This is a genomic window from Pseudomonas sp. QTF5, from assembly GCF_000512695.2.
Lineage (GTDB): Bacteria > Pseudomonadota > Gammaproteobacteria > Pseudomonadales > Pseudomonadaceae > Aquipseudomonas.
Window position 1 is genome coordinate 173,015 of record NZ_AZRW02000003.1, and the last position, 83,652, is coordinate 256,666.

78 protein-coding genes and 6 pseudogenes (1 of these 84 running past the window's edge) are annotated in these 83,652 nt (G+C 58.7%); 37 read left to right on the forward strand and 47 right to left on the reverse strand.

The window, feature by feature from the left end; translation table 11 throughout:
- From bcsQ to IC37_RS03785, 11 genes are all read left to right on the forward strand, one after another.
- Positions 1-299, forward strand: partial view of a cellulose biosynthesis protein BcsQ gene (gene bcsQ, locus IC37_RS03735; RefSeq protein WP_030128900.1) — the final stretch only. Its footprint begins 871 nt before the window's first position; only the last 299 of its 1,170 coding nucleotides appear in the window; the start codon falls outside the window, past its left edge; its stop codon occupies positions 297-299.
- Positions 296-2,527 (forward strand): UDP-forming cellulose synthase catalytic subunit, encoded by a 2,232-nt coding sequence (gene bcsA, locus IC37_RS03740; protein ID WP_030128901.1) that lies wholly within the window; start codon positions 296-298, stop codon positions 2,525-2,527. Before bcsQ ends, bcsA begins: the two co-directional genes overlap by 4 nt.
- Positions 2,528-2,568: 41 nt before the next feature.
- Positions 2,569-4,818: a cellulose biosynthesis cyclic di-GMP-binding regulatory protein BcsB gene (gene bcsB, locus IC37_RS03745; RefSeq protein WP_030128902.1), complete on the forward strand. Its 2,250-nt coding sequence runs from the start codon at positions 2,569-2,571 to the stop codon at positions 4,816-4,818.
- Between the two features lie 7 nt (positions 4,819-4,825).
- Complete coding sequence (bcsZ, locus tag IC37_RS03750) at positions 4,826-6,055, forward strand: cellulose synthase complex periplasmic endoglucanase BcsZ (protein ID WP_081729285.1); 1,230 nt, start codon at positions 4,826-4,828, stop codon at positions 6,053-6,055.
- Positions 6,031-9,894 (forward strand): cellulose biosynthesis protein BcsC, encoded by a 3,864-nt coding sequence (locus IC37_RS03755; protein WP_030128904.1) that lies wholly within the window; start codon positions 6,031-6,033, stop codon positions 9,892-9,894. The genes bcsZ and IC37_RS03755 overlap by 25 nt, the downstream gene beginning before the upstream one ends.
- A gap of 17 nt (positions 9,895-9,911) precedes the next feature.
- The gene (locus IC37_RS03760) at positions 9,912-10,580 is read left to right on the forward strand and encodes an SGNH/GDSL hydrolase family protein (protein WP_030128905.1); all 669 of its coding nucleotides are present in this window, start codon (positions 9,912-9,914) and stop codon (positions 10,578-10,580) included.
- On the forward strand, positions 10,577-11,245 hold the full coding sequence (locus IC37_RS03765; protein ID WP_030128906.1) for an alginate O-acetyltransferase AlgF: 669 nt from the start codon (positions 10,577-10,579) through the stop codon (positions 11,243-11,245). Before IC37_RS03760 ends, IC37_RS03765 begins: the two co-directional genes overlap by 4 nt.
- A 17-nt stretch (positions 11,246-11,262) precedes the next feature.
- On the forward strand, positions 11,263-12,672 hold the full coding sequence (locus IC37_RS03770) for an MBOAT family protein (RefSeq protein WP_030128907.1): 1,410 nt from the start codon (positions 11,263-11,265) through the stop codon (positions 12,670-12,672).
- Positions 12,672-13,844 carry a cell division protein FtsQ gene (locus IC37_RS03775; RefSeq protein ID WP_051414804.1) on the forward strand — a complete coding sequence of 391 codons (1,173 nt, stop codon included), beginning with the start codon at positions 12,672-12,674 and terminating at the stop codon, positions 13,842-13,844. The genes IC37_RS03770 and IC37_RS03775 overlap by 1 nt, the downstream gene beginning before the upstream one ends.
- Positions 13,845-14,124: 280 nt before the next feature.
- Entirely contained in the window at positions 14,125-14,679 is a 555-nt protein-coding gene (locus IC37_RS03780) for a YSC84-related protein (protein WP_030128909.1), read from the forward strand.
- Positions 14,680-14,912: 233 nt separating this feature from the next.
- Complete coding sequence (locus IC37_RS03785; protein WP_030128910.1) at positions 14,913-15,431, forward strand: isochorismatase family protein; 519 nt, start codon at positions 14,913-14,915, stop codon at positions 15,429-15,431.
- Positions 15,432-15,586: 155 nt separating this feature from the next.
- On the opposite strand, the gene IC37_RS30335 is transcribed toward IC37_RS03785, so the two are convergent.
- Positions 15,587-15,886, reverse strand: coding sequence for a hypothetical protein (locus tag IC37_RS30335; RefSeq protein WP_081729286.1), 300 nt, complete (start codon positions 15,884-15,886; stop codon positions 15,587-15,589).
- A 276-nt stretch (positions 15,887-16,162) separates the two neighbouring features.
- On the opposite strand from IC37_RS30335, the gene IC37_RS03795 reads away from it, so the two are divergent.
- Positions 16,163-16,642, forward strand: a complete 480-nt coding sequence (locus IC37_RS03795; protein ID WP_030128911.1) for a VOC family protein — start codon at positions 16,163-16,165, stop codon at positions 16,640-16,642.
- A 145-nt stretch (positions 16,643-16,787) separates the two neighbouring features.
- Here the strand turns inward: IC37_RS03795 and IC37_RS03800 are convergent, their stop codons facing one another.
- The gene (locus IC37_RS03800; protein ID WP_030128912.1) at positions 16,788-17,246 is read right to left on the reverse strand and encodes a helix-turn-helix domain-containing protein; all 459 of its coding nucleotides are present in this window, start codon (positions 17,244-17,246) and stop codon (positions 16,788-16,790) included.
- A 135-nt stretch (positions 17,247-17,381) separates the two neighbouring features.
- Between IC37_RS03800 and IC37_RS03805 the strand changes: the two genes are divergently transcribed.
- On the forward strand, positions 17,382-18,665 hold the full coding sequence (locus IC37_RS03805; protein WP_030128913.1) for an MFS transporter: 1,284 nt from the start codon (positions 17,382-17,384) through the stop codon (positions 18,663-18,665).
- A 92-nt stretch (positions 18,666-18,757) separates the two neighbouring features.
- On the opposite strand, the gene IC37_RS03810 is transcribed toward IC37_RS03805, so the two are convergent.
- From IC37_RS03810 to IC37_RS03820, 3 genes are all read right to left on the reverse strand, one after another.
- The gene (locus IC37_RS03810; protein WP_030128914.1) at positions 18,758-19,453 is read right to left on the reverse strand and encodes a tRNA (adenine(22)-N(1))-methyltransferase TrmK; all 696 of its coding nucleotides are present in this window, start codon (positions 19,451-19,453) and stop codon (positions 18,758-18,760) included.
- 79 nt (positions 19,454-19,532) lie between these two features.
- On the reverse strand, positions 19,533-21,248 hold the full coding sequence (locus IC37_RS03815) for an amidase (RefSeq protein WP_030128915.1): 1,716 nt from the start codon (positions 21,246-21,248) through the stop codon (positions 19,533-19,535).
- 97 nt (positions 21,249-21,345) lie between these two features.
- Positions 21,346-21,657 (reverse strand): barstar family protein, encoded by a 312-nt coding sequence (locus IC37_RS03820; RefSeq protein WP_030128916.1) that lies wholly within the window; start codon positions 21,655-21,657, stop codon positions 21,346-21,348.
- A gap of 143 nt (positions 21,658-21,800) precedes the next feature.
- Here IC37_RS03820 and IC37_RS03825 point away from each other — a divergent pair, with 143 nt between their 5' ends.
- Positions 21,801-22,832 (forward strand): NAD-dependent epimerase/dehydratase family protein, encoded by a 1,032-nt coding sequence (locus IC37_RS03825; protein WP_030128917.1) that lies wholly within the window; start codon positions 21,801-21,803, stop codon positions 22,830-22,832.
- Here IC37_RS03825 and IC37_RS03830 read toward each other — a convergent pair.
- Both IC37_RS03830 and IC37_RS03835 read right to left on the reverse strand, forming a co-directional pair.
- Entirely contained in the window at positions 22,759-23,166 is a 408-nt protein-coding gene (locus IC37_RS03830) for a MerR family transcriptional regulator (protein ID WP_081729288.1), read from the reverse strand. The two genes, IC37_RS03825 and IC37_RS03830, sit on opposite strands and share 74 nt — an antisense overlap.
- A 60-nt stretch (positions 23,167-23,226) precedes the next feature.
- Positions 23,227-24,114, reverse strand: coding sequence for a LysR family transcriptional regulator (locus IC37_RS03835; RefSeq protein ID WP_030128919.1), 888 nt, complete (start codon positions 24,112-24,114; stop codon positions 23,227-23,229).
- 102 nt (positions 24,115-24,216) lie between these two features.
- Between IC37_RS03835 and IC37_RS03840 the strand changes: the two are divergent.
- Both IC37_RS03840 and IC37_RS03845 read left to right on the forward strand, forming a co-directional pair.
- Positions 24,217-25,286, forward strand: a pseudogene (locus tag IC37_RS03840) (alkene reductase).
- Between the two features lie 122 nt (positions 25,287-25,408).
- Positions 25,409-25,525, forward strand: a pseudogene (locus tag IC37_RS03845) (isochorismatase); the annotation flags it as partial.
- Positions 25,526-25,662: 137 nt separating this feature from the next.
- On the opposite strand, the gene IC37_RS03850 reads toward IC37_RS03845, so the two are convergent.
- A complete protein-coding gene (locus IC37_RS03850) occupies positions 25,663-27,564 on the reverse strand; it encodes a potassium transporter Kup (protein ID WP_030128920.1) in 1,902 nt (633 codons plus the stop codon).
- 308 nt (positions 27,565-27,872) lie between these two features.
- Complete coding sequence (locus IC37_RS03855; protein WP_030128921.1) at positions 27,873-28,493, reverse strand: cell wall hydrolase; 621 nt, start codon at positions 28,491-28,493, stop codon at positions 27,873-27,875.
- Positions 28,494-28,683: 190 nt separating this feature from the next.
- Between IC37_RS03855 and IC37_RS03860 the strand changes: the two genes are divergently transcribed.
- Together IC37_RS03860 and chrA are read left to right on the forward strand one after the other, a co-directional pair.
- The gene (locus IC37_RS03860) at positions 28,684-29,535 is read left to right on the forward strand and encodes a CAP domain-containing protein (RefSeq protein ID WP_030128922.1); all 852 of its coding nucleotides are present in this window, start codon (positions 28,684-28,686) and stop codon (positions 29,533-29,535) included.
- A 35-nt stretch (positions 29,536-29,570) separates the two neighbouring features.
- On the forward strand, positions 29,571-30,929 hold the full coding sequence (gene chrA / locus IC37_RS03865) for a chromate efflux transporter (protein ID WP_030128923.1): 1,359 nt from the start codon (positions 29,571-29,573) through the stop codon (positions 30,927-30,929).
- Between the two features lies 1 nt (position 30,930).
- Here the strand turns inward: chrA and IC37_RS03870 are convergent, their stop codons facing one another.
- The 5 genes from IC37_RS03870 to IC37_RS03890 form a co-directional block, all read right to left on the reverse strand.
- Positions 30,931-31,329, reverse strand: coding sequence for a DUF5329 domain-containing protein (locus IC37_RS03870; RefSeq protein WP_030128924.1), 399 nt, complete (start codon positions 31,327-31,329; stop codon positions 30,931-30,933).
- Between the two features lie 72 nt (positions 31,330-31,401).
- Entirely contained in the window at positions 31,402-31,638 is a 237-nt protein-coding gene (locus IC37_RS03875; RefSeq protein ID WP_081729289.1) for a hypothetical protein, read from the reverse strand.
- Positions 31,639-31,762: 124 nt separating this feature from the next.
- A complete protein-coding gene (locus IC37_RS03880; RefSeq protein WP_030128926.1) occupies positions 31,763-31,999 on the reverse strand; it encodes a hypothetical protein in 237 nt (78 codons plus the stop codon).
- A gap of 61 nt (positions 32,000-32,060) precedes the next feature.
- Positions 32,061-32,849: a DeoR/GlpR family DNA-binding transcription regulator gene (locus IC37_RS03885; protein ID WP_030128927.1), complete on the reverse strand. Its 789-nt coding sequence runs from the start codon at positions 32,847-32,849 to the stop codon at positions 32,061-32,063.
- 213 nt (positions 32,850-33,062) lie between these two features.
- Complete coding sequence (locus IC37_RS03890) at positions 33,063-33,956, reverse strand: LysR family transcriptional regulator (RefSeq protein WP_030128928.1); 894 nt, start codon at positions 33,954-33,956, stop codon at positions 33,063-33,065.
- An 85-nt stretch (positions 33,957-34,041) separates the two neighbouring features.
- Here IC37_RS03890 and IC37_RS03895 point away from each other — a divergent pair, with 85 nt between their 5' ends.
- Positions 34,042-34,875, forward strand: a complete 834-nt coding sequence (locus tag IC37_RS03895; protein ID WP_033864846.1) for an NAD(P)H-dependent oxidoreductase — start codon at positions 34,042-34,044, stop codon at positions 34,873-34,875.
- Between the two features lie 391 nt (positions 34,876-35,266).
- On the opposite strand, the gene IC37_RS03900 is transcribed toward IC37_RS03895, so the two are convergent.
- Positions 35,267-36,595: an alkaline phosphatase D family protein gene (locus IC37_RS03900; protein ID WP_030128930.1), complete on the reverse strand. Its 1,329-nt coding sequence runs from the start codon at positions 36,593-36,595 to the stop codon at positions 35,267-35,269.
- A gap of 242 nt (positions 36,596-36,837) precedes the next feature.
- On the opposite strand from IC37_RS03900, the gene IC37_RS03905 reads away from it, so the two are divergent.
- Complete coding sequence (locus tag IC37_RS03905) at positions 36,838-37,230, forward strand: VOC family protein (RefSeq protein ID WP_030128931.1); 393 nt, start codon at positions 36,838-36,840, stop codon at positions 37,228-37,230.
- A gap of 336 nt (positions 37,231-37,566) precedes the next feature.
- On the opposite strand, the gene IC37_RS03910 is transcribed toward IC37_RS03905, so the two are convergent.
- A complete protein-coding gene (locus IC37_RS03910) occupies positions 37,567-38,259 on the reverse strand; it encodes a formyl transferase (RefSeq protein WP_256580642.1) in 693 nt (230 codons plus the stop codon).
- Positions 38,260-38,396: 137 nt separating this feature from the next.
- Positions 38,397-38,540, reverse strand: a complete 144-nt coding sequence (locus IC37_RS30050; RefSeq protein WP_177409371.1) for a hypothetical protein — start codon at positions 38,538-38,540, stop codon at positions 38,397-38,399.
- 242 nt (positions 38,541-38,782) lie between these two features.
- On the opposite strand from IC37_RS30050, the gene IC37_RS03915 reads away from it, so the two are divergent.
- A complete protein-coding gene (locus IC37_RS03915; protein ID WP_030128933.1) occupies positions 38,783-39,001 on the forward strand; it encodes a PLD nuclease N-terminal domain-containing protein in 219 nt (72 codons plus the stop codon).
- 133 nt (positions 39,002-39,134) lie between these two features.
- On the opposite strand, the gene IC37_RS03920 is transcribed toward IC37_RS03915, so the two are convergent.
- The gene (locus IC37_RS03920) at positions 39,135-39,557 is read right to left on the reverse strand and encodes an HD domain-containing protein (RefSeq protein WP_007895876.1); all 423 of its coding nucleotides are present in this window, start codon (positions 39,555-39,557) and stop codon (positions 39,135-39,137) included.
- Between the two features lie 519 nt (positions 39,558-40,076).
- Between IC37_RS03920 and IC37_RS03930 the strand changes: the two genes are divergently transcribed.
- The gene (locus IC37_RS03930; RefSeq protein ID WP_030128934.1) at positions 40,077-40,367 is read left to right on the forward strand and encodes a hypothetical protein; all 291 of its coding nucleotides are present in this window, start codon (positions 40,077-40,079) and stop codon (positions 40,365-40,367) included.
- A 75-nt stretch (positions 40,368-40,442) separates the two neighbouring features.
- Here IC37_RS03930 and IC37_RS03935 read toward each other — a convergent pair whose 3' ends face one another.
- The 10 genes and pseudogenes from IC37_RS03935 to IC37_RS03990 form a co-directional block, all read right to left on the reverse strand.
- On the reverse strand, positions 40,443-42,203 hold the full coding sequence (locus IC37_RS03935; RefSeq protein WP_030128935.1) for an L-tyrosine/L-tryptophan isonitrile synthase family protein: 1,761 nt from the start codon (positions 42,201-42,203) through the stop codon (positions 40,443-40,445).
- A gap of 27 nt (positions 42,204-42,230) precedes the next feature.
- Positions 42,231-42,947, reverse strand: coding sequence for an HAD-IA family hydrolase (locus IC37_RS03940; protein ID WP_030128936.1), 717 nt, complete (start codon positions 42,945-42,947; stop codon positions 42,231-42,233).
- On the reverse strand, positions 42,947-43,942 hold the full coding sequence (locus IC37_RS03945; protein ID WP_030128937.1) for an isocyanide synthase family protein: 996 nt from the start codon (positions 43,940-43,942) through the stop codon (positions 42,947-42,949). Before IC37_RS03945 ends, IC37_RS03940 begins: the two co-directional genes overlap by 1 nt.
- A gap of 460 nt (positions 43,943-44,402) precedes the next feature.
- A pseudogene (locus tag IC37_RS03955) lies at positions 44,403-44,495 on the reverse strand (cupin domain-containing protein); the annotation flags it as partial.
- 69 nt (positions 44,496-44,564) lie between these two features.
- Complete coding sequence (locus IC37_RS03960; RefSeq protein ID WP_256580646.1) at positions 44,565-45,224, reverse strand: hypothetical protein; 660 nt, start codon at positions 45,222-45,224, stop codon at positions 44,565-44,567.
- A 77-nt stretch (positions 45,225-45,301) separates the two neighbouring features.
- Positions 45,302-45,586, reverse strand: a complete 285-nt coding sequence (locus tag IC37_RS03965) for a hypothetical protein (RefSeq protein ID WP_030128939.1) — start codon at positions 45,584-45,586, stop codon at positions 45,302-45,304.
- Between the two features lie 166 nt (positions 45,587-45,752).
- A complete protein-coding gene (locus IC37_RS03970) occupies positions 45,753-46,301 on the reverse strand; it encodes a cupin domain-containing protein (RefSeq protein WP_008068184.1) in 549 nt (182 codons plus the stop codon).
- A gap of 436 nt (positions 46,302-46,737) precedes the next feature.
- On the reverse strand, positions 46,738-48,021 hold the full coding sequence (locus IC37_RS03980; RefSeq protein ID WP_030128940.1) for an FAD-binding oxidoreductase: 1,284 nt from the start codon (positions 48,019-48,021) through the stop codon (positions 46,738-46,740).
- Positions 48,022-48,073: 52 nt separating this feature from the next.
- On the reverse strand, positions 48,074-49,564 hold the full coding sequence (locus IC37_RS03985) for an aldehyde dehydrogenase (RefSeq protein ID WP_030128941.1): 1,491 nt from the start codon (positions 49,562-49,564) through the stop codon (positions 48,074-48,076).
- Positions 49,565-49,799: 235 nt separating this feature from the next.
- The gene (locus tag IC37_RS03990; RefSeq protein WP_050681361.1) at positions 49,800-51,176 is read right to left on the reverse strand and encodes a glutamine synthetase family protein; all 1,377 of its coding nucleotides are present in this window, start codon (positions 51,174-51,176) and stop codon (positions 49,800-49,802) included.
- A gap of 280 nt (positions 51,177-51,456) precedes the next feature.
- Here IC37_RS03990 and IC37_RS03995 point away from each other — a divergent pair, with 280 nt between their 5' ends.
- The 5 genes from IC37_RS03995 to IC37_RS04020 all read left to right on the forward strand — a co-directional run bounded on the left by IC37_RS03995 (position 51,457) and on the right by IC37_RS04020 (position 56,784).
- Positions 51,457-52,218: a gamma-glutamyl-gamma-aminobutyrate hydrolase family protein gene (locus IC37_RS03995; protein WP_030128943.1), complete on the forward strand. Its 762-nt coding sequence runs from the start codon at positions 51,457-51,459 to the stop codon at positions 52,216-52,218.
- 375 nt (positions 52,219-52,593) lie between these two features.
- A complete protein-coding gene (gene potA / locus IC37_RS04005; protein ID WP_030128944.1) occupies positions 52,594-53,736 on the forward strand; it encodes a polyamine ABC transporter ATP-binding protein in 1,143 nt (380 codons plus the stop codon).
- 29 nt (positions 53,737-53,765) lie between these two features.
- Entirely contained in the window at positions 53,766-54,647 is an 882-nt protein-coding gene (locus IC37_RS04010) for an ABC transporter permease subunit (protein WP_177409374.1), read from the forward strand.
- Entirely contained in the window at positions 54,644-55,528 is an 885-nt protein-coding gene (locus IC37_RS04015) for an ABC transporter permease subunit (protein ID WP_030128946.1), read from the forward strand. The genes IC37_RS04010 and IC37_RS04015 overlap by 4 nt, the downstream gene beginning before the upstream one ends.
- 158 nt (positions 55,529-55,686) lie before the next feature.
- Positions 55,687-56,784, forward strand: coding sequence for a polyamine ABC transporter substrate-binding protein (locus tag IC37_RS04020; RefSeq protein WP_030128947.1), 1,098 nt, complete (start codon positions 55,687-55,689; stop codon positions 56,782-56,784).
- A gap of 210 nt (positions 56,785-56,994) precedes the next feature.
- Here the strand turns inward: IC37_RS04020 and thpR are convergent, their stop codons facing one another.
- On the reverse strand, positions 56,995-57,534 hold the full coding sequence (gene thpR / locus IC37_RS04025; protein ID WP_030128948.1) for an RNA 2',3'-cyclic phosphodiesterase: 540 nt from the start codon (positions 57,532-57,534) through the stop codon (positions 56,995-56,997).
- A gap of 126 nt (positions 57,535-57,660) precedes the next feature.
- Here thpR and IC37_RS04030 point away from each other — a divergent pair, with 126 nt between their 5' ends.
- Complete coding sequence (locus IC37_RS04030; RefSeq protein WP_030128949.1) at positions 57,661-57,855, forward strand: hypothetical protein; 195 nt, start codon at positions 57,661-57,663, stop codon at positions 57,853-57,855.
- Between the two features lie 14 nt (positions 57,856-57,869).
- Here the strand turns inward: IC37_RS04030 and IC37_RS04035 are convergent, their stop codons facing one another.
- Together IC37_RS04035 and IC37_RS04040 are read right to left on the reverse strand one after the other, a co-directional pair.
- Positions 57,870-58,223, reverse strand: coding sequence for a DUF1428 domain-containing protein (locus IC37_RS04035; protein WP_030128950.1), 354 nt, complete (start codon positions 58,221-58,223; stop codon positions 57,870-57,872).
- Between the two features lie 16 nt (positions 58,224-58,239).
- Positions 58,240-59,301: a hypothetical protein gene (locus tag IC37_RS04040; RefSeq protein WP_030128951.1), complete on the reverse strand. Its 1,062-nt coding sequence runs from the start codon at positions 59,299-59,301 to the stop codon at positions 58,240-58,242.
- Between the two features lie 458 nt (positions 59,302-59,759).
- On the opposite strand from IC37_RS04040, the gene IC37_RS04045 reads away from it, so the two are divergent.
- Positions 59,760-60,023 (forward strand): hypothetical protein, encoded by a 264-nt coding sequence (locus IC37_RS04045; RefSeq protein WP_030128952.1) that lies wholly within the window; start codon positions 59,760-59,762, stop codon positions 60,021-60,023.
- Positions 60,024-60,042: 19 nt separating this feature from the next.
- Here IC37_RS04045 and IC37_RS04050 read toward each other — a convergent pair whose 3' ends face one another.
- The 10 genes and pseudogenes from IC37_RS04050 to IC37_RS04095 form a co-directional block, all read right to left on the reverse strand.
- Positions 60,043-63,243, reverse strand: a complete 3,201-nt coding sequence (locus IC37_RS04050) for a glycogen debranching N-terminal domain-containing protein (protein ID WP_158225649.1) — start codon at positions 63,241-63,243, stop codon at positions 60,043-60,045.
- Positions 63,244-63,539: 296 nt separating this feature from the next.
- Positions 63,540-64,487, reverse strand: a complete 948-nt coding sequence (locus tag IC37_RS04055; RefSeq protein WP_030128954.1) for an NAD-dependent epimerase/dehydratase family protein — start codon at positions 64,485-64,487, stop codon at positions 63,540-63,542.
- 7 nt (positions 64,488-64,494) lie between these two features.
- The gene (locus IC37_RS04060) at positions 64,495-65,610 is read right to left on the reverse strand and encodes an HlyD family secretion protein (RefSeq protein WP_030128955.1); all 1,116 of its coding nucleotides are present in this window, start codon (positions 65,608-65,610) and stop codon (positions 64,495-64,497) included.
- 6 nt (positions 65,611-65,616) lie between these two features.
- Positions 65,617-66,579: a hypothetical protein gene (locus IC37_RS04065; protein ID WP_030128956.1), complete on the reverse strand. Its 963-nt coding sequence runs from the start codon at positions 66,577-66,579 to the stop codon at positions 65,617-65,619.
- Position 66,580: 1 nt separating this feature from the next.
- Complete coding sequence (locus IC37_RS04070; RefSeq protein ID WP_030128957.1) at positions 66,581-67,912, reverse strand: glycosyltransferase; 1,332 nt, start codon at positions 67,910-67,912, stop codon at positions 66,581-66,583.
- A 3-nt stretch (positions 67,913-67,915) separates the two neighbouring features.
- Entirely contained in the window at positions 67,916-69,022 is a 1,107-nt protein-coding gene (locus tag IC37_RS04075) for a diguanylate cyclase domain-containing protein (protein WP_371916305.1), read from the reverse strand.
- Positions 69,023-69,754: 732 nt separating this feature from the next.
- Positions 69,755-70,048, reverse strand: a complete 294-nt coding sequence (locus tag IC37_RS04080; RefSeq protein WP_256580651.1) for a DUF2238 domain-containing protein — start codon at positions 70,046-70,048, stop codon at positions 69,755-69,757.
- Positions 70,045-70,677, reverse strand: coding sequence for a PQQ-binding-like beta-propeller repeat protein (locus IC37_RS04085; RefSeq protein WP_030128959.1), 633 nt, complete (start codon positions 70,675-70,677; stop codon positions 70,045-70,047). The genes IC37_RS04080 and IC37_RS04085 overlap by 4 nt, the downstream gene beginning before the upstream one ends.
- A gap of 37 nt (positions 70,678-70,714) precedes the next feature.
- Positions 70,715-71,935, reverse strand: coding sequence for a hypothetical protein (locus IC37_RS04090; protein WP_030128960.1), 1,221 nt, complete (start codon positions 71,933-71,935; stop codon positions 70,715-70,717).
- Between the two features lie 194 nt (positions 71,936-72,129).
- Positions 72,130-72,372, reverse strand: a pseudogene (locus IC37_RS04095) (LysR family transcriptional regulator); the annotation flags it as partial.
- Between the two features lie 95 nt (positions 72,373-72,467).
- Here IC37_RS04095 and IC37_RS04100 point away from each other — a divergent pair.
- Entirely contained in the window at positions 72,468-72,848 is a 381-nt protein-coding gene (locus IC37_RS04100; RefSeq protein ID WP_030128962.1) for a RidA family protein, read from the forward strand.
- Between the two features lie 97 nt (positions 72,849-72,945).
- Here IC37_RS04100 and IC37_RS04105 read toward each other — a convergent pair whose 3' ends face one another.
- Both IC37_RS04105 and IC37_RS04110 read right to left on the reverse strand, forming a co-directional pair.
- Positions 72,946-73,959, reverse strand: a complete 1,014-nt coding sequence (locus IC37_RS04105) for a GlxA family transcriptional regulator (protein ID WP_177409372.1) — start codon at positions 73,957-73,959, stop codon at positions 72,946-72,948.
- Positions 73,960-74,065: 106 nt separating this feature from the next.
- Positions 74,066-74,155, reverse strand: a pseudogene (locus IC37_RS04110) (proline racemase family protein); the annotation flags it as partial.
- A 62-nt stretch (positions 74,156-74,217) separates the two neighbouring features.
- On the opposite strand from IC37_RS04110, the gene IC37_RS04115 reads away from it, so the two are divergent.
- From IC37_RS04115 to phnE (IC37_RS04135), 5 genes are all read left to right on the forward strand, one after another.
- Positions 74,218-74,436 (forward strand): hypothetical protein, encoded by a 219-nt coding sequence (locus IC37_RS04115; RefSeq protein WP_030128964.1) that lies wholly within the window; start codon positions 74,218-74,220, stop codon positions 74,434-74,436.
- A gap of 245 nt (positions 74,437-74,681) precedes the next feature.
- Positions 74,682-75,533, forward strand: a complete 852-nt coding sequence (locus IC37_RS04120) for a putative selenate ABC transporter substrate-binding protein (protein WP_030128965.1) — start codon at positions 74,682-74,684, stop codon at positions 75,531-75,533.
- Positions 75,530-76,327 carry a phosphonate ABC transporter ATP-binding protein gene (locus tag IC37_RS04125; RefSeq protein ID WP_030128966.1) on the forward strand — a complete coding sequence of 266 codons (798 nt, stop codon included), beginning with the start codon at positions 75,530-75,532 and terminating at the stop codon, positions 76,325-76,327. Before IC37_RS04120 ends, IC37_RS04125 begins: the two co-directional genes overlap by 4 nt.
- Complete coding sequence (gene phnE / locus IC37_RS04130; protein WP_030128967.1) at positions 76,321-77,148, forward strand: phosphonate ABC transporter, permease protein PhnE; 828 nt, start codon at positions 76,321-76,323, stop codon at positions 77,146-77,148. Before IC37_RS04125 ends, phnE (IC37_RS04130) begins: the two co-directional genes overlap by 7 nt.
- Complete coding sequence (phnE, locus tag IC37_RS04135; RefSeq protein ID WP_030128968.1) at positions 77,145-77,912, forward strand: phosphonate ABC transporter, permease protein PhnE; 768 nt, start codon at positions 77,145-77,147, stop codon at positions 77,910-77,912. Before phnE (IC37_RS04130) ends, phnE (IC37_RS04135) begins: the two co-directional genes overlap by 4 nt.
- Before the next feature lie 282 nt (positions 77,913-78,194).
- On the opposite strand, the gene arsN2 is transcribed toward phnE (IC37_RS04135), so the two are convergent.
- The 3 genes and pseudogenes from arsN2 to IC37_RS04155 form a co-directional block, all read right to left on the reverse strand.
- On the reverse strand, positions 78,195-78,644 hold the full coding sequence (gene arsN2 / locus IC37_RS04140; protein ID WP_030128969.1) for an arsenic resistance N-acetyltransferase ArsN2: 450 nt from the start codon (positions 78,642-78,644) through the stop codon (positions 78,195-78,197).
- A gap of 575 nt (positions 78,645-79,219) precedes the next feature.
- Complete coding sequence (locus IC37_RS04150) at positions 79,220-79,381, reverse strand: DUF2986 domain-containing protein (RefSeq protein WP_081729292.1); 162 nt, start codon at positions 79,379-79,381, stop codon at positions 79,220-79,222.
- Positions 79,382-79,492: 111 nt separating this feature from the next.
- A pseudogene (locus IC37_RS04155) lies at positions 79,493-80,366 on the reverse strand (DNA/RNA non-specific endonuclease).
- Between the two features lie 393 nt (positions 80,367-80,759).
- On the opposite strand from IC37_RS04155, the gene IC37_RS04160 reads away from it, so the two are divergent.
- Entirely contained in the window at positions 80,760-81,161 is a 402-nt protein-coding gene (locus tag IC37_RS04160) for a hypothetical protein (RefSeq protein WP_008073195.1), read from the forward strand.
- Positions 81,162-81,373: 212 nt separating this feature from the next.
- Positions 81,374-81,655, forward strand: coding sequence for a DUF3303 domain-containing protein (locus IC37_RS04165; protein WP_030128970.1), 282 nt, complete (start codon positions 81,374-81,376; stop codon positions 81,653-81,655).
- Positions 81,656-81,698: 43 nt separating this feature from the next.
- Here IC37_RS04165 and ligD read toward each other — a convergent pair.
- Positions 81,699-83,652 (reverse strand): DNA ligase D (gene ligD / locus IC37_RS04170; protein WP_095920340.1); only part of this gene is annotated, 1,954 nt, incomplete at its 5' end.

Sequence of the window (83,652 nt, forward strand, 5' to 3'; positions counted from 1 at the left end):
TGGCGCAGTGGCTGGAAACCACTCGAAGACGTGCACAACGTCACAGGTATGTGCTTAACCAACAGGATGGTTCGCGTTCGTTCAGCCGGGACATGAGTCTGCTGTTCCAGCGCCGGCTCGGCAGTGATCTGATCAGGACGATACGACTCGATCACCAACTCAACGAATCGCTGGCCTACAGCCGGGATCCTCTGCAGCACGCACCGGATTCCATTGGCTGTCAGGACATCCGTTCGCTCGCGTGCGCGGTTCGCGCCTTGCTTCTCCCGGACGCTACCGACGAGCACCTCGCGCCATGACCGCCCAGCTCAATGCCCCCTCCCCACAGACCTGGCGGTTGCAAGGGCTACTGGATACGTTCCAGGCTCGCTTCAACCGATGGCCCGAGCGCTGTCGCCAAGCCCTGAAAATCACCGCCGGGCTGATTGCGGCATTGTTGGCGCTGGGCATCCTTACCGCACCGCTTGATCTGTATTCCCAGGCAGCGTTTGCCGCCGCGTGTTTCACCGTGAGCCTGATCGTCCGCAAACAAGCCGGGCGACTGGCGATCCTGACCCTGATCACCCTCTCGTTGATCGCATCGTTACGTTATATGTACTGGCGCCTGTCCGACACGCTGGATTTCGACAGGTGGCAGGATGCCGTATTTGGCTACGGGTTGGTCCTGGCCGAGCTGTATGCCTTGCTCGTCCTGGTATTCGGCTATGTCCAGACGGCCTGGCCGCTGCACCGCAAGCCACAGATTTTGCAGCAGGCGCCCGATCAATGGCCAACGGTCGACATCTTTATACCCACTTACAACGAATCATTGAGCATCGTGAAACTGGTGGTGCTCGCCTCCCAAGCCATCGACTGGCCCGAAGCCAAGTTGCGTGTGCATGTACTCGATGACGGACGTCGGGAAGAGTTCCGGATTTTCTGCGAACAGATTGGTGTCAACTACATCACCCGCGACAACAATCAGCATGCCAAGGCCGGCAACCTCAATGAGGCGCTGAAAGTGACCGATGGCGAGTTCATTGCCGTATTTGACGCAGACCACGTCCCCACCCGCTCCTTTTTGCAAGTCACCATGGGCTGGTTTTTCAAGGATCCAAACCTGGCGTTGCTGCAAACCCCGCATTTTTTCTACTCACCTGACCCATTCGAAAAAAACCTCGATACGTTTCGCTCGGTCCCCAACGAAGGTGAGTTGTTCTACGGCCTGGTGCAGGACGGCAACGACCTTTGGAACGCAACATTCTTCTGCGGCTCCTGCGCCGTCATGCGGCGCACTCATCTGCTGGAAGTCGGCGGCATCGCCACCGAAACCGTGACAGAGGATGCGCACACCGCGCTCAAGCTCAATCGCCGGGGCTTCAATACGGCCTACCTTGCCATTCCACAAGCAGCCGGCCTCGCCACGGAAAACCTTTCTCGCCACATCCGTCAGCGCGTACGTTGGGCGCGGGGCATGGCGCAGATTTTTCGCACCGACAACCCGCTGCTTGGCAAAGGCCTGAATCTGGGCCAGCGCATCTGTTACCTCAACGCCATGATGCATTTTTTCTACAGCCTGCCTCGCCTGGTGTTCTTGACCGCGCCCTTGGCCTACCTGATTTTCGACGCGCAGATATTCCACGCTTCGGCGTTGATGGTGATGGTCTATGTCCTGCCCCATATTTTCCATTCCAGCCTGACCAACTCCAGCATCCAGGGGCGATTTCGTCATTCGTTCTGGAACGAAGTCTATGAGTCGGTTTTGGCCTGGTACATCATGCGGCCCGTGCTGCTCGCCCTGATCAAACCGTCACTGGGCACGTTCAACGTGACCGATAAGGGCGGCACCATCAAAAACGATTATTTCGACTGGAAGCTCGCGCGCCCCTACATCGTGTTGCTGACGTTGAACATGCTCGGCCTGGTGATCGGCTCGGTGAAACTGATCGGGAGTGATTCGGCCGAGGTCGCTACCTTATTGATCAACCTGGCCTGGACCCTCTACAACATCATCATCGTCAGCACCGCGGTCGCGGTTGCCACTGAGTCCTCCCAGGTACGCGTCGAACCCAGGGTCCCCGCCGATCTGCCCGTGCGCGCCTACCGTCAAGATGGCACGTGGTTCGATTGCACCACCCAGAATTTCTCGCAGAACGGTGTAGGTCTCAACCTGCCAGGCGATATTCAACTCTGCCCCCAGGAGACGCTGCAACTCAGCATTCTGCGCACGCCGCCCTCCAGCCTCTTTCCTGCAACGGCGATATTCAGCCACGGCAATGTGGCCGGCGTGCAATTCGATGCCATGCCCCTGCGTCTGCAGAGTGAACTGGTGCGACTCACGTTTTCACGCGCCGATACCTGGGCCAGCACGTGGGGTAACGGTCGCCCCGACGCCCCTATGTCGGCTCTGAGGGACGTCAGCCACATCGGCCTGCGCGCCATTCTCCGCTTGTTCATGGCCACCCTTAAAGAGGGTCAGGCGCTGCTGCGCAAACGTTCGAACACGCCATCATCTATCGACCCTATCGCGGAAATACACCGATCTTGAACTGCTCCTCTCGCCAGACCTCTACGCCTCGCCGCTCACTCCTGTTTATCGCCTGCACACTATTGGGCGGGAGTGCTGTGGCCTTGAGTGTTGCCGCCCAACCCAGTGCCACAACGGCGACGATCGCACCGCCGCCGCTGACCGATGCGCCGACCAACAGCTACACGCGCACGCTCAAGGAACTGGGAAAGAACTATTCGATGAGCCTCAAAGGTGTGGAGGCAACGGACAGTGTGAACTTCGATGTGCGTGCCGATGAAGTCGTGACGGCAGCGCAGGTCACGCTTCAGTACAGCTACTCACCGGCACTGCTGGCCGACCTTTCGCAAATCAACGTATTGATTAACGATCAAGTGGCCGCCAGCCTGCCCCTGCCCAAGGAAGACGCCGGCGGGTTGCAGACCCGGACCGTGCAGATCCCGCCGCAGATGATTACCGAGTTCAACCGGCTCAGCCTGCAGTTCATCGGTCACTACACGATGCAATGCGAAGACCCGTTGCACTCCAGTCTGTGGGCCAGGATCGATAACGCCAGCCAGTTGAGCCTCCAGGTGTCCTCGGTGCCACAGCCCAACGATCTTTCCGCGTTGCCGCTGCCCTTGTTCGATCCACGAGACGCCTTGCCCTTGAAGCTGCCCTTCGTGTTCATCTCACGCCCTGACACCTCCGAGCTGGAGGCCGCCGGTATTCTGTCTTCCTGGTTCGGCGCCCTGGCCAGCTACCGTGGCGCGACTTTTCCGGTCAATCTCACCCACCTGCCGACCACCGGCAACGCCGTGGTGTTTGTCAGCAACAGCGAAGCAGCGACGTTGAGTGGTCTCAAGATCAAAGAGGTCACCGGCCCGCGATTGACGATGGTGAGTAACCCGACTGACCCTCAAGGCAAGCTGCTGATCGTTTCCGGGCGTGATGGCGCCGATCTGAAAATCGCCGCCACTGCGCTGGCACTCGGCGGCTCGGCCTTTTCGGGGCAAAGTGTGGCGATTGATCGCATCGACGCGATCAAGCCACGCCAACCCTATGATGCGCCCAACTGGTTGCCCTCTGATCGCCCGGTACGCCTGGGTGAACTGGCCAAAGCTGCCGAGCTCAACGTGTCGGGTTACAACCCTGGGCAAATGACGGTGGCCCTGCGTTTGCCACCGGACCTGTTCAACTGGCGTGAGCCCGGCGCGCAACTGGATTTGAAGTACCGCTATACGCCCCAACCGGTTGCTACCAACTCCTCGTTGCTGGTCAGCTTCAACGACACGTTCATCAAGTCGATCGAGTTGCCTTCCATCGAGAAGCTCGGCAACAGCGACAGCCTGCTGGCGATGCTCAAAACCGACGACAGCCTGGCCCGCACATCGCGCATGCTGTTGCCGCTCAACTCGGTAGCCCTGCAATCGCGGCTGCAATTTCGTTTTATGTATGACTACATCAAGCAAGGCGACTGCCGCGACATCATCATCGACAACATGCGCGGTGCGATTGACCCGGACTCAACGCTGGATGTCAGCCATTACGACCACTTTATGGCCATGCCCAATCTCGGTGTGTTCAAGGACAGTGGTTTTCCGTTCACGCGCATGGCCGATCTTTCTGAAACATCAGTGATCCTGCCCAATGACCCGGGCCCGGCCGACCTCAGCGCCTACCTGGCCCTGCTCGGTCGCTTTGGCGATTCCACCGGCTACCCGGCCACCGGCCTGAGAGTGGTCCATGCCGACCAGTTGGCCGAGCAACGTGACCGGGATTTGCTGGTTCTCGCCTCAGGCAATAACCAACCGCTGCTCAAGCAATGGCAGAGCCTGCTGCCGGCCAGGACTGAAGGCGATGAGCAATACGTCGAGCTGTCGGACCTGCCCTTGCGCGTACGCAACTGGGTCAGCCCGGATACGCAAAGCAATCTGCGCAAGGCGCGTAACAGCCTCAGGTTCTCCGCTGAGGACGGCAGTTCTTATCTGACCGGATTCGAATCACCGCTCAAGAGCGGACGCAGCGTGGTGTTCATCGCCAGCGCGCGGCCCAGTGGTCTCGCCGAGGTGACTGATGCCTTGCTTAGCAGCGACGCAAACGCCCACACACTGCAAGGCAGTCTGGTGGCGATCAAGGGCAAGCACGTTGAGTCGCTGGTCGCCGAACAGGATTACTACGTCGGACGTTTAGGTCCGTGGCGCTTTGTACAGTGGTACCTCTCGCAACACGGATTGGCACTCGCACTGGTCACGCTGATCGGGGTCCTGTTGCTGACCTCGTTGGCCTACCTGTCCCTGCGCATGCGGGCCAAACGTCGTCTTGGGCAGTAAGCCGCGCATGCCGCCGTCGGCCATGGACTGTCGGGACAGGTCACTTCGTCAGTGCCTGCGCGGGTTGAGCGTTTTGCTGGCACTGGCGCTGGTGACGCCCGCGATGGCGGCCCGCCAACCTTGCGGGGAGCCGGCATGGCCGCTGTGGCACGCCTATGCATCGCGCTTCGTCCAGCCCGATGGCCGAGTGCTGGAGTCCAGCCTGGAGAACAACCACAGTACGTCGGAAGGTCAGTCCTACGGCATGCTCTTCGCCCTTATCGGCAATGACCCGCAACGCTTCGACAAAGTGTGGCGCTGGACCGCCGCAAACCTCGCCGGATCCGCCATTGGCACACGCTTGCCGGGCTGGTTATGGGGGCAAGGCGAGGATGGTCAATGGCGCTTGCAAGACAGCCACTCCGCCTCCGACGCCGACCTGTGGTTCGCCTACGCCCTGCTCGAAGCCGCACGCCTGTGGCATCGGCCGGACTATCGCCAGGACGCTCTGCGGCTCATGGCAACCATCGAAGCGCAGCTGGTCGTTGATCTGCCCGGGCTGGGCCCCATGCTACTGCCCGGGCCTGAGGGTTTCATCCAGCCCGGTCCTCTCTGGCGGCTGAACCCCAGTTACCTGCCACTTCCCGTGTTGCGGCGGTTGGCCAAGGAGGCACCTTCCGGCCCCTGGCCAGCCATTGCCCATAACACTGCGACGATGATCAGCCAATCAAGCCCCCACGGCTTCGTGGCTGACTGGGTCGGTTATCAGGGCACTTCAACCCGATCCGGGGGCTTCGTCATGGACCCGATCAAGGGTGAGACGGGGAGTTACGACGCCGTTCGCGTCTACCTCTGGCTGGGCATGAGCGACGTCAGGGAACCGCTGGCGGCGCCCCTGTTGAAACAGCTCGATGGCATGGCCCGCCTCACTGCCGCGACCGGTCGGCCGCCGGAAACCGTTCAGGTTCTGCAAGGCAGTGTTCAGGGTCAGAGCCCTTTCGGATTCAGCGCGGCACTGATTCCTTACTTTCATGCCAAGGGCCAATCCGACGTCGCCCTCGTACTGCGCCAGCGCGCCGAACAAGACTTGCGCGAGGCCCTGGCCAGACCCGATGCCAGTGCAGGCCCGCCTCGCTACTACAACTTCATGCTCAGCCTGTTCGCGTTCGGCTGGGCAGATAAACATTATCGATTCCGGGAAGACGGAACACTGAAACTCTCCTGGGAGACCGCATGCACGCGCATCACCGCACGCTAACCATCGCCGTGATGAGCGCGTTGACAGCCACGGCTGTCCACGCGCAAAGCCCGACGCCTCAGACATTACTCATCGGGCAGGGACAGTACTGGCAGTCGCACAAAAACCCTCAACGCGCGACGGAAGTCTGGCTCAAAGTCCTGCAGCTGGACCCCACGCAGATCGATGCGCTGTATGGCCTGGGCCTGATCGGTGTGCAGCAGGGCAAGCCACAACAGGCGCAGCAATACCTCGCCCGCCTGCAGGCGCTCCAGCCAGTGCCCCGCCAGGCACTGCAATTGGCGCAGGACATCAGCGTGGCCCAATCGCAGAACCAGCAGCGTCTGGAAGAGGCTCGGCGCCTCGTCGATGCCGGTGAGCGTGACAAGGCGACTGCAGTGTTTCGCTCGCTGTTCGATGGCCGTCCACCTCAAGGTACGATCGGCCGCGAGTATTACAACAACCTTGCCTTCAATCAGGCTGACTGGGCTGAAGCACGCAGCGGATTTCAGCGCCTGCAACGTGAGATGCCCAACGACTCGATCGTCGCGCTGTTTTACGCCAAGCATCTGGTCCGCCGTGAAGACAGCCGTGCCGAGGGCATCCGCGCCCTGGCCGCGCTGACCCAGCGTACCGACATTGCCGGTGATGCCGACGAAAGCTGGCGCCTGGCGCTGACCTGGATCGGTCCACCCAATCCGGCACAAGTGCCGTTGTTCGAGGCGTACCTCAAGACGCATCCGGATGACGCGGAAATCCGGGCGCAGATGAACAAGGGCAAGCAACAGGTGGCAACAACGGCCAGCAACGAATGGCAACCGCCTGCCGAAGTCGCGCGCGGCCTGAAGGCGCTCAAAGAAGGCGATCAGGCCACCGCCGAACAGGCTTTTCAAGCTCGCTTGAAAACCCGGCCCGATGATGCTGACGCGCTGGGAGGCCTTGGGGTTGTTCGCCAGCAGCAACACCGACTGGCCGAAGCGGAAAAGCTTCTGGGTCAGGCCACGCGGCAACGCGACGGCAGCCACTGGGAAGTTGCGCTGAACGAAGTGCGCTACTGGTCTGCGTTACAGCAGGCCCGCGACGCCCAGGCCAAAGGCCAGACAGCCCAGGCACAGGTCTTGGTCAACCAGGCGCTGCGGCTCAATCCAAACGGGGTCGACGCTCGCCTCGCCCTGGCGGATATTCAGGCCAGCGCGGGCCAGTTCGATGATGCTCAGCGCAACTATCGGCAGATTTTGAATCAGCGCCGCGACGACCCTCAAGCACAGGAAGGGCTGGTCAATGTGCTGCTCAAGAGCGGCAAGAACGATGAAGCCCTGCAACTGATCAACAGCCTGCCCGCCAGCGGACAGGCAAAGATCGGCCAGTCCGCACGCCTGCAAGCCTTGCGCGCGACGCAACTGGCCGCCCTCGCCGAACAACGCAACGACCTGCCCGCTGCACGCAACGCCTTGCAAGACGCGCTGCGCTACGAACCGGACAACGTCTGGACACGTTTCGCCCTGGCCCGCCTGAACCTGGCGATGGGCGAACCGCAAAAGGCTCGGGACCTGATCAACGCCATGCTCCAGGCCCACCCCGACAATGCCGAGGCGCTTTACGTCAGCGCCTTGCTGTCGGTTCAGATGGGTGACTGGAAAGCCGCCCAGACAACGTTGGGACGCTTGCGCCCCGACCAACGCACCCCGGACATGGACGCGCTGGCCGCTGATGTCAGCCTCAACCTGCAACTCAGCCAGGCGATCGACTTGGGCAAGCGCGGACAGCGCCAGGAAGCCCTGACCTTGCTCGACCGTATTCAGCCGATGACCAACAACAGTCCGGACCGCACGGCGAGCCTGGCCTCAGCCTATGTCGACATCGGCGAGCCGACCCGTGCACTGACCCTCATGCGCGGCCAGTTGCAAAACACCACGGCGCCCTCGGCGGACTTCATCCTGCAATACGCCGCTGTCCTGCTTAAAACCGGAGAAGACGCACAGGTCAACGAGATTCTGCGCGACCTTCAGAACAGGCCCTTGAACGCGCCGGCCCGCAAGCGTTTCGACGACCTGCTCTATCTCTATCGCATCCGCCAGGCTGACCAGCTGCGTGAACGAGGCAATCTGGCCAGCGCTTATGACACGCTGGCACCCGCACTGGCGCAACGTCCCGGTGACAGCGCTGCCGTCGCGGCGCTGGCGCGGATGTACTCGGCCAACGGCGACACGGCAAAAGCCCTCGAACTCTACAAACCGCTGTTACAACGTCAGCCAAACGATCCGCAACTGCTGTTGGGTGCCGCCGACGCGGCGGTGTTGGCACATGACACTGCCTTTGCCGAACAGGCACTGCAACAGCTGCTCAAGACTGAATCCGGCAACCCTCAAACGCTGACAGAGGCCGCCCGCCTCTATCAGAATATGGGCAAGACCGGCACGGCGACCGATCTGCTGCGCAAAGCGGTGGCCATTGAACAGAGCGAGAAACGCAGAAGCCAGGGCGACCAACTGGCCGGTTCGACGATGGCACCCAACCCTTTTGCCGGGGTGTCGGGTCCACGTAGCGAGGTCAGTCGCGACACCTTGCTGGCAGCGATCCCGCCACCGGTTCAGGAGATGCCGGGCAGCGTGAGGTCTCAGACCCCGTTTGGCATCGACGCCCCGCCAAGGCCGCAGCAGGCGAGCAATGCATTCGAGGCGCAGCTGCCGCGCGCAGCACTGGTGAGCGAGGACATCAGCCCCGCGCAACTGGCGCTGAATAAAATCCTTCAGGAGCGCAGTGCCTACGTCACCCAGGGCGTGAGCATTCGCAGCAACGACAGTGAGTCGGGGTTGAGCAAACTGACCGATATTGAAACACCGCTGGAAATCAATATCCCGCTAGATGAAAGCCGCGTCGCCCTGCGCGTGACGCCGGTCTCGTTGAACGCCGGCAGTGCCAGCGGCGAGGCACTTCAGCGTTTCGGTAGCGGTGCGCGGAGCGACGGCGTCGGATCGCAAAAAGCCGAGGGTGTCGGCCTTTCCGTCGCCATTCAACGGCCCGCGGATGGGCTCAAAGCCGATCTCGGCACCACCCCGCTCGGCTTCAAATACACCACCGCCACTGGCGGCATCAGCATTGATCGCCCGGTAAGCGACACCTCTAATGTCCGTTACGGCGTGAGCATTTCCCGGCGCCCGGTGACTGACAGCGTCACCTCGTTTGCCGGCACCACCGACAAACGCAGCGGGCAGTCCTGGGGCGGCGTGAGCGCCAACGGCGGGCGTGCTCAGTTGAGCTATGACGACAACGAAGTCGGCGCCTATGGCTACGCCTCCTGGCACCAACTGCTGGGCAACCATGTCCAGTCCAACAACCGCAGTGAACTGGGCAGCGGCGTCTACTGGTACCTGCAAAATGAAACGGATAGCAAATTGACCGTCGGCCTGAGCATGACCGGCATGAGCTACGCCAACAATCAGGACTTTTTCACCTACGGCCATGGCGGCTATTTCAGCCCGCAGACGTTCTTCGCCCTGGGCATTCCGGTGACCTGGGCACAACGCACCGGGCGCTTGACGTATCAAGTCAAGGGCTCGGTCGGCGTGCAGCATTTCGAGCAGGACAGCGCCGACTATTTCCCCAACGACAAAGCCATGCAAGCGGCCTCGGGCCTGCGCTACGAAGGGCAAAACAAAACCGGGATCGGCTACAGCGTTGCCGCGGCGGCTGAATACAGGTTGGGTTCGAACATCCTGCTGGGCGCCAACCTGGGCCTGGACAACGCCCGCGACTACCAGCAACTCAGCGGCGCCTTGTCGTTGCGCTACCTTTTCGAGGACATCAGCGGCCCCATGAACCTGCCGGTCAGCCCCTACACCTCACCTTATTCCAACTGATCATTCTGGAGCTTTCGATGCCCACTTCTGCCCTTGCCGGCCTCACCCTGCTTGTTCTTGGCGAAAGCCATATGAGCCTTGCGGACCATTTGCTGGAGCCACTGCACGACAACCTGACTCGTCAAGGCGCGCTCGTTCACTCCATTGGCGCCTGTGGTGCCAGCGCGTCCGACTGGCTGATCAGCAAGAAGGTCGACTGCGGTGCCGAGCGCAAAGGCAACGACAAAATAGTGATCAAGGGCCGCGAGGCGAGTACCACACCGATCCAGGACCTGATCGCGGCCGACAAACCTGACCTCGTGGTATTGGTCATCGGTGACACCATGGCGTCCTATGACAAACCGGTGTTTCCAAAAGCCTGGGCCTGGCAAAGCGTCACCGGCCTGGCCAAGGCTATCGCTGCCACCGGCACGCGTTGTGCCTGGGTAGGTCCAGCCTGGGGCAAAGCGGGTGGCATGTACCAGAAAAATGACGCCCGCACCCAATTGATGTCCCAGTTTCTGGCCGCCAACGTTGCGCCTTGCACCTACATCGATTCGCTGGCGTTCTCCAAACCCGGGCAATGGATGACCACCGATGGGCAGCACTTCACCGTTGCCGGCTATCAATCCTGGGGCACCGCAATCGGCACTGCATTGGCCAAACTACCCGCCGCCAGCCTCGCCAGCCAAGGAGCCGGAAAATGACTCGAACAAAGCTGGCCGCTGCCCTGTCCTTGTTGTTGAGCCTGCAGGCCCAGGGCGCTGACATTGCTCTGTACCCGACGGGGCCGGACCAGGACTCGGCGTTCCTGCGCTTCATCAATGCCGCCGACCAACCGTTGCAAATACTGGCCGAGAATTCTCGGGCAAATCTGCGGCTCGAAGGCCGCAATGCTGTGTCCGACTATCTATCGGTACCTGCCAGCAAGCCGATCAGGGGCTCCCTGGAACGCGGCGGCAAAAGCCAGCCGCTGGACATCCAGGTTCTGGCCGGGGAATTCGCGACCGTGATTGCATTGCCGGACAGCGCTGAGGGCATGCGCCCTGTCGTCATCCGCGAGCAGCCTGAGGATTTCAATAGCTTGAGAGCCTCATTGGCGTTTATCAACGCCGATGCCGCTTGCCCCCGGGCCGGGTTGCGCGCTGCGCGGGTGAATGCTGAATTGTTCAAGGATGTGGCCAGCGCCAGTGTGCAACGCCGCGCGATTAACCCGGTCAGCCTTTCGGTTCAGTTGGTCTGCGCTCAAACCGATGTAGGTGCACCGCTTGATCTCGGTCAACTCAAGGCCGGCGAGCGCTACAGCGTCGTGCTGTTGCCTGGCGCAAATGGCCCGTACCTGTTGCTCGCGACTGACGTCCTGGCCCATTAATCGGATGGCGTCACCCCATGGTTTTTGCCTCTCTCGAATTTCTGACGTTGTTCCTGCCGCTGTTCCTGTTCGCCTATGCCTTGTCCCCGGCCGCCTGGCGTAATGTCACGCTGCTGATCGGCAGTTGGCTGTTTTATGGCTGGTTGAGCCCACGATTCCTCGCTGTGCATGTGATGCTGACGATCACGGCATGGGTGGGTGGCTTATTGATTGATGCCTGGCGACAGGAGAGCAAGGGCCGTGTGCGAATACTTGTGGCCCTGATCGTGCTCAACACAGCAATGCTCTGCTGGTACAAGTACGCCAACAATGTCGTCGGCACATTGAGCGAAGTGATGGTCTGGTCCGGAGCCGCGCCCCTGTCCTGGCAGCGGGTCATCATGCCGGCCGGATTGTCGTTTGTCGTGCTGCAGGCGATTTCCTACCTGGTGGATGTGCATCGTCGCACCGTGCCAGTCGAGCGCAGCTTCGTCCATTACGCGACCTATATTTCGATGTTCGGCCATTCGGTCGCCGGCCCTATCATTCGCTATGACTGGGTCCGGCGCGAGTTGCATCGGCGTTCCTTCAACCTGCAAAATTTTTCGCTGGGTGCACGCCGGTTCATGCTCGGGATGTGTATGAAGGTCCTGGTGGCCGACACCCTGTCGCCCGTGGTCGACGTGGCGTTCAGTGTGCAGAACCCCAGTTTTTCTGACGCCTGGCTGGGCTGCCTGGCCTACTCCCTGCAACTGTTCTTTGACTTCGCCGGCTACAGCTCCATGGCCATTGGTCTGGGACTGATGCTGGGCTTCCACTTTCCGGAGAACTTCAACCACCCTTATCTGGCCAACAGCATCCAGGATTTCTGGCGCCGCTGGCACATGTCATTGTCCAGTTGGTTGCGTGACTATCTGTATATCCCACTGGGTGGCAATCGCAATGGCCCCTGGAAAACCTATCGCAACCTGTTCCTGATCATGGCCATCGCCGGCCTCTGGCACGGTGGCGACAATTGGAATTATCTACTGTGGGGCTGCGCCCATGGCATTGCGTTGTGTGTTGATCGTGCCTGGAACCGCTCCTCCCTGCCCCCTGTACCGCCCGTGCTTTCCCATGGGCTGACACTGCTGTTTGTCTGCCTGGCATGGACACTGTTCCGCGCCCCCGACTTTCACAGTGCACTGAGCCTGTATGCCGGACAGTTCGGGCTGCAGGGCATCGCCCTCAGTGAAGAACTGTCCGCGACCTTGCGCCCGGTACATGGCCTCGCGGGCTTGTTGGGTGTGCTAGGTATCGTCGCACCGCTGCTACGCCCTTACGCTGAAAAACACCGGATCGGCATAGCGCTCTACCCCGCCGCCCTTTGGCCCATTGTCGGTTTCATGCTGTCGTTCGCGCTGACCGCCAGTCGCGAAACCGTACCCTTTCTGTACTTTCAATTCTGATGAAGACGCCAGAGCACACCATTACGCTTGCTCAACCTGTCGATCCGGTCGCACGCACCAGTCCATTGGCAGGCGCATCGCTGCTGATATTCCTGTTCGCCGGGCTGCTGTCCTCTGGCTGGCTGATCGGGTCAGGGCAACTAGAGCCGCTGCCACCGAAATTATCGGCGACGCAGATTCTTGACGGAGCTATCACCCATAAAATCGCCAAGGAGCTGTCGAAAGCCGCCTTCCCCACCATGTTCGCCAAACTGGAACGCGGTGCGAGTTGGCTTCTGCTCAACGACACGGGGCCCAGGGTTCGTTCAGGATGCACTGACTGGTTGTTTCTGGCCGATGAGCTAAAGGTCAACCATCAAGCGCAACGTAATGCCGATGCCAAGCTCCAGGCCGTGATCGATCTGAAAGAACGGCTCTCTCAACGACACATCAGCTTGCTGGTGGTCATCGTTCCAGACAAGAGCCGCATCGCTTCTGCACAACGTTGCTCACTGCATCGCCCGGCGTCTTTCGAAGGACGCATCCAGTCCTGGACGGCGAAGCTGAATGTGGCCAGGCTGGCGAATCTGGACCTGACCGGTGCACTGGCGCCACTAGGTCCCCAAGCCTATTTGCGTACCGATACGCACTGGAGTGAATCCGGCGCCAAGGCTGCGGCCGAAGCTATCGCGCAGCACCTGAAAACCCTGGGCATCACCGCAACACCACGCCGATCGTTCAACGAAAGTCACGCCCCGCTCGCAATACGGCCCGGCGATCTGGTGCACCTGGCGGGCATCGACTGGCTGCCGCTTGAATGGCAACCCACACCCGAATGGATCGCCCAGACCAGCATCCACGAAATTCCCGACATGTCGGCCGACAGCCCTGACAATGACGGAGACCTCTTTGGCGTTACCGACTTACCCAACACCGCTCTGATCGGAACCTCATTTTCGCGCAACTCGAACTTCGCAGGGTTCCTGCAACAGGCGCTGGGGGCTCCGGTGGGTAATTTCGCAAAAGATGGGGGCGCTTTCTCCGGCGCCGCAAACAGCTACATCAACAACCCGGCCTTCAAGGAAACACCGCCAACATTGATCATCTGGGAAATCCCGGAACGAGACCTGGAGTCGGCATACGCCGACCCCATTCAGGTAGAACCATCGCCCTTGGCGTTGGGATCAGGTTGAAAAACCAGCGCCCCCAAGCTCGCTCTCTTCCGGAAACGGACTAACAGTATCTGCTCTCGGCCATCGCAGTCTCTGACGACGAACCTGGCCCTTACACAGCGGTCAAAGCAAGTGATGACATCGCCAATGATCAAAGGCCTCTGGCCTGTTTCATTCAATGGCGAAGCCAGTAGTTCACACACTTTAGGGTGCGCTGGATAATGTCAGCAGGCTCGGATTTCTGCCGAGAGCAGGTGCTGACGGCTGCTCACATCCAATGCTCCCGTATCGGAGTACTAACATGACTCAGTCAATGCGGTTCTTCCTATCGATTGTCCTTGCGACACTGGCATCGGCCAGCTTCTTGAACACTGCTAGTGCGGCAACCGCCGAGGATCTGGATGTCGACTCTCGGCAAGCGTTGCAAACACTCTACAAGTCCACGCCATTTGCTGAAAGCATTTCGAAAAACGCCAAAGCGATTCTTGTCTTCCCGAAAATCATCAAGGCGGGCCTTGTGTTTGGCGGCAGCTATGGCGAAGGCGTGTTGTTGAAGGACAAGAAAATAGAGAATTATTACAACTCCGTAACCGGGTCCTGGGGGCTGCAAGCAGGTGCCCAGTCGTATGGCTATGCGGTTTTCCTGATGACCGACAAAGCCGTGGACTACATACGTCAAACCAAGGGTTGGGAAGTCGGCGTAGGACCCACCGTTGTAGTGGTTGATGAAGGGGTGGCGAAGAATATGTCCAGCACGACAGTGAAGGACGATGCCTACGCGTTCATTTTCGACCAGCAGGGGTTAATGGCCGGGATCAGCATCGAAGGAACCAAGATTTCCCTGATCAAGCGCTAAAACTGGTCGTTTGGCGCATGGATGCGCCTCTTGCCAACCAGGTACCGTGCAGATACTGTCAGCCCTATGAATCAGCCACGCATTGCCTCGACCACCACTACCACGACCGCCCAAGGCGGGTCGTGAGAGGTGTCGTGAGCCAATAACGCACGAACTTCAAAAGGCCCGCCAGTGATGGATAGGGCCTTTTCTTTTGCCCTTGTGTCGCTGGTCCAAACGCAAGGAAAAGCACTATGTACGCACTGTTGATTCTCGATATGCAGGTTGGATTGTTTCATGGCCCGGATAAACCATGGGCTGGCGAAGCGTTGCTAAACACTTTGAATAGCCTGTTGAGCAAAGCCCGGAAAGCAGGCGCGCCCGTTTTTCTTGCTCGCCACGTAGGTCCGCCTGGCTCGCCTATCGAATCTGGAAGCCCGTTGACGCAACTGGTGCAGGAACTCCTGCTACAAGGCGACGAAGTGGTCTTCGAAAAAAGCCGCCCCAACGCTTTCGCCATGACTGACCTGGCCGATCGGCTAAAAGCTTGTGGATCTCCAGGCGTGGTCATTGCCGGAATGAAGACCCAGTATTGTGTCGACAGCACCTGCCGCGCCGCACGAGATCTTGGGTTCGATGCAGTGCTGATCGCCGATGGTCATACCTGCACCGACACCCCAGCGTTGAAGGCCGAAAATATCGTCGCTCATCACAATGCAACCCTGGCGGGCCCATTCTGTCGTGTCGTTCATGCTGAGAACTGGCATTTCTAACCGGCATTGATAGATCGGCTCAAGACTGGGTCGATCTGTCCTTCTGTCGGCGTCGTTTCCGGTTGGGCCGCATGTCAGGCCCGTGTTAGATGTTGGGTCAGAGCCTATTCTTACCTGACAATATCGACCGAGATCTCCACCGCCGGCGCCGTTTTCTAGTTTTTGCACTCCGCCAACACCACGTGGCAGGTATTCGGCGTGCCACCGGATCGGCCGGCATAGCGTATGCAATTAGCCAGGGATTTTTCGCGAGCCATGTTCAAGGTATCCCCCCAAGCCAGGCCGCCCTCACCGGTAGTGGGTAGCGCTTTTGCATAGCAGCTTGAGCCTATGTTTGAGGCCGAATAGCGGGCCGTGGCAGCGTTGCCTGCGCATCCCGCTGTCAGCGCCAGGTTTATGGCTAGCAGGGAGGACAGGATCCATGACGAGCATCGGCGCGCTGTTTTTTCGGTCATCCCGTTTCCCCTGTAGAAAGAGGCGTGAGGCAAGTTTGTGCTCGTGTCCTACTCAGATTAGACGGTGTTGCGCCTGCCCTTGAGTCCGTTTAGCGAACAGATTTGCGCTGGCCCTGACAATTAGCGATATCCCATTTGTGGAACAGTTCCACTCGATCGGCGCCGTGGGAATCGATCATGCATGCGCGCCGTCCCAGAGGTACGCAAGCTGCCAAAATAGTCCGGTTGCCTGCGCTGCTAGAATGCACGTATCAATCCCAATTCTGGAGAACCAAGATGATCAGCAAGAACACGATTTGTCTCTGGTACGACGGCACCGCGCTGGACGCTGCGAAGTTCTACGCCGAGACGTTTCCGGACAGCGCTGTGGGAGCTGTCCTTCGCGCGCCTGGTGACTATCCGGCGGGCAAACAGGGCGATGTCTTGACGGTCGAGTTCACGGTGATGGGCATCCCTTGTCTCGGACTGAACGGGGGCTCGGCGTTCAAGCACAACGAAGCTTTCTCGTTCCAGGTTGCGACCGACGACCAAGCCGAAACGGACCGCTTGTGGAACGCGATTGTCGGAAACGGCGGCCAGGAAAGTGCATGCGGCTGGTGCAAGGACAAGTGGGGGCTGTCATGGCAGATCACACCCCGCGTGCTGACAGCCGCAATAACCGATCCTGATCGAACAGCGGCCAAACGCGCGTTCGACGCCATGATGGGGATGAAAAAGATCGACATCGCTGCGATCGAAGCGGCTTTGAAGGGTTAGCGGTTGGACAAGTTGAGGAGCGAGTAGTTTGAGGCCTGGCGCAGCATGTGTGCACTGTTGGCACCTCTGCTGGACCGATAGGCGAGCGCATCGGGCCGGCTGCGTTGCCTGGGATAACTGGCCTTGAGATAAGCCTGCTGTCGATTCACGACTTGTCGGCAACAACTCTCACTCTGTGGCAGTCAGACGGTCCAAGTTTTTGACCGCTTGAGGAGCGAACATCAATCGGCATTAGCGCCTGTCTGGACTCGTTGTCCAACAGCACAGAACGCGTCTCTCCCGGCTCGAACAGGAAACGTTCGCCCCACTGCCTCATACTGACCACAACCGGAAAGATCTCCCGTCCTTTGTTCGTAAGCACGTACTCCTTGTAGGCGCTTCCATCTGACGCCGGTTGAACATCGAATACACCGACCTCAACCAAGGTTTTCAGGCGCGATGCCAGAATATTTTTGGCCACGCCCAAGCTCTTTTGAAATTCGCTGAATCGGCGAATGTCGTCAAATGCGTCGCGGATGATCATGAGCGACCAGCGGTCCCCAATTGCCTCCAGTGTTCTTGCTACCGGGCAATCGCTGCTTTGCGATGAAGCACCTTCGACCATCGTATTTACCTCCTGGATAAGGATTGCCAAATCTATCGATCAATCTGGATCAAGGTGGTTGCAATTTGAAACCTTGTTCGGCAACAATTGAGACCAGTTTTTAATTGAAACCAGTTTAACGCCATGGAGGCGTGCATGACAGCAGAGGCCGACTCATCCACCCAAGGTTTCTCCAGGCAGCCTTCGGGATTGCCGCATACGGATACCGGAGAAAACAGCAGCACCGACCGGTCTGCGGGACTTTCTCCGTCGCTCACGTTATTGTTTTCCGTCACCTGCGCACTTGCAGTCGCCAATGTTTACTTTGCCCAACCCTTGCTGGCCTCAATGGCGCAGAGCCTGGGCGTCGCCTCAGGATTGATCGGGGTCGTGGTGACGGCCACTCAGGTGGGATACGCGCTGGGGTTGCTATTCATCGTGCCGCTGGGCGATAGGGTGAACCGCAAACGGCTGACTATCACTCAAGTGGTGCTGTCTGCGATTGCGCTGGCGGCCGTTGGCGCATCGCAGCAATGGCTGGCCCTGCTGGGAGCCATGATCATGACGGGCTTACTGGCAGTGGTCGCTCAGGTGCTTGTAGCCTATGCCGCCGTGCTGGCAACGCCATCACAACGTGGGCAGGCAGTGGGGACAGTAACCAGCGGCATTGTCCTGGGTATTCTGCTGGCACGGTTTACCTCTGGGCTGATCGCAGATCTAGCGGGCTGGCGCGCCGTTTATTTCGTTTCCTCAGCATTGATGCTGACCGTCGCGGCGGTGTTCTGGAAAGTGGTTCCTGCCGCAGTGTCACCACGCAATCAATACACCTACCAAGCGCTCATCCGGTCGCTGTTCAAGCTGTTCATGACCGAACCGGTTTTGCGGATCAGGGGCCTGCTGGCCTTACTGATCTTTGCCGCTTTTTCCGTGCTATGGACAGCTATGGTGCTGCCGTTGAGCGCTCCGCCGCTGACGCTTTCACACACGGCCATCGGCATGTTTGGCTTGGCCGGCGTCGCCGGAGCCCTTGCTGCCAGAAGAGCCGGTCGCTGGGCCGATCAAGGTTTCGGACAACGAGTTACCGGCATCTCGCTGGGACTCCTGACGCTTTCCTGGTTGCTCATCACTTTTGCCGAGACGTCCCTGATCGCGCTGGTTTGCGGCGTGGTTTTGCTCGACTTCGCGGTGCAAGCGGTACACGTCACCAACCAGAGCCTCATTTTTGCTGCACGACCCGATGCCCAAAGTCGCATGGTCGGCGCATACATGTGCTTCTACTCGGTCGGTAGCGCGCTGGGGGCGGCAGCCGCGACCCAGGTTTATGCGCTCTGGGGCTGGATGGCAGTCAGCCTGCTGGGCGCCTTGATCAGTGCGACAGCTTTGGCGCTGTGGTTTTTTACAAGTCATTTCTCGACTACTACTCAAGGAAGTTCAGCATGAAAGCCGGGCACCTACTACTCGCAATCTCGATTACTGCCATCACGCTGTGAACGGCTCGACGGGTTACTTTTCGTCCAAACCCAGAACCGGGCTCAAGCCAGCAGCTCGGTGATCCACCGGGCCTGCCGGGCGATGTCTTGCACCTTCTCCTCGGGCACGGCCTGCCGCGCCCGGGCGAAGTTGGCCAAAGTCTTGTGCTTCTGGTGCAGCATGCGCTGCCATTTGATCAGGAACGCCGGGCTGCGTGCCTGCATCTGCAGCGGGCCGAAGTACAGCTCCTCGGCGGTGTACATCACCGGCCCGGCGCGCTCGGCGACGATGATTTCGTAGTCGAAACGGTTTTCCCGCAGCACTTCCTCGCACAGGATGCGGTAGTCATTTTTCATCAGCCATTGACGCAGTGGTTGCTCGCCGCCGTTGGGCTGCAGGATCAGGCGCTCCTGGCCGCTCAGACGCGCCTTGCCGCTGTCGAGGATGTCGCGGATCGTCTCGCCGCCCATGCCGCAGATGCTGATCGCTGTGATCCCGTCTCCCGGCTCGATCGCCGCCAGGCCACTGGCCAGGCGCACGGTGATCCGCTGAGCCAGGCCGTTCTCGCGCACGGTGCGTTCGGCCGAGCGAAACGGCGTCAATGCCACTTCGCCGGCCACCGCCGCCGCGATGGCGCCACGGCGCATCAACGCCACCGGCAGGTAGCCGTGATCCGAGCCGATATCGGCCAGGCACGCACCAGTTGGCACATGCGCCGCCACGCGCTCCAGGCGCATGGACAATGTCTGTTCGTTCAACTGCAATTCCTTTTCACCAGGAAGGTCCAGCACCTTGGGCCGGGTCGGGGCGAGATTCTGAGCCCCAATCCCGCCCTTTCTATTTTTGGCCACCGGACAATGGTGGGGTTCGAGGCGGGATCAATCGCTTCGTCCCCGTCGACTCAAACGCCGAAGCCAAGCGAAGCAGTGTCGAATCGTCATAGGCTCGACCGGCAAAGGTCAGCCCGACGGGCATGCCGATGTCCGGCATGATGCCCATCGGCACTGTGACCGTGGGAACACCCAAGTGGCGAATGGCGAGGTTGCCGTTGGCGACCCAGACACCGTTACTCCAGGCGATATCCGCAGACTTTGGATCGACATCGGCATTCGCCGGCCCAACGTCGGCCACCGTCGGGAAGATCACCGCGTCGAGCCCCAACCGATCCATCCAGTCCTCAAGGTCGATTCGGCGCGTCTGTTCAAGGCCGCGTAGTCCGTCAGGCACCGTGGTGATCTGGTCCCAAGGGGTGATGCCGCGTTCGGCCATTCGTACATACTCATCCATGCCAGCGGCAAGATCGCCCTCCCGGTTGGGCAGCGTCCCCGGATCGTGCGGAAAAATCAGCGGTCCGTTCACATCGACCAGGCGATTGAGTTTTGGATCGCCGTTGGCCCGCAGAAAATCGTCGAACGCCCAGGCCGTCAGATCCCACAACTCATGGTGAAGGAACTCTTTGGAAACCAGGCCGCGGTTAAACACGGTCGGTGCACCAGGACGATCGCCTTCGCAATTGGAGACCAGCGGGAAATCGACCTCGATCACTTCGGCACCAAAGGCTTCGAGTGCCTTGCGAGCCTCTTTCCAGAGCCCGATCACCGAGGGGCGGGTGTTGATTCGCTGGCCCGTCGGGCCACCGATGCCAGGCGCATCGCTCGTGCCTGCATCGGCATCCGCGTTGATGTACATACGAGGAACGCCGAAGCGTTTTCCGGCGAGGGCATCGGTATTCGCGGCAAGCGACCCATAGGAAGCGGGACGCACCGAGGCGACACTCGGAATGGGCACCCAGGGTTGCATCCGCCACAGATCGCCTCGTGTGTCGGGATCCTCCGCCACTACTACGTCGAGCACTTCGAGCAGGTCTGCCATGGTTCTGGCAAACGGCACGACAACGTCCATGGTCGGCGTCAACGGCCAGTTCCCGCGCACCGAAATCACGCCGCGCGAAGGCGTATAAGCACACAAACCATTGTTCGAGGCAGGCCCCCGGCCGCTCGACCAGGTTTCTTCGGCAAGGCCGAAGGCCGCGAAACTGGCGGCGGTTGCAGTACCGGCGCCGTTCGATGAGCCCGAGGCGAAGGGTGCGGTGAGATAGTCAGCGTTGTACGGGCTCTCGGCACGGCCGTAGACCCCGCGCTGCATGCCGCCGTTAGCCATGGGCGGCATATTGGTTTTGCCCAGGCAAATTGCGCCAGCGGCACGAAGCCGTTCGATGGTGAACGCATCGCGATAAGCAATCAGGTTCGCGAAGGCGGGACTTCCAGAGGCTGCGGTGAGCCCCTTCACCAGATAACTGTCCTTGGCCGTATAGGGAATGCCGTCGAGCGGCCCCAGCGTCTCGCCCTTGGCCCGACGGGCATCGGACGCTTGCGCTTCCTTGAGCGCATCGGGGTTGCGAACCACCACCGCGTTGAGGGCGGTGGGCGTGTCGGGTCCGTCGTAGGCATCGATCCTGGCGAGATAGGCCTGGACCAGCTCAACTGCCGTTGTCTGGCCCGATTCGAGCGCAGCACGCAGTTGGGCAATGGAAACCTCGGTGACCTCAATCATGCTGTTACCGCCGGCTGCTGATGGGTGACTGGATTTTGGGCTCAAGGACATCACTTATCTCAAAATGGGTTTTTGTATCGATTCTCGTTGCACTGCATTACGCGATAGGGTCGGGACTTCCAGCGTCGAACTCCACCTCTGATGCGAGTTCCGGGTACTCCATTTTCATGGCCGCAAGGCATTCTTGCATGAGCCTCGCATCATCCGGTAAACGTCTGGACAAAGTGTCCCACCCTGAGATTTTCAGTTGCGTGGGCATTTGGACAAGCCCTGTTATTGCGTCCCAGAAAGCATCCCAATTACAGCCGTACCAGCCGGGAAAGCCGAGCGCATCGCTCAAGGTCGAATGGAGTTCGCCAGAACTCGTCACCCTGCTTAAATCGATTTTTACAACCTGTAAGCGGGTCATCGTCAGTGCCTCGAAAATTGCTCACTGGGGAGAAGGATAACTGAAGTCCGCTTCTGCCACGCAGCCTTGACTCTGCCCTTTGGGACAGAGTTTATCGTTGCCCTCCAGGAAAAAGGGTACTGGTCCAGTGAGGGGTGATTTCAATGCGTCAGTTATGTCTGGTTACAGGGGCGAATGGGCACTTGGGAAACACCTTGGTCAGAGCGTTGCTCGATCAGGGTTACCGAGTCCGGGCCGGCGTTCGCAACATGGACAATACTGCCTCTTTCGATGGGCTGGATTGCGAAATGGTCTATACCGAACTGTTGGACGAATCGGCCATGCTTGAGGCATTGCGAGGGGTTGACGTGTTGTTCCAGGTCGCAGCCGTGTTCAAGCACTGGGCGAGAAATCCGCAAGCCGAGATTATCGAACCTAATGTAGGGGGCACTCGCAGCGTTTTGCAGGCCGCGTCAAAAGCCGGGGTCAAACGCGTGGTTTATGTCAGTTCCGTTGCGGCAATCGGCCAGAATGGACATGCACTCGATGAAAATCAATGGAATGACGAGGACGAAAATGCCTATTACAAATCCAAGATATTGTCGGAAAAAATGGCGTGGCGCACAGCTCAAGCCTTGAACCTCTGGATGGTCTCGGTTTTACCCTCGGCAATGATCGGTCCTAATGCCGCGAACCTGACGGATACCATGAGGTTTCTTGATTCGGTCAGACAGCGGCAAGTACCTCTGGACCCGGGGTTTCATTTCAATTTTGTCGATGTCCGGGATGTCGCCCAAGGAATGATTCAAGCAGCAGAAAAAGGCAGGCCGGGGCAGCGCTATATTCTGGCGAATGAGCAGTCCTCTTCACTCACCGAAGTCATTGATGCAGCGAACGTAGTTTCACCCGGCTATCGTACTCCCCCGGCAGCCCCCAAGTGGCTTCTGCTCACTGTGGCCTGGGCGCAGGAGGTTTGGGCACGGCTAACTGGCCAACCTGCCCGGATGTTGCTCAGCCAGGTCAGGATGTTCCACGACGTTCAACAGAACTACAGCATATTAAAGGCCAGAACCGAATTGGGCTTTAATCCTCGATCACCAGAAACCGCCCTGCAGTCGGCTTTTATCTATCTGAGCAAGCGCTCGATTCTTCCCTATGAAACGTTGCCGCTGCGCCAGATTCAAAAAGCGAATTGATCTCGCTTTTGAGTTCGCCAAGGTGAATGTCCAAGGCCCGAAATTCAGCTATTTTTTCGTTGATTTGTTGACGTTTGAGGTCGATAGCCTCGTTCGCCAGCGCCAAGGGAAAGGCATTCAGTTTGTTCTTGGCCGCGATCAAGGGAGTCATCTCGGCGAGCTTGAATCCGGCAACCTGTGCTCGGCGGATAAGGTGTACGAGTCGGAGGTGATGCGCGGTATAGACGCGATATCGACCATGGCGGTCGGGCTCCGGGATCAATCCCATCTGTTCATAAAGTCGAATGGCTTTCGGTGTACAGCCAGTCAGCCGGGCGAGTCTTCCAATGAACATTAGCAATCCTTTTTTAGAAAAACGGGGGCAAGGGCGAGGTCAAAACCACTCATCCACCGACTACGCATCCTGAAGCCGCTCACGCAGAAACTCGATAAACCGCTGGGTTTTAGCTGGCAACAGCCGCGTCTCGGTAAGGGCGTAAACCGAGATGGGTGAAGCCTGCCACTGCGGCAAGACTCTGCGCAGTGTGCCATCGGCGAGGTCTTGCGCAACGATACCTTCCCCCAATAACGCGATACCCAGATCCAGCGTCGCCAGACGTCGAATCATTCCCACGCTGTTGAGTTCGAATCGACCGCCAACCTCCACCTCCATTTCCCCTTCCCCTTCACTACTGGAGAGTATCCAGCGGTCAGCGCGCGTGCCGCGCATACGCAAGCATTCGTGCCTAGTCAGGTCCGAGGGATGAATCGGATCACCGTACAGTTGGAGATAACGGGGTGAGGCATACAGGCCGCGGCGCAAACTGGCGAGCTTACGGGCGATCAAGTTCGAACTCGCGGGCTCGCCCATGCGAATGACCACATCAACCGGCTCACTCACCAGATCGACCTGACGCGGGGTCAGATCAATCTCGAAATTGATGCCGGGATACAACCGGGCAAACTCCGCGATCAGCGGTGCCAGGTAGATATTGGCGAAATCCACCGGGAGCGAGGCCCGGAGTACACCGCTGGGTCGGGCAAGCATTTCGCCGAGCTGCTCGTGCGCAAGCCGGGCTTCGTCGACGATGCGTTTGCAGCGATCGAAGTACAACTGCCCCGCCTCGGTCAGCTCGATTTTGCGCGTGGTGCGATGCAAAAGCCTTAGCCCGATTTCCTTCTCGAGGCCACTTATCCGGCGCGACAGCGTCGAGTTCGGCATCCCCATCGCCTCCGCCGCCCGACGGAAACTGCGCGCCTTCACGACTTCGACGAACAACGCCATGTCGTTGAGAAACTCCAATGTCATTGCTCCATCAGTGGATCAGTCAATTCAGTTTTACCCGGTTTATCCCGGATTCGGATTGATCAATGATAGCCACATCATTTACCGAGGAGTACCGCAATGCATTCGCTTTTTTCTCAAGTCCAGATCGGGCGCCTTACACTGTCCAACCGCATGGTCATGGCCCCGATGACTCGCTCGCGTTCTGATGATTCCGGGGTGCCTACCGAACTGGTACCGACCTACTACGCGCAGCGCGCCGGTGCTGGGTTGATCATCTCTGAAGGGGTGTTCCCTGTGGCCTTGGGCAAGGGTTATGTGCGTACTCCCGGTATCGAAACCGCTGAGCAAGTGGCCGCTTGGAAGCAGGTGTCCGAAGCCGTACATGCTCGCGGCGGACGGATCTTCATGCAGCTGATGCACTGCGGACGCATATCGCACCCCTCGCTGTTGCCTGACGGCTCCCTGCCACAGGCCCCCTCCGCGATCAAACCCACCGGCCAGACCTGGACAGCCTCAGGCCTTCAGGACTTCGTCACCCCACATGCGCTGAGCGTGGTCGAGATTGCCGCGGTCATCGAGGGCTACCGTCAGGCCGCACGCTTGGCCATTGAGGCCGGCTTCGACGGTGTCGAGCTGCATGCCGCTTCGGGGTATCTGCCTGAACAGTTCCTCTCGACGAGCAGCAATCAGCGCACGGATGAGTACGGTGGATCGGTTGAAAACCGTGCTCGCTTTGTACTGGAAGTGTTGAATGCCATGGCGACGGAAATTGGCAGCGATCGTGTCGGCATCAAGCTCTCCCCTGAAATGAACTTCAACGACATCGTCGATGCCAACCCGCAAGAAACCTACACCTGGCTGGTCGAGCAATTGCGCGGGTTGAATCTCGCCTATCTGCAGTTGCCCTGTTCGGCGCCAGCGTCGACTACCACGCCTTGTTGCGCCCGCTGTTCGATGGCAGCTACCTGATCGGTGGCGGGCTCGACCAAAACGCCGCCCAATCCCTGCTCACTAAGGGCCAGGCCGACGCGGTGGTGTTTGGCAACGCATTCCTCGCCAACCCAGACCTGCCCGAGCGTTTTCGCACAGGCGCCGAGCTTAATGTGCCGGACAAAGACACGTTCTACGCACCGGGCGCTCAGGGGTATATCGATTACCCAGCCATGAGCCCGGCTCAAAGCGCCTGAGAAAACCGCCATTCCCATGCATGCCCCAACCTTACCGCCAGGAGAATCATCGTCCATCGCGTTGACGATCCCCAGGCGTTTGACGCGGGAAGCGAACTCGGCGGGCAAGGATCTGCTCCAGTAAAGGCGGCGTGACGCTGACCACTACCAACCAGCTGATTGCAGAACTCGCCGGTAGCTGGGCTACGCCTCAAGGTGGACAGTTGGTGCAAGTGCTGATGGAAGCGCTTCAAGGTTAAAGGTTTGGTGCAAAACCTGTGGGAGCGGGCTTGCTCGCGAAAGCGGTGTGTCAGGCAACGATGATGTCGACTGACACGCCCTCTTCGCGAGCAAGCCCGCTCCCACATGGATGTGCGCTTGACTCACCAGCCCTGTTCTACATCTCAACCTGCGTGCCCAGCTCTATCACGCGATTGAGCGGCAACTTGAAGTATTTGAGGTTGCTGTTGGCGTTCTTCAGCAAAAACGCGAACAGGGTTTCGCGCCAACGGGCCATCCCGATACGCTTGATCGGGATGACAGTCTCCCGGCTGAGAAAATACGTGGTGCGCATTGGACTGAAATCCAACTCTTTCAAATGGCAAAGGCTCAACGCCAGAGGTACGTCAGGCTCCTCGATAAAACCAAAGTGCAGACTCACCCGAAAGAACCCTTCACCATAAGCCTCGACCTCGAATCGTCGATCCGCAGCCACACGCGGGCTGTCTTCAGACACCACGGTGAGCAACACCACCTGCTCGTGCAGCACCTGGTTGTGCAACAGGTTATGCAACAGGGCGTGAGGGACCGCATCAGCCCTGGCTGTCAGAAATACCGCGGTCCCCTGCACACGATGGGGCGGTTGCGAGCCGATGCTGCTGATGAACAACGGCAGCGGCAGCGAGGTTTCGTCCAGTCGCTCGACAATGATCTTTCGGCCCCGTTTCCAGGTGGTCATCAAAATGAACAGGGCAATACCCGCAATCACCGGGAACGCACCGCCCTGGAAGATCTTCGGTGCGTTGGCGGCGAAGTACAGGCTGTCCACCATGAGAAAACCCAGCAGCATCGGAATAGCCAGCCAACGAGGTGTTTTCCACAGCAGCAATACAACGGCCGAGGACAGAATGGTGGTAATCAACATGGTCCCCGTCACCGCCACGCCATAAGCCGCCGCCAGCGCACTGGACGATTCAAAGCCGATGACCAGCAACACGACGCCGACCATCAGCGCCCAGTTCACCATGCCGATGTAAATCTGCCCCTGCTCCTGACTGGAGGTGTGCTGAATGAACATACGCGGCACGTAACCCAGCTGAATGGCCTGGCGAGTCAGTGAGAACGCGCCGGAAATCACGGCCTGAGAGGCGATGATGGTGGCCAGTGTCGAGAGCGCGACCATCGGCAGCAGCGCCCAGTCAGGTGCCAATAGATAGAACGGATTACGTACCGCCTCCGGGTTCCCGAGGATCAGCGCGCCTTGACCAAAGTAGTTGAGTACCAGGCCGGGGAGCACCAGGATGAACCAGGCACGAGCAATGGGTTTGCGGCCAAAATGGCCCATGTCGGCATACAGTGCTTCAGCACCGGTCAATGCCAACACAACGGCGCCCAGAATGGCGACACCGATGCCCGGATGAACCACAAAAAATTGCACCGCCCACGCAGGATTCAGCGCTTGCAGAACTTCCGGCCGTTGCAAGATGCCGTAAATGCCAAGTGCGCCCAACACCACAAACCACAGCACCATGACCGGGCCGAACAGGATGCCGATACGCGCCGTGCCATGTTTCTGTATCAGGAACAGTGCTACCAGGACGACCACGGACAGCGGCACCACCCAATGCTCGATGCCATCGAACGCAAGTTGTAGCCCTTCAACCGCGGAGAGCACCGAAATGGCTGGGGTGATCATGCTGTCCCCGTAAAAAAGTGCCGCGCCAAACAAGCCAAGCAACACCAGGACCCTGCTCATTTTGGGATACGGCGCGGCGGCCCGACGCGCCAGTGCCGTCAAGGCCATGATCCCACCCTCGCCCTGGTTGTCGGCGCGAAGGATAAACAGCACGTACTTGATCGAGACGACCCAGATCAGTGACCAGAAGATCAACGACAGAATGCCCAGCACACCGTCGTGATTAGCCTGGACTCCGTAGTGACCGGCGAACACTTCTTTGAGGGTGTAAAGAGGGCTGGTGCCGATATCCCCATAAACTACGCCCACCGCGGCGACGAGCAACCCCACTCCCGAGGTTCTGGAATGGGATTCTTCATGGGCAGGGATCGCTGTTTCGCTCACGGGGCGCTTCTCGATAAGGAGGAAGGATTGCAATGCCAGTCAGTTAAGGAGCGAAACCTGTGGGAGCGGGCTTGCTCGCGAAAGCGGTGTGTCAGGCGACATCAATGTTGACTGTGCCACCGTCTTCGCGAGCAAGCCCGCTCCCACATGGATTTCGCTTAACTGACTGGCATCAGGAAGAATTGCAGGCGTATCGATGATCAGAAAAACGCGGCCAGTATCATTGCGGGGAAGAGTAACCAACGTAAAAAAACCGTAAAATTCTACCGGCAGCACCCTCCCCCCAACGACCATCCAGCGATGCACACCTACTGCGCCGTCCCGCCACGAGGTTTATAAAACAGAAACTTCCCGGTCTCGGCCGTCCTGATGTATTTCTTCGCCCAGGCGGGCTTTACCGTTCTGTCGTGGAAATACAAAGCACCATGAGTGCGGTCCGTGAGTTGCTTGTTGAGTGCCTTGCGCGCGATTTCCTTGGCGAGGGCATATTCGTCGTCTTCCTTTACCTGATCCGCACGTCCGTCGCACCACCACGAAAACTGGCAGGAGCCCGTTTCAGAACCTTGCTTGACCACGGCGCACACCGTATCGGGAAACCCACCATGGCCGAGCCGGTTCATGACCACGCTGGCGACGGCTTCCATATTGGCAGGTGCCACACCTTTGGCTTCCCAATAGATACTGCGTGCAAGGCAAGTAATGGCGTCGTCCAGCGGCGCGGCGCCCGCCGGATCGACTGCCTGCACTTCGGAGGTGGTAATGGCTTCGGACTTGGGCACCGGAAGTTCGCTGTCCTTCTCGGCGGCTTTCTGTTCCAGGACCTGCGCCTTGTCTTCGGCCACTTCCTGTTTTTGCTCCTGCTCAGTCGCCAACACCTGGCCGCCTAGAAGGATGATTGCGAAGCAGGTGACTACCCATTTTAATCGCATGATCGATCCTTCCGATGACACTGACTTGAGCAATGAAACGGCGATGTTGTAGCGCTGACCTGCTGTGATTGTAGTCGTCGCAAGTCTTTCCAGCCGCCTGACAATAATCTGCATGTCGAGGCGAAAAGGCATTGCATTCGCAGGGGTGAAATCGCGCATCATGAACGCAGTCCGTCCAAGGGAGATTTTCATGCGCAGCCTGTCATCCATTTTGCATCTTGCCGTGTTGTCATTCGGGCTGGTGTTCAGCGTCGCCGCGTCGGCGGTCGAAGAAACGCAGCTGGTCGAGTCGATCAACGTTTACCGCAGCCAGGCGCAGCGCTGCGGCGGCCAGGCGTCTTCGGAGTTACCGCCGCTGGCGAGCGATCCGCGTCTGGTCCTGTCCGCCAACAGCATCGGCGACTTGCAGCAGGCTTTGGCCCGCGGGGCTTATCCGATGGTCAATGTGCAGGCGATCAGCTTGTCCGGCCCGCGTGATGCGCCGTCTGCCATGAAGGCGATTCAGGAGAGCTTCTGCCAAGTGGTGCTGGACCCGCAATTCGTCGACATCGGCGTCAGCCGCGATGGCCGTGAATGGCGCATCGTGCTGGCGCGTCCGCTGTTGACCGGGCGTTTGGGTGATTGGCAGGCGGAGGGACAGAAACTGCTTGAAGCGATGAACAGTGCACGCGCTCAGACGCGCCTGTGCGGCACTCAAGCCTTTACCGCCACGACGCCTCTCGCCTGGAACGCCACCCTGGGCTCCGCGGCCGAGACCCACAGCCGGGCCATGGCCAACAATAACTATTTCGATCACAAGGACCGCGACGGCCGCACACCGGGTGATCGGGCTGAACTGGCGGGTTACGCCGGTCAGCAGGTCGGTGAAAACATCGCCGCCGGGCAAGACACCGTGCGCAAGGTGGTCGATGGCTGGCTGGCCAGCCCGGGACATTGCGCCAACCTGATGAACCCACAATTTCGCGAGCTGGGTGCGGCCTATGCAGTGGACCCGAAGAGTGATGCGGGCATCTATTGGACGGCGATGTTTGGTACGCCTTGAAGGCCTGAATCGCCCGTTGAAAAAGGAATCGTCATTTGAATAAAGCCCCCTCCTCGACCGTCGAACAGGACCTGTCGAAACCTGAGGCCATCAGTCTGCGGGAAGCGTTCCTGTTCTGGCTGAAGCTCGGCTTCATCAGTTTCGGCGGGCCGGCCGGACAGATCTCGATCATGCACCAGGAGTTGGTGGAGCGCCGGCGCTGGATCTCGGAACGGCGTTTTCTACATGCCCTCAACTACTGCATGTTGCTGCCTGGGCCTGAAGCTCAGCAGCTGGCGACCTACATCGGTTGGCTGATGCACCGGACGTGGGGCGGCGTGATTGCCGGCGCGCTGTTTGTGCTGCCTTCGCTGTTCATCCTGATCGTGTTGTCCTGGGTGTACATCGCCTTTGGCGAAGTACCGGTGGTGGCCGGGCTTTTTTATGGGATCAAGCCGGCCGTGACCGCCATTGTGGTGCAGGCGGCTCACCGGATCGGCTCGCGGGCATTGAAGAACAACTGGCTGTGGGGGATCGCCGCGGCGTCATTCACGGCGATCTTCGTGTTCAATGTACCCTTCCCGTTGATTGTGCTGGGCGCCGCGATCATCGGTTATTTCGGCGGACGTCTGGCGCCTGAAAGGTTCCGCACCGGGGGCCACAGCGCTGCGAAAAAATCCTTCGGCCCGGCCTTGATCGACGACGACACTCCGACTCCCGAACACGCCCGTTTTAGTAGCTTTAGATTGCTGCGCCTGTTGCTGGTGGGTGCGGCCTTGTGGGTGTTGCCGATGGGCATTCTCACCGCACTGTTCGGCTGGGAAGGCACCCTCACCCAGATGGCCTGGTTCTTTACCAAAGCGGCATTGCTGACATTCGGCGGCGCGTATGCCGTGCTGCCTTATGTGTATCAGGGCGCTGTCGGTCACTATGGCTGGCTGACACCTACGCAGATGATCGATGGCCTGGCGCTCGGCGAAACGACTCCCGGGCCGCTGATCATGGTGGTGGCTTTCGTCGGCTTTATCGGCGCCTATGTTCAGCAGGTGTTCGGCCCCGATCATGTGTTCCTGGCTGGCGCCCTCGCTGCCACGCTGGTGACCTGGTTCACCTTCCTGCCTTCGTTTCTGTTCATCCTCGCCGGCGGCCCGTTGGTGGAGTCGACGCACAACGAACTCAGGCTCACCGCGCCGCTGACCGCGATTACCGCGGCGGTGGTCGGCGTGATTCTTAATCTGGCGTGTTTCTTCGGCTACCACGTGCTGTGGCCCAACGGCTTCAGCGGCCAACTCGACTGGCCTTCGGCGCTGATCGCCATTGCAGCGGCCATTGCCTTGTTCCGCTTCAAGCGGGGGGTGATCGAGGTACTGCTGGGTTGCGGGCTGATTGGGTTGGCGGTGCATCTGCTGCGCTAAATCAATGACCTTGCCGTTGCCTCTGTAGCTCAGTCTTCAGCCAGAGGCCGGCGGGTTGTACGCCTACCGGACAGCGCACTTCATAGGCGAGGCCACTCTTGCTGCTCTGGGTGGCCGCCAGCTCAATGAAGTCTTCTGCGCTGTTTACCTTGTCGTGTTCTTCAAGGTACTCCAGCTTCTTCTGCAGATGCGCCCGGGCCTGAGGGCCGAGGTATTCGCTGCCGTTGCGCACAAACCGGCATTCGCTGTGCTCGATAAAGTCCAGCAAGCCGTTTATTTCCTGAGTGGCCTGAGATGAGGTTTGTGCCTGGGCATTGAACGCCATGACGGTCAGGCCGATACCCGCCGCGATCAGCCATTGGCTAAAGGTACGAGCGATGGATTCGGTCAGGGTTCGCATGGTGATACCTCGCATGACCAACAGCCGATCAGAGCAGTGCCAACCACCGCTCTGAAGTCTGATGGATAGGTGTCAATCGTCGTCCCGGTCGTCATCATCGCGGTCCCGGTCGCGATAACGACGGCGCTCGTAATCGCGGTCGTCACGGCGATCATAGTCTCGATCATAGCCCCGATCATGGTCGCGACGGTATTCACGACGGTGATCATGATCCCGATCGTACCTGTCTCCATCTTCCCAGTGAGGATAGCAACCTCCCAGCAGGAGAGTACTTGCAATGGTCAGGGTCATTATCGCGATGCGCTTCATTTGAACGTCCTAAAAGGTCAGGGCTGCGGGGATGAGGTGACGCTGGCGGCGAATTCAATTGCCGTGCGTTCAAACCCATCAATACGACCTTCCAACCGATCAATGATTCATTCAGCGCCTGGCCTTACAGCGTCCTTTGGCTGTTCCCGATGGTTTTCGCTTTTTCGATGACCCACTCCATCGCAGCCTCCATGTCCAGCAGATGCGGCGACGGGTGTTTGTCCTCGACGACGGCCGAGCCGTCGGGCCAATAGACGCCCATGAACATCTTCAGCGAACCGTCTCTCAATATCTCGGCCTTAACCTCAATCGTGCATCCGTTCGATAGCGTTTCCGAGTGGATCATGTGGCGCTCAGTCATGACTGCATTCCTCCCGTCGTAGCTATCAGCGTAAACCATGCAGCGCCGAGCGCGATGACGTTCAAGCGTCTATCTGCACCACCTCGATCCCCAATTTTTGATAATCCTCGACATTGCCCGAGGCCACGTGACGTTCGGTGATCAGCGTATGCACGCGGTTGCAAGGCGCCACAACGAAGGGTTCCACCGCGCCCAGTTTGTCCGCAGTGGTGACGGCAATCACGTGGGAAGCGCTGGCGAGCATCGCCTGCTTCACCGGCACCTCATCGAAATGCAGCGAGCTGATGCCGACTTCCGGATGAATGGCGCAAACCCCGGTGAACACCAGATCGGCCTTGATGCCTTCGATCAACCGCAGGGTTTCATGGCCGCCGGAAGACATCGTCGCGGGATTGAGCTGACCACCGGCGACGATCACCGTGATGCCTTTGTATTCAGCCAGGGTGATCGCGATCATCGGCGACGCGGTGATGGCCGTGATGCAGATGTCAGCGGGCAGCGAGCGCGCGATCTGCAGCGTGGTGCTGCCGGAATCGAAAATCACGATCTGGCCGTTTTTGACCCGGCGTGCGGCGAGTTGGGCCAGCCGGGTTTTCACTTCATCGGTTTCGCCGACCCGGGTGAAGTAATCCTTGCCCGTGTCCTTGGGCCGCGGCAGCGCCCCGCCGTGTACCCGTTGCACCAGCCCTGCGCTGGCCAGCTCCGACAGATCCCGGCGAATGGTGTCTTCGGACACAGCGAAATGCTGGCTCAGTTCGGAGGCCACGACCTTGCCGTCGCGTTCGAGGATCAGCAGGATTTTTTGACGGCGCAGCTGCGGGAGTTCGGCGCTGGAGTGCTCAGCTTGCATGGTTATGCCTGTTTTTGCTTGTTTGTGCGAGATTAGCCAAACAGCGGGATGAACACAACCGGCAGCAGAAGAAGAGAACTCATGCCAAGCGCAGAACCTGTGGGAGCGGGCTTGCTCGCGAAGGCGGCGGCACATCCAGCATTGATGTCGACTGACACACCGCTTTCGCGAGCAAGCCCGCTCCCACATTGGATTGCATTTAACTGACGTTAATCACAACGCTTTCACGATGAACTCGCGCAACCATTGATGCGCAGGGTCGCGATGAGCGCGTTCGGGCCAGAGCATCGACATCTCGTAACCCGGGACTTCATGCGGAGGCTCAACCACTTCCAGCGCACGCGCATCGCGAACCAGCCGCGACGGCAGCATCGCCACCATGTCAGTGCTCTCAACCACCGACCGGACAAACAGGAAATGGGGGACCGACAGCACCACCCGACGCGTCATGCCCATCTGCGTAAGCGCCTTGTCGGTAACACCCTGGAAGCCCCCGCCATCCGGCGACACGATCACCTGATCGAGTTCACAGAACTGCTCAAGTGTCGGTCGCTTTTTCAACTGCGGATGGCCAGCACGCCCCACCAACACATACCGCTCGGTAAACAACGCTCGACGCCGCAAGCCGAGGGGAGCGTCCTCGCTGGTGTGGAAAGCCAGGTCGATTGCCCCCTGCTCCGCTTGTCTGGCGATCTGTGACGGAACCAGATCAAACACCGCCAGACGCGTGCCCGGTGCTGCCAAACGCAGCCCGGCCAACGCAGGCAAAACGATGGTCGACTCACCATAGTCGGATGCCATGACATTCCACGTCTGCCGGGCCTCGGCGGGGTTGAAAGGACTGGCGGGCGACACGGCGCGCTCCAGGGCTTCCAGTGCCTGGCGCAACGGCTCGCGCAACTCATCGGCCCTGGCCGTGGGCCGCATGCCCCGAGGCCCTGGCAGCAACAGTGGATCACCGAAAATGTCCCGCAACTTGGCGAGATGAACACTCACCGAAGGTTGAGACAAATTCAGGCGTTGCGCCGCACGGGTCACGTTGTGTTCCGAAAGCAAGACATCAAGGGTCAGCAGCAAGTTGATGTCCAGGCGTCGCAGATTATTCATGGTAATACCTGGCATATTGGTTATTCATTTCCAATATACCGGGCAACATCCGATTCTGCTGGCTCCTGACGTTGGAGACTCAGCCATGAATGTTCTACTCGTTTATGCCCATCCCGAACCCAAATCATTGAACGGCTCGCTCAAAGACTTTGCCGTCAAACGCTTGGAGGCTACCGGCCACCAGGTGCAGGTCTCCGATCTATACGCGATGGACTGGAAGGCCTCGCTGGATGCCGATGACAGTCCCGGCCGGCCAACCGACTCGCGGTTCGATCCTTCGCTGGACTCCAAGCGTGCCTTCGAAGAAGGCCGGCAAAGCCAGGACATCGCCCTCGAACAGGAAAAACTGCTCTGGGCCGATACCCTAATTCTGCAATTTCCGCTGTGGTGGTTCTCAATGCCGGCGATCCTCAAAGGCTGGGTGGAACGTGTCTACGCCTATGGGTTTGCCTATGGCGTAGGGGAACACTCCGATGCGCGCTGGGGCGACCGCTATGGGGAAGGCACGCTGGCGGGCAAACGGGCGATGCTGATCGTCACAGCGGGTGGATGGGAATCTCATTACAGCCCCCGGGGCATCAATGGGCCCATCGATGATCTGCTATTCCCGATTCAGCATGGCGTCCTGTTTTACCCCGGCTTCGACGTGCTGCCACCGTTCGTGATCTATCGGACCAGCCGCATGGATGAAGCGAGATTTTCCACGACCTGCGACGCGCTTGGCCAACGGCTTGATGACCTCTGGAAGATCGCGCCGATTCCTTTCCGACCGCAAAATGCAGGGGCGTATGACATCCCGCAACTCACGTTGCGCGCCGAGATTGCTTCGAATCGGACTGGCTTTGCGGCTCACGTCAGAGAGGCAGAGCGCGATGAACCAGTCGCATGGGCGTCATCCGCAAAAGCACGCGCCGTGTAGAACAAACTGGCTACCCGCGAATACGAAAAAGCCCGCACAAGGCGGGCTTTGGAAATCGATGTAGGTGGCCAGCGCTGGTCTCTGGCTTACAAGGTTTATCGGGCCTCTCACAGAACAGTAATTGTTGCTTTGGGCTGTTCTGCCTCACACGGCATAAGGGCTGGATCTCAGCGCGGAGATCTTTCTAACCGTGTACCCTTGGGAGCGCGCCCCACGCTTCCTCGCTATCCCTTTGCGCATCAGTCTGCGTCTTCACCTACAGCTTCAGAATAGCAAATCATTCGAGGCCTGGGTCGGGCTTTTTAGACCGATTCTTTTCCAAGGGAACAGTGGGAGGATTGAACAATTCTAATGGCGCGCGCCCTCACCACAATGGCTCTCTTCTTTCCCTCTACGGGTGAAATTTCCCACTCGGCCCCGCACCCGTTTTTGTTGTGCGAAAAATCTTATAGCCCACCGTCTGCCTGGCTGACGTCATATCGACATCGATCACCATGACATTGGAGTGATTACCGTAAAAGGAATCCGGATCGACACTCGACAGCGTGGAAATTCCATTAGGCAGGGTGTGCGAGTGGTTCATGTTGTAGATCTGCTCAGGCCTTATGTTGGGGGTGTACTGGTTTATGGGGCTGGACATCAACTCATTGATCACCGTGCTTTTCTCGCCGCGCGAAACCTCCAGCGTGGCGTGATAAGAGGTGTGCATATCGCCCGTCAGGAAGGTCAGGCGTGACACGTTTGTTTCAAGGACATGCTCAAGGATGCGGCTTCGCTGCTCCTCGAAAGCAGGGTCCGACCATTTGTCACCTTCGGAGTTTTTCACCACCCCCACGAACGGCACGCTGGTGACAACGAACTTCAGGTCGTCACGGTAACGCGACAGCCAGCGCAACAGATCGTCTTCCTGGACCTCATCGAGCAAACGCCTTTGCGCCGTGCTGCGGTAGTAACGGGTGTCCATGACGAAGAACTTCACCGCGCCGTAGTTGAACTCGTAGTGGTAATGATGCTCGACATGACGGCTCGAAGGGTTGTGCGAATGCTGAAACTCCCAATACGCCTTGATGGCGGCATTCGCCAACGCTTGCGTGGACGAACCGGTGGCCGTGTCGAAGTTGTTGATCAGTTCATGGTCGTCAAGAATCATGTAATGCGACAACTCTGTCAGCGTCCGGCGCGCGGGCACACAGTCCTCCCAGGCATCCAGATACTTGTCACGAAAGAACTGCACATCGATGGAAGGCTGGCGCGGAATGTCCGAGTAAATCTGGTCGCCACAATGAATCATGAAGCGTGCGTCATTGTTTTTGGCCACACGAGAAATCTCGACCCAGGCACGGTCGGGTCTCTCCAGTATCCCGAGCGAGTGCAGATTGCAGGAGCCGAGCACGAAAGAGAATGATCCGGTCAGCTCTACCGCGGGAAAGGTGCGAAAACGCCCTTCGGTATAGGCATCACGAACTCGCTCATCGGGTGCCGCACCGCGGGTCTTGCCGAAGGCCACCTTCACGGTATACGGCGTATCGGGATTGAGCTTTTTCCACTCTAAAACGCCCGTATAGAACTCCATCGGCTGGGCATCGAGTATCTTGGTGGGGCCTGTCGCATTGTTGTCGCAATCCACTACATCAACAAAGGCCACCGGCCAACGCTCGCTGGCGCGTACCCAGACTTTGATCGACGTTTCGGTGGTATGACCAAGAATGAGCCGTGCCATCTGATTTCCTCCTGAAACCTGAGCAGCAGTTCAGTCGATAAATCAGTATTGCGCTACTAAGACAGCAAATCCGCCGCGTAGACGGGAAAACCGGCTACCGGTGTGTAAGGGATAACGCGCACCGTCCAAACGTAAAAAACCCGCACTGAGTTGCGGGTTTTTCTGTTTGAATCAGTCAAGCGAGTTGCCTCCAACTTCTGCTAGATTTGCCAGCCCAATGGCACGACAAGGAATGTTCGCACATGAAATTCGGCTACCTGATCATCTACGTCCCGGACGTCCCCACCTCACTGCAATTCTTTGAAACAGCGTTCGGAATCACCACCCGATTCCTCCACGAATCCAACACCTACGGCGAACTCGAAACAGGGGACACTGCTCTGGCCTTCGCCGCCGACGAACTCGCGGCGATGAACTTCAGTACGGGTCACATCTCGGCCCACGCCTCTGTCAAACCATTGGGTATGGAAGTTGGTCTAGTGACCGACGACGTCGCCGCCGCCCACGCCAAAGCGCTGAACGCCGGCGCCACCGAAATAGCCGCCCCGCTCATCAAACCCTGGGGGCAAACCATCTCCTACGTTCGCTGCCCGGATGGCACGCTGGTGGAGCTTTGCACTCCAGTTCAGGCTTGAGCGACAGGCAAACAAAGGAGTATCGAAACACCGGGACAGTCCACAATTTCAAAAATCGTTGAATGGAAAAATTGTGGTCTGTCCCGGTATTTCACGAGCATCAGTTTCGAACACCATTGTCATATGCACCACCCGTGAAATGTCCCATACAGGGCATTTCCCTCATTCGACCTGACCAGTCATTTGCATCGGATTTGACCAGCACGATTCGTGGACATGACCGGCAGAGAACGACCCAACACAGACGTTGAGCGACGCCAACCTTTTGCGGCGTCGTTTTGAGCTTTTCAATGCTCCAGCAACAAGGCCTCAGTAAGCCTTGCCGCCGTTCAGCTCTCAAGGAGCGCTTATCCGCAACGGAAATCCGTACGATTCGAAAAGATCCCAAACGTCCTCGCGATCGAAGAGCCGCCACCCCTGTGTCGTGAACTGCATCAGGTCATCCTCGCCGGGAAAGGAGTAGTAGGCCCCGGCAGATGGATCTTGAGACGTCCCCGTCATGGGCTCATCGCGCTCCAAGCGCCTGATTGCGTTCATGATGAGACGCGCGCCTGGTTGATAAAGTGAAAGGATGTGCCACAGCAAGGAGCGCTCCTTTTCGACTGCCACACGCGCAGTCTCAATGATGCGACCGACATCAATGCCGGGACTGTCGATCCAATGGAGAGTACAACCGATCTCCGGGTCCCCGTTCAGCAGCGCCCGGAAGGTCGCGAGAACACCTCGATATTGAGGCAAGAGGCCAGAGTGAAGATTGAGGACGCCGCGTGGCGGAATTGCCAACGCTTCATTCTTCAGGATTTGACCAAAGCGGATTGAGATGAACAGATCCGCTCCCGCATCCTGCAGCATTTGCAGGCCCGCAGGATCCCTCAAGCTGGGCAATACCCGCACAGGAACCCCAAAGCGTTGCTGCAGTTCTGCAAAACCGAATCGATGCCCGCTGCTGACCTGGTCGCTCGATCCGATTAACCCAGGGGCCAAGGCATTGAAGAAGTCCTGCTCGATCAATGCCAGTTGTCCGAGCATGCGTGGCACCTTCCTACCCGATCCCACTCTCTCCGAGAGGAATATTCCCACTGTGCTCTCGTGAATCTCGGGCAACAGGAAATTGAGAGTGAGATTGCTCTCCACGTCCCGGTTCACCAGAAAAGCGATTCGCAACTTCAGACCTCCTCCGGCAGACCTGCCTTGAGATGCAGCAACGGCCAATTCAACACAAGCGGATCGATCCCATTCCCATTGTTTTGCCACGACGTATGGACGGAAGGCCCGATCTGCTCGATCAATTCCGGCATCAGACTTAGCATAGTTGCTCTTTCGTCATTGCTACGCCCCCCAGCAGCTCCTGGCCGTTCTCTGCCGATCATGGTTACAAAGCGTGCTGGTGAAATCCGATGCAATCGGTGGTCAGAACGAATGCAAATGACTGGTCGGGTCGAATGCAAACGGGTGGTCAAGTGGAGTGCAATTGCGCTCCCAAGCCACCCCAAATTTAATGAACCCCGCCCCCACCCGTTCGCCTAACTGAATGACTATCAGGAGGTGACGAATGCAAATCGAAACAATCTGGATCGGGCTCGCAGCAGTACTTGTACTGATTGAGTTGTGGGCGATCAACAGGGTGCGTAAAGCCGAAGGTAAATCGAGCAACAAACTGGTGTGGATGGTGGTGATCGTGTTTGTGCCGCTATTCGGGCTGATCGCATGGGCCTTGGCGGGACCGAAGCACATTGCACAGACCCCGCACTCACCGCAGGCCAGACAATAACGCCGGACGGCGTGCGGTAACGATCTGCGAACTGCGCAATTTCAAAGAACAAAGCCCTGATGATGCGGGGCTTTGTCGTTTCTGGCTGGAACACCCTCCGGCACTCGCGCCTGCAACACGGTGCCAACACTCACTACGACCGCAACACCCCAATCGCCCGCCGATACTTCTCAACGCGCTCCAAATCCTCCCAGGACGGCTGGGCAATCCGCGACAAGTCGCTGTTCTCTTCCAGATCCGCCAGTTTCACCACCCGCCCGATCGGGTTCTGCGCCGCGCGCTCGACGAACGCCTCATAGGACTCGCCCGGCACCTTGGTCACCGACGCAATCGCCATCAGCACCGTTTCGCTGAAGCCTTCGTTACGCAGATCGTCGAAGCTGATGCCGCAGTCCTCGACCACATCATGCAACACCGCGACGATTCGCTCTTCCAGAGTGTTCACCCGCAGCATGACTTTCAGCGGATGCAGGATATAAGGCGCGCCACCCTTGTCCACTTGCCCTTCATGCGCTGCGGCGGCGATGGCAATGGCGCGTTCCAGTGTCTGACTCATGGGATTCTCCTCGGGTTAAATGCCGTAACGACGCGGCCAGGATTTTGAAGTCTGCAAAATATGTAGGAATTTGCCCGTTGTGGCGAGGGAGCTTGCTCCCGCTGGGCAGCGAAGCAGCCCCAAACCCTGCTAGCCGTTTCCTCAGACACACCGCAACGCCCGGTTTTGCGGCGGCTGCGCCACCGAACGGGGGCAAGCCCCCTCGCCACAGTGACCGCGTGTGGTCCTACACCCCGGTTGCGACTACCAAAATTGCTGCCTAGAGTGGGTCTGTCGCTGAGCGAATTCAGCGATAGGGTTTCGCAGCCCTGACGATACGTGTAGTAACCTTGCACCCCATAACCAGCAACGGTCGCACAAACGCGCCCGTACTCCGTTTTATGGTGGCTGTGTGTGGGAGACCTTCGGGTCTGCCGGGTTCCTCGTATCCTCGGTCTGCGAACCCGCACATAGCTACCACCCATTCGTTTCGCAGCGAACGGGAGTAGCTCTTCTTACAGATTCGAGGAAGATTTACTTATGAGTACCAACAAACCGCTTCGCCACTATTCCCCCATGTCCCACCTCGCCACCGACCACCCCGTCCTCCTCATCGATGCCGACGCCCCACTGCGCGAACTCCACAACTGCCTCAGCGAACGCCTCAGCGCCGTCCTCAAATACCTCAACCTCATGGCCTGCACCAGCCTGCCGGACTACGCCGAGCACGACATCAACACCGTCACCAACATCGCGCGGATCATGGTTCAGGATGTGAGCGATGTGTTTCGGGTGATTGAGCAGCGTGGGTTTGATACGCCCAAGGGGTAGTGACTTAATTTCAGTCGTAGAAAAACCGCATTACTGCGGTTTTTCTGCTTCTTGCTCCGACTCTGACAACAGCAATCAGTAAACCTGCACCCGCCACAACTCCCGCGACGAAGAACCCGCCGACATCGGCAGCCTTCCATGCAGCGTCCGATAGTTGTCGATCAACACCAGATCCCCCTCACTCCATTGATGAGCAATCAAGCAATCCTGGTCATAAACCAGCGCATTGACCTGTTCCAGCAACGCCTGCTGAGCCTGCTCATCATGGTCCTGCACAGCCTGACTCAGGGTCTGCAGTGTCGAGTCGGTGCCCTCTTGGTAACGCAGGATGAGTTCGCCGCTGCGGGGGTGATGATCCACCAGGCTGTACATGCGCGGTGAGCCACCGAAGTAGGTCATTTTGGTGTAGTAGGTGATGTTTACGCCCTGCCATTGTCGGGCGACTTGCTGCCCGACTTTGCGCAGTACGTTTCGGCTGTCGACGATGGTGGTCTGGCCCTCGCCCGGCTGCGGCGCTGTCTTGCAATACAGCATGAATTTGCTGGCGCAGAATTTCGGGTTGCGTTGAACCTGTGCATCGCTGTCAGGCAGCATGTTCAGGTCCCAGTGCAACGGCGTTTTCTCCAGCGAGTGCACCACGCCTTGGGGTTTGTCCGCGGGTTTGACCACGTGCACGGCGCCGAAGGCCCATTCGTATAGCGTGCCGAAGCGTTCGCAGCTGCGAGCAAAACTGTCTTGGTCGTCGAAGCGACAGCCCTTGAGGCAGACGAAACCAAAGGTTTCCACCAGTGCCTCCAGCAGGCCCGTGGACAGTTGTTCGAAACCCAGCCCCAACGGGTCTCGAACCACCAGGCCGAAGAGTGGAAGTTTTTGCAGTTCGTATTCGAAGCCTTTGGCCTGCGGGTTTTCTGTTTGATGGTAGAGCCATGGCCGCCCTTCATAGGTGACCAGCACATGGTGGTCCAGATCGACCTGGGCGCGGGCGCGAAGGGTTTGGCTACCGTCGAGGTTGCACACCGGTACGGCGTGCCAGGGGCTGTCGACACGGGTCAGCCCTTCGGCCAATCCAAAGGTGAATTTGGGCCCGGCATTGCTGTATTGATGAACCGACAATCGAATGTCATCGCCGAAGAAACGATCCACTGCCGCATTCAAGGCCTGCCCGCGATACATCATTTGGTAGGCTTTGAAGTTGATTTGCTGCAGGTACTCGTCCTCGCTCTGCCCGTCTTCACGGCACAGACGCAGGTCGTTATAGAGGTGACTGCAGAGGTGGTCATGGGCCTGGCTGAGGGATTCATCATCACGGCTCTGCTCGATCAGATCCCCAAGGTTTTTCCAGGGCAGACGGGCCTGCTTGATCAGGCTGGCGCGAACCGACTCGGCACTTTGGGCCTGTGGGAACAGGTCTTCCATGCTGACCCACTGGATCGTATGGGTGGTGCACAGTTCACGCAAAGCCCGGTTGTAGGTCTCGCGAACCTCGTCGGCCACCCCGACGATGTCATTGAAGGTCGTTCCGTCGCTGAGGATCGACACCACACAACCTGGTGCGTGCAACGCGGCGATGGCTTGGCCGAGTTGGTCGAGGCGCTCGATGGCGATGACCTCGCCGTAATCCGGCAGCACGCCGAATGTCTGGTCAATGGCATTTGGCGATTTGCAGGGAAAGCCTGGCAGTACCAGACGTACCGGCAGGCTCTGATCGAAGCAATGCCCCAGGCGTAGCGCGAGATGCGCTCTGCCTTGTGTGTCGAAACAATCATCCGTGCCTTTGAGCAGATAACCCGCGAGCAAATCGCTGACGGCAGCGATCCATGCGTCTCTATGTTCCATAGAACAACTTCCTTGAGAGTGTGTGTATCAATAGGATTTAACGGTGTCGCCATGCTCGGTGAACGCATGCGCTGTACCGCAGACTTGCTGCAGAATGCGCAGCAACCCGGCCGGCTGTTCGCAGCAGAAGTTCGGGGCCTGGGCCTGCAATGCAGGGGTCAGGCCATACCCCCAGGTGACCGCCGCCGAGTACATGCCTGCAGCACGGGCGGTCTTCAGATCGATCTCGGTGTCACCGACGAACAAACAGCGTTGCGGATCAACCGACAATCGCCGGGCGGCTTCCCATGCCACATCCGGCTGAGGCTTGAGCGCCCTGCCCGCGCGATGCCCCAGAATCGTCCCGAAGGTATTTTGTGGAAGCAGCGCATCGGCTACTTGCAGGGCCATTTCGTCAGCCTTGTTGGTGACGATAGCTAGCGGCACTTCCAACTGGCGACAGCCTTCGAGCAATTCCAATACGCCGCTGAATGGCCGGGAAAATTGAACAAGGTTGTTTTGATAAAGCGCCACATAGCGCTGGTGCATAGCGACCGCATCGGCAATGCCAAACCGCGTGGCAACCTGCTCGATCATCGCTGTGACCCCGCCGCCGACATAACCCCGCACTGTTTGCGCTGTCTGCGCCGGGCAACCGTGTTCGAGCAACACTTGGTTCAGGCACCAGGTGATGTCAGGCAAGGTGTCGACCAAGGTCCCATCCAAATCGAAGAGTACGGCTTCGACCCGCAACCGAGACGCCATCATTGAGCACTGGCGTAGTGACAAGGACGCCCCTTGCGGAACACCAAGCGGTGGTAGCGCTCATCGACATTGCTGCGTTTTTCGAGGGTGACCACACCCCGTCGCTTGATAGCCACCGAATGCCAGGGCGTACGCCACAGGTCACTGGTTGGCACCAACCGGATACCGATCTTCGTCGACACCGCCAGTTGCGGGTGAATCGACAGGCGCAGGCAATGCGGGTAACGCGCCTGTAACAGCGCACTCCAGGCTTCACTGCGCTGGATCACCCGCTGCGAGGCAGGCTTGGCGATTTTCTTCACCGCATTGAGACTCATGCCGGCGAATACTTTGAGCCCCGAGTAATCCTCGGACAGGAAGCGATGGATACCGCAGTACATCAACATCATGTGCGGATCATCCTTGAAGCGCTGCTGCAACAAGACCAATGACTGGCCGTGCTCGATCATCATCTCCTCACGCATGGCGTCCAGACAATCAAGCGGAGGATAGGCATCCCTGAGATCGAAATGGGCGAACGTGCCGGGATAGTGCTGTTCGGCGTAGTCCTGGATAGCGTCGGTGTAGGCTTTGACGTCTGCATCGGGAACATGCACCAGGTCAGAGAACACATAGCCATCGGAGCAGATATGAATCAGCGCCCCCGGTGCGTAGATCTCCTGGATCTCCTTGCACAGGCGATGTAACTCGTCGATCGCATGATGTTCAGCAAGATCAGGCAGATGGCTGAGGGTTTTCTTGCGGCTGGGCGACTTGCCGGGAAAGGCTGGCAAGACCATTTCAATCTTGCGACCGCTCTCGACCGCTTGCATGACCTTGGTTAGATGGGGTTCCAGCACCTGCAACGAAAGTTCGTGATCCTGCCCTGGGGCAAGGCTACGACGGCGAAACAGGCATTCGAGGATTTGCCGGGCAATATTCATGTGTGGAGTGTTCTGATGCTCGTGCATCAGCTGACCGCACACCTGTTGAGCAACGGTGTTTGAACCTTGCATAGACAATCCCTTGTGTGGTGAATAACGGCCATTTCTTGGCTGTCAGCAGATATTCCTTACCTGCGGGCGGCTAAATTCCTACAAGTCGTTAGGACTGTCAATCGTGGCAATCAGGAATATTGTGGGCTGGTTTGTGGTCGAGGGGCTCGATACGAGTGCCATAGAACAAAATTAAGCAGTGCTTTTTTGTGGCTAGACTCATGGTTGGGTGCTGGGTGTGACCGTCCTTGAGACATTACTTGGCAAAGGACGCGATGTCGCCGAGCTGGCTTTCGATGGATTGCTTGGAATAGAGCCGCAACCTGTAAAAGTTCCTGGATTCAAGGACCGTGCCTTGTTCAGTAGTGTTGATGAGAAAGCGCTACGGCTAATCGACTGCTACCGTGCCAGCCCAAAGGTTACTCTTCTCGCCATAGACGGCTGCTATCGACTGCTACAGGCTTAATGTTTTCTTTAGATATCAGAAGTTAGCAGGGGTGTTGGCGCTGATGATTTCGGCCTCGTCCTGCCCAATATTTCGGAACCGATGCGGCAGCGTCGTCGGAAAGTAATACTCAACAAAAAAAGGTCATAGATCTATTTGTCAAAATAGATCTATGACCTTTGAGATCCAGCCGAAAAGCTAGGTGAGCTTGTCTAGCACGTACTGCTTGAACCAAGCTGGCTGGGAATCCGACACAATATCTATGTCTTCTCCCTCAGTAATTTCGGCAATCTGGGCAAAGCTGGAATCGCCGTCTTGAGAGTTGTCGAAGATGTATGCCCGATTAGACACCAAAATAGCATCGGACAAGTTGTCCAGAGATCGCTCATAACGCGATCGAATCTTGTCCGGCGGAACGTCGTGCCCACCTATTGAGGCACGATATGCAACCCGAGCCACATTGATTTCAGCATCTGCGGTAGCTACGTAGTACACATATACCCGATAGCCGGCCAACCGAGCTTGCTGAAGCAACTCTATCTTGCTGACATCCGACATTACGGTTTCAAAAGTGAAGCTCGCAAGCTCCTGGATCAGCGATACACGGATGAAGTCGGAAAGCACTGAGGCAATGTACGAATCGATCTGCCGTGACGGAAACACAAGCCGCTCATCCTCAATGATCAAATCATCGAGCTTGGTCAAGGATTCAGGATATTTAGCAAGGAGCCCGCTGGCACGAAAAAAAGGAATCGCGCGACCCGTATATGCCTGGAGATTGAACTGTGCAAAATCGAACGCACCTGACTCACGAATACCTAACTCGATTGCATCAGGATTGACGTAATTGACAAGCAAGTGAGCTGGGACTTTTGAATTGAAAGTACTCTTTCCGCTGCCATTAGGTCCGGCGAAAATCCTGACTCTAGGTGTACTCAAGCTTGTAGCTTAGGGACGAATTCCCCCTGCCGATGCTTCTTGACCTTCAGTCGAGTACCAGCCTTGATCGTCCCGTAGGTCTCGACTGAGCGAAGGACCACAGTCCCAGCGCTAGATACTTTCACCAAATTACCTTCGCGAACCACAAGCACGGCTTCACCTTTCGACAGCGCAACGTTGTAGGCATCTCTAAATGCCTTGGCTGCAATCGAAGGTATTGCGGACTCTTGGGCGACAATTTGCGCCTCAGTCTTGGGTAGCTTCTCTTTCTTACGAGACATATCTGACTCCGACTCACATCTGGTACGTACAACCAACAATTATCATACATCCCAACGGGCGTCGAGCGCTCAGCCGCTTCTGGCCCAGCATGTTTCCTGGTCATTCTTGAGAGGCGTTCCGCTTAGGCCTGCTTTGAGCCGAACGGTCAATGCACCTGTTTCATCATCAGAAGTTAGCCGGGGTGTTGGCGCTGATGATTTCGGCTTCGTCCTGCCCAATATTCCGAAACCGATGCGGTAGCGTCGTCGGAAAGTAATACCCATCCCCGGCATTCAGCACACTAATCTGACCATCAACAGTCAGCTCAACCGTGCCACGGGTTACAAGCCCACACTCCTCCCCCTCAGCATGCACAATCGGCTCTTCCCCCGAACTCGCCCCGGGCGCGTACTGCTCGCGCAAAAGCCGCATCTGCCGACTCGGCACCGAAGCGCCAATCAGCAACAACCGCAGCCCATGACGCCCGAGATCCGGCTGTTCATTGGCGCGGAACACGTATTGATGCTCGCGAGGCGGTTGGTCGAAGGTGAAGAAGTCCGCCAAGGACATGGGAATACCTTCGAGCAGTTTTTTCAGGGAGCTGACGGAGGGACTGACGCGATTCTGTTCGATCAGGGAAATGGTGGCATTGGTGACGCCGCTACGCCGGGCCAGCTCGCGCTGGGACAGTTTGTAGCTTTCGCGTACTAATTTGAGTCGTGAGCCCGTGTCCATGACAGCCTTATGCGAAGAATACTTAAGGGGTAATGGGGGTGGGTGGCGGGCGACTGGTGGCCGCGGATTACGCCGTTTCCCGTCCCGGAACCGTGAAAGGCGGGTATTAAATCACGTTTGTTGGTGTTGCTCAGCAGGTTCGATAAATGGCAGATAAATCAAATAGGTGAATGATAGTCGTCCGCCCATGTACGAAACCTGTGGGAGCGGGCTTGCCCGCGATGGCGGTGTTCCGGGCTACATCGATGTTGACTGTGCCGCCCTCTTCGCGGGCAAGCCCGCTCCCACAGTGGTCGGTGTTGTTCGCAAAATTTGTGTATGTCGCCAATTTCCTTGTGGGAGCGAGTCTGCTCGAGATGGCGGTGTGTCAGTCGACTGCAATGTTGACTGTGCGGCCGTCTTCGCGAGCAAGGCTCCTACAGGAGTTGTGTCTGGCTTAGATGCCGAAACGGTCGCGTAGTGCGTAATACGCGGCGCCCATGGCGGTGAGTGGGGCCTGGAAGGTGCGGCCGCCGAGCATGGGCATGTGCGGCAGGGAGGCGAAGGCGTCGAAGCGTTCGGCGTCGCCGCGGATCATTTCCGAGATGAGTTTGCCGGCCAGGTGTGAGCAGGTGACCCCGTGGCCGCTGTAGCCTTGCATGTAGTAGGCGTTTTTCTCGATGCGGCCGAATTGCGGCATGCGGGACATGGTCAGCAGGAAGTTACCGGTCCAGCGGTAGTCGATTTTCACGTCCTTGAGTTGCGGGAAAGTCTTGAGGATTTTTGGTTTGATCAGTTGTTCGATGTCGTCCGGCTCGCGAGCGCCGTAGACCACGCCGCCGCCGTACAGCAGGCGGTTATCGGCGGTGAGGCGGTAGTAGTCGAGCAGGTAATTGCAGTCTTCGACGCAGTAGTTGTTGGTGATCAGGCTGCGGGCGACATTTTCGGACAGCGGTTCGGTGACGGCGATTTGCGAACCGCAGGGCATGCTTTTGCGCGTGACGCGATTGTCGAGGTCTTGAGGCAGGTAGGCGTTGCCGGCGATCAGCAGGTACTTGGCCCGCACCACGCCTTTGGCGGTGCGCACGGTGATCGGTTCGCCGTAGGTAATTTCCACGGCGGCTGATTGTTCGTAGATTTTGCCGCCCAGGCTGATGATCGCGGCGGCTTCGCCGAGGGCCAGGTTCAGCGGGTGGATGTGGCCGCCTTGCATGTCGAGCAGCCCGCCGACGTAGTTGTCGCAACCGACTTCGCGCTTGATGTCAGCGGCGTCGAGCATTCTCAGGTTTTTGTTGCCGTAGCGCTCCCAGCTGCGCTTCTGCTCGGCCAGGCCGTTGAGTTGTTTTTTGTTCAGCGCTGCGAAGATGCCGCCGGGGCGGTAGTCGCATTTGATGTCGTATTCCTTGATGCGCGAACGGATGATGTCGGCGCCTTCGAAGATCATGCTGCCAAGCACTTCGGCGGTTTTGTCGCCGTAGCGTTCTTCGATCACATCGACGTCGCGGCTGTAGGAATTGACCAGTTGACCGCCGTTGCGACCGCTGGCGCCGAAGCCGACTTTCGCGGCTTCCAGCAAGGTGACGCTATAGCCCGCTTCGCTGAGGAACAGCGCCGAGGACAGACCGGTGTAGCCGGCGCCGATTACGCAAACGTCGCATTCCACCAATTCTTCAAGAACCGGGTAATCACCGATCTGGTTGCGGGTCGCGGCGTAGTAGCTGTTTACATGGGTTTGTTTCATACGTTTCTCCGAGGGCCGCCAACAGGTGCCGGCGACCGCCGCTGTAAAAGTGTTAGAGCTTGATCCAGGTCGCTTTGAGTTCGGTGTATTTGTCGAACGCGTGCAGCGATTTATCCCGACCGTTACCCGACTGCTTGAACCCGCCGAACGGCGCGGTCATGTCGCCGCCGTCGTACTGGTTGACCCAGACGCTGCCGGCGCGCAAGCCGCGAGCGAAGGTGTGGGCCTTGCTGAGGTTGCTGGTCCACACGCCGGCCGCCAGACCGAAGATGCTGTCGTTGGCGATCTGCAGGGCTTCTTCAGCGGTGTCGAAAGTGATCAGCGATAGCACCGGGCCGAAGATTTCTTCCCGGGCGATGGTCATGGCGTTGGTTACGCCGTCGAAAATCGCCGGTTCCACGTACAGGCCACCGGTGTCTGCGAGGGTACGATTGCCGCCGGCAATCAGTTGCGCGCCTTGGTCTTTGCCGATCTGGATGTAGCGCAGCACATTCTCCAGTTGGCGCTGGTCGACGACCGCGCCGACGGTGGTTTCAGGATCGAGGGAATGGCCCGGTTTCCAAGCTTGCAGCGCTTCCACCAGCAATGGAATGAATTGCTCGCGAATCGAACGCTCCACCAGCAAGCGCGAGCCGGCGGTGCAGACTTCGCCCTGGTTGAAGGCAATCGCGCTGGCCGCTGCCTGAGCCGCTGCGCGCAAGTCCGGCGCATCGGCGAACACCACGTTCGGGCTCTTGCCGCCCGCCTCCAGCCAGACGCGTTTCATGTTGCTTTGCCCGGCGTAGATCAGCAGTTGCTTGGCAATCGCGGTGGAGCCGGTGAAGGCCAGCACGTCGACATCCATGTGCAACGCCAGCGCTTTGCCGACGGTGTGACCGAAGCCTGGCAGGACGTTGAACACGCCTTTGGGGATGCCAGCGTCGAGGGCCAGTTGTGCGATGCGAATGGCCGTCAGCGGTGACTTTTCCGAAGGCTTGAGGATGAACGAGTTGCCTGCCGCGAGCGCCGGGGCGAACTTCCAGCTGGCCATGATCAACGGGAAATTCCACGGCACGATAGCAGCGACCACGCCTGTCGGTTCGCGGGTGATGAGGCCGAGTTGGTCGTGTGGCGTGGCGGCGACTTCGTCGTAGATTTTGTCGATGGCCTCGGCGCTCCAGCGGATCGCGTTGGCGGTCGCTGGGATGTCGATGCTCATGGAGTCGCTGATCGGTTTGCCCATGTCGAGGGTTTCCAGCAGCGCCAGTTCTTCCCGGTTTTGCAGAATCAGATCAGCGAATCGAATCAGGATGCGCTTGCGCTCGGCCGGGGGCAGTTTGGCCCAGATGCCGGATTCGAATGTACGGCGTGCAACCTGCACGGCGGCATTGGCGTCGGCTTCGTCGGTGCTGGCGATGTTCGCCAGGAAGCGACCATCGACCGGGCTGATGCATTCGAAGGTATCGCCGCTGAGTGCCGGGCAGTATTGGCCGTCGATGAATGCGCGGCCTTCTAGTGTGAGGGACTGGAAGCGTTGCTCCCAGTCGCTGCGAGTGTTTGTCATGGTTGTGACTCTACGCAGAGGAATAGTTGATCGTTGGATTGATGCCAACCAGTTAAGTATCAGAACACCGCAATCCCCTGTGGGAGCGGGCTTGCTCGCGAAAGCGGTGGGTCAGTCGCCATCAATGTTGAATGTGATGGCCTCTTCGCGAGCAAGCCCGCTCCCACAGGGTGGGCGGTGTACACATGCTCTGTGTACACCCACCTTTCATCCTTGACTGACGGTTTTTAGCCCATCAAACCGTATGCAAGTACCAGTTGTACTCAAGGTCCGAAATGGAGTTCTCGAACTCGGCCAGCTCGCTTTCCTTGCACGCCACGAACACGTCGATGTACAGCGGGTCGATGTAGCGCGCCATGACTTCGCTGTCGTCCAGCTCGCGCAGTGCATCGCGCAGGTTGTTCGGCAGACTTTGCTCGTTCTGCTCGTAGCTGTTGCCTTCCACCGGCGCGCCCGGTTCGATTTCGTTGGTCAGACCGTGGTGAATACCGGCCAGCACCGACGCCATCAGCAGGTACGGGTTGGCATCGGCGCCCGCGACTCGGTGTTCTATGCGCACGGCATCTGCCGAACCGGTGGGCACACGCACCGCCACGGTGCGGTTGTCGATGCCCCAGCTTGGCGAGTTCGGGACGTAGAACTGCGCACCGAAACGACGGTACGAGTTGACGTTCGGGCAGAGGAACGCCATCTGCGCCGGCAGGGTCTCGAGCACACCGCCGATCGCGTGACGCAGTGCGGCGTTCTGCTCGGGATCCTCGCTGGCAAAGATGTTGTTGCCTTCTTTGTCGAGAATCGAAATGTGCACGTGCAAACCATTACCCGCCTGGCCCGGATACGGCTTGGCCATGAAGGTGGTGTCCATCTCGTGGTCGTAGGCGATGTTCTTCACCAGACGCTTGAGCAACACCGCGTAGTCGCAGGCCTTTATAGGGTCGGAGACGTGGTGCAGGTTCACTTCGAATTGCGCCGGGGCGCTTTCCTTGACGATGGCGTCAGCGGGGATGCCCTGCTCTTTCGCGCCTTCGAGGATGTCTTGCAGGCAGTCGACGTATTCGTCCAGATCGTCGATCAGATACACCTGAGTCGAGTGCGGACGTTTGCCGGAAACCGGCGAGCGTGGCGACTGCGGACGACCGTTCACGTTGTCCTGGTCGATCAGATAGAACTCGAGTTCGAAGGCTGCGCAAATGGTCAAGCCCATGTCATCGAACTTGCTCACCACTTGACGCAACACTTCGCGCGGGTCAGCGAAGAACGGCTGGCCTTCGAGTTCGTGCATGGTCATTAACAGCTGCGCGGTCGGGCGCTTCTGCCAGGGTTCGATGCTCAGGGTATTAGGGATGGGGAAGCAGATTCGATCCGAGTCGCCGATGTCCAGACCCAGGCCGGTGCTTTCCACCGTAGAGCCATTGATGTCCAGAGCAAACAGTGACGCCGGGAGGTTAATGCCTTTTTCGTAAACCTTATGAAGACTGGTGCGTTCGATGCGCTTGCCGCGCACCACACCGTTCATATCCGCAATCAGAAGGTCGACGTACAAAACCTCAGGATATTTCTTAAGGAATGCGTTTGCTTCGTTGAGTTGAACGGCACGCAGAGGGACCGACATGATGCACCTATTAGCTGTTAATTATTATGTTCACTACCCTTTCACGAGCCCAGTCAATCCGAAAGGCAAAGTGAAGTCAATAGCGAACACCCGGCCTTTTAACCTATATTTTCTGGCCTTTTTTGGGGTCGAGAGTGCCAGATTCGTCTTGCGCACCGCGTAAATCCTGAAGATCGGACGCCCGGCGTTTAGAATTTTTTACATGAGAGTTGTTAATTAAAATCAACAAGGCTAAGCTCCGGAAAAGCTCGTTCAAGGGTGAAACTTCGAGGTGATAAAAATGGCATTCAAGCCATTGATCGGCGTTACTGCGTGCATCAAACAGATTGGCCTGCACCCCTACCACGTCAGCGGCGACAAGTATTTGCGTGCTGTCAGCGTCGCGGCTTTGGGGTTGCCAGTGGTCATTCCTTCCTTAGGCGATCTGACCGAAATCGATGACCTGCTCGCGCAGCTCGACGGTCTGTTGCTGACCGGCTCGCCATCGAATGTGGAACCCTTCCACTATCAAGGCCCGGCCAGTGCCCCCGGCACGGATCACGATCCGCAACGGGACGCCACCACCCTGCCCTTATTGCGCGCTGCCATTGCCGCCGGTGTTCCGGTGCTCGGCATCTGCCGGGGTTTTCAGGAAATGAACGTGGCGTTCGGCGGCAGCCTGCATCAGAAGGTGCACGAACTGCCCGGCTACCTCGATCATCGCGAAACGGATCACCCGGAGCTGGCCGTGCAATACGCGCCTGCTCATGCGGTGAATGTGCAGCGGGGTGGCGTGTTCGAAGCGCTGGATTTGCCGCAGGTGTTCCAGGTGAACTCGATTCACAGTCAGGGCATCGACCGGCTCGCTCCTGGCCTTCGCGCTGAAGCTGTCGCACCGGATGGTTTGATCGAGGCGATTTCGGTCGAGCACAGCAAGGCCTTCGCCGTTGGCGTGCAATGGCACCCGGAATGGCAGGTGCTTTCGAATCCCCCCTATTTGAGTATTTTCCAGGCGTTTGGCGAAGCGTGCCGGCAACGGGCGGCGTTGCGTAATACGCGCTGACTTCAAAAAGCATTCAACGATTTAACTGCCCCCGTGAGTCTGGCGGGCGTGCCTTTGCGCGCCGGTCGCTCACGTAATAGATGAACTGCAATAACAACAAGTACGACCAGGCAGCCAGGATGGCGGTGCCGAATAAGCCCGTTCGGTATGGGTAATGCCAGTGAGCCAAACGCAAATCCCCTTGTGGGAGCGGGCTTGCTCGCGAAGAGGGAGTGTCAGTCGACATCAGTGTTGCCTGACACACCGCTTTCGCGAGCAAGCCCGCTCCCACAGGGGGCCGCCGTTGAATTCAATGGCATCGTCCGGCCCGGGTTGCAATCCACTCTTAAGTCAGGCCGCGTTGGCCCGACGACTGAAACCTGTTGGGAGTTTCATATGGCAAACGCCTCCAGCATCTACAGGAAGGCTCTTGAAGGTCACCAGGCACCGAAAAAGGTGTTGGTGAAAGTCGACCGCGTCACCAAGAAATTCGACGAAACCACCGCCGTGGACGATGTGTCCCTGGAGATCCATCAAGGGGAAATCTTCGCCCTGCTCGGCGGTTCCGGCTCGGGTAAATCGACGCTGCTGCGCATGCTCGCCGGCTTCGAACGCCCTACCGAAGGGCGGATTCTGCTCGACGGTGTCGACATCACCGACATGCCGCCGTACGAACGGCCGATCAACATGATGTTCCAGTCCTACGCGCTGTTCCCGCACATGACGGTGGCGCAGAACATCGCCTTCGGCCTCAAGCAGGACCGTTTGCCCGCCAGCGAAATCGACGCCCGTGTCGAAGAGATGCTGCGGCTGGTGCACATGACCCAATACGCCAAACGCAAACCCCATCAGTTGTCCGGCGGCCAGCGTCAGCGTGTGGCACTGGCGCGTTCGTTGGCCAAGCGTCCGAAGCTGCTGTTGCTCGACGAACCGATGGGCGCACTGGATAAAAAGCTGCGTTCGCAGATGCAACTGGAGCTGGTGGAAATCATCGAGCGCGTCGGCGTGACCTGCGTGATGGTGACCCACGATCAGGAAGAAGCCATGACCATGGCCGAACGCATCGCGATCATGCACTTGGGTTGGATCGCCCAGATCGGCAGCCCGGTCGATATCTACGAAGCGCCGGTCAGCCGCATGGTCTGCGAATTCATCGGCAACGTGAACGCCTTCGACGGCACCGTGGTCGAGGATCTGGAAGGTCACGCGATCATTCACAGCCCGGATCTGCAACAGAAGATCTACGTCGGCCACGGCGTGAGTACGTCGGTGCAGGACAAGTCGATCACCTACGCCATCCGCCCGGAAAAAATGCTGGTCAGCACCCTCAAGCCCGAGACCCGCTACAACTGGTCCGAGGGCAAGGTGCATGACATCGCTTACCTCGGCGGCCACTCGGTGTTTTACGTGGAACTGCCCGGCGGCAAGATCGTGCAGTCGTTCATGGCCAACGCCGAACGCCGTGGCGCGCGCCCGACCTGGGACGATCAAGTCTACGTGTGGTGGGAAGACGACAGCGGCGTGGTACTGCGCTCATGAGAACCTTCAATCAGCAGTTCCTGCGCCTGGTGCCCAGTGGCCGCAAACTGGTCATCGGCATTCCGTTTCTGTGGCTGTGCCTGTTTTTCCTGTTGCCGTTCTTCCTGGTGATGAAGATCAGCTTCTCGGAAGCGGCCCTGGCCATTCCGCCCTACTCCGAGATTTACACCTTCGCCGAGCAGAAGTTTCAGCTGCTGCTGAACATCGGCAACTACTCGCTGCTGACCGAAGATGAGTTGTACATCTCGGCCTACTTCGGCTCGTTGAAGGTCGCGTTTTTAAGCACGCTGATGTGCCTGGTGATCGGCTTCCCGATGGCCTACGCGATCACCAAGGCCAACAAGGAAACGCAGAACGTTCTGCTGCTGTTGATCATGATGCCGACCTGGACCGCGATCCTGATCCGCGTCTATGCGTGGATGGGCATCCTCAGCAACAACGGTTTGCTCAACGCGTTCCTGATGTGGACCGGGCTGACGTCGCAGCCGATCGAGATCCTCAATACCAACACCGCAGTGTATATCGGCGTGGTCTATGCCTACCTGCCGTTCATGGTGTTGCCGCTGTACGCCAACCTGGTCAAGCACGATCAAAGCCTGCTGGAAGCAGCGTCGGACCTGGGCTCGAGCACCTTCAACAGTTTCTGGAAAATCACTGTGCCGCTGGCCAAGAACGGGATCATCGCCGGTTGCATGCTGGTGTTCATTCCCGTGGTCGGTGAGTTCGTGATTCCGGAGCTGTTGGGTGGCCCGGAAACCCTGATGATCGGCCGCGTGCTGTGGCAAGAGTTCTTCAACAACCGCGACTGGCCGGTGGCATCCGCCCTGGCGGTGGTGATGCTGGCGATTCTGATTGTGCCGATTCTGCTGTTCAACCGCAGCCAGGCTAAAGAGATGGAGGGACGGGGATGAAACGCTTCGGATTTTCAAAGTTCATGTTGATTTTCGGCCTGTCGTTTATCTACTTGCCGATGCTGATTCTGGTGATCTACTCGTTCAACGCCTCGAAACTGGTGACGGTGTGGGGCGGTTGGTCGGTGAAGTGGTACGTCGGCCTGCTCGACAACTCGCAACTGATGGGCTCGGTGGTGCGCTCGCTGGAAATCGCCTGCTACACGGCGATTGCCGCCGTGGCGTTGGGCACCCTCGCCGCTTTCGTGCTCACCCGTGTGACGCGTTTCAAGGGTCGTACACTGTTTGGTGGTCTGGTGACGGCGCCGCTGGTGATGCCGGAAGTGATCACCGGTCTGTCGCTGTTGCTGCTGTTCGTGGCCATGGCGCAGTTGATCGGCTGGCCGCAGGAACGTGGTTTGGTGACGATCTGGATCGCTCACACCACGTTCTGCGCAGCGTATGTGGCGGTGGTGGTGTCGGCGCGTTTGCGTGAGCTGGACCTGTCGATCGAAGAAGCGGCCATGGACTTGGGTGCGCGTCCGTTCAAGGTGTTCTTTCTGATCACCATTCCGATGATCGCGCCGTCGCTGGCGGCGGGCGGCATGATGTCGTTTGCTCTGTCGCTGGATGATCTGGTGTTGGCGAGTTTCGTCTCTGGCCCGGGCTCGACGACGTTGCCGATGGAAGTGTTCTCGGCGGTGCGTCTGGGCGTGAAGCCTGAGATCAATGCCGTGGCCAGTCTGATTCTGCTGGCGGTGTCGATCGTCACGTTCATGGTCTGGTACTTCAGCCGCAAGGCCGAAGCCACGCGCAAACGGGCGATCCAGGAAGCAATGGACCAGACCGCCAGCGAGTCCTGGCAGCAACCGAAAAACCAGCGAGTCGAAGCGACGGCTTAGTGGCTTGGTAAGTCAAGACGAAGAACCTGTAGGAGCGAGGCTTGCCCGCGAAGACCGCACCGCGATTTTTCAGGTATTACGCGTCATCGTTCTTCGCGGGCAAGCCTCGCTCCTACAATCGGTTTTGTGTTCTATAAAAAGAAAATGGAGTTGTACCGATGAAAATGTTTGGCAGGACTCTGCTGACACTGTCCTTATTGGGCGCGATGGCTACCGGTGCCCAGGCCAATGACAAGGTATTGCGCGTCTACAATTGGTCGGATTACATCGCCCCGGACACCGTCAAGAAGTTCGAAGACGAGACCGGCATCCGCGTGACCTACGATGTGTTCGACAGTAATGAAACCCTTGAGGCACGCTTGCTGGCCGGTAAATCCGGCTACGACATTGTGGTGCCGTCCAACAGCTTCCTGGCCAAGCAGATCAAGGCCGGCGTGTATCAGCCGCTGGATAAATCGAAGCTGTCGAACTGGAAAAACCTCAACCCGGTGCTGCTGAAAAACGCCTCTGCCAGCGATCCTGATAATGGCCACGCTTTCCCGTACATGTGGGGTTCGATCGGCATCGGTTACAACCCGGCCAAGGTCAAGGAAGTGCTGGGCACTGATGCGCCGGTGAACTCCTGGGATTTGCTGTTCAAACCGGAAAACGCCGCGAAGCTCAAAGCCTGCGGCATCAGTTTCCTCGATTCGCCGACAGAAATGCTCCCCGCCGCCCTGCACTATCTGGGCTACCCGGTGAACTCCCAGGACAAGGCGCAGATCGCCGAAGCCGAAGCGCTGTTCATGAAGATTCGCCCGTCGGTGGCTTATTTCCATTCGTCGAAGTACATCTCCGACCTGGCCAACGGCAATATCTGCGTCGCCGTCGGTTACTCCGGCGATGTGCTGCAAGCCAAGGCCCGTGCCAAGGAAGCCGGTGACAAGGTGAAGATCGAATACAGCATCCCGAAAGAAGGCGCCGGAAGCTTTTACGACATGGTCGCCATCCCACGGGACGCGGCCAACGTCGACAACGCCTACCTGTTCATGAACTTCCTGATGCGCCCGGACATCATCGCCGAAGTCACCAACAGTGTCGGCTACAGCAATGCCAACGCGGCGGCCACGCCACTGGTGGATGAAGCGATTCGAAACGACCCAGGGTCCTACCCGCCGCAAGCGGTGATGGCGACGTTGTATGCCATTCCAGATATGCCGATCGGTATTCAGCGGGTGATGACCCGGGGCTGGACCCGGGTGAAGCTCGGTAAGTGATTCAAAATCGAACACAAAATATCTGAACACCACGGACCAAAATGTGGGAGCGGGCTTGCTCGCGAAGGGGCCATCACATTCAACATCATTGGTGACTGACCCACCGCTTTCGCGAGCAAGCCCGCTCCCACAGGTATCTGCTCTGAAGAAAAACGGCTTCACCTGGCTTCCTCGGTCAAGGTGAATTTCAGGCGCTCTCGGGCGCCTTTTTTATGCATAAACCAACGGCCATTCGGCCAGCGCCCGGTACCGGCCTTTATGGGATTCGAACAAGGTGAAGCGGTCGGCACGCAGGAAAAACTCTGGCGGCGTAGCGGTTTCGGGGACCGGCGCCCGGTAGTCGCGCATCAGGGTTAAATGCGGGCGAAATTCCCGACGGGTATCCTCGAAGCCGAACGGCAACATGGCCTGCTCCAGCGCATACACCAACCGCAACAACTCCGGTGCTGCCTGCGCCGGTGCCAGCAACAAAACCCCGGAGCGACGCCAGACTTCCAGACGATCAAGCACAACCGTCAACGGCACGCCGGGCAACCGCACATTGGCGGCGGCCTCGCAGACGCCTGCTATCTGCGCCATTCCCACCGTGCCGAGAAACAGCAGCGTCAGATGAAAGTTTTCCACCGGCACCGGGCGTCCGACATTGAGTTCCAGCGCGTTGCGCCATTGGGCGATGGCCCGGCGTTGCTCGGGGGCACAGTTCAGGGCGAAGAACAGCCGCTTGAACGGCTCACGGGTTTCATCGCTCATGTCTGCCACCTCAAGGCTTCGGGGACCCTTTGATTTTACAAAGGGATACCACGCCAGCAAGTGCATTTCTGGCACCTGTCGGCATGCGCGTTATAGTTGAAGCAACCGAATCGACGGGAGGGCGCCATGCGTCAGATCATCAGCAAAGAGCCATGGTGGGCCGTGCCACCGAAACCCGGCCAGGATGAGTCCGAGCTGGAATGGGGTTGGCTGGTTCACTACAACGAAGGCGAGCCGCGCTTCGAGTTCATCAAGGAGCGGCCCTCGGACAGCGAGATTCGTAACCGCAAGAGTTGCAGGACCGCCCCGACGCCGGAGTGATCCTGCGGCTCCCGTCAGGCTTTCACGATCATTTCGAAACCGCCAAAAATCATGCGCTGACCGTCAAACGGCATTGGATTGACGTCGGGTTGCATCCGCGGATCGCTCATGAGTTTCGCCATACCGGCGTCACGGGTGGCCTTGTCGGGCCAGACGATCCAGGAAAACACCACGGTTTCGTCTTCCTTGAGTTTTACCGCCATGGGAAATGAGGTCACTTTGCCATCGGGCACGTCGTCTCCCCAGCATTCGGCGAGGCTGAGTGCGCCGCTTTCCTTGAAGATTGCGGCAGCGGATTGCGCGTGTTGCTTGAATTTTTCGCGGTTGGCGGTGGGTACTGCTGCGACGAAGCCATCGACGTAAGCCATGATCGTTCTCCTCGGGTTATGGGTTGATCTGCTGAGTAGTCGAATCAGCGTGGCTAAAATCGACAGTTCCTGTATCCAGACCGACCGACGGCTCGACGGTCTCCTCCAGGCTGCCCTCGATCTGCCTGGCCATGTACAGCGTTCCGGCCATCACACCGGTGGCGGGGTTATCCACCAGCTTCACCCATGCCTTGTCGAACGAGTTGCCCAGGCTGCTGCGGATCAGTGCCTCGCTGTCAGGCCGATCGTTGGCCTGAATAATCGCGCGCACCCCCGCCACCCCAACGGAAATCAATGCCCCGGCCGCCTTCCCTGCCACTGCCGCCACTGCACTGGCCGCCCCTCGGGGGGCCATTTCGGCTTGTATTCGTCGGCTGGCACGCTTGGCCACCGGCGCCATACCGGCGTCTGTCGAGGCGATGCCTTTCTCGCCGCCCGCCGTGTGGATCTTCTCGATCAGCGCCAGGTAGGCTGGCAACTTGCTCAGTTCGGCATGCACCACCTGATACAGCGAAGCGTCACGGGCGGACGGTGGACCCAGTGAAATAGCCGGAATTTTCTGGATACGACTGTTGAGCTGCGCCATGGGCACGCCATGACGTTTGGAAATAACCTCGAGTTGCTGACCCATCAATTGCACATAAAACTCTGCCGCCTGGCCGAGGATCGCGTCGGGATCGATCTCCACCGCCACCGGTTTCAATACGCGTTGGTGATATTGCTCCAGCAGATAGGCCGCCAGGCGTTTGGTCGTCGCATCCTGCTCGTCCCCGGCATTGATGGCGTACCAGCTGACTTTCATCGACAGCCATTCCTGGGTCCAGTAGCTGCTGAACCAAGGGATGAAGACTTCTTCGGTTTGCTGATAAACCCGCGTGCGCCAGTGCTCCATGGACCCGCGGGCGTAGACCCTGGCCTGTTCGGTGGCCTGTTGTGAAGCGGCGAAAATCTCCCGGTCCATCTGCTGCCAGGTGCTCTGGGACACCACCACCGGGACCACGATTACCGGGGCAGGCGTGGGCGTGACGCATCCCGCCAATATCACCAACACAGCGACGATCAGCGAACGCAGGTTCAAGATCGCGGTGTCCTACAGTCTTCGCCGAACGGAGTGTTCGACGTAAAAGAGCATGCTGATTTGAGTATAGGTCGGGGACGGGCTCCGTCCGTCAGATGGGTGTATGGTGCCCTCAAGGACGCCTTCGCGAGCAAGCCCGCTCCCACATTGGATCTCCTGCGTACACAAATCTTGTGTCCGACAGTGATTCAGTGTGGGAGCGGGCTTGCTCGCGAATAGGCCCTCAAAACCACCGAAGATCACCACCATCATTCACATCAATATTCACCATCGCCACGAATGCCTTCCGCAAAAAAACCGTCAAGTGCAGGATTAATCTCATTCTCCAATCAAACCTCGCACCGGAGGGGCGAAATCATGTTGATCCATCTCTTGACCTGCCTGGCCCTGACGGCCGTCACCCTGACCTTGTTTTCCCGCTTCGTGCTGGATATCGGTCAAACCGAGGAGCCGAAATCATGATTTATGCCATCAGCCTCGCCGTGAGTTTTCCGGTGTTCGGCAGCAACTACTATTCGCAACAGGTCGTGTCTCGCAAAGCAGTCGCACTGGTGTTCGACAAGCATTTCGAGGCCTTGCTGATGCCGGCAGCGGCCAACCACTTCAGTAACGAAGTGGTCGGGTTCAACGATCAGTTCCGCTTTTTGAATGATGTGCTGGTCGAGCATCTGCTGGAGACTGAAATGACTCAGCGTCCGTCGGCGCAAGCGTTCACCTTCTGACACGCTGGCGCCCATCTTGCTAACTGGTACTCAGGATCCGCACCGGGCCTTGGCGATTGAGAACTTCGATCATGACGTTTTCCCCCGAACGCCTGAGCATCAAGTCCACACATTCAGCACCCACTGCCAAACGCCTCAAGGCGATGGTGTCCAAAAACGCCGGGAGCACCGGTTCGTCGAACAGGATGTTGAGTTTCCTCGGCCTGAAGCTCATCCCCAGGCACGACTGAATCATCGACAACGGCGCAGCGGCGGCCCAGGCCTGGGGCATGCAGGCGACTGGATAGAACGTCGGCCCTTGGGTACGTTGCCGGGCAAAGCCGCAGAACAGTTCGGGCAAGCGCCGCAGATCGATATAGGTCGACGCGGCGAACAGGCCTTCGAAAATCCGCGCCGCGTCCCGGCGGTAACCGTAGCGGGCGAAGCCGGCGGCGATCAGCGCATTGTCGTGGGGCCAGACGGAGCCGTTGTGATAACTCATCGGGTTATAGCGAGCCTGGGAAGATGCGACGGTGCGCACGCCCCAGCCGGAAAAGGATGAGCGGTCCATCAGCGTGCTGACGACCGATGCCGCCCGTTCCGGATAAGCGATGCCCGCGAACAGGGCATGGCCGGCATTGGAGGTCCGGATTCGACAGGGCTTCTTGTTGCCGTCCAGGGCTAATACATAAGTGCCCAGTTCTTCGTCGAAGAAGCGGTTATCGAACTCTTCGCGCAAGCGTTGAGCCTTGTATTTCAGGCGTTGTGCCCGCTCCGGATCACCCAGCCGACGGGCGATTTTGGCGGCACCGGTCCAGGCGCCATACACATAGGCTTGAACTTCGACAATCGCAATCGGGCCCACGGCCAGTTGCCCATCGGCATGGAAAACCGAATCGTAGCTGTCCTTCCAGCCCTGGTTAATCAGCCCCTCGGCGGACTGCCGGCCATACTCGACAAAACCGTCGCCATCGCGGTCGCCGTATTCCTCGATCCAGGTCAGCGCCGCCTCAATATTCGGCCAGAGCTGACGCACTGTGCCCAAATCATTGGTGCGCTCCAGGTACGCGGCGGCCAGCATGACGAATAGCGGCGTGGAATCGATGCTGCCGTAGTAGCGTCGGAACGGCACCTCGCCCAATTCGGCCATTTCTCCCAATCTTATTTCGTGCAGGATTTTACCGGGCTCGGAATCGGCGTGGGCGTCGACGATGGTTGCCTGATTGGCGGCCAGATGCCCGAGCACGCCTTTGGCAATACCAGGATCGAACCACAGCATCTCCCATGCCGTGATCAGCGCATCTCGTCCGAAAACGGTGCTAAACCATGGAATGCCGGCGTAGGGGTACAGCCCCTCGGGTGTTTTGGTCATGAGCATGTAGAGGTCGGAAACGCTGCGGCTGACCGCCTCGTTGAACACATCGTGGGAGCTCACCACAGAGGCTGCCCGCGAAGAGAATGTGCGTAACTCGCGCCGGGCATCGCGCAATGAAATAAAGAACCCGTGGCGCACCGTAAACGGCGGGTTTTGCACGCCGCAATTGATGTCCATGAACAGCGACTGGCTTTCCCCCGGGGCCAGACGGACCTCGAACAACGCCGAATCGCAGGTCAGGCTGGCCGGCACCGGGGCGAAACGCAGGCGGGTCATGCGCCGTTTGTGGTCCAGGCCGGTGTAGGAAAGCACCACCTCTTCATCGGTAATCTCTGCCCGGTGCCCCTCTCCGCGTTGCGGGCGCCGGGCGCCGCGAACTTCGAACAGGTCTTTGAAGTCGGCCGCGAACTGGATTCTCAATTGCAGATGCTGGGGCGAATCGTCGAAATTGCGCAGGGTCAGGCGTTCATAGCAGGAACCCTTCCACAAGAACCGTGAGCGACGCAAATGGATCAAATCGTGGTGCAGGATTTTTTCACCATGGGCGTCGAATAGATCCGGGTTGGTCAGGTCGCACGTGAGCATCGCGTTATCGTCACGCAGCGTAGAACTGAGCAACAGCGGCCGCGCGCCGTTAAGCGTCAGATAGAGCCCGGACAGGTGTCGGGTATCGGTATGGAAAATCCCTTGCGGGCTGTCGTCCGCAAACAGCACGTCGCCATTGGGATCGAACACCGCGAAGGTGTCGTTGTTTTTCAGGTTGCGCAACCGCAACTCTTGCAGCGATGCAGTGGCCGGAATATCGAAGGGCGTGGTGGGATGGCCATAGCTGTTGCCCGCCGTCAGATGGCGATACAACTCCAGATAGTGATTGGTCATGCGCTCGACCGTGAACCGTTCGTCGAACCTGGCCCGCACCCTTCGCCGATCCAGCTCTGCCAACCGCTGCACCGCCGCCACCGCCCCTGCGACGCCATCGACGATGTAACCGGACACGCCCTCGTCGATCACTTCCGGCACCGAGCCCTGACCAAAGGCAATCACTGGCGTGCCGCAGGCCATGGCTTCGATCATGACCAGACCGAACGGCTCGGGCCAGTCGATGGGAAAGATCAAGGCGCGGGCATTGCCCAGCAAGTCCGCCTTTTGGGACTCATCGATCTCGCCGAGAAATTCGACATTCGGATGGGACGCGATCATCGGTGCGATGACTTCTTCCCAATAAACCTGATCAGCCTTGTCGACCTTGGCCGCGATCTTCAATGGCAGCCCGGCCTTCGAAGCAATCTCGATGGCCCGGTCCGGGCGCTTTTCAGGAGAAATACGCCCCAGAAACACCAGATAGTCGCCAGTCGGTTCGGGGTTGAAGGCCAGCAGATCGCCCGGAATACCGTGATAGACATTGCCCACCCAATTGACGTCACCCTTCACCGGGCTGCGTTGCGCCTTGGACACCGAGACCAGCGGTACCTCGGGAAAGTGAGGGTAAAAGGATTGGTAGTCCGCAATGTCCAGACGCCCGTGAAGCGTGGTCACGCTGCGCCCGGCCAAGTGTCGAATCAACGGAAAATGGAAGATATCGACATGAAAATGCATCACGTCAAATTGATCCGCCTGCCGCAGGACTTGATCGAGCATCAGGATGTGATGAGGCGCCCCGTCCTTGATGCGTGGATCGAACCGCAGGGCCTGGTGCGCGCCTGACTCCAGACGTGCCGAGGTTTGCGAATCGCCGCTGGCGAAGAGCGTGACATCGTGTCCCTGGCGCACCAGTTCTTCGGTCAGGTAAGACACGATCCGCTCAGTGCCACCGTACAAACGGGGCGGACAACGTTCGGTAAGCGGCGCGATCTGAGCGATCCTCATGGAGAGGCCCTCCGTCATGGGGTCGAAGAATTAAGGCCTCCAGCGCTTAATGCCAGTCAGTTAAGCGAAATCCCCTGTGGGAGCGGGCTTGCTCGCGAATGCGGTGTGTCAGGCAACATCAATGTTGACTGTATCGCCGTCTTCGCGAGCAAGCCCGCTCCCACAGGTTGCGCGGCTTAACTGACTGGCATTGCCTCCAGTGCTTCTACTTCTCACACAATCAGGTCTGGTGGCCCTGTCCTCGATTGACGGTGCGCCTGCTGCAACAGTTCCATCCGGTAATACGCCCCGGGTGCTCAGCGGTCGCCGCTCTCCAGACTTCTGAGCAATTGACCCAAACCATCGGCAAAACAGGTCGGCTCCGTGCACCGAAAACGCTCGAGCAAACGCTGGTTATCGGCCCGGGAATGGCGGATATCGCCGGAGCGCGGGGCTGCGTAATTCAACGCCAGAGGCCGACCCAGCAGCGTGCTCAATGTGGCCGCCAACTCGTTGATGCTGGTGGAGCGGTTGAAACCGACATTGACCGGTTCGCCGCTCGGCCCCGATTCTTTCACTGCCTGTACCAGCACCTTTACAAGGTCCTCCACGTAGACGAAATCCCGGGTCTGTTCGCCGTCCCCGTACACGGTGACGGGCAGGTGTTTCTGGGCTCTTTCGCTGAAGATACTGATGACCCCGGAGTAAGGCGATGAAGGGTCCTGGCGCGGTCCGTAAATGTTGAAGAAGCGCAGTATCACTGGCTCCAGACCATGCTGGCGGCGGTAAAAATCAAAGAAATGCTCACTGGCCAGTTTGTCCGCGGCATAGGGCGTCAACGGGGCTTTGGGCGTGTCTTCGGTGATGGCCGTGCCCTCGCCGTTGTTGCCATAGATGGCGGCGCTGGAGGCGAACACGACCCTTCTCAGGCCAGCCTGGCGCATGGCTTCGCAGATGTTCAGCGTCCCGATGAAGTTGCTTTGATGGGTGGCGACCGGGTCTTCGACCGAGGCTTGAACCGAGGCGACCGCGGCCAGATGCACCACCGCGCTGCAATCTTTCAGGGCACGCTCCACTGTCGGCGCGTCCGCGACATCCCCGACTATCAGGCTCAAATGCGCACGATCCACCGGCAGATTCGCCAGTTTGCCGGTTGAAAGATCATCCAGTACCCGAACGCCATAGCCGTTTTCAAGCAAGGCCTCGACCAGGTGCGAACCAATGAAGCCCGCGCCACCCGTCACAAGAATTCGATCAGCAGACATGGCAAATTCACTCTGGAGTAGTGGTTGTAGGTCGATCCATCGCGACGAACTCCTCGACTTTTTCCATCAACGCCCGGCCGGCACTGAACATCTCTTGCCAATCGGTGGGGAAGCGAACATTCAACGGCAGTTGATCGATTCGCCAGCGCGACGGCAGCGGGTCATCAAACCGGGCGGCGACCTGCAAGCCCATCTCACTGGCGGCAAACGGGCCGCGCAGCACCGTCGGCGTGCGCCCGGCGCTGTCTACTGCCTGAACCACGTGAGCCGCCAGCCACTGGCCGTCCGGCATGCGCACGCGCAACGGCTGACCAATCGCGGCGTAACTGATGTTGAGCGGTTCCAGATAAATCCATAGCAACGGATCCTCCAGCCGCTCCAGGCGCATCAACAGTGTGCCGGCGCCGACGTTTTCGCCCGGGGTCACCAACACCTCCGCTATCCGGCCGCTCTGCCCCGCCTTGATCGACAACGCGGCGAGACGTGTCTTCAACCATTGCTGTTCGGCGTTCTGCTGAACGATCTCGCGCTCAAGCCCTGGGGGCGCCTGACGCGCCAGTTGCTCGCGGCGCTCGAAGGCCAACAAGTCCGCTCGAAACCCGTCGAGCTCCGACTGCGCTGCCAGCACCTCACCGCGAGCGGCCGCGCCGCGGTCAGCCAGATACTCCAGTTCCACGATCTTTTGTTCCGCCCTGCCGATTCGGGTCTTGAGCAACTGACGCTCGCGGCCGCCCAATTGGGCAGTGCCTTTGCCTGTGCCCGTCGCCTTGGTCGGCATGGCGGCCAGTTGCGCCAGTCGGGCCCGCCATTCCGGGTTGTCCAGAGTGACCAGCATCTGATCGGCCTGGACTTGCTCACCGGCCTTTGCAAACAGCTGATCGACCCGGCCGGCGTCGCGCGCGCGCACCTCGTAAATCGGCAGGCGCAATTGCGCCGGTGCGTCGATCATCAGCATGTTGTACGCCAGCTTTCCACCGAGCCAGATCAAGGGGCTGGCAACCAGCAACAGAATCAAATACCAGCGTGCGCGAAAGGCCATGCGCTTGCTCGGTGCGTACAGCACGCTCAAGCCCTGTTCCTGGGTGGGGTTCAATTCTTTGCGACTATCGAAACGAATTTTCATGACGGCTCACCGTTTGGGGAAGTCTCGCCAGGCCTGCCAGTCGATACCGGCAACCCCCCGTGGTTGCAATTGTTCGCGCCAGGCGCTGGCCTGATGTTTCAACTGTTCAGTCGATGCGCCAGCCCAGCTTTCCGTGGCTGGCAATTCGGGCTCTGTGCTTTGGGCCAAACGAAACTGCAGCGCCGGCCAGCGCTGGGCGATCTGCTCCGTCATGCGTGCGCTGTTTTTCGGGTTGCGGGTGTAGATCATCAGGCTGACCTGACGCACACCGGCGTCGGGAAGCGCACACGGCACACAGGTTTGCCCAGGCTTCGGTTCAGCGAACCAGCGATGATGGCTGGATATTTCCACCGGCCATGGGCTCTCGCTGGACGCCATGCGCAAGGTATCGAGCCAGTTTTTCAGGCGCTGATCCGGGACTGGCATGCCCAGTTGTTCGACCTCGAGGTCCAGATGCAGGCTGCTGAATGCAAGCCCCTTCAACTTCTTCAATAAATCGCTGAGCTGGTGGCGGTCCGTCGGTTCGATCCAGCTCGAATCGCCGAGTAACAGACTCACTTGCAGATCTTCTCGGGCCGCGTCCTGAAGCAGTTGCTCCAGCCGTCGACGGGTGGTGACCAGGTCATTGACCTGTGCGCCCTTGAGGCCGAGGTAAATCTTGTCCATCCCGGCCTTGCGCAACGCCTGTAGCTCCGCCTCACGCCGATCAGGATCGAGCAACGCTTCGCTGTCCCAGACATAACTGGCCTGGGACCATTTGCCTGAGCTCGTCCCCGCCCCTGCCCCTGCCTTCGGCGCTGCCGCTGATGTGGACGCCAGCAAGAAGCGCGGTTGCCGCAGGTCGGCTTCGTCGGCGCGAAACATGGGATCCGATTGCTGCTTGTCGATCAAATCCTGAAGGACCAGCGGTTGTGCGACGAGCGCCGCAGGGGGCAGCGACAGCGTCAAGGCTAGAAGTACCGATCGCATATCAAAACCTCGTGGCTCGTTTAAGAACCCACCACGGCGCCATCGAGGTTTCTTCATGGCCACGACGAAACATCTCGTTGAGCATGGCCACTGCGCTCCAGCACCGCATGAGTAGCATGAACAGAGGGAAGACAGGCACCAACAACCCCAGGGTCACGTCCTGTCGAGGTCGGTCGGACACCATCGACAACATGGCGCCGAACATCAGCATGGTGATCAACAGGTACAGCAGGTAGATCAGCGCAAACAGAAACAACAACGTCTTGCCCGGCAGAATGAATAAGGCCAGCAAGGTGTAGATGAAGATGATGAACGGCAGCACCAACTGAAAAAAGAAGCCACTGACCAGGATCATCAGGAAGGTTCGCCAGCCCAGTAAATCCGGGTTGATGTTGTGGTTGTGCTTTCTGACGTACAGAAAAAACAGATCGCCGTCCCAGCGCAAACGCTGCATCAGAAACTGACTGAGGGTTGCCGGTGCATCGGTGTGCCCTATAGCTTCCGGCTCGAACGGAATCCTCAAATCTCCATGTCGTTTGAAGTAGCTTTTGATGCGCAGCGTCAGGTCCAGATCTTCCGCGGTGTGGGTGTTCCAGCCGCCGATTTTCACCAGGAAACTGCGACGGAAAGCGCCAAAGGCACCCGAGACGTTATTCACCAGGTTCCATTCAGCCAGACCGATTTTCGACATATGAATCGACAACACGTATTCCAGCGCCTGCATCGCTGTGACCCAGGAGCCCCAGACATTGCGCACCCGCAGGCTGCCGGCGACCGCAGGCACCGAAGGGTCTTCGAAATTGCGCACGATGGCGCTGACCATGTTGTTGTCGAAGGACGTATCGCCGTCGAGCGCCATGACGATTTCACCGCTGGCGTGGGACAGGCCGGCGTTCAATGACGACACCCGTCCGCCCCTTTGCCATTTGGCGATCGGGCGTAAATGGCGCCTGGGGTATAACAGCGGGTCCACATTAAAACGGCGAACGGCGCTGAGCGTCGGGTGATTCACTGTGGCTCCGTCCACTACCGGAATCATCTCGATGTGACCGGGGTACGTCTGCTCGCACAGGCTCAACAGCGTGGTCTGGACATCCATCCCTTCGCTGTAGCAGGTGATGATGCAAGAGACTTTGGGCCGATAGAGACTGGTCTTCGGCACGCTGGTGCGCCGACGGGCAAACCAGCGCAATACGCCGAGCAGCACCATGATCGTCAGCGGCAATTCAAACACCAGAAACAACGGAAAGAGCATGTAGAACAACCGGCTCAAACCGTCCGTCCCCATGATTGCACTGAGCATGCTGTAGAGTTGCTCCATCAACGGGCTCATGGCTTAAATCAACTCACTGGCAAGACGGGCCAGCAGCAGCTCACCGTCTTCTTTTTCGAGCAAATCCCCGGGGGCCGTGAAACTGACGACGCGCAGGGAAATGTCACTGACCTCCGGAGCGGAAAACAACTCGGCGACCCGGCCCAAACGCTGGGTGACAAACTCCAGCCCTTTGCCATCCGTGTGCGGCAGCATGATCCAGAAGAACTCTTCGGTGCTTCGCGAGCAGCGATCGGTTTCCCTGACGGATTCTTTCAGCCGATCCGTCAGGCTATCGATGAAGGCATGCCCGCGGTGCTCGCCAAGACGCGCCAGCGTACCGGCCAGATTGACGAAGCGCAGGCCGATCAGTGAGAACGCCGGCTGCTGGTAACGACGCACCACCTGCAGCTGCCAGGTCAAAAGCTCATAGAAATCCTTGCCGCCCAATAAATTGAGGCGGCCGAAATGGTTGATCGATCGATCGTTGAAGTCCTGGCGACAACGGAAGCGCCCCGCTTCCGCCAAACGAAAGTCTCGAACTTCACGTATGCGTAACTTGTCGGGCGCGTGTGACAAGCCGCAATCCAGGCAGCGCGCCTGCACATCGGCGTCGACAAAAAACGCCTGGCATGAGCGGCAGCGGTAGTTTTCCAATGGGCGGTCGTAGTCACTGCCGATGTGCCGCAAACGGTTCAGGCAGTTGGGGCACAGCAACAGGCCATCCTTGAGAAACGACTCCTGATGACCCACGTGACCACAGGTGAAGCAGTGCAATGAAGGTTGCCGGGAAATGTCCATCGCCTGACATTCGGCGCACACATCAATGTAATTGAGGCGCCCCGAACCACAGTCCGAACACAGACGTACCCGATCGACCAGCACGCCCTCTTCCAGCCAGTCGTGCTGCACCATCAGACTGAGCCAGACAAACGGGTTGACCTGCTCGGCATCCGCCAGTGCTTCAAGCAGCGGATAGCGATAATGCTGGGGGACTTCGGGGTCGCGCAGGGCAAACACATGGGCGTCGGCACGCAACCACAGCCAAGACAGCACCCGACTTTCAAACCGCTCGGGCGCAGAACCCTGCCGGAACAGGTTGAAGCGTTCTCGCCAAATCTCCCACAACATTTTTATTTCGCTTGTTTCGGCAGGGCATGCGCCATCGCCCAGCGCTTCACACCAGCTGTCCTGGTCTCGACAGCAATAAACGAGCTGGTAGCGATACGCTGGAGTCGAGCGCAATTTGCGCAACACTCGCCCGGCATAAGCCGCTGGCATATCAAGCAATAGAACATCGAATATGGGTGCAGCCAACAAACTGCTTAGATCCGAAAAGTGTTCAATCTCCGGAATATTAGAACTGGAAACCTTATGACCGAAAACTGCAATACGAGGATTTGGAGTCGACATGATGCACTCCCCCTAAGAAGCAACCAAGTGTGATCCAACACAAGATTACCAACACTAGCACCCCGTCAGAAAAATGCCCGACTAATTATAGAGTTATTTTTTGACACCGCCATCGCCAAAATATTGCCACCCAACATAATGACTCGCAATTATTAATACCATTAAACACTAAGCAAATAACCAAAATAAAATTATTTAAATTCAATAGCTTATTCCTAAATTACGACAGATAAAAAACTGATTTGTATGAATATACAGCGCAATTCAACTGCGCCTTAATGCGTCTTGTTATCAGATAAAAACACCTGACAAATTGCAGGCACACTGCAATGACAGTGATACTATTCAAGATCAAATAAGTTCAACGCTATTCGTCGGCAAAACAACTACTGCACGTACACTCCAAGTGTTACATCAACTTTACATTAGCGGCTTATCGACATCATTCAATTAAAACACTCTATAAATTTCATGAATTTTTTTGAGGGCATTTAATTGAGCGTTTCGATGAAACAACCGTCGCCGGAACCAGACAACCAATGACGTGAAGAACGCACCTGCCACTGCCAGCGCCGTGTCGACCTGAGAGTCCCATGGGTCATTTTGTGCAGCGACAAAAGCCTTCGCCGTGTCTTTTCCCAGGTACTGCCCACCTCTCCATTCCACGATTTCATAGAACGCCGAGGTCGTAGGACACCAGCGCACGGGTGTAGTACGACCCGGACTTGCGCCGCAAAGGCTTATTCAGGCCGGCGCACTGCCCTCACCTTCCCGCTGTTGCCGCCGCCACAGAAAAACCGGTCGTGGCCATCGAACTCAAGTCCCGAGACCCCGACGCCAGCCGGCATCCGGACGCTCTCCAAAACTTCGCCCGTGTCCGGATCGACTCGCCGCAACTCGCTCTCGTCACCTTCCCACGTGCCGTGCCACAGATCACCCTCAACCCAGGTCACCCCGGTGACAAAGCGGTTGGACTCAAGGGTGCGCAGCACTGCCCCGGTCTGGGGGTCGACCTGATGAATTTTGCGCTCGCGATATTCACCGACCCAGAGCGTCCCTTCGGCCCATGCCAGCCCCGAGTCGCCACCGCCGCCGGGCGCGGGGATGGTGGAGAGCACACGCCCGGTCTGTGGGTCGATTTTCTGGATGCGATCCTCGGCGATCTGAAACAGGTGCTGGCCGTCGAAGGCTGTGCCGGCATGGGCGGCGACATCGATCGAGCGCAGCGTCTTGCCGCTCGCCGGATCGAGAGCGTTGAGTTTGGCGCCGGAGGCAAACCAGACCTGCTGGCCGTCATGGGTGACGCCGTGCACGCTGTCGACGCCTGGAAAGGGTCCGTATTCGCGGATGATTTCGGCCGTTGAATGTTTCATGTCTTGCTCCTCGTTCACTAGGGTGGTGAAGTCGATGCTAGTCAGCCGGCAGCAATCCCGTGAGTAACAATACCGTCGCGAATCCCGGAACCTGCGGGGTCATCCAGCGACGTGCCCGGCCATGACCGAATGACTGCACTTTGCCGGCAGTCACCAGTGTGTCGAGGGCTCGTTGCACGGTGCGCTGACTGGCACCAAGCGCCAACGCCAAGGCCGAACTCGACCACGACTCGCCGTCAGCGAGGAAGGCGAGCAGCGTCGCATGCGGCTCTTCGACAGGCCGCGCCAGCACCACGACGTCACGCGCAACGTGCGGCACCAGCGCAAACCCTCGCGAGGTTGCGACTACATCGGCGATCAGGTGCAGCGCCCCGCGCAACCGCCCGAGTTCGACGCGCAACCGCGCGCGATGGGAGTCATCCGCGACTTTCATCCGAAAGGCTCGCGCAATCAGTGTCTCCCTCGGCACGTCGGCGGGCCACGCTTCGCCCAGCGCCCGGGCGAGCGCGAACAACACCGGACGCCGGGCGAGTGAAACCGCCGAGCCAGCGTCGCGCACGACATACCGGCACGCGTCCACGACCAGCATGGGGGATGCCAATAACGCTTCAATTTCATCGAGCAGCAGCGGCCGTTCCTGGCCACCGACAATCAGCCGCGCCGCCGGTGTGTCGAGGATGCGGGAAGCGCTTTCGATCTCTGCCGTCAACGCGGGGATACCGGCGCGTTGTGCGGCCCGCTCGGCACGTTCAAGTGCAGCGCGCGCCCTCTTTGTTTGCAGGCGGCGCATCGCGGTCCCCGCCACGACCAGTTCGTAGATCGCCCTCGATGCGGGAGGTAACGGCGTCGGATCGAGTTCGGCGAGCCGGTGTTCGGCCTCGTCGAGGTGCCCGATCAGCAGCAAGCGGCGGATCTCGAGGTACCGCGCATGGGCGGCGTTGACCCAATCGCCGTGCGCCTGAAGCGTCGCCCGAGCGGCATCGAGTGCCTTGGTCGGCCAAGTCAGATCCCGCGAGGCGAGCGCGATCTCGGCCTCGGCGAGGACACATCGCGCGCGGGCCAGAGCCTCCTTCGGCCCGAAGGCACGTGCGGCACTGCGTACCAGTGCCTTCGCGCGCACAAGGTCGCCCAACTGCGCCATCGCGATGCCGCGAAGCGCGAGGGCTGGCGCATCGTCGCGCAAGGCGATGCGGTTCAGCGCGCCGAGGGGATCACCCGCCGCGAGCGCACGGGCCGCCGCCGTGATCAGCGAATCCATCTGAAGCGCGCCACCTGCCACCCCCACCGTCCGATGCCCGCTGATCAGTCTATCTCACGACCGCTTAGCCGCACGCCGATCCGCTATGGGGAGCTGCTTACTTGATTGTAGGAGCTTGCGTTCGAAACGTGCGTCGCGGTTGAGCAATGCCTCAGTAATCGACCCAGACGCTCAAGCCCTTCGCGTGGAGCAATAACAATGAGCTGAGAGAGCGCTGCCACGATCGCCTGATCCGCTTGAGCAGAGGTAAACAACCGAAACTGCGCATCCGGCAAATCCGGCAACCCTTGCTCCGCACCCAGAGCCGCCAGTCCCTGCCCCAATTGACTGACCGTCATCGGCGCCACCGCGAAACCAGCCAACGCCGCCGCCCGCAATCCCGCGATGCTGGCGCAGGACATCGCCGTACGTTGGGCGATCCCCGCCTGAGCCAGCCGCCTCACTCGTTAGCTGACGCTTGAAGTGCTCTCGCGTTGTAAACTGACAGCCGGCCCATACACCGCCCTTCACCACCTCAAGCAAGAGATCCCCCATGGCAAACCACGACATCACCTTTCTCCCCGACCCAGACCCGGAATCCATCTCCTCCGACGTCGCCGGTTTCGGCGGCCTGTTGGTCTCCACTCAAATCCCTACCCGCGCCGATGGCAGTCTGGAGCTGGGCGATATCGCCCTGCAGAGTGAATGCACCCTGCAAGCGCTCAAGGTAGCGTTGGAGCTAGCCGGCAGTTCGATGGATCGGGTTCTGCATCTGACCATTTACCTCACCGACATGGCCGACCGCGCCGCTTTCAACGAAGTCTACAAGCGCTTCTTCGCCAAGCCGTGGCCGGTTCGCGCCGCCGTTGGCGTGGCGTCCCTGGCGGTCGAAGGGATGCGCGTGGAAGTCACCGCGATGGCGGCCAAGGGCTGAGTCTGCGGACATGTCCGGTGGCCCTGCTCCAACGAGTGTCCACCACCGGGCATCACTCATTCAGGGAGATCCTCACCGGTACGCAAAAAAGCAGTGATTATTTAACGAGCCGTTTTTCCTTGGAAGGCCTGTAGCCGAAGTACGAGCTATAGCACTTGCTGAAATGACTGGGCGACACAAAGCCACAGGCAACCAACACGTCTACCTGTGACAGCTCTGTGTGCTGGAGAAGTCGACGCGCTTCAGTGATGCGCAGCTCCATGTAATATCGCTGCGGGGTTGTCCCGAGCTGTTCCTTGAACAAGCGCTCGAGTTGTCGCCGGGAACGACCCGCGTAGACCGCCAGCTGCTCCAGCTCCAAAGGCTCTTCGAGGTTGGCATCCATCAGCTTGACCACCTCTCGCAACGGCGCGCTCACACAAATATTTTCAGCCGGTTTGATGCGCCTATAGCGAGACTCTTCGAAAGCAAGAATGTCCTCGATACCCTCGACCAGGGCTTTATCGTGTAGTTCTTTGATCCAGTCCAACGCCATATGAAATGCCCCAGAGGGGCTGGAAGCGGTGAGCCGGTCTCGATCGATGACATAGGGCTCACTGGTGACATGCGTCGCCTTGGAGATTTCCGCGAGTGCGGGACGATGTTCGGGGTGAATGGCGCAACGGTATCCATCGAGCAAGCCTGCGCTGCCCAGGAACCATGCACCGTTCCACAACCCCGCCAGACTGACGCCCTGATCTGCCGCCGCTCGCAACAGGCTGATGAACTCATCCGTCGCCTTCAGTTCTGTCCTGTAGCCGCCGCAAATGACCAGCAGGTCCAGGTTGTGAATCGCTGAAGAATCGATGCGTGCATCCGGCCGAATGACCAGGCCCAGGTCGCTGATGACCTCCCCCTCATTCAAGCCGAACGTTCGGGAAGAGAACAACCCGGGGCGCAGAAGATTCGCGGTGACAATCGTGTCCAGTGCTTGCGTGAACGCGGGCAGCGAGAAATGCTCGAGCAGCAAAAAGCCTGCCCGAGTCATTCGAGCAGGCTCGCCAGTGTTTTCATTCAGATAGCGGAGGTTTTTTCCTTTCATGCCTCCGCTGAATTGACGTCGTTCGATCAATGTTCGACCCACTCGGCTACGTTAACCAACCTGTCATTTGGTGCGCTAATAAAGCGTCATGCTACCTGCAGAAGCTCAAAAATCCCTAGCACCATTATGCGACCGATCAGGCTAGTTGAAAGCCGTGACGAAGCGGGTCTTTATCATCGACGAAAATCGTATTGTGGCCGGTGATCCGGGCCCAGCCACAAATACTTGAAAACCCGAACTCCCTCCATACCGCTGTATCTAATGTGTAGGCCAATGGAGGTGAGCGAAATGAACAATGATGATGTTAATGACGACGAATCAGAAACGACCTCGAACGTCCCGCCTGCCGATACGTCGGGCAAACCCGTCGATGTGGTCGAAAGAGAGCTTGAGGACAGCGACAGTGACGCCGAAAGTTTAGATGAAGCGCGAAACCAGGAGCGGGAGGCTGAAGAACTCCGGCGAAAAGTAGCGGAGATAGAACGTAAAGTGGCGGACGGTAATTAGCAAAATGCCGGAGGGGCGAGAGACATCATGATGCAGATGCTGGCCGAGGGTGATCTCACAAACGGGGTTATGCGCTCCGATATTTGACCGCTTTGAGTTTTGGATTCAACCGGTCGATGCAACAGATTGCAATTGGGCCAAAACCGGTCAATATCGCTCCTTTCGTCTACCCTCACAAAGCGCCAGCAGCATCGGCTTGTGTCAGGCGCCTCGACATTCTTTCGTTAATACACCGGAGATCTTCCATGCTCAAGCGCACCCTGGCAATGACTGCCTGCTTGACTCTGTCATTTTGCACCCTGTTGGCGCAGGCCGCCGACACCCTGAAAGTCAGCGCGATTCCCGATGAAGCCCCTACCGAACTGCTCCGCAAGTTCAAGCCGCTTGGCGCCTATCTGGAACAACAGTTGGGCATGAAGGTCGAGTTCGTGCCCGTAAGCGACTATCCGGCCGTGGTCGAGGCGCTGGCCACCGACCGCATCGACCTGGCCTGGCTGGGCGGCTTCACGTTCGTGCAGGCACGCCTGAAAACCGGCAATGCCATTCCGCTGGTACAGCGCGAACAGGACGCCCAATTCACCAGCAAATTCATCACCGCCGACCCTGCCGTCAAGTCCCTCGCCGATCTCAAGGGCAAGACCTTTGCATTCGGCTCGGTGTCCTCCACGTCGGGCAGTCTTATGCCGCGCTACTTTATGCTCAAGGACGGCATCAAGCCTGAAACTTACTTTAGTCGCGTGGGCTACTCCGGCGCCCATGACGCCACTGTCGCCTGGGTCCAGGCCGGCAAAGTGGACGCCGGGGTACTGAACGCCAGCGTGTGGGAAAAACTGGTCGCTGCCGGCAAGGTCGACACCACCAAAGTCAGAGTGTTTGCGACCACTCCGGCCTACTTCGACTACAACTGGACGGTGCGCGGAACCCTCGACCCAGCGCTGGCGGCCAAGATTAAGGCAGCCTTCCTGGCTCTCGATCCGGCGAAGCCTGCGGACAAGGAAATTCTGGATCTGCAGGCCGCCAGCCAGTTCATCGAAACCAAACCTGAGAACTATAAGGGCATCGAGGAAGCCGCCCTCGCCGCCGAACTGCTCAAATGACATTGCGTCTGACCCAGGTCAGCCTTACCCACGCCAACGGCGTTCAAGCGCTGCGTGGCGTGGACTTGCACATCGGTGCAAGCGAACAGGTCGCTATCATCGGCCCGTCCGGCGCGGGTAAGTCGAGCCTGCTCAATCTACTGGCCACCGCCCTGCGACCGGGTAGCGGCGAGCTGCAAGTGCTCGGCGAGCGAGCCTGGCAGCTTTCTGCCCGTCAGCGCCAGCGTCTGCGCGCGCGCATCGGCCTGATCCATCAGTCGCCTCCCCTGCCACCGCGCCAGCGTGTGGTCACCGCGGTTCTGGCCGGAAAGCTGGGTCAGTGGGGTTTGGGCAAGAGCCTGTTGAACCTGGTGCATCCACTGGATATTCCGGGCGCACGCGCGGCATTGGCCCGGCTGGACCTGAGTGACAAGTTGTTCGCGCAATGCCAGCAACTGTCCGGTGGGCAGCTACAGCGCGTGGGCATTGCCCGCGTGTTATATCAAGCACCCGAGGTGTTGCTGGCCGATGAGCCGGTATCGGCCATGGACCCGGTGTTGGCCCAGCACACGCTCTCGGTGCTCTGTCGCCATGCCCGGCAGCACAACGTCACCCTGGTCGCCAGCCTGCATGCGGTGGAGCTGGCCCTGGCGCACTTTTCGCGCATCATCGGCTTGCGTGATGGACAGATCCTGTTCGACCTTGCGGCCAGCGAAGTCGACGGAGAGTTGCTCGACAAGCTCTACGCCAACGAACAACTGCAATCCCCACCGATTGCTCCGGCGCCCTTGAGTGTGCAGATTCCCCGATGCTGACCCGTGATACCCGAGATCCCGCCACCCGGCCCCGCCTGCTGTTCACCTTGCTGGCCCTTGCCTTGCTGTGGCCGGGCATCCACTTCAGCGAGTTGGACCTCAGCGTGCTGGTGGCGAGTGACAGTCAGAGCGAGATGGGCCGGTTTGTATCAGCCTTCTGGCCACCGGCCCATGGCGAAGAGTTCATTGAGCTGTTGTTGCAAGCCACCCTGCAGACCTTGGCCATCGCCACGGCCGGTATGGCCCTGGCGTTGCTGTTGGCAGTCCCCGCCAGCCTGTTGGCCAGCCGTGCTCTGTCGCTGTCTGCTGCCTCTCGCGCCGGCCATCCGAGCTATTGGGGTCAGCTGCTGCGTTGGCCTGTACGTGGTTTACTGATCTTCCTGCGCAGCGTGCCGGAAATCGTCTGGGCCCTGCTGTTCGTGCGCGCCGTCGGCCTCGGTCCGACTGCCGGGGTACTGGCCATTGCCATTACCTACAGCGGCATGCTGGGCAAGGTCTACGCGGAAATTTTCGAGTCGGTCGACCAGCGTCCGGCCCACGCGCTACTGCAATCGGGCAGCGGTCGGCTCGCAGCCTTTTTCTACGGGATCCTGCCCAATGTCGCTGCGGAACTGCTCTCGTACACGGTGTACCGCTGGGAATGCGCAATCCGCGCCTCGGTGGTGATGGGCTTTGTCGGTGCCGGCGGTCTGGGCCAGCAAATGGATCTGTCGTTGCGCATGTTCGCCGGCGGTGAAGTGGCCAGTTTGTTACTGACGTTTCTCGTACTGGTGCTGCTCGCCGATCAACTCAGCCGACTGCTACGCTGGAGGCTGACATGAATCGCCTGATCAATCTGGCACTGCTGCTCTGCATCGGCGCCGCGGTGATCGCCTCGTTCAGCTACCTGGGCATCGACCTCGGTGAGCTGGGCGGCACCGGCAATTTGAAGCAGATGGGCGCTTATGCGCAGCGCTTTCTCAGCCCGGACCTGAGCCCCGGCCATCTGCAAGCCATCGGCCACGGCGCCCTGGAAACCATTGCCATGTCCGCCCTTGGCACCCTGCTCGCGGCGGTACTCGGTCTGCTATTGGCATTGCCCGCGGCCGGGCGCTTCGGCTGGCCATTGCAGAGCGCATCGCGCCTGGTGCTCAACGCCTTGCGCGCGGTGCCGGAACTGGTGTGGGCCGCGTTGATGGTCCTTGCCGCCGGTCTCGGCCCCAATGCCGGTACCCTGGCATTAGCCCTGCACACCACCGGCGTACTTGGTCGGTTGTTCGCCGAAGCGCTGGAAAACACCCCACCAGAACCCGCCGAAGCCATTCGCCTGCAGGGCGGCAACCCCGTATGGGCTTTCTGTTACGGCACACTGCCCAACCTGTTGCCGCAGCTACTGGCCTACGTCCTGTACCGCTGGGAAAACAATATCCGCATGGCCAGTGTGCTCGGCTTCGTCGGCGCAGGTGGTTTGGGCCAAATGCTCTATGTCAGCCTCAGCCTGTTCCAGGAAGCGCAAGCCAGCACGGTAATTCTGGCCATGCTGTTACTGGTATTCGCCGTCGATACATTGAGCAGTTGGAGCCGTCAACGCTGGGTCAAGGCTTGACTGCTTTCGGCGCCCGGCAATCGTTCAGTGGGTCTTCGAAGCTATGCGAACCCGAGGAACGACAAGATAACCACGACGATCACAATTACCCCAACGATGTAGATGATGTTGTTCATGAAGGCCACCTCTCAACCTGGACAGGACTGCGACGCGAGGATGCTACAAATACAAGGTACTGCACCTTTGCGCGCAATTCCATTCGGAACACACAGAGGCCCCGCTCTCGCCGAAACCTTGGTTTGACGCTGGGGCAAAGGGGACGGATTCATTTCCCTGAACGGACTACTCCGAAACCACCGCGGTGCCTAACGACTTTCGTAGATAGGCTGCCGACGCAGGACACAAATGCTTGAACTGGGCGGTTTGACGAATAGCGAGCGGCGCTTCATCCCTATCGAAAATTTCATACCCATTGGTTGTAAAAAATCCAGTAGCGCTTTGAGTTAGCAAGTGCAACCGAAGCGCACCCTGGGAAGCAGCATATCGTTCCAGCTCAGACAGCACAGCTTTGCCCAGCCCTTTCCCGCGATACAACTCACAAACGACCAGTGAGCGAAGCAGCATGTCTTGACCAGCCCCCTCCAGACCACCGTACGCGATCCATTTTCCGTCCATCTCAAAACGGAAAAACTGCCGACCCGGGTCGCTTACATCATCAAAGGGCAATGCTGCTTGACTCAGAGCCTCACGGAGCTGAATCAATCCGTTCGCCTCGATTTTAAACATCTGCATTATCAGCCCTTCTACAGCCGCCAAAGCCCTCAAGGCTAGCAGACTTGGCCGCTGCAGCATTGTCGCCTGTCGGCGACGCGGTATTGGCCGCGTTCTGTTGCCAAAGACGAGGCCGCACCCTTTCTTCGATTGTGTTGATAGTAACAATCAGCATGAATACGTCGTTCGCCTACCAACTGGATGGCAGCTTGTTTGCGAGTTTTAAACATCACTGTAATCACCACCCTCCATATCCCTGTGAGAATCCCATGCAAGACTGGAAGCAAACTCGTAAAGACATCAACACTCGTCTGGTAGAGCTCAACGGCCTTTCTCCGGAAACGATGAAAGGCACACAACCGGGAGACGAGATAGGCTCTCGTCAGCCCATACGCGGGAATAAAATTCAGGAGGTGAGCGATAAGCGGCTGGAGCCACTTACTTGGCCATCTGCATAAGACAGCGCTCAGGCTTCCTCGACCGCCGCAGTCATTTCATCTCAGCTCGATCAGGACAAGGCGAGCGCCGACCTGTGGAATGCTGTGCTGGATGTCGCGCGTTCGCTTCTGGGTGAGGCGTGCCATGAGCTACATAGATCAGCTCTCAGAAGAAATGATTGAGTCGTGACTGGATTCAGCAGCCAGCTTCAATCGGTCAGCTTTACTAATGTATTTGGACTTGCTTGGCGGTGCCAATTTGGCACTAGCCTTTTTGGCGTGAGCCTTTAATAACTGCTTTATTTTTTTACGACGATTCATATTTTTCTACTCGGTTTGTAAGCGCTTGAATGATATCAGCTTAAAATATTGGGCCTGGATGAAACACCCCATCGGTTGCATCCAGCCTTTGGGGTGCGATTCATCAAGCCATCAAGAGCGCCCTACGGAACCGGTGACCGGTAGATTTCCAAGCAATTTGAGCCCGGTACTCTTCACGAAAGCGTCATAGTCCATCGGTCTCTCGATGCGAGTTTCAGCGTTGGGTAGTACGTAGGCCCAGGCACGCTTGGACGACGCGTCGTAAACCAGCTTGAACAGGCGGGTCGGCACCCAGACCTTGTTGTCGCCGATGGTGGTGTGGCCTGAGTCAAAGAGCGGGCCGGTAAAGACAAAAACATTACCATCGGCTCGCTTGGCAAATTTCCTGACATCGGACTCGACCTTACTCCAGATCTTCCGGTTATTGGTTGGGTCTTGCGGCACCATGTTCGACAGTGCAAAGGATTGGGCCATTGCATTGGGGTTCGGTGCATCGGCTGCCGGGGATTGATGGCCGCGGTCCACAGCCGGATGTTGGCTACGGTAGTCGCTCAACTTCTGCCCGCCCACTCTTGGGGATGCGTGGGTCCGGGTAAAACTGGTTGGTGCGCTCCTCGCCTTTGGCATCCTGCAGCTGGGCGGCATTAAGGCGTTCGACCACTACCAATGGCGTCTTGCTGGTTTGCGAGTACAGCACCGCAAAGTTGTCGGAACACAGGGCCAGGGGTTTCATTGTTGCAGGCACAGTGGCCATGTTGATGGGTTTCGCAGCCGGGAACAGCTCTGCGCAGCCGTCAAACGATGCCTGTTTCTGTATGTTTGAATAGAGGCCCAGGGCCGCGCTCTGGCTGACCGAGCCGGAGCGGGATACTTGTTCCTGATGCTGGGTGGGCGGTTTGAGGAGATCCAGCAGACTGCGGGCTTCTGCCCCGGTCGAGAGCAAAACAAGGGCCGACAGCCCAACTGCAATTTTGCGTAGGTGCATGCTTTAAATCTTCGAATAGGATTGAGGGGTAAACGTACGACGAGTCCCGATTCACGGAACCAGGTGGAGGCGGTTGCTGATTAAATTGCGGCAAGCATGCTTTCACTGTCCTTGATCAAAATGCCGATGCGGATCCGGTCGGTTCCGAGCAGTACGACTGCTGATGGTCGTTGCGGGATTTATTGACCATCACAAGTCACTTTAGTGCTGAGTAGCGTTTACATTCGACTTACCAATGCTCGTCGAAGAAGCGACCGGTAGAGTACGGCCAGAAAGCTACCAGATCCGCGATAAACCCAGCCGAGGCCAGCAAGCCCGGGATATAGACATCGTGCTCAACGGCACAACAACCCCATGGGCAAACCCGATCATAGCGCTCTATGATTGAACCCCATGACGACCTCTCTTCCGATCCGCCAACCCTGCCCGCCCGGAGCTTGCATCTGCGAGCGTGAGCCATTGCTGGAAACCCCCGGCGCGGATTTGCGCATCCTGAGCCTGACCCGGTCGGAGGAAAAGCGCTTGGTCGAGCGCCTGGAGAACCTCCAGAGCCTCGGCGATCTGGAGCGTCTGCAACGCAGGATGTACGAGCAGTTGGGTCTGCGCGTGGAGATCGTCCCGGGCTTCAATGAAGTGCGCACCATGCGCGGCATCAACATCACCCTCGGCGAACTGCCGGGCCTGTGTCGCAAAACCCGTCAGTCGATTCCGGCGGCGATTCGACGCGGGTTGGAGAAGCGCCCGGAGATTGCCTACGAGCTGCTCAATGCCAACGACTTGTTGCGTGATGCCTGATGGTTTGCACTGTTATCCCGATATGTTCGTTTCAAATGCCCTGAAAGAGGATCAGCGGTCGTACGCAAAACGCGGGCCGCTGCTATGCCTTTTCATGGGAGAAAGGTTTTCAGGCCAGCCAGGATGGAGTTGGAAACACAGGCGTGACCGTGGCCCCGGCGCCAGCCAGGTGCGCGAAGATAAAGGTGCCAATCCGTAGCAGGAGGTGGCAGATGTTATTCATCGTCAGTTGGTCCATCAGTCCGCAACATCGTAATAGCGCGATCGAACGCTTTCTCAAGACCGGTGGCGCGCCACCTGCAGGCGTCAAGATGCTGGGGCGCTGGCACGCCGTCGGTGGCTCGAGTGGTTTTGGCATTGCAGAAGCCGATGATCCGGTGTCGATTCAGAAGTGGGTGCTGGAATGGAGCGACCTCATGAGCATGGAAGTCCACGCCGCATTGACCGATGAACAGGCGGCGCCGCTGCTGGCTACCGCACTCGGCAAGCAATAGTCGACGAGGCGGCGAGTGCCCTCGCCGCCTTCCTTCTGATTCACTACTTTTTCATCCCGACCCGCCGCCGCATTTCGGCAGTAATCGTCTGTCGGGTTTTCTTCAGGTCGGCCCAGGGTTCGTCACCGGTTTCGGCCAGGCGTTCATGCACGTTGTGCACGTTCCATTGATTGCCGCCCTTGAGCTCGGCAACCTCTTCCCGAAAGATCGGCACCGACACCGGCAGACCTTCGCGAGTGCGCACGGCGTAGGCGCAAATAGTGGTGGCGCCCAGACCGTTGCGCAGGTAATCGATGAAGATACGCCCGACGCGGTTTTTCGGGCCGGACACCGCAGAAAAGCGATCCGGCAGTAATTTGGCCATGTGGCTGACGATCGCGTGGCTGAAGTCCTTGACCTCGTCCCAGCCGTGTTTGCGGGTCAGCGGTACCACCAGGTGAATCCCCTTGCCGCCGCTGGTTTTGAGAAACGCCTTGAGCCCCAGTTCATCCAGCACCGTGAGGGTTAGCTGAGTCGCTTCGATCATACTTTTCCAGGGTAGCGCCGGATCCGGGTCGAGATCGAGGACAAAACGGTCGGGTTTATCCAGATCGACTGACGTGGCATTCCAGGTGTGCAGTTCCACCGTGCTCATCTGCACCGCGCCGATCAGCGCTTTGGCGTTGTTGATGATCATCACCGGTTGGCCTGTCAGTTCCTTGTCCAGGGTAACAATCCCCGGAATGGCCAGGCGTTCGGCGTTCTTCTGAAAGAACAGTTCACCGGCGATGCCGTCCGGCGCGCGCACCAGCGCCACCGGCCGGTCCTTGAGTTGCGGCAGAATCCATTCGGCAGCGCTGGCGTAGTATTCCGCCAGTTGCATCTTGGTGGTGCCGCTGCTGGCGTCGATCACCCGGTCCGGGTGCGTGATGCGCACCTTGCCGCTGGCCAGCCCTATCTGCGACGGCGCGACAGTCGACTGGGCGGTTTTTGGCTCGGCGGCGTCAGGTTTCTCGGCGACGGATTTCTTCTTCGCCGCGGATTCTGCTGCGGCGGTTTTCGAGGCTGATGTTTTCGAGGCTGAAGTGTTCACGGTTTTCGGCACCTCCTCGGTGATTTCTTCGGCAGGCTTGTCATCGCGCAAACCATGGAACACGGCGTGGCGCACCGAGCCGTCCTTGGTCATTTCGGCGAAGGCCACTTCCGCCAGCAGTGTGGGTTTGAGCCAATGCACGCCCTTGGCTTCAAAACCGCTAGGCGGATTGACCACCGATGGCTTTTTCGTCTGCAGCGGTTTCAATTGCTCATAAATGCGCTTGAGAGTCGCCTCGTTGAACCCGGTGCCAACCTTGCCGGCATAGCGCAATTCACCGCTGTCGCGGTCGTGCAATCCCAGCAACAACGCGCCAAAGGCACTGCGTGCACCTTTGGGGTCGGTGAAGCCGACCACGACGAATTCCTGCCGATGCTTACACTTGAGTTTGATCCAGTCACTGGTGCGCCGGGACACATAAGGCGATCCCAGGCGCTTGCCGATCAGCCCTTCCATCTGCATTTCGCAGGCACTGTTGAGCAAGGCCTCCGGGGATTCGCCGAAGGCGTCGGAGAATCGCAACAGCGGGTTGTCATTGGGCTTGAGCACGGTCGCCAGCGCCGCCCTGCGCTCCTCGACGGGTACTTCGCGCAGGTCCACACCGTTGAGGTAGGGCAAGTCGAACAGGTAATAAACGATGCTGCCACTTCGGCCGGAATCGAACGCGTTTTGCAGCGCCTGAAAATCCGGAACGCCCTGTTCGTTGACCACCACCATTTCGCCGTCGAGCCAGGCCGACTCCAGGCCCAGCGCTGCCAGTGCCTCGGCTTGTCCGGGTAATTTGTGGGTCCAGTCGTGACCATTGCGAGTGAAGAGTTTGACCTCGTCGTGGTCGATGCGCGCCATGACCCGGTAGCCGTCGAATTTGATCTCATAGCTCCATTCGCCGCTCGGCGCAGATTCCACCAACGTCGCCAGTTCGGGT

Bases quoted from the DNA above. Each gene is read 5' to 3' on its own strand.
- IC37_RS03995 (WP_030128943.1), top strand. From the start codon at position 51,457: ATGGCATTCAAGCCATTGATCGGCGTTACTGCGTGCATCAAACAGATT.
- potA (WP_030128944.1), top strand. From the start codon at position 52,594: ATGGCAAACGCCTCCAGCATCTACAGGAAGGCTCTTGAAGGTCACCAG.
- IC37_RS03940 (WP_030128936.1), bottom strand. From the start codon at position 42,947: ATGGCGTCTCGGTTGCGGGTCGAAGCCGTACTCTTCGATTTGGATGGG.
- IC37_RS03965 (WP_030128939.1), bottom strand. From the start codon at position 45,586: ATGTCTCGTAAGAAAGAGAAGCTACCCAAGACTGAGGCGCAAATTGTC.
- IC37_RS04120 (WP_030128965.1), top strand. From the start codon at position 74,682: ATGCTCAAGCGCACCCTGGCAATGACTGCCTGCTTGACTCTGTCATTT.
- IC37_RS03815 (WP_030128915.1), bottom strand. From the start codon at position 21,248: ATGATTGAGGTCACCGAGGTTTCCATTGCCCAACTGCGTGCTGCGCTC.
- IC37_RS04115 (WP_030128964.1), top strand. From the start codon at position 74,218: ATGAACAATGATGATGTTAATGACGACGAATCAGAAACGACCTCGAAC.
- IC37_RS03820 (WP_030128916.1), bottom strand. From the start codon at position 21,657: ATGACCCGCTTACAGGTTGTAAAAATCGATTTAAGCAGGGTGACGAGT.
- bcsA (WP_030128901.1), top strand. From the start codon at position 296: ATGACCGCCCAGCTCAATGCCCCCTCCCCACAGACCTGGCGGTTGCAA.
- IC37_RS03875 (WP_081729289.1), bottom strand. From the start codon at position 31,638: ATGAAGCGCATCGCGATAATGACCCTGACCATTGCAAGTACTCTCCTG.
- bcsZ (WP_081729285.1), top strand. From the start codon at position 4,826: ATGCCGCCGTCGGCCATGGACTGTCGGGACAGGTCACTTCGTCAGTGC.
- IC37_RS03770 (WP_030128907.1), top strand. From the start codon at position 11,263: ATGGTTTTTGCCTCTCTCGAATTTCTGACGTTGTTCCTGCCGCTGTTC.
- IC37_RS03980 (WP_030128940.1), bottom strand. From the start codon at position 48,021: ATGAAACAAACCCATGTAAACAGCTACTACGCCGCGACCCGCAACCAG.
- IC37_RS04125 (WP_030128966.1), top strand. From the start codon at position 75,530: ATGACATTGCGTCTGACCCAGGTCAGCCTTACCCACGCCAACGGCGTT.
- IC37_RS03890 (WP_030128928.1), bottom strand. From the start codon at position 33,956: ATGAATAATCTGCGACGCCTGGACATCAACTTGCTGCTGACCCTTGAT.
- IC37_RS03895 (WP_033864846.1), top strand. From the start codon at position 34,042: ATGAATGTTCTACTCGTTTATGCCCATCCCGAACCCAAATCATTGAAC.
- IC37_RS04165 (WP_030128970.1), top strand. From the start codon at position 81,374: ATGTTATTCATCGTCAGTTGGTCCATCAGTCCGCAACATCGTAATAGC.
- IC37_RS03795 (WP_030128911.1), top strand. From the start codon at position 16,163: ATGATCAGCAAGAACACGATTTGTCTCTGGTACGACGGCACCGCGCTG.
- IC37_RS04030 (WP_030128949.1), top strand. From the start codon at position 57,661: ATGCGTCAGATCATCAGCAAAGAGCCATGGTGGGCCGTGCCACCGAAA.
- IC37_RS04090 (WP_030128960.1), bottom strand. From the start codon at position 71,935: ATGGATTCGCTGATCACGGCGGCGGCCCGTGCGCTCGCGGCGGGTGAT.
- IC37_RS03775 (WP_051414804.1), top strand. From the start codon at position 12,672: ATGAAGACGCCAGAGCACACCATTACGCTTGCTCAACCTGTCGATCCG.
- IC37_RS03930 (WP_030128934.1), top strand. From the start codon at position 40,077: ATGAGTACCAACAAACCGCTTCGCCACTATTCCCCCATGTCCCACCTC.
- IC37_RS04055 (WP_030128954.1), bottom strand. From the start codon at position 64,487: ATGTCTGCTGATCGAATTCTTGTGACGGGTGGCGCGGGCTTCATTGGT.
- IC37_RS04150 (WP_081729292.1), bottom strand. From the start codon at position 79,381: ATGAATCGTCGTAAAAAAATAAAGCAGTTATTAAAGGCTCACGCCAAA.
- IC37_RS03870 (WP_030128924.1), bottom strand. From the start codon at position 31,329: ATGCGAACCCTGACCGAATCCATCGCTCGTACCTTTAGCCAATGGCTG.
- IC37_RS30050 (WP_177409371.1), bottom strand. From the start codon at position 38,540: ATGCTAAGTCTGATGCCGGAATTGATCGAGCAGATCGGGCCTTCCGTC.
- IC37_RS30335 (WP_081729286.1), bottom strand. From the start codon at position 15,886: ATGACCGAAAAAACAGCGCGCCGATGCTCGTCATGGATCCTGTCCTCC.
- IC37_RS04035 (WP_030128950.1), bottom strand. From the start codon at position 58,223: ATGGCTTACGTCGATGGCTTCGTCGCAGCAGTACCCACCGCCAACCGC.
- IC37_RS03985 (WP_030128941.1), bottom strand. From the start codon at position 49,564: ATGACAAACACTCGCAGCGACTGGGAGCAACGCTTCCAGTCCCTCACA.
- IC37_RS03780 (WP_030128909.1), top strand. From the start codon at position 14,125: ATGACTCAGTCAATGCGGTTCTTCCTATCGATTGTCCTTGCGACACTG.
- IC37_RS03830 (WP_081729288.1), bottom strand. From the start codon at position 23,166: ATGTTCATTGGAAGACTCGCCCGGCTGACTGGCTGTACACCGAAAGCC.
- IC37_RS03920 (WP_007895876.1), bottom strand. From the start codon at position 39,557: ATGAGTCAGACACTGGAACGCGCCATTGCCATCGCCGCCGCAGCGCAT.
- IC37_RS03900 (WP_030128930.1), bottom strand. From the start codon at position 36,595: ATGGCACGGCTCATTCTTGGTCATACCACCGAAACGTCGATCAAAGTC.
- IC37_RS03880 (WP_030128926.1), bottom strand. From the start codon at position 31,999: ATGACTGAGCGCCACATGATCCACTCGGAAACGCTATCGAACGGATGC.
- IC37_RS04075 (WP_371916305.1), bottom strand. From the start codon at position 69,022: ATGTTGTGGGAGATTTGGCGAGAACGCTTCAACCTGTTCCGGCAGGGT.
- IC37_RS04045 (WP_030128952.1), top strand. From the start codon at position 59,760: ATGATTTATGCCATCAGCCTCGCCGTGAGTTTTCCGGTGTTCGGCAGC.
- IC37_RS04015 (WP_030128946.1), top strand. From the start codon at position 54,644: ATGAAACGCTTCGGATTTTCAAAGTTCATGTTGATTTTCGGCCTGTCG.
- IC37_RS03805 (WP_030128913.1), top strand. From the start codon at position 17,382: ATGACAGCAGAGGCCGACTCATCCACCCAAGGTTTCTCCAGGCAGCCT.
- arsN2 (WP_030128969.1), bottom strand. From the start codon at position 78,644: ATGCAGATGTTTAAAATCGAGGCGAACGGATTGATTCAGCTCCGTGAG.
- IC37_RS03905 (WP_030128931.1), top strand. From the start codon at position 36,838: ATGAAATTCGGCTACCTGATCATCTACGTCCCGGACGTCCCCACCTCA.
- IC37_RS04100 (WP_030128962.1), top strand. From the start codon at position 72,468: ATGGCAAACCACGACATCACCTTTCTCCCCGACCCAGACCCGGAATCC.
- IC37_RS03935 (WP_030128935.1), bottom strand. From the start codon at position 42,203: ATGGAACATAGAGACGCATGGATCGCTGCCGTCAGCGATTTGCTCGCG.
- IC37_RS04160 (WP_008073195.1), top strand. From the start codon at position 80,760: ATGACGACCTCTCTTCCGATCCGCCAACCCTGCCCGCCCGGAGCTTGC.
- IC37_RS03885 (WP_030128927.1), bottom strand. From the start codon at position 32,849: ATGCAAGCTGAGCACTCCAGCGCCGAACTCCCGCAGCTGCGCCGTCAA.
- IC37_RS03910 (WP_256580642.1), bottom strand. From the start codon at position 38,259: ATGCTCGGACAACTGGCATTGATCGAGCAGGACTTCTTCAATGCCTTG.
- IC37_RS03760 (WP_030128905.1), top strand. From the start codon at position 9,912: ATGCCCACTTCTGCCCTTGCCGGCCTCACCCTGCTTGTTCTTGGCGAA.
- IC37_RS03800 (WP_030128912.1), bottom strand. From the start codon at position 17,246: ATGGTCGAAGGTGCTTCATCGCAAAGCAGCGATTGCCCGGTAGCAAGA.
- IC37_RS04050 (WP_158225649.1), bottom strand. From the start codon at position 63,243: ATGAGGATCGCTCAGATCGCGCCGCTTACCGAACGTTGTCCGCCCCGT.
- IC37_RS03860 (WP_030128922.1), top strand. From the start codon at position 28,684: ATGCGCAGCCTGTCATCCATTTTGCATCTTGCCGTGTTGTCATTCGGG.
- IC37_RS04065 (WP_030128956.1), bottom strand. From the start codon at position 66,579: ATGCGATCGGTACTTCTAGCCTTGACGCTGTCGCTGCCCCCTGCGGCG.
- IC37_RS03755 (WP_030128904.1), top strand. From the start codon at position 6,031: ATGCACGCGCATCACCGCACGCTAACCATCGCCGTGATGAGCGCGTTG.
- phnE (WP_030128967.1), top strand. From the start codon at position 76,321: ATGCTGACCCGTGATACCCGAGATCCCGCCACCCGGCCCCGCCTGCTG.
- IC37_RS03825 (WP_030128917.1), top strand. From the start codon at position 21,801: ATGCGTCAGTTATGTCTGGTTACAGGGGCGAATGGGCACTTGGGAAAC.
- IC37_RS04020 (WP_030128947.1), top strand. From the start codon at position 55,687: ATGAAAATGTTTGGCAGGACTCTGCTGACACTGTCCTTATTGGGCGCG.
- IC37_RS04085 (WP_030128959.1), bottom strand. From the start codon at position 70,677: ATGAAACATTCAACGGCCGAAATCATCCGCGAATACGGACCCTTTCCA.
- IC37_RS03915 (WP_030128933.1), top strand. From the start codon at position 38,783: ATGCAAATCGAAACAATCTGGATCGGGCTCGCAGCAGTACTTGTACTG.
- IC37_RS03970 (WP_008068184.1), bottom strand. From the start codon at position 46,301: ATGGACACGGGCTCACGACTCAAATTAGTACGCGAAAGCTACAAACTG.
- IC37_RS03945 (WP_030128937.1), bottom strand. From the start codon at position 43,942: ATGCAAGGTTCAAACACCGTTGCTCAACAGGTGTGCGGTCAGCTGATG.
- IC37_RS04070 (WP_030128957.1), bottom strand. From the start codon at position 67,912: ATGAGCCCGTTGATGGAGCAACTCTACAGCATGCTCAGTGCAATCATG.
- IC37_RS03855 (WP_030128921.1), bottom strand. From the start codon at position 28,493: ATGCGATTAAAATGGGTAGTCACCTGCTTCGCAATCATCCTTCTAGGC.
- thpR (WP_030128948.1), bottom strand. From the start codon at position 57,534: ATGAGCGATGAAACCCGTGAGCCGTTCAAGCGGCTGTTCTTCGCCCTG.
- IC37_RS03785 (WP_030128910.1), top strand. From the start codon at position 14,913: ATGTACGCACTGTTGATTCTCGATATGCAGGTTGGATTGTTTCATGGC.
- IC37_RS04060 (WP_030128955.1), bottom strand. From the start codon at position 65,610: ATGAAAATTCGTTTCGATAGTCGCAAAGAATTGAACCCCACCCAGGAA.
- IC37_RS03765 (WP_030128906.1), top strand. From the start codon at position 10,577: ATGACTCGAACAAAGCTGGCCGCTGCCCTGTCCTTGTTGTTGAGCCTG.
- phnE (WP_030128968.1), top strand. From the start codon at position 77,145: ATGAATCGCCTGATCAATCTGGCACTGCTGCTCTGCATCGGCGCCGCG.
- IC37_RS03990 (WP_050681361.1), bottom strand. From the start codon at position 51,176: ATGTCGGTCCCTCTGCGTGCCGTTCAACTCAACGAAGCAAACGCATTC.